116 protein-coding genes, 3 riboswitches and 3 other annotated features (2 of these 122 cut by a window edge) are annotated in these 115,343 nt (G+C 40.1%); of the genes, 101 read left to right on the plus strand and 15 right to left on the minus strand.

Annotated elements, in window-relative coordinates; genetic code table 11:
• The 4 genes from LC090_RS06100 to mbcS all read left to right on the plus strand — a co-directional run.
• Positions 1-852, plus strand: the 3' portion of a protein-coding gene (locus tag LC090_RS06100) for a cysteine desulfurase family protein (RefSeq protein ID WP_226656271.1). Its footprint begins 288 nt before the window's first position; 852 of the gene's 1,140 nt are visible here — the last part of the coding sequence; the start codon falls outside the window, past its left edge; it ends in the stop codon at positions 850-852.
• A complete protein-coding gene (gene thiI / locus LC090_RS06105; protein ID WP_369522730.1) occupies positions 852-2,054 on the plus strand; it encodes a tRNA uracil 4-sulfurtransferase ThiI in 1,203 nt (400 codons plus the stop codon). The genes LC090_RS06100 and thiI overlap by 1 nt, the downstream gene beginning before the upstream one ends.
• Positions 2,055-2,143: 89 nt before the next feature.
• Positions 2,144-2,344, plus strand: a complete 201-nt coding sequence (locus tag LC090_RS06110; RefSeq protein ID WP_226656277.1) for an alpha/beta-type small acid-soluble spore protein — start codon at positions 2,144-2,146, stop codon at positions 2,342-2,344.
• Between the two features lie 167 nt (positions 2,345-2,511).
• Complete coding sequence (mbcS, locus tag LC090_RS06115) at positions 2,512-4,089, plus strand: acyl-CoA synthetase MbcS (RefSeq protein ID WP_226656279.1); 1,578 nt, start codon at positions 2,512-2,514, stop codon at positions 4,087-4,089.
• A 66-nt stretch (positions 4,090-4,155) separates the two neighbouring features.
• Here mbcS and LC090_RS06120 read toward each other — a convergent pair whose 3' ends face one another.
• Positions 4,156-5,223, minus strand: coding sequence for an undecaprenyldiphospho-muramoylpentapeptide beta-N-acetylglucosaminyltransferase (locus tag LC090_RS06120; protein WP_226656281.1), 1,068 nt, complete (start codon positions 5,221-5,223; stop codon positions 4,156-4,158).
• Between the two features lie 165 nt (positions 5,224-5,388).
• Here LC090_RS06120 and LC090_RS06125 point away from each other — a divergent pair, with 165 nt between their 5' ends.
• Positions 5,389-6,981: an amidohydrolase gene (locus LC090_RS06125; RefSeq protein WP_226656283.1), complete on the plus strand. Its 1,593-nt coding sequence runs from the start codon at positions 5,389-5,391 to the stop codon at positions 6,979-6,981.
• A gap of 38 nt (positions 6,982-7,019) precedes the next feature.
• Here LC090_RS06125 and LC090_RS06130 read toward each other — a convergent pair whose 3' ends face one another.
• Positions 7,020-7,817, minus strand: a complete 798-nt coding sequence (locus tag LC090_RS06130) for an NAD kinase (RefSeq protein ID WP_226656285.1) — start codon at positions 7,815-7,817, stop codon at positions 7,020-7,022.
• A gap of 205 nt (positions 7,818-8,022) precedes the next feature.
• On the opposite strand from LC090_RS06130, the gene sppA reads away from it, so the two are divergent.
• From sppA to LC090_RS06180, 10 genes are all read left to right on the plus strand, one after another.
• A complete protein-coding gene (gene sppA, locus LC090_RS06135) occupies positions 8,023-9,018 on the plus strand; it encodes a signal peptide peptidase SppA (RefSeq protein ID WP_226656287.1) in 996 nt (331 codons plus the stop codon).
• 25 nt (positions 9,019-9,043) lie between these two features.
• Positions 9,044-9,505, plus strand: a complete 462-nt coding sequence (locus LC090_RS06140) for an RDD family protein (RefSeq protein WP_425590632.1) — start codon at positions 9,044-9,046, stop codon at positions 9,503-9,505.
• A 97-nt stretch (positions 9,506-9,602) separates the two neighbouring features.
• Positions 9,603-10,202 (plus strand): DUF2953 domain-containing protein, encoded by a 600-nt coding sequence (locus LC090_RS22115; protein ID WP_226656291.1) that lies wholly within the window; start codon positions 9,603-9,605, stop codon positions 10,200-10,202.
• A gap of 28 nt (positions 10,203-10,230) precedes the next feature.
• Complete coding sequence (ytfJ, locus tag LC090_RS06150) at positions 10,231-10,752, plus strand: GerW family sporulation protein (protein WP_226656293.1); 522 nt, start codon at positions 10,231-10,233, stop codon at positions 10,750-10,752.
• A gap of 121 nt (positions 10,753-10,873) precedes the next feature.
• Positions 10,874-11,371 carry a thiol peroxidase gene (gene tpx / locus LC090_RS06155; protein ID WP_226656295.1) on the plus strand — a complete coding sequence of 166 codons (498 nt, stop codon included), beginning with the start codon at positions 10,874-10,876 and terminating at the stop codon, positions 11,369-11,371.
• A 178-nt stretch (positions 11,372-11,549) separates the two neighbouring features.
• Positions 11,550-12,542 carry a class I SAM-dependent methyltransferase gene (locus LC090_RS06160; protein ID WP_226656298.1) on the plus strand — a complete coding sequence of 331 codons (993 nt, stop codon included), beginning with the start codon at positions 11,550-11,552 and terminating at the stop codon, positions 12,540-12,542.
• A gap of 181 nt (positions 12,543-12,723) precedes the next feature.
• Positions 12,724-13,911 (plus strand): acetate kinase, encoded by a 1,188-nt coding sequence (locus LC090_RS06165; protein ID WP_226656300.1) that lies wholly within the window; start codon positions 12,724-12,726, stop codon positions 13,909-13,911.
• A gap of 114 nt (positions 13,912-14,025) precedes the next feature.
• Complete coding sequence (locus LC090_RS06170; protein ID WP_226656302.1) at positions 14,026-14,880, plus strand: EcsC family protein; 855 nt, start codon at positions 14,026-14,028, stop codon at positions 14,878-14,880.
• Positions 14,870-15,376 (plus strand): MogA/MoaB family molybdenum cofactor biosynthesis protein, encoded by a 507-nt coding sequence (locus LC090_RS06175; RefSeq protein ID WP_226656304.1) that lies wholly within the window; start codon positions 14,870-14,872, stop codon positions 15,374-15,376. Before LC090_RS06170 ends, LC090_RS06175 begins: the two co-directional genes overlap by 11 nt.
• Before the next feature lie 141 nt (positions 15,377-15,517).
• Complete coding sequence (locus LC090_RS06180; RefSeq protein ID WP_226656306.1) at positions 15,518-15,676, plus strand: hypothetical protein; 159 nt, start codon at positions 15,518-15,520, stop codon at positions 15,674-15,676.
• 44 nt (positions 15,677-15,720) lie between these two features.
• On the opposite strand, the gene LC090_RS06185 is transcribed toward LC090_RS06180, so the two are convergent.
• Positions 15,721-17,058: a purine-cytosine permease family protein gene (locus LC090_RS06185; RefSeq protein ID WP_226656308.1), complete on the minus strand. Its 1,338-nt coding sequence runs from the start codon at positions 17,056-17,058 to the stop codon at positions 15,721-15,723.
• Positions 17,059-17,186: 128 nt separating this feature from the next.
• On the opposite strand from LC090_RS06185, the gene LC090_RS06190 reads away from it, so the two are divergent.
• The 13 genes from LC090_RS06190 to LC090_RS06250 all read left to right on the plus strand — a co-directional run bounded on the left by LC090_RS06190 (position 17,187) and on the right by LC090_RS06250 (position 26,491).
• A complete protein-coding gene (locus tag LC090_RS06190) occupies positions 17,187-17,561 on the plus strand; it encodes a hypothetical protein (RefSeq protein WP_226656310.1) in 375 nt (124 codons plus the stop codon).
• 56 nt (positions 17,562-17,617) lie between these two features.
• A complete protein-coding gene (locus LC090_RS06195; RefSeq protein ID WP_226656313.1) occupies positions 17,618-17,986 on the plus strand; it encodes a fluoride efflux transporter FluC in 369 nt (122 codons plus the stop codon).
• Positions 17,986-18,324 (plus strand): fluoride efflux transporter FluC, encoded by a 339-nt coding sequence (locus LC090_RS06200; protein ID WP_226656315.1) that lies wholly within the window; start codon positions 17,986-17,988, stop codon positions 18,322-18,324. The genes LC090_RS06195 and LC090_RS06200 overlap by 1 nt, the downstream gene beginning before the upstream one ends.
• Before the next feature lie 90 nt (positions 18,325-18,414).
• Positions 18,415-19,533, plus strand: coding sequence for an alanine dehydrogenase (ald, locus tag LC090_RS06205; RefSeq protein WP_226656317.1), 1,119 nt, complete (start codon positions 18,415-18,417; stop codon positions 19,531-19,533).
• A gap of 132 nt (positions 19,534-19,665) precedes the next feature.
• Positions 19,666-20,130: a DUF3939 domain-containing protein gene (locus tag LC090_RS06210; RefSeq protein ID WP_226656320.1), complete on the plus strand. Its 465-nt coding sequence runs from the start codon at positions 19,666-19,668 to the stop codon at positions 20,128-20,130.
• A gap of 55 nt (positions 20,131-20,185) precedes the next feature.
• The gene (locus LC090_RS06215; protein WP_226656322.1) at positions 20,186-20,692 is read left to right on the plus strand and encodes a DUF4178 domain-containing protein; all 507 of its coding nucleotides are present in this window, start codon (positions 20,186-20,188) and stop codon (positions 20,690-20,692) included.
• 14 nt (positions 20,693-20,706) lie between these two features.
• Positions 20,707-21,378: a PspA/IM30 family protein gene (locus LC090_RS06220; protein ID WP_226656324.1), complete on the plus strand. Its 672-nt coding sequence runs from the start codon at positions 20,707-20,709 to the stop codon at positions 21,376-21,378.
• Positions 21,379-21,404: 26 nt separating this feature from the next.
• The gene (locus LC090_RS06225; RefSeq protein WP_226656327.1) at positions 21,405-21,965 is read left to right on the plus strand and encodes a DUF4247 domain-containing protein; all 561 of its coding nucleotides are present in this window, start codon (positions 21,405-21,407) and stop codon (positions 21,963-21,965) included.
• Between the two features lie 16 nt (positions 21,966-21,981).
• Positions 21,982-22,377, plus strand: coding sequence for a DUF350 domain-containing protein (locus LC090_RS06230; protein ID WP_226656329.1), 396 nt, complete (start codon positions 21,982-21,984; stop codon positions 22,375-22,377).
• 30 nt (positions 22,378-22,407) lie between these two features.
• Positions 22,408-23,952: a polyamine aminopropyltransferase gene (locus tag LC090_RS06235; RefSeq protein ID WP_226656331.1), complete on the plus strand. Its 1,545-nt coding sequence runs from the start codon at positions 22,408-22,410 to the stop codon at positions 23,950-23,952.
• Positions 23,953-24,052: 100 nt separating this feature from the next.
• Positions 24,053-24,730, plus strand: coding sequence for a metal-dependent hydrolase (locus LC090_RS06240; protein WP_226656333.1), 678 nt, complete (start codon positions 24,053-24,055; stop codon positions 24,728-24,730).
• Positions 24,731-24,836: 106 nt separating this feature from the next.
• Complete coding sequence (locus tag LC090_RS06245) at positions 24,837-25,073, plus strand: hypothetical protein (RefSeq protein ID WP_226656336.1); 237 nt, start codon at positions 24,837-24,839, stop codon at positions 25,071-25,073.
• A 107-nt stretch (positions 25,074-25,180) separates the two neighbouring features.
• On the plus strand, positions 25,181-26,491 hold the full coding sequence (locus LC090_RS06250; protein WP_226656338.1) for a DRTGG domain-containing protein: 1,311 nt from the start codon (positions 25,181-25,183) through the stop codon (positions 26,489-26,491).
• Positions 26,492-26,536: 45 nt separating this feature from the next.
• On the opposite strand, the gene LC090_RS06255 is transcribed toward LC090_RS06250, so the two are convergent.
• Positions 26,537-26,842, minus strand: a complete 306-nt coding sequence (locus LC090_RS06255; protein WP_226656340.1) for a YtpI family protein — start codon at positions 26,840-26,842, stop codon at positions 26,537-26,539.
• Positions 26,843-26,950: 108 nt separating this feature from the next.
• Here LC090_RS06255 and LC090_RS06260 point away from each other — a divergent pair, with 108 nt between their 5' ends.
• On the plus strand, positions 26,951-27,886 hold the full coding sequence (locus tag LC090_RS06260) for a DHH family phosphoesterase (protein WP_226656342.1): 936 nt from the start codon (positions 26,951-26,953) through the stop codon (positions 27,884-27,886).
• A 56-nt stretch (positions 27,887-27,942) separates the two neighbouring features.
• Here the strand turns inward: LC090_RS06260 and LC090_RS06265 are convergent, their stop codons facing one another.
• The 3 genes from LC090_RS06265 to LC090_RS06275 form a co-directional block, all read right to left on the minus strand.
• The gene (locus tag LC090_RS06265) at positions 27,943-28,134 is read right to left on the minus strand and encodes a hypothetical protein (RefSeq protein ID WP_224593161.1); all 192 of its coding nucleotides are present in this window, start codon (positions 28,132-28,134) and stop codon (positions 27,943-27,945) included.
• A gap of 96 nt (positions 28,135-28,230) precedes the next feature.
• Entirely contained in the window at positions 28,231-28,737 is a 507-nt protein-coding gene (ytrI, locus tag LC090_RS06270) for a sporulation membrane protein YtrI (RefSeq protein WP_226656344.1), read from the minus strand.
• Complete coding sequence (locus tag LC090_RS06275) at positions 28,734-29,069, minus strand: YtrH family sporulation protein (protein WP_226656346.1); 336 nt, start codon at positions 29,067-29,069, stop codon at positions 28,734-28,736. Before LC090_RS06275 ends, ytrI begins: the two co-directional genes overlap by 4 nt.
• 209 nt (positions 29,070-29,278) lie before the next feature.
• On the opposite strand from LC090_RS06275, the gene LC090_RS06280 reads away from it, so the two are divergent.
• The 11 genes from LC090_RS06280 (at position 29,279) to LC090_RS06330 (ending at position 41,868) form a co-directional block, all read left to right on the plus strand.
• Positions 29,279-32,626, plus strand: coding sequence for a DNA polymerase III subunit alpha (locus LC090_RS06280; protein ID WP_226656348.1), 3,348 nt, complete (start codon positions 29,279-29,281; stop codon positions 32,624-32,626).
• Between the two features lie 133 nt (positions 32,627-32,759).
• A complete protein-coding gene (locus LC090_RS06285; protein WP_425590633.1) occupies positions 32,760-33,998 on the plus strand; it encodes an NAD(P)-dependent malic enzyme in 1,239 nt (412 codons plus the stop codon).
• Between the two features lie 155 nt (positions 33,999-34,153).
• A complete protein-coding gene (locus LC090_RS06290) occupies positions 34,154-34,801 on the plus strand; it encodes a FadR/GntR family transcriptional regulator (RefSeq protein WP_226656353.1) in 648 nt (215 codons plus the stop codon).
• 31 nt (positions 34,802-34,832) lie between these two features.
• The gene (gene accD, locus LC090_RS06295; protein WP_226656355.1) at positions 34,833-35,690 is read left to right on the plus strand and encodes an acetyl-CoA carboxylase, carboxyltransferase subunit beta; all 858 of its coding nucleotides are present in this window, start codon (positions 34,833-34,835) and stop codon (positions 35,688-35,690) included.
• Positions 35,690-36,667 (plus strand): acetyl-CoA carboxylase carboxyl transferase subunit alpha, encoded by a 978-nt coding sequence (gene accA / locus LC090_RS06300; protein WP_226656357.1) that lies wholly within the window; start codon positions 35,690-35,692, stop codon positions 36,665-36,667. Before accD ends, accA begins: the two co-directional genes overlap by 1 nt.
• A gap of 115 nt (positions 36,668-36,782) precedes the next feature.
• Positions 36,783-37,742 (plus strand): 6-phosphofructokinase, encoded by a 960-nt coding sequence (gene pfkA, locus LC090_RS06305; protein ID WP_226656359.1) that lies wholly within the window; start codon positions 36,783-36,785, stop codon positions 37,740-37,742.
• Positions 37,743-37,866: 124 nt separating this feature from the next.
• Positions 37,867-39,621, plus strand: a complete 1,755-nt coding sequence (gene pyk, locus LC090_RS06310) for a pyruvate kinase (RefSeq protein WP_226656361.1) — start codon at positions 37,867-37,869, stop codon at positions 39,619-39,621.
• A gap of 180 nt (positions 39,622-39,801) precedes the next feature.
• Positions 39,802-40,194 carry an FxsA family protein gene (locus LC090_RS06315; protein WP_226656363.1) on the plus strand — a complete coding sequence of 131 codons (393 nt, stop codon included), beginning with the start codon at positions 39,802-39,804 and terminating at the stop codon, positions 40,192-40,194.
• 249 nt (positions 40,195-40,443) lie between these two features.
• A complete protein-coding gene (locus LC090_RS06320; protein WP_226656365.1) occupies positions 40,444-40,878 on the plus strand; it encodes a MarR family winged helix-turn-helix transcriptional regulator in 435 nt (144 codons plus the stop codon).
• A 27-nt stretch (positions 40,879-40,905) separates the two neighbouring features.
• Positions 40,906-41,541 (plus strand): nitroreductase family protein, encoded by a 636-nt coding sequence (locus tag LC090_RS06325; protein WP_226656367.1) that lies wholly within the window; start codon positions 40,906-40,908, stop codon positions 41,539-41,541.
• A gap of 30 nt (positions 41,542-41,571) precedes the next feature.
• Positions 41,572-41,868: a putative quinol monooxygenase gene (locus LC090_RS06330; RefSeq protein ID WP_226656369.1), complete on the plus strand. Its 297-nt coding sequence runs from the start codon at positions 41,572-41,574 to the stop codon at positions 41,866-41,868.
• Positions 41,869-42,003: 135 nt separating this feature from the next.
• Here the strand turns inward: LC090_RS06330 and ytvI are convergent, their stop codons facing one another.
• Entirely contained in the window at positions 42,004-43,122 is a 1,119-nt protein-coding gene (gene ytvI / locus LC090_RS06335) for a sporulation integral membrane protein YtvI (protein ID WP_226656371.1), read from the minus strand.
• Between the two features lie 139 nt (positions 43,123-43,261).
• On the opposite strand from ytvI, the gene LC090_RS06340 reads away from it, so the two are divergent.
• The 23 genes from LC090_RS06340 to LC090_RS06450 all read left to right on the plus strand — a co-directional run bounded on the left by LC090_RS06340 (position 43,262) and on the right by LC090_RS06450 (position 65,835).
• Positions 43,262-43,729, plus strand: coding sequence for a DUF441 domain-containing protein (locus LC090_RS06340; protein ID WP_255648008.1), 468 nt, complete (start codon positions 43,262-43,264; stop codon positions 43,727-43,729).
• A gap of 253 nt (positions 43,730-43,982) precedes the next feature.
• Complete coding sequence (gene citZ, locus LC090_RS06345) at positions 43,983-45,098, plus strand: citrate synthase (RefSeq protein WP_226656373.1); 1,116 nt, start codon at positions 43,983-43,985, stop codon at positions 45,096-45,098.
• Positions 45,099-45,161: 63 nt separating this feature from the next.
• Entirely contained in the window at positions 45,162-46,433 is a 1,272-nt protein-coding gene (gene icd / locus LC090_RS06350) for an NADP-dependent isocitrate dehydrogenase (RefSeq protein WP_226656374.1), read from the plus strand.
• A gap of 48 nt (positions 46,434-46,481) precedes the next feature.
• Entirely contained in the window at positions 46,482-47,420 is a 939-nt protein-coding gene (mdh, locus tag LC090_RS06355) for a malate dehydrogenase (protein ID WP_226656375.1), read from the plus strand.
• Between the two features lie 85 nt (positions 47,421-47,505).
• Positions 47,506-47,985 carry a MaoC family dehydratase gene (locus tag LC090_RS06360; protein ID WP_226656376.1) on the plus strand — a complete coding sequence of 160 codons (480 nt, stop codon included), beginning with the start codon at positions 47,506-47,508 and terminating at the stop codon, positions 47,983-47,985.
• Positions 47,986-48,179: 194 nt separating this feature from the next.
• Positions 48,180-48,899: a response regulator transcription factor gene (locus LC090_RS06365; RefSeq protein ID WP_226656377.1), complete on the plus strand. Its 720-nt coding sequence runs from the start codon at positions 48,180-48,182 to the stop codon at positions 48,897-48,899.
• Complete coding sequence (pnpS, locus tag LC090_RS06370) at positions 48,896-50,314, plus strand: two-component system histidine kinase PnpS (protein WP_226656378.1); 1,419 nt, start codon at positions 48,896-48,898, stop codon at positions 50,312-50,314. The genes LC090_RS06365 and pnpS overlap by 4 nt, the downstream gene beginning before the upstream one ends.
• A 258-nt stretch (positions 50,315-50,572) precedes the next feature.
• On the plus strand, positions 50,573-53,200 hold the full coding sequence (polA, locus tag LC090_RS06375) for a DNA polymerase I (RefSeq protein ID WP_226656379.1): 2,628 nt from the start codon (positions 50,573-50,575) through the stop codon (positions 53,198-53,200).
• Between the two features lie 20 nt (positions 53,201-53,220).
• Positions 53,221-54,051 (plus strand): DNA-formamidopyrimidine glycosylase, encoded by an 831-nt coding sequence (mutM, locus tag LC090_RS06380; RefSeq protein ID WP_226656380.1) that lies wholly within the window; start codon positions 53,221-53,223, stop codon positions 54,049-54,051.
• A 65-nt stretch (positions 54,052-54,116) separates the two neighbouring features.
• Complete coding sequence (ytaF, locus tag LC090_RS06385; protein WP_226656382.1) at positions 54,117-54,749, plus strand: sporulation membrane protein YtaF; 633 nt, start codon at positions 54,117-54,119, stop codon at positions 54,747-54,749.
• 15 nt (positions 54,750-54,764) lie between these two features.
• Entirely contained in the window at positions 54,765-55,358 is a 594-nt protein-coding gene (gene coaE / locus LC090_RS06390; RefSeq protein ID WP_226656384.1) for a dephospho-CoA kinase, read from the plus strand.
• A gap of 173 nt (positions 55,359-55,531) precedes the next feature.
• On the plus strand, positions 55,532-56,560 hold the full coding sequence (locus LC090_RS06395; RefSeq protein ID WP_226656387.1) for a glyceraldehyde-3-phosphate dehydrogenase: 1,029 nt from the start codon (positions 55,532-55,534) through the stop codon (positions 56,558-56,560).
• A 334-nt stretch (positions 56,561-56,894) separates the two neighbouring features.
• Positions 56,895-57,284, plus strand: a complete 390-nt coding sequence (speD, locus tag LC090_RS06400; RefSeq protein WP_098444494.1) for an adenosylmethionine decarboxylase — start codon at positions 56,895-56,897, stop codon at positions 57,282-57,284.
• Between the two features lie 150 nt (positions 57,285-57,434).
• Positions 57,435-57,824, plus strand: coding sequence for a cytosolic protein (locus tag LC090_RS06405; protein WP_226656389.1), 390 nt, complete (start codon positions 57,435-57,437; stop codon positions 57,822-57,824).
• A gap of 74 nt (positions 57,825-57,898) precedes the next feature.
• Positions 57,899-58,357: a transcriptional regulator NrdR gene (gene nrdR / locus LC090_RS06410; RefSeq protein ID WP_098444492.1), complete on the plus strand. Its 459-nt coding sequence runs from the start codon at positions 57,899-57,901 to the stop codon at positions 58,355-58,357.
• A 135-nt stretch (positions 58,358-58,492) separates the two neighbouring features.
• Entirely contained in the window at positions 58,493-59,836 is a 1,344-nt protein-coding gene (locus LC090_RS06415) for a replication initiation and membrane attachment family protein (RefSeq protein WP_226656619.1), read from the plus strand.
• A gap of 15 nt (positions 59,837-59,851) precedes the next feature.
• Complete coding sequence (gene dnaI, locus LC090_RS06420) at positions 59,852-60,784, plus strand: primosomal protein DnaI (protein WP_226656391.1); 933 nt, start codon at positions 59,852-59,854, stop codon at positions 60,782-60,784.
• A gap of 96 nt (positions 60,785-60,880) precedes the next feature.
• Positions 60,881-61,705 carry a putative sporulation protein YtxC gene (locus LC090_RS06425; protein WP_226656393.1) on the plus strand — a complete coding sequence of 275 codons (825 nt, stop codon included), beginning with the start codon at positions 60,881-60,883 and terminating at the stop codon, positions 61,703-61,705.
• A 68-nt stretch (positions 61,706-61,773) separates the two neighbouring features.
• Positions 61,774-61,988: a binding site (T-box leader), on the plus strand.
• 43 nt (positions 61,989-62,031) lie between these two features.
• Entirely contained in the window at positions 62,032-63,969 is a 1,938-nt protein-coding gene (thrS, locus tag LC090_RS06430; RefSeq protein ID WP_226656395.1) for a threonine--tRNA ligase, read from the plus strand.
• A 177-nt stretch (positions 63,970-64,146) separates the two neighbouring features.
• Positions 64,147-64,267 (plus strand) — a sequence feature (ribosomal protein L20 leader region).
• Between the two features lie 89 nt (positions 64,268-64,356).
• Positions 64,357-64,860, plus strand: coding sequence for a translation initiation factor IF-3 (gene infC / locus LC090_RS06435; RefSeq protein ID WP_226656397.1), 504 nt, complete (start codon positions 64,357-64,359; stop codon positions 64,858-64,860).
• A gap of 22 nt (positions 64,861-64,882) precedes the next feature.
• A complete protein-coding gene (gene rpmI / locus LC090_RS06440) occupies positions 64,883-65,083 on the plus strand; it encodes a 50S ribosomal protein L35 (protein ID WP_048312400.1) in 201 nt (66 codons plus the stop codon).
• 45 nt (positions 65,084-65,128) lie between these two features.
• A complete protein-coding gene (rplT, locus tag LC090_RS06445) occupies positions 65,129-65,485 on the plus strand; it encodes a 50S ribosomal protein L20 (protein ID WP_224593227.1) in 357 nt (118 codons plus the stop codon).
• Positions 65,486-65,559: 74 nt separating this feature from the next.
• On the plus strand, positions 65,560-65,835 hold the full coding sequence (locus LC090_RS06450) for a DUF1294 domain-containing protein (protein WP_226656399.1): 276 nt from the start codon (positions 65,560-65,562) through the stop codon (positions 65,833-65,835).
• A gap of 47 nt (positions 65,836-65,882) precedes the next feature.
• Here the strand turns inward: LC090_RS06450 and LC090_RS06455 are convergent, their stop codons facing one another.
• Both LC090_RS06455 and LC090_RS06460 read right to left on the minus strand, forming a co-directional pair.
• Positions 65,883-66,923 (minus strand): cytochrome d ubiquinol oxidase subunit II, encoded by a 1,041-nt coding sequence (locus LC090_RS06455; protein WP_425590628.1) that lies wholly within the window; start codon positions 66,921-66,923, stop codon positions 65,883-65,885.
• 42 nt (positions 66,924-66,965) lie between these two features.
• The gene (locus tag LC090_RS06460; protein WP_226656403.1) at positions 66,966-68,285 is read right to left on the minus strand and encodes a cytochrome ubiquinol oxidase subunit I; all 1,320 of its coding nucleotides are present in this window, start codon (positions 68,283-68,285) and stop codon (positions 66,966-66,968) included.
• 142 nt (positions 68,286-68,427) lie between these two features.
• On the opposite strand from LC090_RS06460, the gene LC090_RS06465 reads away from it, so the two are divergent.
• A complete protein-coding gene (locus LC090_RS06465) occupies positions 68,428-69,000 on the plus strand; it encodes a TVP38/TMEM64 family protein (protein WP_226656406.1) in 573 nt (190 codons plus the stop codon).
• A 59-nt stretch (positions 69,001-69,059) separates the two neighbouring features.
• Here the strand turns inward: LC090_RS06465 and LC090_RS06470 are convergent, their stop codons facing one another.
• Positions 69,060-69,455, minus strand: a complete 396-nt coding sequence (locus tag LC090_RS06470) for a sigma-w pathway protein ysdB (protein WP_226656408.1) — start codon at positions 69,453-69,455, stop codon at positions 69,060-69,062.
• 96 nt (positions 69,456-69,551) lie between these two features.
• Between LC090_RS06470 and LC090_RS06475 the strand changes: the two genes are divergently transcribed.
• Both LC090_RS06475 and LC090_RS06480 read left to right on the plus strand, forming a co-directional pair.
• Positions 69,552-70,031 (plus strand): dUTP diphosphatase, encoded by a 480-nt coding sequence (locus LC090_RS06475; RefSeq protein WP_226656410.1) that lies wholly within the window; start codon positions 69,552-69,554, stop codon positions 70,029-70,031.
• An 80-nt stretch (positions 70,032-70,111) separates the two neighbouring features.
• Positions 70,112-71,197, plus strand: coding sequence for a M42 family metallopeptidase (locus LC090_RS06480; protein WP_226656412.1), 1,086 nt, complete (start codon positions 70,112-70,114; stop codon positions 71,195-71,197).
• A 40-nt stretch (positions 71,198-71,237) separates the two neighbouring features.
• Here LC090_RS06480 and sspI read toward each other — a convergent pair whose 3' ends face one another.
• Entirely contained in the window at positions 71,238-71,444 is a 207-nt protein-coding gene (gene sspI / locus LC090_RS06485; protein WP_194219331.1) for a small acid-soluble spore protein SspI, read from the minus strand.
• 138 nt (positions 71,445-71,582) lie between these two features.
• Between sspI and LC090_RS06490 the strand changes: the two genes are divergently transcribed.
• From LC090_RS06490 to pheT, 3 genes are all read left to right on the plus strand, one after another.
• Positions 71,583-72,335 (plus strand): TrmH family RNA methyltransferase, encoded by a 753-nt coding sequence (locus LC090_RS06490; RefSeq protein WP_226656621.1) that lies wholly within the window; start codon positions 71,583-71,585, stop codon positions 72,333-72,335.
• A gap of 54 nt (positions 72,336-72,389) precedes the next feature.
• Positions 72,390-72,615, plus strand: a binding site (T-box leader).
• 65 nt (positions 72,616-72,680) lie between these two features.
• On the plus strand, positions 72,681-73,715 hold the full coding sequence (gene pheS, locus LC090_RS06495; RefSeq protein WP_226656414.1) for a phenylalanine--tRNA ligase subunit alpha: 1,035 nt from the start codon (positions 72,681-72,683) through the stop codon (positions 73,713-73,715).
• Between the two features lie 28 nt (positions 73,716-73,743).
• Entirely contained in the window at positions 73,744-76,152 is a 2,409-nt protein-coding gene (pheT, locus tag LC090_RS06500) for a phenylalanine--tRNA ligase subunit beta (protein ID WP_226656416.1), read from the plus strand.
• Between the two features lie 43 nt (positions 76,153-76,195).
• Here the strand turns inward: pheT and LC090_RS06505 are convergent, their stop codons facing one another.
• The gene (locus LC090_RS06505; protein WP_226656417.1) at positions 76,196-77,386 is read right to left on the minus strand and encodes a NupC/NupG family nucleoside CNT transporter; all 1,191 of its coding nucleotides are present in this window, start codon (positions 77,384-77,386) and stop codon (positions 76,196-76,198) included.
• A 139-nt stretch (positions 77,387-77,525) separates the two neighbouring features.
• Positions 77,526-77,628, minus strand: a riboswitch (purine riboswitch).
• Between the two features lie 139 nt (positions 77,629-77,767).
• Positions 77,768-77,867, plus strand: a riboswitch (purine riboswitch).
• 60 nt (positions 77,868-77,927) lie between these two features.
• Here LC090_RS06505 and LC090_RS06510 point away from each other — a divergent pair.
• Positions 77,928-78,902, plus strand: coding sequence for a nucleoside hydrolase (locus LC090_RS06510; RefSeq protein ID WP_226656418.1), 975 nt, complete (start codon positions 77,928-77,930; stop codon positions 78,900-78,902).
• Between the two features lie 50 nt (positions 78,903-78,952).
• On the opposite strand, the gene rnhC is transcribed toward LC090_RS06510, so the two are convergent.
• Positions 78,953-79,903, minus strand: a complete 951-nt coding sequence (rnhC, locus tag LC090_RS06515) for a ribonuclease HIII (protein WP_226656419.1) — start codon at positions 79,901-79,903, stop codon at positions 78,953-78,955.
• Between the two features lie 151 nt (positions 79,904-80,054).
• On the opposite strand from rnhC, the gene zapA reads away from it, so the two are divergent.
• The 20 genes from zapA to LC090_RS06615 all read left to right on the plus strand — a co-directional run bounded on the left by zapA (position 80,055) and on the right by LC090_RS06615 (position 103,143).
• A complete protein-coding gene (gene zapA / locus LC090_RS06520; RefSeq protein ID WP_226656420.1) occupies positions 80,055-80,315 on the plus strand; it encodes a cell division protein ZapA in 261 nt (86 codons plus the stop codon).
• A 6-nt stretch (positions 80,316-80,321) separates the two neighbouring features.
• Positions 80,322-80,864: a CvpA family protein gene (locus LC090_RS06525; RefSeq protein WP_226656421.1), complete on the plus strand. Its 543-nt coding sequence runs from the start codon at positions 80,322-80,324 to the stop codon at positions 80,862-80,864.
• Between the two features lie 283 nt (positions 80,865-81,147).
• Positions 81,148-82,863 carry a DNA polymerase/3'-5' exonuclease PolX gene (gene polX, locus LC090_RS06530; RefSeq protein WP_425590629.1) on the plus strand — a complete coding sequence of 572 codons (1,716 nt, stop codon included), beginning with the start codon at positions 81,148-81,150 and terminating at the stop codon, positions 82,861-82,863.
• A gap of 30 nt (positions 82,864-82,893) precedes the next feature.
• Positions 82,894-85,242, plus strand: coding sequence for an endonuclease MutS2 (locus LC090_RS06535; RefSeq protein WP_226656423.1), 2,349 nt, complete (start codon positions 82,894-82,896; stop codon positions 85,240-85,242).
• Between the two features lie 17 nt (positions 85,243-85,259).
• Positions 85,260-85,667, plus strand: a complete 408-nt coding sequence (locus LC090_RS06540; protein ID WP_226656425.1) for a DUF350 domain-containing protein — start codon at positions 85,260-85,262, stop codon at positions 85,665-85,667.
• Positions 85,668-85,976: 309 nt separating this feature from the next.
• The gene (locus tag LC090_RS06545; RefSeq protein ID WP_226656427.1) at positions 85,977-87,668 is read left to right on the plus strand and encodes a long-chain-fatty-acid--CoA ligase; all 1,692 of its coding nucleotides are present in this window, start codon (positions 85,977-85,979) and stop codon (positions 87,666-87,668) included.
• A 238-nt stretch (positions 87,669-87,906) separates the two neighbouring features.
• Complete coding sequence (locus tag LC090_RS06550) at positions 87,907-88,500, plus strand: TetR/AcrR family transcriptional regulator (RefSeq protein WP_098444467.1); 594 nt, start codon at positions 87,907-87,909, stop codon at positions 88,498-88,500.
• A gap of 52 nt (positions 88,501-88,552) precedes the next feature.
• A complete protein-coding gene (locus tag LC090_RS06555) occupies positions 88,553-89,326 on the plus strand; it encodes an enoyl-CoA hydratase (protein WP_226656429.1) in 774 nt (257 codons plus the stop codon).
• A gap of 29 nt (positions 89,327-89,355) precedes the next feature.
• Positions 89,356-90,126, plus strand: a complete 771-nt coding sequence (locus LC090_RS06560) for an electron transfer flavoprotein subunit beta/FixA family protein (protein ID WP_226656431.1) — start codon at positions 89,356-89,358, stop codon at positions 90,124-90,126.
• A 13-nt stretch (positions 90,127-90,139) separates the two neighbouring features.
• Positions 90,140-91,117, plus strand: a complete 978-nt coding sequence (locus LC090_RS06565) for an electron transfer flavoprotein subunit alpha/FixB family protein (protein WP_226656433.1) — start codon at positions 90,140-90,142, stop codon at positions 91,115-91,117.
• 250 nt (positions 91,118-91,367) lie between these two features.
• Complete coding sequence (gene trxA / locus LC090_RS06570; RefSeq protein ID WP_098444463.1) at positions 91,368-91,679, plus strand: thioredoxin; 312 nt, start codon at positions 91,368-91,370, stop codon at positions 91,677-91,679.
• Positions 91,680-92,053: 374 nt separating this feature from the next.
• Positions 92,054-92,998, plus strand: coding sequence for a GDP-mannose 4,6-dehydratase (locus tag LC090_RS06575; protein ID WP_226656435.1), 945 nt, complete (start codon positions 92,054-92,056; stop codon positions 92,996-92,998).
• A complete protein-coding gene (locus LC090_RS06580) occupies positions 92,974-93,915 on the plus strand; it encodes a lysylphosphatidylglycerol synthase transmembrane domain-containing protein (RefSeq protein ID WP_226656438.1) in 942 nt (313 codons plus the stop codon). The genes LC090_RS06575 and LC090_RS06580 overlap by 25 nt, the downstream gene beginning before the upstream one ends.
• Entirely contained in the window at positions 93,912-95,375 is a 1,464-nt protein-coding gene (locus tag LC090_RS06585) for an alkaline phosphatase family protein (RefSeq protein ID WP_226656441.1), read from the plus strand. Before LC090_RS06580 ends, LC090_RS06585 begins: the two co-directional genes overlap by 4 nt.
• On the plus strand, positions 95,372-96,145 hold the full coding sequence (locus LC090_RS06590) for a glycosyltransferase family 2 protein (protein ID WP_226656443.1): 774 nt from the start codon (positions 95,372-95,374) through the stop codon (positions 96,143-96,145). Before LC090_RS06585 ends, LC090_RS06590 begins: the two co-directional genes overlap by 4 nt.
• Before the next feature lie 64 nt (positions 96,146-96,209).
• Complete coding sequence (locus LC090_RS06595) at positions 96,210-96,971, plus strand: hypothetical protein (protein WP_226656446.1); 762 nt, start codon at positions 96,210-96,212, stop codon at positions 96,969-96,971.
• Positions 96,972-97,000: 29 nt separating this feature from the next.
• Positions 97,001-97,942 (plus strand): FTR1 family iron permease, encoded by a 942-nt coding sequence (locus LC090_RS06600; RefSeq protein ID WP_226656447.1) that lies wholly within the window; start codon positions 97,001-97,003, stop codon positions 97,940-97,942.
• A gap of 114 nt (positions 97,943-98,056) precedes the next feature.
• A complete protein-coding gene (locus LC090_RS06605; RefSeq protein WP_226656448.1) occupies positions 98,057-99,556 on the plus strand; it encodes a hypothetical protein in 1,500 nt (499 codons plus the stop codon).
• Between the two features lie 76 nt (positions 99,557-99,632).
• The gene (gene uvrC, locus LC090_RS06610; protein ID WP_226656449.1) at positions 99,633-101,414 is read left to right on the plus strand and encodes an excinuclease ABC subunit UvrC; all 1,782 of its coding nucleotides are present in this window, start codon (positions 99,633-99,635) and stop codon (positions 101,412-101,414) included.
• 79 nt (positions 101,415-101,493) lie between these two features.
• Positions 101,494-101,682: riboswitch (Lysine riboswitch) on the plus strand.
• Positions 101,683-101,907: 225 nt separating this feature from the next.
• Entirely contained in the window at positions 101,908-103,143 is a 1,236-nt protein-coding gene (locus LC090_RS06615) for an aspartate kinase (RefSeq protein WP_226656450.1), read from the plus strand.
• A 31-nt stretch (positions 103,144-103,174) separates the two neighbouring features.
• Here LC090_RS06615 and LC090_RS06620 read toward each other — a convergent pair whose 3' ends face one another.
• Positions 103,175-103,618 (minus strand): YslB family protein, encoded by a 444-nt coding sequence (locus tag LC090_RS06620; RefSeq protein WP_226656451.1) that lies wholly within the window; start codon positions 103,616-103,618, stop codon positions 103,175-103,177.
• A gap of 306 nt (positions 103,619-103,924) precedes the next feature.
• Between LC090_RS06620 and LC090_RS06625 the strand changes: the two genes are divergently transcribed.
• From LC090_RS06625 to LC090_RS06675, 11 genes are all read left to right on the plus strand, one after another.
• Complete coding sequence (locus LC090_RS06625; RefSeq protein ID WP_159783591.1) at positions 103,925-104,533, plus strand: succinate dehydrogenase cytochrome b558 subunit; 609 nt, start codon at positions 103,925-103,927, stop codon at positions 104,531-104,533.
• A gap of 75 nt (positions 104,534-104,608) precedes the next feature.
• Positions 104,609-106,372, plus strand: a complete 1,764-nt coding sequence (sdhA, locus tag LC090_RS06630; protein ID WP_226656452.1) for a succinate dehydrogenase flavoprotein subunit — start codon at positions 104,609-104,611, stop codon at positions 106,370-106,372.
• The gene (sdhB, locus tag LC090_RS06635) at positions 106,372-107,130 is read left to right on the plus strand and encodes a succinate dehydrogenase iron-sulfur subunit (protein WP_226656626.1); all 759 of its coding nucleotides are present in this window, start codon (positions 106,372-106,374) and stop codon (positions 107,128-107,130) included. The genes sdhA and sdhB overlap by 1 nt, the downstream gene beginning before the upstream one ends.
• A gap of 226 nt (positions 107,131-107,356) precedes the next feature.
• The gene (locus tag LC090_RS06640; RefSeq protein WP_369810531.1) at positions 107,357-107,584 is read left to right on the plus strand and encodes a helix-turn-helix domain-containing protein; all 228 of its coding nucleotides are present in this window, start codon (positions 107,357-107,359) and stop codon (positions 107,582-107,584) included.
• Positions 107,585-107,922: 338 nt separating this feature from the next.
• Positions 107,923-108,762 (plus strand): glucose PTS transporter transcription antiterminator GlcT, encoded by an 840-nt coding sequence (glcT, locus tag LC090_RS06645; protein WP_226656454.1) that lies wholly within the window; start codon positions 107,923-107,925, stop codon positions 108,760-108,762.
• Between the two features lie 164 nt (positions 108,763-108,926).
• Positions 108,927-110,963 (plus strand): glucose-specific PTS transporter subunit IIBC, encoded by a 2,037-nt coding sequence (gene ptsG, locus LC090_RS06650; RefSeq protein WP_226656455.1) that lies wholly within the window; start codon positions 108,927-108,929, stop codon positions 110,961-110,963.
• 30 nt (positions 110,964-110,993) lie between these two features.
• The gene (locus LC090_RS06655; RefSeq protein ID WP_098444446.1) at positions 110,994-111,260 is read left to right on the plus strand and encodes a phosphocarrier protein HPr; all 267 of its coding nucleotides are present in this window, start codon (positions 110,994-110,996) and stop codon (positions 111,258-111,260) included.
• Positions 111,260-112,987 (plus strand): phosphoenolpyruvate--protein phosphotransferase, encoded by a 1,728-nt coding sequence (gene ptsP / locus LC090_RS06660; protein WP_226656456.1) that lies wholly within the window; start codon positions 111,260-111,262, stop codon positions 112,985-112,987. Before LC090_RS06655 ends, ptsP begins: the two co-directional genes overlap by 1 nt.
• A gap of 213 nt (positions 112,988-113,200) precedes the next feature.
• The gene (locus tag LC090_RS06665; protein ID WP_226656457.1) at positions 113,201-113,653 is read left to right on the plus strand and encodes a MarR family winged helix-turn-helix transcriptional regulator; all 453 of its coding nucleotides are present in this window, start codon (positions 113,201-113,203) and stop codon (positions 113,651-113,653) included.
• A 21-nt stretch (positions 113,654-113,674) separates the two neighbouring features.
• Positions 113,675-114,478, plus strand: coding sequence for a glutamate racemase (gene racE / locus LC090_RS06670; protein WP_226656628.1), 804 nt, complete (start codon positions 113,675-113,677; stop codon positions 114,476-114,478).
• Between the two features lie 293 nt (positions 114,479-114,771).
• Positions 114,772-115,343, plus strand: partial view of a GerMN domain-containing protein gene (locus LC090_RS06675; protein WP_226656458.1) — the 5' portion only. It continues 514 nt past the right edge of the window; 572 of the gene's 1,086 nt are visible here — the first part of the coding sequence; it begins with the start codon at positions 114,772-114,774; the stop codon falls past the right edge of the window.

Below are 115,343 nucleotides of genomic sequence, written 5' to 3' on the forward strand. Positions count from 1 at the left end.
GAGCACGCGTCTACCTTAGAGGCATTTCGACAACTGGAATCACTTGGGTTTAAAGTAACTTACCTAGCTGTTGATCAAGAGGGGAAGATTTCTTTAGACGAGCTAGAAGCTGCACTTACTTCCGATACGATTCTTGTTTCGATTATGCATGTGAATAATGAGTTAGGATCGATTCAACCGATTAAAGAGATCGGACAGGTAATAAAGCAGAAATCACGTGCGCTTTTTCACATTGATGATGTCCAAGGTATTGGAAAAATTCCGCTCGATTTCGATGGCGTTAATGCTGACTTAGTTTCATACTCAGCCCATAAGTTTCACGGGTTAAAAGGCAATGGTTTACTCATTAAGCGAGAGAAACTTGTCTTATTTCCACTCCTCTCAGGTGGAGGGCAGGAACAGGAGATTCGTTCAGGAACGGAAAATGGTCCAGGTATTGTTGCAATGGCAAAGGCGCTTCGCTTGTATTTAAATAAAGCAAAAGTTCATAAAGACACACTAGAAATGCTAAGAAGGGAATTGTTTGAAGATCTATCAAAAGTAGATGGAGTCGAGTTAAATAGTACTCTCTTTGGTGCACCGCATATCGTGAATTTTTCCGTCCCCGGTGTTAAACCAGAAGTACTCATTCATACCCTCGAGGAAAAAGATATTTATGTTTCGACACGTTCAGCGTGTTCATCAAAAACCGCCGAAGCAAGCCATGTCTTAACAGCGGCTGGTCTATCCGAAATACGAGCAAAATCTGCCATTCGAATTAGTCTTTCATTTGAAACGACAAAAGATCAAATCGACCTGTTTCTTAAAGAATTGAAAACGGCAGTACCAAAACTAAAACAAATAATGAGGTAATCGCTATGTATGATCATATCATTCTTCGCTACGGTGAAATTTCTCTAAAAGGAAAAAACAGAAAAGGCTTTATTACATCTTTGAAAAAAAGAGTGAAGCAAGTATTGTCAGATTACCCGGCAATTGAAGTACATCAATCTTTTGATCGGATGATTGTAAAACTTAATGGTGAAGACCCAGAACCAATTCTAAAGAAACTTAAAACAATTTTTGGAATTCATTCTTTAAGTATTGCCATTAAAACAGAACACGACCTAAACTTAATTAAAGAAAAAGCATTACAGCTAGTAAAAGATCAAATGGGCAACGCGAGCATGACATTTAAGGTTACGGTTAGAAGACCTTTCAAACAGTTTCCACACCGTTCCCAGGATATGAACCGAGATATAGGTGGATATGTACTTAGTCACACAGAGAAATTGACTGTGGACGTCCACAATCCTGATATGGAATTGAAAGTAGAAGTGAAGCAGGACGGCACTTATCTAAGTTGCAACAATTCTGAAGGTGCAGGGGGTCTACCTACTGTGCAAGAGAATAAGGTCATGTTAATGTTATCCGGTGGTATTGATAGCCCTGTCGCAGGCTATCTTACAATGAAACGAGGCGTAAAAGTGGAGGCTGTACATTTTCATAGTCCCCCCTTTACGAGCGAACGTTCAAGACAGAAAGTGGAGGATCTTGTTAAAGTTCTTTCTCGCTATGGTGGCGACATTCGACTTCATGTTGTGCCATTTACCAATACCCAAAAAGCCATTCAAAAAGAAATGCCAGATAACTACAGTATGACGATTATGAGAAGAATGATGATGCGGATTACTGAAAAGCTTGCTGAAAATAATAATGCTCTTGCTATTGCAACAGGAGAAAGCCTCGGACAGGTTGCGAGTCAAACAATTCAGAGTATGAATACCATTAATGAAGTAACGAACTATCCTGTTTTAAGACCTCTTATTTCAATGGATAAAATTGAAATCATGAAAATTTCAAGAGCGATTGATTTGTATGATATCTCCATTCGTCCATATGAAGATTGTTGTACGGTATTTTTACCTGAAGCGCCAAAAACAAAACCTAAACGTGAGCACGCTAATAAATTTGAACAATACTTACCGGTAGATGAACTTGTCGAGGAAGCGGTAAATGGAGTAGAAACAATCATCATTAAAGAAAAAGACGATTCCTTTAGTGAGTTGCTGTAGACTTCCAGCATTTGACCACACTGCCATAAGTTAATGTGGATAACACCCACTTGTCTATCACATGATATTGGCAAGGAGGTGAATAACTCATGGCAAATAACAGCTCAAACAAACTTGTGGTACCTGGTGTACAGCAAGCTTTAGATCAAATGAAATATGAAATTGCATCTGAATTTGGCGTGAATCTTGGTCCTGATTCAACTTCACGTTCAAATGGTTCTGTTGGTGGCGAGATCACAAAGCGTCTTGTACAGCAGTCTGAACAGCAGTTTGGAGGATACTCCAAATAATTGAATAAATTGGCTCGGAGGAAGATGCACCTGCATCTTCCTCTTTTTCGGTTTGTTCATTCTTGGTGAAGTCATAGCGAGTTGTCAATTCCGTTTCATATGAATGGATTCAAAACTTTCGTACTTTTGTGTATAATATAACTATTACATAATAGAGGAGGCATACTATGCAAGACTTAATTGCACCAGAATATTATAATTTAACAAGTGAAATGGAGCGCTTCGTTTCTAACGAAGACAAGGTTGCTTTAAAATGGCGAAGCGATCAAGGTCATGAGCAGGAAATCACATACAAGCGTTTATTTGAAAAGGCGAACCGCATGGCTGGCGCTTTAACAAGTGAAGGGTTAGCACCACAAGATCGCGTTCTCATTATGATGCCTAGACTAATTGATACATACGCTGTCTACATTGCCTGTCTAAAAGCTGGTCTTGTTGTTATTCCCTCCTCGGAGATGTTGCGAAAGAAGGATTTAGTCTATCGAATCAATCATTCAGAAGCGAAGGCAGTTATCTGTGAATCACAGTTGACTGAAGCATTTGCAGGTGTAGAAGCCGAAGCCCCCTCATTAAAATATAAGTTTAGTGTAGGAGAGAAGGCGGAAGGATGGATTTCCTTACTTCAGAAATCCGAAAATGAAAGCGCTTCTTTTGAAGGTGTGAAAACATTACGTGATGATATGGCATTTCTTTCCTATACCTCAGGTACAACCGGCAATCCTAAAGGAGTGGTTCATAGTCATGGATGGGCCTATGCTCACCTAAGAACTTCTTCTTCGTCCTGGCTTGATATTCAGGAAGGGGATCATGTATGGGCAACCGCCGGACCTGGCTGGCAAAAGTGGATATGGAGCCCATTTGTTGCTACTTTAGGTAGTGGAGCTACTGGGTTCTTATACAGTGGTAAGTTTGATCCTGAAGCGTATTTAGGTTTTCTTTCTAAATATGACATTAATGTTCTATGTTGTACCCCAACAGAATACCGATTAATGGCCAAAGTAGATGGTTTGGAACGCTTTAAGCTACCTGCGCTCCGAAGTGCAGTGTCAGCCGGAGAGCCACTTAACCGGGAAGTGATTGATACGTTCAGAAAGCATTTCCAAATCGATGTAAGAGACGGCTACGGTCAAACGGAAAATACGTTGCTTGTTGGCATTCTAAAAGGGATGAAAGTGAAACCAGGGTCGATGGGGAAACCAACGCCAGGAAACCAGGTAGAAATTATCAATGAAGAGGGACAACCTGTTCAAGTTGGGGAAGTTGGAGATATTGCCGTGCATAAAGATGTGCCAGCTCTCTTCAAAAAGTACTATCAAGATCAAGAGCGCACACAGATGGCATATAGAGGAGATTATTATTTAACAGGGGATAAGGCATCTAAAGATGAAGATGGTTATTTCTGGTTTGAGGGCAGAGGTGATGACATTATCATTAGTTCCGGCTATACGATTGGACCTTTTGAAGTAGAAGATGCTCTCGTGAAACATCCAGTCGTTCAAGAATGCGCTGTTGTAGCAAGTCCAGATGAAGTAAGAGGAAATATCGTCAAAGCTTACGTTGTATTAAAAGATGCCAGTCAGGCAGGAGATGCGCTAACTCGAGAGCTTCAAGATCATGTAAAAGCGTTGACGGCTCCATATAAATACCCTCGTAAAATTGAATTTATCGAAGAACTTCCTAAGACAACGTCTGGAAAGATAAGAAGAATTGAACTTCGCCAAAAAGAAACGCAGGGTGCGTCATAAGAAAGAGTATTGAATAAGATCTTTTAGATAAGAGAAGAAGAGGACCGGTTATCGGTCCTCTTCTTCTTATTTTGCGTGGCTCTTAATTAATGCTTCGATTTTATTTGCTTGATCCCCCGCATTGTCCTGTTCCATTGCTTTTAAGTAAGTTGAGCGCTTTTCGTAGGTTTCGCGTACTAATCTTAAAAAAGAAGTGTCAGTTAAATCTTCTTCTAACAAAACGTTCGCATAGCCTGATTTCTGAAATGATTGCGCATTTAAGATTTGGTCTCCTCGACTTGCTGCTCTTGATAAAGGAATGAGTAACATTGGTTTCTTTAATGCAAGAAACTCAAAGATGGAGTTAGATCCAGCTCTCGAAACAATTAAGTCAGCCATTGCTAACAAGTCAGGGAGCTCATCTGTGACATATTCAAATTGCTTGTAACCTTTCATTTGTAGCGTTTCATCGACCTGGCCTTTACCGGTAAGGTGAAGGATATCGAATGTTTGTAGCAACTGATCAAGCTGGTGGCGAACGGCTTCGTTAATTCGCTTGGCTCCAAGACTCCCCCCCATTATGAGCATAACTGGCTTTGTTCCACTAAATTCAGCGAAGGAAAGTCCTTTTGATCGGTCCCCGCTTTTTAATTCGTCTCGCACGACAGCTCCAATATATTCGGCTTTATTTTCAGGAAGATGTTTGACCGTTTCCGGGAAAGTGGTGCACACTTTTGATGCGAAAGGAATCGCGACTTTATTGGCAAGACCAGGCGTTAAATCAGATTCATGAATAATGACAGGTACGCCGTTCATTTTTCCTGCTATGACAACAGGGACAGAAACAAATCCACCTTTCGAGAAGATAACAGAAGGTTTTTCTCGTTTTATAATGGAGAAAGCTTCTCCAACGCCTTTGACTACTTTAAAAGGATCTTTAAAGTTATTCCAATCAAAGTATCTTCTTAGTTTACCGGTAGCCACGTGATGGTACGTAACACCTTTAACAGGTTCAATGAGCTGTCGTTCAATCCCTTTTTCCGATCCGATATAATGGATATCCCAATCGTCTTCTAAAAAACGTGGAATAAGAGCTAAATTAACTGTGACGTGTCCGGCCGAGCCGCCGCCTGTAAATAATATTTTCTTCTTCAACGAGATTTCCTCACCTTCAACAATTGTCTTACTCTTTCTCTTAGTTATTCTTATTGTATCATGATTGAAAAATCAACCAAGAGTTTGAAGAAAAACCAGAAGATTCACAGTTTATAATAGGAATGATACAATAAGCTCACAATTGGCATAAAGGGGAGAACATCAGTGGGAACTCTTTGGTTTGGTGGTAAGATTTATACGCTTGAACATGAAAATGAAACAGTAGAAGCTATCTATACAGAAAATGGCCGTGTCAAAAAGGTCGGGTCTAAATCAGAACTCACTTCGATGTTCGAAAAAGAACTGACAGCGCAACATGATTTAAAAGGTAATGTCATGATTCCTGGTTTTGTAGATAGTCATCTTCATATGATTGGTCATGGAGAAAAGCTACTTCGACTTGATTTATCAGAAGCTGATTCCGCAGAAGAAATGAAAAGACTTCTTATAACTAAAGTCAGTGAGGCGGCGCCGAATGAATGGATCATCGGAGAAGGATGGAATGAAAACAACTTCCATGATCGTAAAATATTTCATCGAGACGAATTGGATGAAATTGCACCTCAACATCCAATGATGTTAACAAGGGTATGTCGGCATGCGATTCTTGCTAACTCGATTGCCCTTCATCTTGCGGGAATTACGGATGAAACCCCAGACCCCGAAGGTGGCGTTATTGTACGAGACAATGATGGTAGAGCGACGGGATATTTACTTGACCGTGCCCAGGAATTAGTAAAGGATACGATGCCAGAGGTAAGTATTGAATTTCTCGAAAAAGCACTTTCGCGTTCAGTGGATGATCTTGTAGCTCAAGGGGTGACAGGTGGTCATACGGAAGACTTAAATTATTATGGTGGCTTTACTCGAACGTATGAAACCTTCCTGAATGTCATTAATGGACAAAGAAAATTTAGAGCAAATTTACTTGTTCATCATGAAGTTATCGAAGAAATGCGCAAACAAGGACTTGGATTCGGAGATGGAACCAACTATGTTGAGCTTGGGGCTATGAAAATTTTTGCTGACGGGGCCCTTGGAGGACGTACGGCTTTGCTAAGCCATCCATACAATGATTCTCCTGACACGTCTGGGGTTGCCATTCATAGCATTGAAGGCCTTACTGAACTTGTGAAGAAAGCAAGAGCTCATGATATGCCGGTTGCCATTCATGTTATTGGAGACCTGGCGCTTGAGTATGCAATTGAAGCCATTGAACAGTACCCTGTTCCATACGGCTTAAGAGATCGTCTCATCCATACTCAAGTAGTGCGTGAAGATTTATTGACACGATTAAAGCAGCTTTCAGTTGTTCTTGATATTCAGCCAAGGTTTGTGGCCTCCGATTTTCCTTGGGTAATGGAACGACTTGGGGAAGAGAGGATGGGTCTTTCTTTTGCTTGGAAAACGCTTCTTGAAAGTGGGGTTCCCATTGCCGGTGGATCAGATGCGCCAATTGAACCAGTTAACCCATTGATGGGCATTCATGCTGCTGTTACACGTAAGCGTTCTGATGAAACACATAATGGGTATTATCCCGAACAAAAGCTGTCGGTGTTTGAGAGCGTCTGTCTTTTCACAAAAGGAAGTGCTTTTGCGATTGGAAGGGAACGTGAAAGAGGTTTAATTAAGGAAAACTTTGATGCGGATTTCACTGTTTTAGATCGAGATATCTTCCAATGTGATCCAGATCTTATTCTTCACACAAATGCTGTTATGACGGTTGTTGATGAAACAATTGTGTATGAAAAAGGATGATATAAGAGAAAAGCGCCGCGAGATGCGGCGCTTTTTGTTTATAGGAAACTTCTTTGTACTTTATGCCAAAAAGAATTGTTTTTAAGCTTAACCGTTTTAATGCGTTTTTCTGGAATGTGAATTTGAATTTCTCTAGCGTGTTGAATGCTCATAGCTTCATTATCAATGCCGATAACAGGATAGTCGTTTCCGTCCTGGATCACTTGAAGCGTAAGCGTTCTCTCATCACTTAATAGAAATGGAGAGCCGAGCGTGCGGTAATGGTTATTGTTAAGTGAAGCGAGTTCACTTACTTGCATACAAGCAAGTTTGGGGTCTACCACAGCACCATTTACGGATTTATTGTAGGCCGTACTGCCCGTTGGTGTGGAAACAATGAGACCGTCTCCACGAAATGTTTCGAAATGAAAATCTTCTACATAGACTTCCATAGCAAGTGTCTTAATGATGGACGAGCGAATTGTACATTCATTCAAGCAAAAGAAAGAGGATTCATTGTTTACTTTTACTTCAATCGTTGGATAGCGACGAACTTCAATACCTTCTAATAAAATATCGTCCACCATATTCTGTATGTTATCAATGTGGAAATCACAATAAAATCCGAGTTCTCCAGTAGAAATACCTACATAGAGACAATCTTCACGAAAGCCTGTTTTTCGAACGGCTTGAAGGAAAGCACCGTCTCCTCCAATGCTAGCAATAATGCTTGCCTCTTCAGGATTTTCTACTATATGAAAATCGTTCTTTTCCGCAAGAGTTTTTAAGGGTTCTACTTTCTCTTGAATTTCTTCTGTCTGTTTATAGAAAAAAAACAAATTTCTTCGATTTGGCATCTGAATTCCTCCCTGTCCAACTGTTAGTCTTCTTTACTTTATCATTATTTGGCTTAAGACTCCATCTCCAATCGCGATCCTAAATTTGTTTCGTTGCTTTTAAGAAGTGCGCTTCCTTATTTTGTATGGTATTCTCAAAAATATGAAACCACTCAGGCGGTTTCATCGTACATAAGAGAGCATCAGGATATAGAGGAGGCTTATCATGAATGGTAAACGATGGATTGCACTAGGAATTACAGTAGTTCTCATCATCGTGTCACTTGGCTTTAACTTTGTTTCAAGTTTGGCATTTGGCGGATGGCAGGAGGAAATGAATACATCAGACCAATTTGCTGAGACGGTTATCGAAGAAGGTAGTAGCTCGAATAAAATCGCCGTTCTTAATGTGGAAGGTGTTATTCAAGATACAGGAACAAATACTAGCTTTCTCCCTCAGGCAGGCTACAATCATGATGTGTTCATGAAACGTTTAGAACATGCTGCAGAAGATAAAAGTGTAAAAGGGATTATCTTAAGACTGAATACCCCAGGTGGTGGCGTTGTAGAAAGTGAAGAAATTCATGATAAACTTTTAGAGATTAAAGAGAAAACAGATAAACCGATCTATGCCTCAATGGGCAGTATGACAGCTTCTGCTGGTTATTACATTTCTGCTCCGACAGATAAGATTGTAGCAAGCCCTTCAACCATCACGGGTTCAATTGGAGTGATAATGCAATCAATGAACTATGCAGAATTGGCTGAGAAAGTGGGCGTGAAGTGGGAAACGATTAAGAGTGGCCCGCATAAAGATATTATGTCACCAAGCCGTGAAATGACTAAAGAAGAGCGAGAAATATTACAATCAATGATTGATAATTCTTACGATGAGTTTGTTCGAGTCGTGAGTGAAGGCAGAGGACTAGATGAAAGCAAAGTGCGAGAACTTGCCGATGGTAGAATCTACGATGGAAGACAAGCGAAAGAAGTAAACCTAGTAGACGATCTGGGGAATTTAGAAGATACGATTGAAGGCATGAAAAAAGACCTTGGTGATAATAAACTACAAGTTGTTCAATATAAGCAAAATCTTGGATTAAATTCGTTGTTTGAAATGACAGCTGCTAAGTTAATGGGTCCAGATAAAGATTTACTGGGCATTCAACAGCTTCTATCAACGCCACAATCCCCTGAGTTAATGTATTTATATTCTGAATAAGGAGGCAGGCATAATGGATGAAACAATGAGTGTGACTGCCTCTCCCGCATCGATAGACACAGAAGTAAAGCACGAACGTTTTGCGGGCTTCTGGATGCGTTTTTGGGCATATTTAATTGACATTATTGTGGTAGCAAGTTTGAACGGCATTCTCATTACACCTCTAATAAGAGGGTTTAATTTACCTGGAACAGAACCAGCTATTTTACCTTTACAGGCATTTTTAACCGGTATCGTTTACTATGCGTATTTTATATTGATGACAAAATTTTTGTCCCAGACTCTAGGAAAAATGCTTTTCGGGCTAAAAGTAGCATCACTTAAAAACACAAAGTTAACTTGGGGAACCGTTATTTTTAGAGAAGGAATAGGGCGCTTTATTAGCAAGACAATTTTATTTGTAGGTTTCCTCGTAGTGGCCTTTACAAATAAGAAACAGGGAATTCATGATTTGTTTGCCGATACAAGCGTCATTCATGAAGATTAAATATATGCATGATGAATAAACCTGTCCGTATTGGGCAGGTTTATTTTATACTCTAATTTTTCTACTCTTGCAAAAAATAAAAGGAGAGAGATGTGTTGTGATTATTGCGATCGCTGCTATTCTTTTAATCTTAATCATTGCATCCTTACCTCTTATTGTTTTTTCTACTGTAAGAGTAACGGTGATTATGGAACATTCTTCAACGGTGGAGGAACTTCAGATAGCTGTCAGAGCGCTTTTTGGACTTGTTGTTTATGAAACGACTATTCCACTAATTGATTTATTTGAAGATGGGGAAGAAACGATAAAAAAGAAGGAGAGAGAAAAGGGGTTTAAAGGTGAAACAAAAGAGTTAATTCAGGTTATTAAAAAAGCATTTCGTTCTCGAAAGTCTTTCTTATTTTTTTTGAAAAGAGTAAGGTTCAAAAACATTCAATGGGAAACCAATTTTGGAATGGGCAATGCTGCGAATACAGCCGTCTTTGCTGAGCTTGTATTGAATGCAAAGGTAGCGATTTTTGCGGTTCTGTCCCATTACTCAAACCTTCATACAATGCCGCAGCTCATTGTTACGCCAATTTATGAAATGAAAACAATTCAAACCTATATGAGATGCATGATTACGTTTAAACTGGGGCATGCTATGATCGCGGTAATTAAATTGATGAAGTCTCAGAGAAAGCTTCAGGAGGCTTAGCGGTTTAGAAAGTGAAGGAGGAAAACAAATGCCTGAACATCCAATTGAAGGGTTAATGCAAACGGCGATGGAGAACTTGAAGGACATGATCGATGTAAACACGATTATTGGGGATCCGGTCGAAACTCCAGATGGGAGTGTCATATTGACGGTTTCAAAGGTTGGATTTGGCTTTGCTGCTGGTGGTAGCGAATTTATGTTAAAACAACAGTCGAATCAGCAAGGGCAAAGTAAAGGGGAACCATTTGGCGGTGGAAGTGGTGGCGGAGTTTCCATTACCCCCATTGCCTTTCTAATTGTCAGTGCTGGAGATATTAAAATGATTCACCTTGACAATACGACGCATCTTTACGAAAGACTACTTGACCTTGCACCGCAAGCTATCGAAAAGGTACAAAGTATTCTTCAGAACATGAACCAGAATTCAAATGGAAAGAAGAGCGAGAGCCAACAGAACGGGTCTGGTTCATCAAGACAAAGCTCCCAATCAAAACATCTCTTCCGAGGTCAGCAGCGACAGGACGATCATAAGCAAGATCTCGATTTTTAAGCTACTTTTTCATGAGGTAGCTTTTTTTGATGTTGCTACTGCTGATTTCTTGAAATCTAGCGGTTTCACCTATATGATGAAATCAGTCGTACATACGACCAATTATGAAGGAGGTATGAACATGGCTAACATTACATTTAAGGAAACACCAATGACACTTTTAGGTGAAGAAGTAAAAGTTGGTGATAAGGCTCCTGAGTTTACTGTCCTAGCAAATGATTTATCTGAAAAGACGCTTGAAGATTATCAGGGTATCCGCCTTATAAGTGTCGTTCCATCACTTGATACAGGTGTTTGTGATGCACAAACACGTAAATTCAATGAGGAAGCAGCTAAGCTGGATAACGTCAATGTATTAACCATTAGTGCAGATCTTCCATTTGCTCAAAAACGCTGGTGTGGTGCTACTGGCATTGAGGATGCCATTACCTTATCCGATCATCGTGATCTTTCTTTTGGTAAAGCGTTCGGCGTTGCGATGCAGGAACTTCGCTTACTAGCAAGAGCTGTGTTTGTAGTGAATAGTAAAGGTGAGGTTGTATACACAGAGTATGTAAGTGAAGCGACTAACCATCCAGATTATGATGCAGCTTTAAACGCTGTAAAACAAGCAGATTAAACCTTTGCAAAAGGACTTCGATGATTTTCATCGAAGTCCTTTTTTACCGGTTTAAAATCTCCTGGGAGTACAATGATTTAAAGAGAAGGGGATATCCATTAGCGGTTTCATATCCACCATTGTTGCGAAAGAAGTCAAGACTGTTTACAATAGGGACGAACTGATAGGAGGTCAATTAATGTCCGAATTAACTGTAGAAAATCTATTTAACGTGTTAGATGAATCAACACTTGTCATTCAAAATAAGCTAGAAATTTCTTATCTTGAAGCGCTTGTCGAGACAGGTTTGAATTTATTTGAAAATAAAGTCCTTCAAGAAGAACTAGATGCTGATACGATCTTACGTCTTAAAAATTTATATGACTCATGCGGTCTTGACGGAGCGAAACAAGAAACAGTACGAAAAGGGATTCAACTCGCTCTGCTTAAAGGAATGAAAAAAGGTATTCAACCTCACCATGCGATGACACCCGATAGTGTTGCGCATTTAATTGGCTATCTTGTGAAAAAATATAAAGAGGTTCTAAATCTTGATCACATGAAGATTTTAGATCCTGCTGTTGGGACAGGGAACCTGCTAACTTCCGTCCTGAATCAATTGGAAGGGGAAAACGTTGAAGCGTACGGTGCTGAACCTGACGATCTGCTTTTACACCTTGGATTTGTAAATGCTAATTTGCAAAAACACCAGGTTGAATTCCTACACCAGGATAGTGTGAAGCCACTCTATATTCCTCAAGTGAACACGGTGGTGACCGATTTACCAGTTGGTTATTATCCACATGAAGAGGCAGCAGCGAATTACGAATTAAAAGCAGCAGAAGGCATGTCTTATGTTCATCATCTTTTAATTGAACAAAGTTTAAACATGACGGAGGACTCTGGCATGCTGTTCTTAATGATTCCAAATTTCCTCTTCGGTGATGATGGTGCAAAGGAAGTAAGAAATTTGCTGAACGACCGCTCGGTTATACATGGGATTATTCAATTACCAACTAGCCTGTTTGCGAATGAATCGCAAGCGAAAAGTATCCTTGTTACTCAGAAAAAAGGGGAACAGACTTTGAAGCCAAAGCAAGTTATGATGGCGAAATTGCCTTCGTTCTCAAATCGTGAAGCGATGTTAAACATGATGCAACAAATCAATGGCTGGTTTTCACAGCTTTCCTAACAAAAGTGAAACGTTTACAAATCTGAATTGGCGGAATACTTGGATGTAAGCGGTTTTCACCTTGAATAAAGTAGTGGTCGGTGTTTAAATAATAAGAGTGCTAAAGATAGAAGGGGCTTACCCTTCTATTTTCGTGTCGTATTCTAATTTTAATTTTACTGAATTAAAGGAGCTGTCACATATGGCGAAAATAATCGCAATCAACGCCGGTAGTTCTTCGTTGAAGTTTCAACTTTTAAATATGCCGGAAGAAACTGTTATCACAAAAGGACTCGTGGAGAGAATCGGCCTTGATGACGCCATTTTTACAATAGAAGTGAACGGTGAAAAGAAAGAAGAAATTACAAACATTCCTGATCATGCAGTAGCAGTTAAAATGCTATTGGACAAGCTGATTAGTTTCTCCATTATTTCTTCTTACGATGAAATTGAAGGTGTTGGACACCGTGTTGTACATGGTGGAGAGAAGTTTAACGATTCTGCTATGATCACAGATGAAGTCCTTGCTGGAATTGAGGAAGTATCAGAGCTTGCTCCATTGCATAATCCTGCAAACCTTGTGGGTATTCGTGCGTTCCGCGAGATCTTGCCAGAGGTTCCATCTGTAGCCGTATTTGATACAGCATTCCACCAGTCAATGCCGGAGCAATCGTTCTTATATAGCTTGCCATATGAATATTATGAAGACTACGGTGTACGTAAGTATGGGTTTCACGGAACTTCTCACCAGTATGTCTCAGAGCGCGCTGCAGAAATGCTTGGTCGTCCGCTTGATCAACTACGTCTTCTTTCTTGTCACCTTGGTAACGGGGCAAGTATTGCAGCAATTGAAGGCGGAAAGTCAATCGATACTTCCATGGGCTTTACACCACTCGCTGGTGTGACGATGGGAACACGTTCTGGAAATATCGATCCTGCCTTAATTCCATTTATTATGGAAAAGACTGGCCAAACTGCAGAAGAGGTTATGAACACGTTGAATAAGAAAAGTGGTCTTCTTGGTGTATCTGGTTTCTCAAGTGATCTTCGCGATATCACAAGTAAAGCAGAAGCTGGAAATGAACGTGCTGAACTTGCGCTGGAAGTATTTACTTCACGTATTCACAAGTACATTGGATCTTACGCTGCACGTATGTCCGGATTAGACGCAATTATTTTCACAGCAGGAATCGGCGAAAATAGTGACGCCGTTCGTGCACGAGTGTTACGTGGACTTGAATTCATGGGCGTTTATTGGGATCCAGCTCTAAACAAGGTGAGAGGGAAAGAAGCTTTCATTAATTACCCTCACTCACCAGTAAAAGTCATGATTATCCCAACAAATGAAGAAGTTGTGATTGCACGAGATACTGTTCGACTTTCTAAATAAATCAAGAGCACCCGAGAAGGGTGCTCTTTTTTTGTTGTGTTCTTTCACCTTTGTTGGAAGTTTTTGAAGGGAAAAGATACAATATAAAAAAGGGGTTGAAGGGAGCGATATCAATTGGTTTGGACTGAAAGAGAACAGAAAAGAATGGCCTCCATCCATTTATGGGAAGAAGTGCACTTTGCACATGAAGCAACTGACGTCGAACGAACGTTTCAGAAATACTATACCCACCGGCTTAATCAGCTGGATTCTAACGCAAAAAAACGTTTGTATGCCGTAATGGACTCGATACTTTTTCATATGCATTCGCTTATACAAAATTCCCAGTCACAGGTCGATGCTAGTCATCGACTGTTAACCGATGCGCGCTTGTTCCATCCAGAAATTGAGCAAATTCAGGATATGAAAAACTTATCTATTGACCAGCTTGTTTACATTGCTGATCAACAAATTGCTCGTCAGCGTATGGTTTCGTTAGCCCAAGGGGGACTTACGGGTACTGGGAGTTTTCTGTTACTAGGTCTTGATTTACCCGCGGTACTCGCGATTAACTTGCGAACGGTACAGCTTATCGCAATGACATATGGTTACCCTGTCAATTACCCTTCTGAAATGATGATAGCGCTTAAAGTTTTTCACATGGCCACTCTTCCTAAAGGTTTACAAGAGCGAGCCTGGCGAGAACTAGAGGAAGAGGTAAAGCAGGAACAGGCACACCCCTATTTTTATGAAGGACCTGAGGGGATTGCTGACGCTAACTGGCTACAGGGACCGATGAAGCAAATCATTAAAGGTACTGTTCTCATGATGTTACGAAAAAAAATGATTCAAGGCATTCCGATTCTTGGCATTGCGATTGGCGCAGCCGTGAACTATCGATTTACAAGGTCAGTAAGTGAAGTTGCTCATAAGTTCTATGAAAAGCGTTTTCTAAATGAACTGAGAGAGGAGTTTGGAAATGAGTTCTAGTGAACATAAATCAAGTGCACCTAAAGTGATTAATTGTTTTATTGTAACGGTTAGTGACACCAGAACAAATGAGACAGATAAAAGCGGGAAAATCATTTCTTCTTTCCTTGAAGAAAATGGTCATAAAGTGATCGAGCGAATCATTGTAAAGGATGAGCAAGAGGAAATTCGTTCTGCTATTAAGCGAGGGATTATGGCTGGTGACGTAGATGCTGTTTTATCAAACGGAGGAACTGGTATATCCAAAAGGGATGTCACCTATGAAGTTGTGGAAGCGATGCTTGAGAAGGAGCTAGCCGGGTTTGGTGAGCTGTTTCGTATGATTAGTTATACACAGGATATCGGTTCGCCTGCTATGCTAAGTAGAGCCATTGGTGGGGTTTCAGGCGAAACGGCCATCTTTGCTATGCCTGGGTCTTCAGGTGCTGTGAAATTAGCCATGTCTAAGTTGTTAATTCCAGAGCTACCTCACATTGTTAGAGAGCTTCGCAAATAGCCGTTGTGTGGTTCATACATATTTATCATCTTAAGATAAAGTTTCATTCAGTTCGTTAACAAGAAATCGTCAATCGATAAGTAACTCGCTCTGTTATTGGAAAGAATACGAAAGAAAGAACGAATAACAGGAGGCTACAGGATGACTGATAAGAAAAAGGAATTGATTTATGATGAAAATGGTGAAATGGCTGTGCATCAACAGCTGAGTGAATCGTACCAGAGTGGTGTCATTGATCAGGAAGAACAAAAAGAAGCAAAGAAGCTTCCGCGTAAAGCTGATCGAAAAAGTTATTATTAATAAAGAAAAAGCTCATGCACATCGCATGAGCTTTTTCTTTATGGCTACATAACCTGAATTTTCCCTAACTCAAATCGTTGGAAAAAAAGGTAAAGTACCCCTGTTAACAGAAACGATAAAAAGCCTGGTGAATAATCGGAAGGTAGCAGAAGATAAAGTAGAACGCCTACTAAAATAGCAAGAAATCCTGGACGATTCAATCTGTTCGTTTTCTCAGATAAAGTGTCGAGCATGGTGGAGGTAAACCTTCCTTTTTTGATAACGATGAAATCCGTCACTATGACAGCTGATAAAGGGATAACTAAAGCACCAAGAAGAGAGATATACGACTCTGCCTCATCTACAAATGCTGGAAAAGCACTTAACGCTATAGCGGCGCAACCTAACAAAATGGCGCTCTTCACTCTTCCGAGGCATGGAAACGTGTTGAGGAGGCTATATCCTCCTGTATAGGCGTTGCTAATGTTGATCATAATCATTGAACAAAGTGCGGATGCAAAAATAAGAACTAACAGAAGGTGAGACTCTGTCTGTTGGCTTGTAATTAAGAATGGGTTCCATGTTCCGGCAACTGCAGCAGTATAAGCACCAAGCAGTGCAGTTAACGTAAAGCCAAGTGTATTTCCAGAGAATATACCCCAAAAAGCATGCTGAGGAGATTTCGCATATCTAGCCATGTCTGAAGAACTACTAACTCCTGATACATATTGTACAAAAGCAAGACTAGCAAAGAAAAAGAATGCGGCGTTCGGTTCTCCTTTTAATGAAATAATCGATGAGTAACTGTTTCCATTTACAGAAGTAGTGAAGTAGACAAGGAACATCGCTACGCCTCCTGCAAATAAAAGTGGAAGAAAATATTTCGTTACTTTTTTTACAGCATCGAATCCGACTAAAGCAAGTAAGGCCATCACAGTAGCAAGAAAAAGGGACGTCGGAAGAAATGAGAGATTGATCGAAAAAGCGCGTTTCATTAATTCAACGACCATATAGGTCCCGCCAATGGTTTGAACGGAAAACCAATAAAGTGACGTGATTGTTCTTACGGGTGATGCAAAGTATTGGGCTCCCTTGACTCCAACAAATGCGCGCACAGCGTATTGGGAAGGAATTCCCCGTCGTGCTCCCGGAAAGGATAAGAATGAAACAAATAGAAAAGCGACGGTTGCTCCAAATACGGTAGCAAGTACGGCCCAAATAAAGTTAAGCCCACCTTCAAGAACAGCGAGCGCTGGCACAAGGAAATTCCCAGCGTTTACAGATACAGCCATTTGAATCATGGCATATTCGTACCAGTGAGTTGTACGTGAGGTTTCGGGGACAGATTCAAGACCATATCGTTCAATTTGGAGGGGGTTGGATGATTTTTGTAAACTATTCATAGACTCTCCTTTTACAAATCGGTTCTTCTTCTATTTTAGATGTGGGTGTAAGAGGAAGCAATTCTTAATGGTGTGTTTAAGAATAATATTGATCACTTTCAGTCAGCATAAGGGTGAGGTGATGAATCATGAAAAAACTTACAATCCTAACGTTTGCTATTTACCTATGTCTATTTACTATTCGTGCAGAAGCGTCAACGCTCCAAAATAGTTTTTCATTTAAATGTATGGTCGTCACGAACGGAGTGGAGCACGAATGGGAGTTCTCCAGTCCAGATGAATTTGAAGTCGAAGATGGAAATGTGGTTGAAAAAGGAGAGCGTGCAAAAGAGGAGGTCGAAGCCTTGTTTCAACACTTGGAAGTAACAGAAATCGCTCGCGTAGAAGAGCTTGTGAAAAAAATAGAGAGCTATGGTTATCAAAACCCTGACCGGTTTGAGGTGAAGTGGATGGATTCAAGTGGAAGATTATACACCTGGGTGTGGGATGAAAACGATCAGTAGACTTTGAATAGCGGTTTCGATAAGATGAGGAAAGACGTGAAAGGAGCCGCATTCAAGTGAAAAACAGTCTTGCAGTTATATCGGGTGGTGCCGTTGGTGCTTCCTTTAGAGGGGCGTTAGGTACGGTGTTGAATGGCAGTCCTATCGCTACTTTTTTAGTAAATGTCATTGGTTCCATTCTCCTTGGTTTTTTCTATCAACATGTGAAATCGAATGCTCGTTTATCAGATCCTTCTAAAAAATTTATTGCGACAGGTCTGTTAGGATCGTTTACAACCTTTTCAACCTATTCTCTTGATTTACTCGTGTATCTAAAAGAGGGGCGCTTTTTAGCATTAGGCCTTTATGGTGGCGGTAGTATTCTAGCTGGGATTTTAAGCGTAATCCTAGGAGTATCTTTAGCCAAAAAAGTGAGGAGGTTGTAATGGACTGGTTTATGATTGCTGTTGGTGGAGGTGCTGGGGCATGGCTACGCTATGTTACAGCACTTGGTGTTAATCGTTTTAACAAACTGTCTTTCCCAGTTGCGACTCTAGTTGTCAATCTTTTAGGAAGTTTTTTAATGGGGATGGCATATGGAGCGGGAGATTGGGGGCCAGTCGTCTCAACTGGTTTTCTTGGCGCATTAACGACCTTTTCAACCTTTATGTATGAGGCTTTTGAGCTTGCATCAACAAAGCTCTGGCTTTCTGTTGGTTATATAGTGATAAGCATAGTGTTTGGGTTGTTAATGGTGTTGGTGGGGTATATGATTATAGTGTGAAGATTCTGTAAATATCTATATAGTCTCTTTTTAATGGAGCAGCTTGGCGTATTCATTTTTTAGAGATCTAGAAATTGAGGGGGAGTATGCATGCATATCGGCATTCCTATTGAAGTGAAAAATAATGAAAACCGAGTAGCGATGACGCCTGCTGGAGTTTTGAATTTAACGCGTTTTGGCCATGAAGTATATATTGAAAAAGGGGCAGGTATTGGCTCTGGGTTTGAAGATGAGCAGTACTTAGAGGCAGGGGCTCACCTTGTGGGGACGGCGGCTGAAGCGTGGTCAAAAGAAATGGTTATGAAAGTGAAGGAGCCACTTCCTGAGGAATATGAATACTTCCGTGAAGGACTTATTTTATTTACATATCTCCATCTCGCTGCAGAATCAGAGCTAACACGAGCGCTCGTTGAAAAAAAAGTGATTGGCATTGCTTATGAAACGGTGCAGCTTCCAAATGGCTCATTACCTCTTTTAACACCTATGAGTGAAGTGGCAGGCCGCATGGCTGCACAGATCGGGGCTCAATTCCTTGAAAAACCCAAAGGTGGGCTTGGTATTCTTCTTGGAGGCGTTCCTGGTGTAAAGAGAGGCAAGGTTACCGTCATAGGGGGCGGTGTTGTTGGAACGAATGCTGCCAAAATTGCAATGGGACTTGGGGCAGATGTCACCATTATGGATTTAAGTCCAGAAAGAATGCGTCAGCTTGATGATATTTTTGGTACTGAAATTAACACAATGATGTCCAACCCTCTGAATATAACAGAAGCAGTAAAAGAATCGGATCTCGTTATTGGTGCCGTCCTTATCCCTGGAGCAAAAGCACCAAAACTAGTGACCGAAGAGATGATTAAGGAAATGAAACCGGGTTCGGTTATTGTTGATGTTGCAATTGATCAGGGGGGGATTTTTGAAACCACGGATCGTATCACCACTCATGACAACCCAACTTATACGAAGCACGGGGTTGTTCATTACGCGGTTGCCAATATGCCAGGGGCTGTTCCACGAACTTCCACAATTGCCTTAACGAATGTGACTGTACCTTATGCGGTTCAGTTAGCGAATAAAGGGTACAAAAAAGCCTGCCTTGAAAATGACTCTCTGTTAAAAGGAATTAATACAATGGATGGGTTTGTCACGTATGAAGCTGTAGCTGAAGCTCACCAGCTTGATTATAAGAGCGCTCGCTCACTCCTTGAAAAGTAAAAGAGTATAAAGCAGCAGTAGCTGCTTTATTTTTTTAGCTTATGGAAATAGTTTTATTATTTTCATGAAATATGGATGAAGTAAAGGATTTTCTTGATGAAGTACGAAACTTTAGAATTGGGAGGCGAAAACATGGCCTTTTGGAGAAAAAAGAATGATAAACATCAGGGGGAACTTCCAACAATAATCGAGGCAACTCTTCATGAAATACGACAGGCAGTTGGTACTTTTTCAGAAAAGAAACGGGATGGTATTTCATTAAAAGTTCTTGTGAAGGATAACAATGAACTTGATGCTTCTCTTCTCGTTTCTCACCTTGGAGGTATTCCATCAAAACCATTTTATATGTCAAAAGAAACATTTGAGCTTTTTGAAGAAGAACAGCGCCATATTCCATATTGGATTGATACAGTCCAGAGAGCGGTGGATGTATACATTCATTCTGAGAAAGAAGTGCCGATTATTGAAGGAGACCCGTTTCAAAAAATCAGCTTCTATAAGTTGGAAAAAAAAGCTCTTTTAACAGAACGTCCCCCATTGGATTTCTATTATACCGAGCAAGAGGGAATGGTATCACATCGAAAGCCAGAAAAATAATGGGAACATTTAGAGAGGTCATTCGTATAAAAATAGGAGGATGGGAGGCAAGAAGATGAGTTTTTTATCAAAAATCTTTGGAAAGAAGGAAGAAGAGCCGATTAAGGAAAGGACGGTTTTATCGATTCAGGTTGGGGATATTGTCACTTATGACCTTGAGGATTATGAAGTTGTCGGAACGCTCACGTATCAAAATAAAGGGTATAAATGGTACGCATACCAGCTGAAATCGGGCTCATCCTCTATTTGGCTGAGTGCCGAAATGGATGATGAACTTGAGTTAGGGATTTATCGTAACGTAAAGGAAAAGCTGGCAAGACCCATACCGGAAAAGCTAACCATAGACGATATTACGTATGATAGAGAAGAACATGGTCGAGCTAAAGTTTTTGGGACTGGGCGCGGTAGTCAGTTGAATGGCCAGGAAGTAGAGTACCACGATTTCTCAAATGAAGATGAAACAAGTTTTCTATCCATTGAAATTTGGGGTTCTGAAGTGGAAGTTAGCAAAGGTTATGCGATCGAAGAATATGAAATTAAAATTCTTGCTGGAAGCAAGTGAGAGGATGGTAGCAAATGTTTAATATGTTTAAACGAGTTAAAACAATCATGTCTTCTGAATTAAATGCTGCACTTGATAAGGCGGAAGATCCGGTTAAGATGCTAGAACAGTTTATGAAGGATATGGAAGCGGATATCCGTGAAGCAGAAACAGCGGTAGCGAAACAAATATCAAATGAAAAGATGTTAAAAAAGAAATGGGATGATGCAAACGCAATGGTTTCAAAGCGCCAGAATCAAGCTATGAAAGCGTTGGAATCTGATAATGATGATTTAGCTAGAAGAGCGCTACAAGATAAAAAAGATCACGAAGCAAAAGCGGAAACACTAAAAACTTCTTATGAACGGGCAAAGACAGATGCGGATTCTCTTCGTTCAAAGCTAGATGAGATGAAAGACGAATACCGTCAAATGCAGTTGAAAAAAGATAGCCTTAAAGCTCGTGCTGAGTCCGCAAAAACAAAGACGAAAATAAATCGTACCATGTCTGATATCGGCGGGGATGACTCGAGACGTGGGTTTGAACGTATGGAAGAAAAAGTACTTCAATATGAGGCTGAAGCTGAGACAAGTGAGGATATGCGTTCAAAAAGTCGTTCTCTTGATGATGAGCTTGATGCATTGGACAAAAATAACGGCATCGATGATGAATTGGCAGAGCTAAAGAAAAAAATGGGGAAAGAATAAGCTTTCCCCTTAAATGGGGTGGAAGAATGAAATGGCTCACAGGATTACTGGCAGCATTCATTCTGCTCTTATCGGCATGTGGGATTACGAAGGATATTCAAGAAATTGTCGAAGATCGTTATCAGCTTGAAGATGTTGTAGAGAGTAGCGTGGATTCAAGCGACGTCTCAAAGGTCTACAGTGCTGAAGAAGATATTCCTTCTGTCGCCTCTTACTTACAGGAGCAAATAAAGCCGAATGAAGTCAGTGAATTAAAAGAGGGTAAGCAAATTCTAGTTTATGATGACTATATCGTTACGTTAGAAGAGAGTGATGATGAATCAACGACTCTTGTTGAAGTGGCTACAGTCGGGTTTGTGCGCGATAACTATCGACCGAGCTTCTTTGATGGATTACTAGCTTATTATATTCTAGATGAAATTCTTGATGTAGATGACTGGGGAAAGAAACAGAAAAACCGCTGTTTAAATGCAACCGGGAATTGCTATGAAGGATATGGATCCACAGGAGGTTCCTACAAAGGGCCAACAACAATCCCATCCTTTAGAGGCTCGAGTCGCGGTGGCGGGCCAGGAACAGGAAAATAAACGTAGGAGGGTTACCATGGGACCATTTTTATTAACTTTTATTTATTTTATTGCAGCGATTGTTGTGGTAGCAGTAGGATTAATTATATTTGAATTAATTACGACGAAATACAAAGATTGGGAACAGGTTGAGAACGGAAATACAGCAGTAGCACTTTCGATAGGTGGGAAAATCATTGGGATTTGCCTTATATTGGCGTTTGCTATTTACCATAGTGCAGACGTTATTGATACAGTTATTTGGGGAGCTTATGGTGTTGTTCTTCAACTGGTCGCCTATTATATTTTTGACTTTCTTACAAGGCGCTTCTCGGTGGAACAGAAGCTAAGTGATGGTGTTGTATCAGTCGGTGTACTCTCTATGTGTGTTTCAATTGGTTTAGGACTAGTGGTTGGTGCATCGATTACGTAAAAAAGAAATGAACAGCTGAAGGTGAAGGTCATGAGCAGGACGTTTAGTAAAAGCAGTCAGTTGTACTGGGCTTCAGGAATTGTATCAATCTGCGGTATTATATTTGAAGTGCTGTTTGGCGCACTAGGTTCTTACATACTAGGTGATGGGGTAAAACAATATACGTTAACCATCTCTCTATTTCTGACTGGAATGGGAATTGGCGCATCCCTAAGTGAAAAAGTTGTCAAAAACTTAATTACAAGATTTATTACCATTGAACTTCTTATTGGGTTTATAGGTGGATTTTCTAGTTTCATAGTGTTTGGAATTATGGCTGTTGCAGGAGAAGAAGCAACTGCAATCGTGCTTTATACAATCATTCTTATGATTGGTGGTTTAACGGGTCTAGAATTACCAATCTTGATTCGAAAAGCGAACGAAATTGGTGTGGAAATGAACAAAAGCACAGCTAGAGTGCTTTTTTCTGATTACGCTGGTGGCCTGGTAGGAGGTTTGTTATTTGCCTTTTTCCTCCGACCGGAATTCGGGTTAGTAAAATCAGCCTTTCTTGTCGCTATAGTAAACATACTCGTTGCACTTTGGATGGTTTATTCATTTAGGAAAGAGATGGTTTACCCTACCATTTATACTGCAGTTGCTTTTCTTTTATTTTTACTTATGATTGTCGGTGCTATTTTTGGTGAGGAAATGGCTTTCTCCTTTGAACAGCGCCTATATAACGATCCCATTATTTACTCTGAGGAAACCACTTATCAAAAAATCACCTTAACGAGGGAACAGGGAGACCTTAGACTCTATTTAAATGGACAGCTTCAGTTTAGTTCAAGTGATGAACATCGCTATCACGAAACATTAGTTCATATTCCGATGTCAACTGTGGAAAATGCGGAAAATATTCTATTGCTTGGAGGCGGAGATGGACTTGCCGTTCGAGAGCTTTTAAAATATGATAGCGTAAAATCAATCACGGTGGTGGATTTAGATCCCGCTATGGTAAAGCTCGCAAGCGAACACCACTTGTTAACGGAGTTAAACGAACATTCACTTGAGGATGAGCGGGTTCACATACGAAATGAAGATGCTTTTCAATATATTAAAAAGGACAGAAAAGCATTTGATGTCATCATTGCTGATCTTCCTGATCCAAATAATGAATCGTTAAACAAGCTGTATACGTGGGAGTTCTATTCGTTACTACGTAATCATTTGGAAGTGAATGGCGCGTTAATGGTCCAAGCAACTAGTCCGTTGTTTGCAAGAGAAGCGTATTGGACAATTGACCGAACGATCGCAGAGACTGGATTAATTACTTCGAATTTTCATGTTGATATTCCGAGTTTTGGCAACTGGGGATTTGTGATGGGGACGAGAGATCCGGTAGATCAAGAGAAGCTAACAATCTCTGTTCAAACAGAGTATCTATCCAGTGATATGATCCCATCTCTTACGGTATTTGGAAAAGATGAAAATCAACAGATGATGCGAGAAGGTAAGAGGGTTCGGTTTGAACCGAACACGCTTATTCAGCCTCATTTGATAGAAAAATACGAAAGGGCATGGTTGTATTATTAGTTTAGATCATTACTCAAAGGGAACTTACTAACTAGAGTCAATCCTTCTGTGTTGTTGTCATGAAGGTTGAAAATTCCAAACGTTAAAGGAGCGATAACGAATGAAAGTTACATTTCATGGTCATTCAGTTGTAGAGATTGTTACGGACAAAGCCAAGATTATAATTGATCCTTTTATTTCAGGTAATGGGCAATGCAAGCTAGATGCTAATGAAGTGACGTGCGACGTTATCTTACTTACACACGGACACAATGATCACGTCGGAGATACAGTCGATATTGCAAAACGAAATGACGCTTTAGTCGTAGCTCCATTTGAACTGGCTACATATCTTGAATTTAAAGGAGTCAATGCTCATCCAATGGCTATTGGCGGTGGTCATGAATTTGAGTTTGGTCATGTTAAGCTGACACAGGCATTCCACGGTTCGAGCTATACAGAGGAAGAAAATCAACAAATCATATACACCGGCATGCCGTCAGGAATTCTGTTTAGTGTCGAAGGCAAGACAATTTATCACGCTGGTGATACAGGACTTTTTTCAGATATGAAACTATTATCCGATAAGTCAATCGATCTCGCGTTGCTACCAATAGGAGATAATTTCACAATGGGACCAGAGGATGCGGCTATAGCAGCGAAATGGATCAATGCTGATGTAACAGTGCCAATTCATTATAATACGTTTCCACTTATTGAACAGGACGGTCAGGCATTTGTAGACAATCTTGAAGGGGAAGGTAAGGTTCTACAATCAGGCGAATCAATAGAATTATAATCCAACACAAAAACCGATGCACAGCATCGGTTTTTATGTGGGATAAACGTATTAAATCAGCTGTTTTAATCATACCCTTTTAGAAAGACAGTAAGGGGGAATTGGCGTGAAACAACGATTGTTTTTATCAGTGCTGTGTATTCTGTTTTTAATGTATGATGCGATTCCACGTTTTCAAATTGATTTAACACTTGAAGGTGCTTTTTTTAGTCTATGGCTTCTCTTTGCCGTAATGGCTCTTGGAGGGAATTTAGCTGGACTGTTTTTTGGGAAAAGAGAAATCAGACGCGTGCCAGCAGAGGATTTGCAAGTCGAATCACGAAAAAAACAATACAGTCGTTGAAGTTATAGGGCTGAGTTATGTATAATGAAGTCAATTCAAACACCACTATAACAGAAGTAGTTTATCTACTGATACAGATGTGAACGGAGAAAGTATGGTGAAAGAAATTGACAACGAAACATGAACAGATTCTCGAATACATCGAAACGTTAGAAGTCGGTAGTAAGATATCTGTGCGTCAAATTGCAAGAGAGCTGAAAGTGAGCGAAGGAACAGCCTATCGAGCGATTAAGGATGCCGAGAATAAAGGAACAGTTAGTACAATTGAACGCGTAGGGACAATTCGAATTACAAAAAAAGAAAAAGAAAACATTGAAAAGCTCACTTATGCTGAAGTGGTTAATGTTGTGGATGGACAAGTGCTTGGAGGGAGAAACGGACTACATAAAACCCTTCATAAGTTTGTTATCGGGGCAATGAAGCTAGAAGCAATGATGCGTTACGTAGATCCAGGAAGTTTACTGATTGTTGGTAATCGGGATAACGTGCACAAAATCGCCCTTGAAGCTGGTGCTGCCGTCCTCATTACAGGAGGGTTTGACGCTCAGGACGACGTGAAAAGAATGGCAGACGCCTATGATTTACCGATTATTTCAACCACCTACGATTCGTTTACGGTGGCAACAATGATCAATCGAGCGATATATGATCGATTGATTAAAAAAGAAATTGCTTTAGTCAGTGATATTTTAACGCCCCTAACGAAAACAAGCTTCCTCGTAACGACGGAAACCGTAGGTCGCTGGCATGAATTAAATGAAACAACGCTTCATAGTCGCTACCCGGTTGTTGATCCTAATATGAAAGTGCAGGGAATTGTTACCTCGAAAGACATTCTTGGGGAACGACATGAAACTCCAATATCAAAAGTGATGACAAAACATCCATTAACCGTAAATGAGCAAACATCGGTTGCTTCTGCTGCTCATACGATGATCTGGGAAGGGATTGAGATGTTACCGGTTCTCGACCAATACCAGCGTCTGATCGGGATTATTAGTAGACAAGACGTTTTAAAAGCGCTTCAAATGATTCAACAGCAGCCTCAAATCGGTGAAACGTTTGATGACCTGATTACAAGTCAAATTAAAGATGTCTCAACGAGTTCAGAAAGCCGCTACAGCTGTGAAATAACACCACAAATGACGAGTCTCCTTGGGACATTATCTTATGGGGTAGTGACAACCTTAGTGACCGAGGCGGGTAGCCGAGTATTAAAGAAGTACAAAAAAGGTGATTTAGTCGTCGAAAACATTACGCTTTACTTTATAAAACCTGTTCAAATCGACCATACCATAGAAATCGTTCCTAAAGTACTTGAAGTCTCACGTAAATTCGGTAAAGTCGATGTAGAAATCTATCATGAAGGATCAGTTGTTGGAAAAGCACTCATGATGGCTCAGCTTATTGATCGATGAAGAAAAACCGCCAGTAAAGTGGCGGTTTCACTATTCACAACGTGTTTAGTTTTGTTTCATCATATTTGCTTCTTCTATGGCAAAAGGAAGGTAATGACGGTATTTTTTGTACCCGACCACAACGTTTACAAGACCAAGTAAGATAAAGACAGCAGCGACAATAAACGTAACGGTTGATAACGAAACGGTAAGTGAATTGATGGCAAAGAAGATCAAAAAAAGCCCTAGCGCAATGCTTGCTTTTGAATGAAGCCATTGAGTTGTTGCCACACCATTATGGCGAACAGCTTTCACTCGATAAAATAAGTAGAAAACAATGGAAAAGACAATTAAAATAACAAAGATAGGCATGGCAGCTTTCCTCCATATTCAGGGTTCTTTTCTATTGTATAGAAGATAATACTGAAAATCTATGTCAGAACAATAACAATTGGGAATGCAGCCGAAAGGAGAAGCTTTATGAAAGAGAAAATATTAGATGCTATCGAACAATATGAAACGATCATAATCCATCGCCACGTTCGTCCAGACCCAGATGCGCTCGGATCGCAAGGTGGACTTGCTGAGCTTATTCGAACAACATTTCCTAGGAAAACCGTATTCACTGTCGGGGAAGAAGAGCCATCACTGACCTTTCTAAATCGAATGGACAAGATCTCGGACGAGACGTATGAAAACGCCCTTGTTATTGTCTGTGATACGGCTAATCAACCGCGTGTAAGTGATGAGCGCTATCGAAATGGCAAGCTTCTTATTAAAATTGATCACCACCCAAACGAAGATCCTTATGGTGATCTTCTATGGGTCGATACGTCTTCAAGTTCTGTAAGCGAAATGATTGTTGATTTGTATCTCACAGCAAAGGAAAGAGGATACGAGCTATCTAATAATGGCGCATTTCTTCTCTATGCAGGAATTGTAGGGGATACAGGACGTTTTATGTTTTCTAATACGACGCAACGTACATTTATGTATGCCGGGGAGCTTTTAAAGTTTGGTATCGATACGGGCTCCTTATATAAGGAATTATATAAGACAGAGCAGCACATCGCTCGTTTAAATGGCTATGTTCTGCAACATTTTGAAACATCAGACACAGGTGCAGGCTGGATGAAGATTACAAAAGAAACAGTCGCGTCATACGGAGTAACTGCTAGTGAAGCATCTCAACTTGTAAATACATTCTCAAATGTAGCCGGTTTGAAAGCCTGGGTATTCTTTATTGAAGAAGCAGACCAAATTCGCGTACGTCTTCGATCGAAAGGTCCAATTGTGAATCAGATTGCAGCTCAGTTCAATGGAGGGGGCCATCCGATGGCTGCAGGGGCTACCGTTTATTCTTGGGAAGAAGCGGATGAGGTTCTTGCTGAGCTAGAAAAAGTGTGCAGCGAATAAATTCCAAGCAAAAAGACCGGGATCTTCTCTAACAAGAGATTTCCGGTCTTCTTTGTTTACACTTGTTCCTGTGATTTAGGAATAAACCATGAACCAATGCTTGTCACGTCTTCGTGTACGTCGATGTTAAGTGATTGCAATTCCTTCTTAATCAGAGCAGTCATTTCGTGGGACTCTGCGTAAGCGGATCGTCCATTCATTAAATCAGCGATTTTTGACCTCGCGATTTGTTTGCGATCAATAACCATCGCGCCACCTCCAAGTTTTCTATACTTTTATCATATACTACCGTAGTGAAAATTGCGACTTGTCTGACAAAAGGTCACAAAATAGATCTATTTTCGCTACTGGACGAGCTTGATTGCAAGCTCTACCTCAACTGTCGTCCATAGTATAAATTGCTTCACTTCAAACCCATATTTCACGTCATCAATAAGTAAGGTTTTATTTTCTAGGGAGGAAATGATAAAGCTTCTTGTTCGGGATATCGCCCCAAGATCTTTGTTGAGAAGGTCATTTAATTCACTTTGAATTTCTTTTTTTAGCTCATGACGAGTTAAGGAATTAAGTGGCAATTCTTTATCTTTTTCAAAAGTAACGTCAATGTTTTTTACTAGAAGTGTTTTCTCGATCTCGGTATTAGTGGAATTTTCTTTGTCGTCGAGTAACGTTTGATTCTGCATCTTTAAATCAGCGATTTCGATCTTTTGCTCTTTAAGTGTCGTGATTTGCTTCTCGTACATAATGCCAAAGAGCATAAGAAAGAAGAGCCATCCAAAAATTACTCCTACCGAAAGACCAGCAAGAAATCGCTGCCAGCCTTTACGAGCATAAAGAGGAGGAACTCTCATAACGATGAGCGCTCCTGGGTTAGCCAGTTAATGATTTCCATGCCAGCTTGAGCCCCGCCTAGAGCACAAAAAATCCATAAAAATTGCCGCATGATTTCGTCTGGTGAACCGCTTAGAAAGCTCCTTTCCATATTATTTATTGTATCAAATGTCCCACCGATCGCTGCTGCGATCGCCCAGATTTTTAATCGCTGTGCCACAATAAATATCCAGTGTAGCGGAGGTTCGCCGGAGAGAAAGGCCCCGATCCCTCCAATAAGAGAACCCCCGACAATCACGCCAAAGGCTACAAAAAAAGCAATAATTAAGGTGACGAGCGTTACTCTCTCCATTTTGATTCCTTCTTTCGTATCAATTTCTTTAACGCTTGTATAGCTTTCTTTCGAAAAATCGTAGGAAATGCAGTGCCGTTCCAGAAATAGTGAACGCTTTTAGTACAGCCTATGCAAATAGGAGAGAATCTTATGCTTGATAATGTTTGTTTGAGAAGCTTGAAGTATCTATAATAGAAAGTAACAGCAAATTGAGAGTGGGATTATCTATGGAATTTGTGCATCTTCGTGTTTACAGTGAATACAGTCTTCTAGACAGTCCGAGTCATATTGAATCACTCGTTGAATCAGCAAAGCAAAAAGGGTATTCCTCGCTTGCTCTGACAGATAAAGGAACAATGTTTGGCACAATCCCTTTCTACAAAGCGTGTATAGCAAAAGGGATCAAACCAATTATTGGTCTCGATGTCCGCGTGGGAAACGACGTTTCTCCTCAAGCACGCCATCAGTTTGATAACCTTGTATTGCTTGCTGTAAATAAAGAAGGGTACGAAAATCTGCTGAAGATCAGTACACTTATGCAGTGTGCAACGGGAAATGTTTCTTACATCAAAAAGGAAGATTTATATGAGAACTCAAATGGTCTTATTGCACTTTCAGGAACCCTTTCTAGCAAAATTGGGCAGGCGCTCTTACACGGTGAAGAAACAACCGCATTTGAAATGGCGATGGAGTTTCACCGCGTTTTTAAGGAAGGATTTTACCTTGAAATGCAAGATCATTCGTTACGTGAAGAAAGGCAGCTCAACCTGTTGCTTTCAACATTTGCCAAAAAGGCAAATCTCCCATTAACAGTCACAAATGCTGCTCACTATATTAACAGTGAAGATGGAATAGCCCACGATTGTTTGAGGTGTATAGACACAGGGCAGCGATTTGATGACAAAGTCCATGTTGCTTTGCCTAACCATGAGTACTATTTAACATCACAAGACGAAATGGCGAATCGATTTAAGGGATATGAAGCAGCTCTTGCCAATACCTCTGAGATTGCCGCTAAATGCTCAGTGGAATTAAACTTTGATCAAACCCACTTACCTCGTTACCCGGTACCTGATGAGTTCAGTGCGTTTGAATATTTACAACAAATTTGTTTCGACAACTTACATGAGCGGTATCCGAATCAGGATGAGCGTTTGACAAAACGATTGAATTACGAACTTTCTATTATTAACGCCATGGGATTTAACGATTATTTTCTAATTGTCTGGGACTTTATGAAATATGCACATGATCATCAGATGATTACTGGACCCGGAAGAGGCTCTGCAGCAGGTTCTCTCGTTGCTTATTTATTGCATATCACAGATGTCGATCCTATTGAACATAACCTTCTATTTGAGAGATTCTTGAACCCTGAGCGTGTTACGATGCCTGATATCGATATTGATTTTCCTGACGTTAGAAGAGATGAAGTGATTGACTACGTTCATGACAAATATGGGCATGATCATGTCGCTCAAATCGTTACGTTCGGTACACTTGCAGCAAAGGCTGCCATACGTGATGTTGGACGAGTACTGGAGGTAGATAACAAGCTTCTGGATACCATGTCAAAAGCCATTCCATCAAGACCAGGCATGACGTTAAATCAGGCAAAAGCTGAGTCGAAAATGCTTAAGGATCTCATTACTTCTTCTGAAGAAGGGCAACGTGTTTTTGAAATCGCAAGTACAATTGAGGGGCTTCCACGTCATACATCTACCCATGCTGCTGGCGTTGTAATTTCGGCAGAGCCTCTCACACGTCATGTTCCTTTACTTGGCGGTCATCACATCAATCTAACCCAATTTCCAATGAATGATTTAGAGGAGATTGGTTTATTGAAAATGGATTTCCTTGGCCTTCGTAATTTAACATTGATTGAAGGGATCTTAAATGACATTGAAGGCGAAACAGGTGAGCGGCTTTCCCTTTCAACTATACCGATGGATGATCAAGCCTCCTTCTCTCTTCTTCAAAAAGCTGATACAACCGGTGTTTTTCAACTTGAATCTGAAGGGATGAGGCAAGTTCTTCGAAGATTAAAGCCGACTGAATTTGAAGATATTGTTGCTGTCAATGCCCTTTATCGCCCCGGCCCAATGGACAACATTCCTCTGTTCATTTCCGGGAAGCATAAAGAAAGGAAAATAGATTATCTTCATTCTGATCTTGAACCCATTTTAAAATCAACGTATGGGGTTATTGTTTATCAAGAACAAATTATGCAAATCGCTTCTAAATTAGCAGGTTTTTCTCTAGGAGAGGCTGATTTATTGAGAAGAGCGGTATCTAAAAAGAAGCGCGAAGTTCTTGAGTCGGAAAGAGAACACTTTGTGCAGGGATGCCTTGAAAATGGTTATGCGGAAGAAACAGCTCTTAAAGTGTATGAGTATATCGTTCGGTTTGCGGATTATGGCTTCAACCGAAGCCATGCTGTTGCTTATAGTGTTATTGCTTATCAGCTCGCCTATTTAAAAGCCAATTATTCGCGTTATTTCTTTTCAAGTCTTCTAAATTCAGCAATCGGAAATCAGGATCGACTGGCCATGTATTTAAGTGAAGCAAGACAAAAAGGTATGACGATTCAGACTCCTTCAATCAATCATAGTCAAGAAATGTTTACTGTGGAAAAAGATACCCTTCGATTTGGGCTTCTACCTATTAAAAATGTAGGGAAAAATGCGATTGAGGAGATCGTTCAAAAACGAACGAAACCATACAAAAGCCTATTTGATTTATGTGCTAGAGTTTCGCTGAAAGTGGTAAACAAACGCGCTCTTGAATCAATGATTTTCGCAGGGGCAATGGATGAATTTAATGTAAGTCGTTCTTCGATGCTCGCTTCACTAGAAGGCGCTATGAATTACGGATCCGAACAAAGTGGTCAGGAAGGTTTTTTCCAAGATGGAGAAACAGAACCAGCATACGAAACCGTGCCGCCGTTTGATGAAAAGGAAATGCTAGATTTTGAAAAAGAAGCGATTGGTTTTTACTTAACAGCTCATCCACTTGAACCTTATTTAGAAAAGTTAAACGGGTATGTAAGGAATGTCGCGAAAGATGCGATTACGGCTGAGGATCGTGCTCCACTTAGGTTGGCTGTGGAAGTACTAAAGGTTCGAAGTATTCGAACAAAGAAAGGTCAAATGATGGCTTTTCTTACGCTTGGTGATGAAACAGGTGAAATTGAAGGGGTGGCATTCCCTGATGTTTGGGAGAAAATGGAGAGTTTGTTGACCAAAGGAGAATTCTTGTATATTGATGGCGTCGGTCAAAAACGAAATGACCAAACGAATATCATAGTATCGAGAGTCATGAAGTTAGCAGATATTAAGCCTAAGAAACCAAAACAAACGTTATTTCTTAAAATAGAGCCACATCACGAAAGTATATTAAGTATAGTGAAGGAAGTGCTTCTTCAACATACGGGAAATACTGAGGTTGTGATTTATTATAGCAAAACAGAAAGAACGGTGAAATTAGGTGATGATTGGCTAGTAAACCCTGATTCTGACTGTGTTAACGCGTTGAAAAAACTTCTTGGTGAGCGCAACGTAGTGAAAAAGCCGTGATGAAAATCTTTACAGCAAATGGTGATTTGTTATAATGGTGAAAATAGAGTGGTCTGACCACTGCCCAAATGTTCTAGGGGAATTGTTAACATAGTCTAATGCTTCTGAAAAAAGGAGAGTGGAATGATTGTCCATTACAAGAGAAGAAGCTCTACATATTCACAGAGTGAGGCAAGGAAAGCTAGAATCCAAATCGAAAGTACCGGTTCGAAATGCGACAGATCTAAGTCTGGCTTATTCACCTGGAGTAGCAGAGCCATGTAAAGAAATTTATGATGATAAGAATAAAGTTTATGAATATACGATGAAAGGTAACATGGTGGCGGTTGTATCAGATGGTACTGCAGTACTTGGTCTTGGAAATATTGGACCTGAAGCTGCTCTTCCGGTTATGGAAGGTAAAGCTGTACTTTTCAAAAGTTTTGCCGGAGTTGATGCATTTCCAATTTGTTTAAACACAACAGATGTCGATCAAATTGTGCAAACTGTTAAGTTAATGGAACCTACTTTTGGTGGCATTAATCTTGAAGATATCGCAGCTCCAAATTGCTTTGTTATTGAAGAAAGATTGAAAAAGGAAACAAATATCCCAATCTTCCATGACGATCAACATGGCACAGCGATTGTAACAGTAGCCGGACTCGTTAATGCTCTGAAACTATCAGGCAAGAAGATGAGTGAAATTAAAGTTGTGATTAATGGAGCAGGAGCGGCTGGTATTGCTATTATTAAACTTTTGAATCGTTTTGGTGTAAAAGATATTATCATGTGCGATTCAAAAGGAGCGATTTACGAAGGTCGTTCTTATGGAATGAATGATGTAAAAGCGGAAGTAGCCAAATATACAAACCGTGATAAAGCGGAAGGTTCGCTAAAAGAAGTTATTGCGAATACAGATGTCTTTATTGGGGTTTCGGTTGAAGGTGCCCTTACGAAAGAAATGGTGGAGTCAATGAATGCGGATCCTACCATTTTTGCAATGGCAAACCCTAATCCTGAAATTATGCCTGACGATGCGAGAGAAGCAGGAGCCAGGGTAATCGGTACTGGCCGTTCTGATTTCCCTAATCAAATTAATAATGTACTTGCTTTCCCTGGTATTTTTAGAGGTGCTCTTGATGTTCGAGCTACTCATATTAATGAAGATATGAAAGTGGCGGCTGTACAAGCCATTGCAGAATTAGTTGCTGAGGAAGATCTCAATGCAGACTATGTGATTCCTGCGCCGTTTGATCCTCGTGTAGCACCAGCTGTTGCGGCTAGCGTCGCAAAAGCTGCAATGGAAACAGGCGTAGCTCGCATAAAGGTTGACCCTGAAGCTGTTAAAGAAAAGACGCGGTCTCTTGCGATCATTGAAGCAGATAACGAATAAGTGGGGAAGAGCTTGACTTTCTCACTTTTTTCTTGGAGTTTAGTGATGGAGAACAATGTAAATACTGTTCGAAAGCAACGCGCAAAAGAGATTTCGAGAATTCCGGGTTACGCTAACCTTCATATGCTTTTGCCAGGAAAGGGTGTTGATGTCGAATGACAACCCAGGGGAAAGTCTATCAGAATATTCTTCAGAAGATAAAGGCGATTATCTATAATGACGGTTTACAAACCGGTGATAAGCTCCCTTCGGAAAGGGAGCTTTCTGAGCGCTTAAATGCTGGAAGATCTTCTGTACGGGAAGCACTAAGATCAATGGAAATGCTTGGTCTTATTGAAACGCGTCGCGGAGAAGGAACCTTTATTGCTAATGCGAGAGATCATCGCCTTGTTGAAGTGATAGCCTCTTTTATTTTAAAAGATACGAAGTCGAAAGAGGATTTGTTAGAAACAAGGAAGTTAATTGAAAAAGATATTTTACGTGTAGCTTGTGAACGAATATCAGACGAATATATTTTTCGTTTAAGAACTATGATGGAACATAAGGACAACTCCTCAGATCGAGATATTTTATCGACTGAGTTTGATACAGCATTCTTCCGAGTCATTGTTTCATCCTCTGGTAATCATTTGCTTATGCGCTTATGGGCAGAGCTTGCAGATTACCATCAAACGATTTGGCATCAGTTGACGTTTCGCCCCACTCATTATTATGAAGCGATGATTGATGCGCTTGCTTCTCGAAACCAGGAAGCGGCGATTAATCTTTTAGATCAGTATGAAATAAAAAAAACGGAAGAATAGCCATTAGGAGAAGTGAAAGGGATGGTCAACTTTGTTAAAAGATTTATTCAACAAGAAGAAGAAGTATGCGACGGTTCCCTCAGATAAAATAAAACAGGATGTCCCTGAAGGTATTATGACAAAGTGCCCGGGATGTAAAAGTATTATTTATACGAAAGAACTTGAAAAATCGCATAAGGTTTGTGTGAAGTGTGGCTACCACCACCAGATGTCGGCGCCGGAACGTTTAAAAGATACACTAGATCAAGGTTCATTTAGAGAACTGGATGCTGAGATGATTTCAGAAAATCCGCTCTCCTTCCCTGATTATGTTGAGCGACTTGAGAAGGACCAAAAGAAATCTTCTTTGAATGAAGCAGTGGTAACAGGTGAAGGAACAATTGACGGTTACCGAACTGCCATAGCTGTTATGGATGCTCGTTTTCGAATGGGAAGCATGGGTTCTGTTGTAGGGGAGAAAATCACGAGAGCAATTGAGCATGCACATAAAGAAAAAATTCCCTTTATTATTTTTACTGCCTCCGGTGGCGCTCGGATGCAAGAAGGCGTGTTAAGTTTAATGCAAATGGCGAAATCCAGCGTAGCGCTTAAACGCTTTAGCGATGATGGTGGTTTGTTTATTTCTATTATGACGCACCCTACAACTGGTGGAGTGTCAGCGAGCTTTGCTTCTGTAGGTGACTTTAATTTCGCTGAGCCTAAGGCTTTGATTGGTTTTGCTGGTCGAAGAATTATTGAACAAACCATTCGTGAAGATCTTCCAGAAGATTTTCAAACGGCAGAATTTCTTCTTCATCATGGTCAGCTGGATCGCGTTATTCATCGGGCGGATATGAAGAAGACACTTAGTCAGGTATTAATGATTCATGGAAATAGAGGTGGAGAATAATGGGACAAAGGCTTGATTTTGAGCGTCCGCTTCAAGAATTAGAAGATAAAATCACTGAACTCCATGCTTTTATGGAAGAAAAAAATGTTGACCTTTCTGATGAAGTTTCGCGACTTCAAAAAAGACTTTCCAAAATGGAAGGTGAAATCTACGAGAATTTAACAGCGTGGAACCGTGTTCAATTAGCAAGACACCCTGAGAGACCAACGACCTCAGATTATATCGACCGTATTTTTGAAGATTTTCTAGAATTGCACGGCGACCGTCTTTTTGGAGACGATGAAGCTATTGTAGGTGGAATTGCTACGTTTGAAGGGCAACCTGTAACGGTTATTGGTCACCAGCGTGGTAAGGATACAAAAGAGAATCTTAGAAGAAACTTTGGGATGCCGCACCCAGAGGGCTACCGAAAAGCGCTTCGCTTAATGAAGCAAGCAGAAAAGTTTCAGCGACCGGTCATCTTTCTGCTAGATACGAAAGGGGCATTTCCTGGTAAAGCTGCTGAAGAACGTGGACAGAGTGAAGCCATTGCAAGAAACCTCATCGAAATGGCTGGGTTAACCGTTCCAATTATTTGTATTGTTATTGGTGAAGGTGCAAGTGGAGGAGCTCTTGCGATTGGTGTAGGGAATCATGTTCATATGCTTGAGAATTCATGGTATTCTGTGATCTCCCCAGAGGGAGCTGCAGCTCTTTTATGGAAGGATTCAAGTCTTGCGCAACAAGCCGCAGATACAATGAAGATTACAGCTCCAGATTTGAAAGAATTAAATGTGATTGATGAGATTATACCAGAAGTAAGAGGTGGAGCTCATCGTAATGTGGAGGAACAGTCAAAAGCGATCCAAACTGCACTTGTTAAATCTCTTGAAGAACTGACACAACTTACCAAAGAAGAACTAGTTAATCACCGCTATGAAAAATACAGAAATATCGGACAATATGGGTTTGTAACCGATACCATTGGCTTAAAATAAGGAAAGTGCTTTCTCAATATAGAGAAAGCACTTTTTTGCGAGATACCTTAGCTATTGTATTAAGAGGCTGTATTTGATATTTTAATAACACAAAGAACTAATGAGGTGAACAGTTATGAAACGTATTGGTGTACTTACCAGCGGAGGAGACTCACCAGGAATGAACGCAGCTATTCGTGCTGTCGTTCGAAAAGCAATTTACCATGATATTGAAGTTTATGGGATCTACCACGGGTATACCGGGTTGATTAATGGAAATATAGAAAAAATGGAAATCGGCTCTGTTGCGGATATCATTCATCGTGGTGGAACGATGCTTTACTCTGCACGTTGTCCAGAGTTCAAAACACTTGAAGGTCAATTGAAAGGTGTAGAGAACTTAAAGAAATTTGGGATTGAAGGACTTGTCGTTATTGGCGGAGACGGTTCTTACCGAGGAGCTCAGAAATTGACCGGTCACGGATTTCCTACAATTGGAATTCCTGGAACGATTGATAATGATATTCCTGGTACAGATTTCACGATCGGCTTTGACACAGCGTTGAATACTGTTATTCAAGCTATTGATAAAATTCGTGATACGGCGACTTCTCATGAGCGTACATATGTGATTGAAGTTATGGGGCGTGACGCTGGAGATATCGCTTTATGGTCTGGACTGGCTGATGGAGCTGAATCCATTCTTATCCCTGAAGAAAAATTCGAAATGTCGGATATCTTAAGCCGTCTAAAGCGTGGCCATGATCGAGGAAAACGTCACAGCATTATTGTTGTTGCTGAAGGTGTAGGAAGCGGCGTTGAAATTGGAAAGCAAATTCAAGAAGAGATGAATATGGAAACGCGTGTAACCGTCCTTGGTCACGTTCAACGTGGCGGCTCGCCTACTGCATCCGACCGCGTTCTAGCAAGTCGACTTGGAGCACGGGCCGTGGAACTTCTTCTTGAAGGAGCGGAAGGCAGAACTGTCGGCATTCAGAATAACCAAATTGTTGATTTGGATATTAACGAAGCACTCGCTCTTCCACATGAAGTGAATCAGAAGATGTGTCAACTTGCAAAAGAATTATCGATTTAACAAGATGATATTCGGTTCACCCCTTCTTATGTAAGGGGTGTATCGTAATGTCTGAAAAAATTACATAACAATTTTGTTATGAAGAAAACTAATTGAAGCATAGCTTTTAGGAGGAGACAGACCCATGCGCAAAACTAAGATTGTCTGTACGATTGGACCAGCAAGTGAAAATGAACAAACGCTAGAGAAATTGATTAATGCAGGAATGAACGTTGCTCGTTTGAATTTCTCACACGGTGATTTCGAGGAACACGGTAATCGTATTAAATCGATCCGTTCAGTAGCTGAGAAGTTAGGGAAAAACGTTGCCATTCTTTTAGATACAAAAGGCCCTGAAATCCGTACGAATAATATGGAAAATGGCGGCATTGACCTTGAAGCAGGCCAACAGCTAATCGTTTCGATGGAAGAAGTTCTTGGTACAACAGAAAAAATCTCTGTCACATATCCAGAACTCGTTAACGATGTGCACGTCGGTTCTAAAATTCTTCTTGATGATGGTTTAATTGAGCTTGAGGTAAAACAAATTGAGAAGAACGAACTTTATACAGAAGTATTAAATAACGGTACTTTGAAGAATAAAAAAGGTGTTAACGTACCTAACGTAAGTGTTAACCTTCCTGGTATTACAGATAAGGACGCTGCGGATATTGAATTCGGTATTGAACAGGGTGTAGACTTTATTGCTGCATCATTCGTTCGTCGTGTATCCGATGTGCTGGATATTCGTAAACTTCTTGAAAAACATAAAGCAACTGATATCCAAATCATCCCAAAAATTGAAAACCGTGAAGGTGTCGATAATATTGATTCCATCCTTGAAATTTCAGATGGTTTAATGGTTGCTCGTGGTGACCTTGGTGTTGAAATTCCTGCTGAAGAAGTGCCTTTAGTACAAAAGCAGCTTATTAAGAAATGTAATGCTCTTGGTAAACCAGTTATCACAGCAACGCAAATGCTTGATTCCATGCAGCGTAACCCTCGTCCAACACGTGCGGAAGCAAGTGACGTTGCCAATGCGATTCTTGATGGAACAGACGCGATTATGCTTTCAGGCGAAACGGCTGCGGGATCTTATCCAGTAGAAGCTGTTCAAACGATGCACAACATTGCGTCTTATACTGAAAAATCATTGAACTTCCGTGAGCTTCTTTCTGTAAGAAGTAAAGAAACGGAAACTAATACAACTAATGCAATCAGTGAGTCGGTTGCGCACACAGCTTATAACTTAAATGTACCGGCTATTATTACAGCAACAGAAAGTGGCCATACGGCTCGCATGATCTCCAAATACCGTCCGAAAGCACCAATTGTTGCTGTGACAAACACAGCTAGCGTATGCCGTAAGCTCGCGCTTGTGTGGGGCGTTCACGCACAAGAAGGACATAAAGTATCAACTACGGATGAAATGTTAGAAGTAGCGGTAGACGCTTCGATCCAATCTGGTATTGTGAATCACGGAGATACTGTTGTCATCACAGCTGGCGTGCCGGTTGGAGAATCTGGTACAACGAACTTGATGAAAGTCCATGTGATTGGTGATATTCTTGCAAAAGCACAGGGGATTGGTAAAACGTCTACTTCAGGACGCATCGCTATCGCTAAAACAGCTGAAGAAGCGATCCAAAAAGCAGACGCTAATACAATTCTTGTAACAATTGGTTCAGATAAAGATATGGTTCCTGCTCTTGAAAAAGCAGCTGGGCTTATCACTGAAGAAGGCGGACTTACTTGTCATGCTGCGGTTGTTGGGCTAAGCCTTGGTCTTCCGGTAGTTGTTGGACTAGAGAATGCAACTCAGCTATTTGAAGAAGGTCAGCAAGTAACTCTTGATGCAACAACAGGAATTATTTACAACGGAAAAGCAAGCATTTTATAAGCGGATTTTAAAGTTCTTAAAAGGCTGTCGAAAAAATCGACAGCCTTTTGTTCGTTTTTTTGTAAGTGATCAACGGTAGTAATTAAGTTATGAAAGCAATTGAGTTCGAAAATGATCTTAAATCGCGTATAATAAGGTGTAACGGGACAATTTCCCGATTATGTTTGAGGGAGCTATGTCATGTTTCGTATTTTGTTGCTTTTTATTATTATCGTTCCTGCTCTAGAGATCGCTCTGTTACTTCTATCAGGAAGAACGCTTGGACTTATTCCGACGGTATTATTGATTATTGGTACAGGAATCCTTGGGGCGTGGCTTGCGCGTAAAGAAGGGGCAGAAACGATCCAGAAGGTTAACAGACAGATGCAGACTGGTCAAATGCCCGGAGATGCTATACTGGACGGTCTATGTATACTAGTAGGTGGAATCGTTCTACTGACGCCGGGATTTATCACAGATGCGGTAGGATTTTTACTTCTCATCCCGGCAACTAGAAAACCTTTCAAAAGATGGATCAAAAAATTCCTTGAACGTCGAATAAATAATGGTCAGTTTATGTTTATTAGAAGGTAAAGAACCGTTATAAATAAGACCTTAGAATTTTTAAAGAGAAATTATTAAAGAGCTTGGATATATATCCAAGCTCCTTTTATTTTTGGGGACGTAAATCATCGCATGGTATTGAAGGTTCTGAGGAAAAGTAGAGAAACAATTGACCTATCAATTAAGTGAGGTTATCTAATTGACATTCAGAAAAACATCTAGTATATTATTTGATGAGTCAACGATTGACCCATCAAACAATTGAAGGAGGAGGATGCGTTGAAGAATTCTTGCTCAGAAGAAGAGAAGATTTTATTTCAGTTAAATGAAATATACAAGCAAATGAGCCCTAAATTTGAAAGATGCACCGGTATTAGTCAGTCGCGCTTAGAACTCCTGCATAAATTATTTGAGGTTGATGAAATTAGCCAAACAGCTTTGCAGAAAGAAGTGAATATTGACAGTGCTGCTGTCACTAGACATTTAAAGCAGCTTGAATTAAAAGAAATGGTTACTCGCCGTAAGAACCCGGACGATAACCGTTTTACCTTTGTGAAATTAACAGATGAAGGTAGAGAGAAGATTGCTTCTTTTCGAAGTGAGAAAGAAGAGTTCATTCGAAAAGTACTAAAAGATTTTAGTGAGCAGGAACAAACTAAATTATCGAATATGCTTCATCGTATTCAGAATAATATAGAAGAAATTCAATACTAACAAGAATTGACATAAGGAGATTTAACCATGAATGCAACGAAAATAAATGACTTTAACGAAATTATTACTGGACGTCGCTCCATTCGTCATTATGATGCATCAGTGAAAATTACTAGAGAAGAGATGACGGAAATTCTGACGGAAGCTACGCTTGCACCATCTTCAGTTAACCTTCAACCATGGCGTTTTGTGGTTATTGATAGTGAAGAGGGCAAAGCAACATTAGCACCACTTGCGAAATTTAACCAATCACAAGTTGAAACATCTGCAGCTGTTATTGCGGTATTTGTTGATATGAACAGTCTGGACTATGCAGATGAAATTTACGATACTGCCGTACAAAAAGGATATATGCCTGCAGAAGTGAGAGATCAGCAGCTTCCAGCGATTAAAGGGTTGTTAAAGGACATGTCAACTGAGCAGTTTAGAGAAATGAACATCATTGATGCTGGATTGGTTTCCATGCAGTTGATGTTAGCGGCTAGAGCACATGGTTATGATACCAACCCAATTGGTGGATATGAGAAAGCTCAAATTGCTGAAGCCTACGGTATGGATAAAGAGCGATACTACCCAGTTATGTTAATTTCAATTGGTAAAGCAGCAAATGAAGGATATAAATCCGTGCGTTTACCTGTTGAATCGATTACTGATTGGAAATAAAAAGTAATAAAATGAAAAGAGGAATAAACGATGATTATCATCCATGCAGAATTACAAATTAACCCGGCTAAAGAAGAAGAATTTCTTAAAGAAGTGACAACTTTAATTGAAGCGGCTAGAAACGAAGAAGGCAACATTTCCTACACACTGACAAAAGAAATTGAAAAAGAGAACACGTATAAAATGATTGAAGCATATAAAGATATGCCTTCGGTTGAAGCACACAATCAAAGTGCTCATTTCCAAACTTTTGTTGGGAAAGCACCAGAATATCTAACTGCGCCATTAGAAGTAAAGGTTTATGACGCTACCGAAATACAAAAATAATTTATTATTTAAATAAAAAAGGGGAGTAACGTGCGAAATAGACGTTACTCTCCTTTTTTGCACTGCACTTATGAGAATAAATTTTGATTGTCAATGTCGTTTTTCTCTTAATCTTTCACATTGAAACTTAGGTTACTATTTAGCCGATGACCCCTTAATGTAACCCCAAACATCTTTAAAAACATTGGCATGATAAAGGGTTTTGAGAACGACAAGAAGAACTGGCCCAATAATTAGACCTATAAACCCAAATAATTGGAACCCTACGAATAATGCAATTAACGTTGCGAGAGGATCAAGTCCGATATTAGATGAAAGGACTTTTGGTTCCATTACCTGACGTTGAATCACAACGACTCCATAGAGGATAGACAGTCCAATTGTAAGACCATAATTTCCGGTTAAAAACGAGTAAATCATCCACGGTACAAAAACAGCTCCAGTACCAAGGTATGGTAACAAATCCACTAGCCCGATAATAATGGCTATTGTAATGGCATAATCCACTCTTAGAATGAGTAGTCCCACAAGGACGATCACAGCTGTCATAGAGATTAGTGTAAGTTGAGCTTTAAGAAAACCAAACAATGCTCTTCTTAAATCCACATAGACTGTCCCTATACTCCTTTGGATATCAGCTCGCACTTTCTTTTTTAACCAATTAATAAATTTATACCAGTCTTTACTAATAAAGAAAGTGGCTAACATTGAGAAAACAAGAACAGTTAATATGGTTGGTAAACTAACGATAATGGAGCGTATTCCTTCCACAAGAGATTGAAGAATGTTGGTTAGCGCTGTAGTGACGGTTGTTCCGATTGATTGAATATTATCAAGTACAGTCGTTTGCTGATCCTTATTTAAATCTTTAAATAGATCTTCTAATTGATTATAAAGTGGCATGACGTGAGACACGAATAGTTCTTCTACGAAACCGACGATTTCTTGAAAGTTTCCGGGTAATACGTTAGCAATATAAACCACGCCCTGAACGATTTCATTCACGAGAAGAGCAATGAAAGCTGCAAGAACACCAACTAGAAATAAGATAGACAGAGCTACAGCTAGTGGCCTTGGTATCTTTCCTCTGCTTTCTAATAAGTCGACAAGTGGATTGATTAAAAAAGCAAGGAGTAAGGCAATCACAAAAGGGTAAGCAAGATGCCAAATATAATAAAAGGCGATTAAGCTAATAATAATAAGGAAAATCACAAGGAGAAAACGTAAAACTCTATGTATGTATGTCCAGTTCATTTCAACCCTCCTAGGATACCTTTCCTATATTTTACACTGCTTGCTTTAGAACAAGCAATTGTTGTAAAGCTGTTTCGTGCTTATTTTCTAAAAGTTTGTTATGCTAAAAGAGTTCTGCTAATGTGAAAGAGGGAGCGTTATGACAATTATTTCTCAGCCTACTCTATTTCTTCTCATCCTACTTGGAATCGCACTTATTGCTAAAAACAGCTCGCTTATGATTGCCGTGGCTGTCTTATTGGTTGTGAAAGCGATCGGACTTGGTGATAAAGTCTTTCCTTTATTACAGTCAAAAGGAATTTCCTGGGGCGTCACAATCATTACAATTGCAGTGCTTGTTCCAATTGCAAACGGAGATATAGGGTTTAAGCAACTTGGCGAGGCAGTTAAATCTTCTTATGCTTGGATTGCAATGGGGGCAGGTATATTTGTTGCAATCATTGCCTCTAAAGGGATTATCTTGCTCCAAAATGATCCGCATATTACGACAGCACTTGTTTTTGGTACTATTCTTGCTGTAGCTGTTTTTCAAGGAATTGCCGTAGGTCCATTAATTGGAGCAGGCATTGCTTACATGGCGATGAAAGTTGTTGAATTCTTCACCTGAACGACTGCTCAGTAATGCATGAGGTTTATAACATTCACGGCTTTTTTTATCATTATTTCGACATTTGAGAAAAAAAGGAATCGACGAAATCATGCATATTCATTCACAAATATCAGAGAATTGTTTATAATGAGAACTGACGCACCATCTTGTACATAGGTTCTTATTTTTTTGGAGCGTTTTAAAAGCGTTATCAAAGCAGAATTTTTAGAAAATACTAGAGCCAATAATATGGAAAAGGAGAGGGAAACGTATGACGACTACTCGCGGATTAGAAGGCGTAGTTGCAACAACATCATCGATTAGTTCTATCGTAAATGATGTCTTAACATACAGAGGGTATAATATCGATGACCTCGCTGAAAATGCTAGTTTTGAAGAAGTAATTTATCTATTATGGAATGATAAACTTCCAAATAAGACTGAACTTGAGGAATTTACAGCGGACTTTGCTAAGAATGCTTCAATTCCTGAAGAAATTGTAAGTCAAATGAAATCGTATCCAATTGAGAAGGTGCACCCGATGGCTGCTCTTCGTACAGCTGTTTCTACTCTTGCACTGTATGATGAAGAAGCAGATGATATGAGTGAGGAAGCCAATTATCGCAAAGCGATTCGCCTTCAGGCGAAGATTCCAACAGTTGTAACCGCTTTTTCTCGAATTCGTGAAGGAAAAGCACCAGTAGAGCCTAAGGAAGATCTTAGCTTTGCTGCAAACTTCCTCTACACGTTAACAGGAGAACTTCCTGAAGAAGTGGCTGTTACTGCAATTAATAAAGCCCTTGTACTTCATGCCGATCATGAGTTAAATGCGTCAACATTTACTGCTCGTGTATGCGTCGCAACACTTTCAGATATGTATTCAGGTGTAACTGCTGCCATTGGTGCACTGAAAGGACCTTTGCATGGTGGAGCAAATGAGCGTGTAATGGCTATGCTAAGTGAAATTGATCGTGTTGATAATGTTGAACCTTATTTGCAAAAAGCATTTGAAAATAAAGAAAAAATTATGGGCTTTGGTCACCGTGTCTACAAAACTGGTGATCCGCGTGCAAAACATCTACGAGAAATGTCTCGTCAATTAACTGAACTTACTGGTGAAACAAAGTGGTACGAGATGTCAACGAAGATGGAAGAAATCGTAACAAGTGAAAAGGGTCTTCCACCTAATGTCGATTTCTATTCAGCTTCTGTTTATCATAGTCTGGGAATCGATCATGATTTATTCACACCGCTTTTTGCAGTGAGTCGTGTATCTGGTTGGATTGCTCATATTCTTGAGCAGTATAGCAATAATCGTTTGATCCGCCCACGTGCTGAGTACGTAGGAGCAACAAACCAAACGTATGTCAAAGTAGAAGATAGATAATAAAAGGGGAGGTTTCTTCCCTTTTTACTTAATATGTTAATCATTCACTAGGAGGAATACAAAATGGCTAATGGAGAGAAGATTACCGTAAATAATGGTGTACTAAACGTTCCAGATCATGCAATTATTCCATACATTGAAGGCGACGGTACGGGTCCGGATATTTGGGCAGCTGCTTCTAAAGTATTAGAAGGTGCAGTTGATAAGGCTTATGGTGGTAAGAAAAAAATCGTATGGAAAGAAGTATACGCTGGTCAAAAAGCGTTTGATAAGACAGGTGAATGGCTTCCAGCAGACACGCTAGATGCAATTCGTGAATACATAATTGCGATTAAAGGACCTCTTACAACACCAGTTGGAGGAGGCATCCGTTCTCTAAATGTTGCCCTACGTCAAGAACTTGATTTGTTTACTTGTCTTCGTCCAGTTCGTTATTTTAAAGGTGTTCCTTCACCAGTAAAGCGCCCTGAAGATACAGATATGGTTATTTTTAGAGAAAATACAGAAGATATTTATGCTGGAATCGAATTCCAGAAGGGTACAGATGAAGTAAAGAAAATCATTTCATTCCTTCAGGACGAAATGGGCGCAAAAAACATTCGCTTCCCTGAAACTTCTGGTATTGGGATAAAGCCCGTTTCAGAAGAAGGTACTAAGCGACTTGTTCGTGCTGCTATTCAATACGCACTTGATGAAGGGCGTAGAAATGTAACGCTTGTTCATAAAGGTAACATCATGAAATTCACTGAAGGAGCTTTCAAAAACTGGGGATATGAAGTAGCCGAGCAGGAATTTGGAGATAAAGTATTCACCTGGTCTGAATACGATCGAATCGTTGAAGAAAAGGGGAAAGATGCTGCGAATGAAGCTCAGTCTCAGGCAGAAGGCGAAGGCAAGCTAATTGTTAAGGATGCCATTGCAGATATCTTCTTGCAACAAATTCTAACTCGTCCAGCTGAATTTGACGTAGTTGCTACAATGAACTTGAACGGTGACTATGTTTCTGATGCTCTAGCAGCTCAGGTTGGTGGAATTGGAATCGCTCCTGGAGCAAACATTAACTACGAAACTGGACACGCTATTTTTGAAGCAACACATGGAACGGCTCCAAAATACGCTGGTCTTGATAAAGTAAACCCTTCCTCCGTTATTCTTTCAGGAGTCCTTATGCTCGAGCATATCGGATGGAATGAAGCTGCGAAGCTTGTACTTGATTCTATGGAAAAAACAATTGCAAATAAAGTTGTTACTTATGACTTTGCTCGTCTTATGGACGGCGCAACGGAAGTGAAAACATCCGAGTTTGGTGATGAACTCATCAACAATATGGACTAAAATAAAAAAGACCACTATTTTTATAAGCATGAAAGGAGTGGCTAGTAAATGACAATAAAACGCAAAAAAGTCTCCGTAATTGGTGCTGGTTTTACTGGTGCAACCACTGCTTTTCTTTTAGCTCAAAAAGAACTTGCCGACGTTGTGCTCGTTGATATTCCAAATCAAGAGGGACCCACAAAAGGAAAAGCGCTTGATATGTTTGAAGCAAGTCCTGTTCAGGGATTTGATTCTAAAATTACCGGTACTTCTAATTATGAAGATACAGCAGATTCAGATATTGTTGTCATTACAGCAGGTATTGCAAGAAAGCCGGGAATGAGCCGGGACGATCTTGTGAATACAAATGCGAAAATCATGAAGAGTGTTACTAAGGATATCGTGAAATATTCTCCTGAAACTACTATTGTGGTTTTAACGAATCCTGTTGATGCTATGACCTATACGGTATTTAAGGAGTCTGGTTTTCCTAAAAATCGCGTAATAGGTCAGTCGGGAATTCTTGATTCTGCTCGTTTTCGTTCATTTATTGCTGAAGAGTTGAACCTTTCTGTTAAAGATATTACAGGTTTTGTCCTCGGTGGTCATGGGGATGATATGGTACCGCTTGTTCGCTATTCGTTTGCTGGTGGTATCCCACTTCAAAATCTAATTTCAGAAGAACGCCTTGCTGAAATTGTAGAACGCACGCGAAAAGGGGGAGGCGAAATTGTAAGTCTCCTTGGGAATGGGAGTGCTTATTATGCTCCAGCTGCCTCATTAGTTGAAATGGCAGAAGCGATCCTTAAGGATCAGCGTCGCGTTCTTCCAACTATCGCTTATCTTGAAGGGGAGTATGGTTACGACGGTCTTTACCTTGGCGTACCTACAATTCTTGGTGGTAGCGGTATTGAAGAGATTATAGAGCTTGATTTAACCGCGGAAGAGAAGAAAGAGTTGGATAAATCAGCTGACTCTGTTCGTAAAGTTATGACGGTCTTAGGTTAATAAGTTGATAAAATAGATCCGGTGTAAGAACCGGATCTATTTTTAAAACCAAACAGAAAGCGCTTTCAAATGAGGGGGAGAAGCGATGCTATTAGGTAAGAAACGTAAACTTGGAAGAATGATCGAAGAAATATCAGTAGGTGAGAAGCTTGAAGTAACGGAAAAAATAGAAGATCGCGATCTTCTTTTATATCTTGGTCTTTCAAACGACAATAATCCTCTTTTTATTCAGCATGATTATGCCTCTATGACGCCTTTTAAAAAACCAATCGTACCGCAAATCATGCTACTTGCTATTGTAACAGGTGCTATTTCCAAGTATTTGCCCGGACCGGGAAGCAGTATCAAAAAGCAAGAAGTCACATACGAAACCCCTGTCCATCATTATGAGACCCTTCATTTTCAGTTTGAAGTGGTGGACGTACTCACAGAAGCACATGAAGTCGAAATAAGTGTAAAAGGCGTAAATGAATCAGGAGATCCTATTTTAGAAGGTACATTTACTGTTAGCCCACCCTATCCTGCAAAACCATTAACAAAGTCAACATCTTTTGATAATTTTTAGAGCCTGCTTAAGGCTCTTTTTTTTGACTTTATTTCTTCTTATTTGGAATTAAAACGCTTCATAAAGGAGAGGAACTTAAGTTTTTCTTTTGCCTTTGTAAAAATAATAGTATGATGAGGGTATTCAGGCTAAAATAAAGAAAACGTCTGGCATCGGCATTGATGAATGGGGAAATTCGTTAGGGGGATATGACAATGGCTCAAAAAATACTAGTTGTGGACGACGAAATGTCGATTGTAACTTTGCTACAATTTAACCTTGAACAGGCAGGTTATGAAGTTGTAACGGCAGAAGATGGTGCAGAAGCATTGGAAGTCGTAGAGGCGGAGAAGCCTAATTGCATTATTCTTGATCTGATGCTACCTGAAATGGATGGATTAGAGGTATGTAAGGAATTGAGGCAGCGGCATATCCATACGCCTGTGTTAATGCTTACAGCAAAAGATGATGAATTTGATAAAGTACTTGGTCTTGAGCTGGGTGCTGATGATTATATGACGAAACCGTTTAGTCCAAGAGAAGTTGTTGCCCGAGTTAAAGCAATCCTTAGACGAGTAAAACAACTTGAAGAATCAAAGGTTGCGACAGAGACAGAAGAATCAGAGAAAATTCAGGTTGGTGAACTAGAGGTTTATCCAAACAATTATGAATCATTTTTCCGAGGGGAAATGATGGAAGTAACTCCTAAAGAATTTGAACTGTTAGTGTATCTTGTACGTCATAAAGGGCGTGTGCTAACAAGAGAACAACTTTTAAGTGCAGTTTGGAATTATGATTTTGTTGGAGATACACGAATTGTAGATGTTCACGTTAGTCATTTGAGAGAAAAGATTGAAGAGAATACGCGTAAACCTGAATACATTAAAACAATCAGGGGGCTCGGCTATAAGCTAGAGGAGCCATCCGGTAAATGAAGCGTTTTCGTTCGCGCTTTTTAAATGCTCAATTTGTTATTCTTTTTCTTGTATTTTCAATCTTAGTTGTTTTCTTAGGAAATTTATTTCAAGGGATCTTATTTGATAATGCTAGCCAAGAGGCTTTATCAAACATGTGGTTAATCTTAATTTTTTCATTTGCAGGTGCTTTTTTCATTATTATTTACCTTAGTCTTCGTATCTCAAATCAGTTAACAAAGCCTTTAGAGGGAGCGTTGAATGTTGCCAATGAGCTTGCTTCGGGGAATTTTAAAGCACGAACTTATGAATATAAGCTTGATGAGACGGGGCAACTTAGTCACGCCTTAAACATTCTTGCTCGAAATTTACAAAACATGACAAATTCTTATGAAATTCAGCAAAACCGATTAATGACATTGATTGAAAATATGGATAGCGGTTTAATCCTGATCGATTCGAAAGGTCATATTAACCTCGTTAACCGCTTTTATAAAGAGACTTTTCACATCAAAACGGAAGACTATTTAGAGATGCTTTATTATGAAGCACTTCCATATAGGGAAATTATTCGATTAGTGGAAGAGACGCTGTTAGTTGAGCAAACCGTTCGAAAGCAAGTTGAGCTGCCAGTTGGAATTGAAATGCGCCATTTTGATGTATCTGGTGCACCGATTTTAAATCAGGATGAAAAGCTGAAGGGTGTCGTTCTCGTCTTTCACGATATTACAGAATTAAAAAAACTCGAACAAATGCGAAAAGATTTTGTAGCCAACGTCTCACATGAATTGAAAACTCCGGTCACTTCGTTGAAGGGTTTTGCTGAGACACTCCTTGATGGAGCTATGGAAAACAAAGCTTTCCGCACTCGTTTCCTTACAATTATATTAAATGAAAGTGATCGTCTTCAAAGTCTCATTCAGGATCTACTCGATCTATCAAAAATGGAACAAAAACATTTTTCATTAAACTGGCAAGATGTGGATTTGAAAGAAGTGATTGATGATTGCCTTTTAATGACAAAAAGCAAAGCAGATAAGAAGAACATTGAAGTAAATATTCGCTTCGATGGAGATCTTCAAATCAAGGGCGATGCGAATCGGTTAAAACAAGTGTTTCTTAATTTAATTGCGAATAGTATTACGTATACTCCAGAAGGTGGGAGCGTCACAGTACTCGTAAAGGAAGAAAGCGATGTCGTTAAGTTTACGATATCAGATAATGGAATCGGTATACGTCAAGAAGAGTTGCCGAGAATATTTGAACGCTTTTACAGAGTCGATCGCGCAAGAAGTAGGAATTCCGGTGGTACAGGTCTTGGCCTTGCCATTGTGAAACATCTTGTGGAAGCCCACCAAGGTCACATTGAAGTTAATAGTCAACCTGGTGAAGGGACAACTTTTATTATCACTTTAAATAAAGAGAGACTACATTAATCTTTACGTTTTCTTTACAGTTTGTTTATATGCCCTTTAAACTATTTCTGTAAAGTAATAGTTGACCCCTTCATCATGACGAGAGCATATTTTTGAGACGAGACTTTCTCGTCTCCTTTTTTTGTCTTTATGAACATAATAGGAGAGCCCTATTGGACGCTTGTTTTTCATTCTTTTTCCCATCGTGGTAAAATAAATGAAGCAGGCGTCTTTTAAATGGACAAAGATCGATAATATGAACGAGATGGAGGACTTCTATTGAAGAACAAGTTAGTGTTAATCGATGGGAATAGCATCGCTTATCGTGCGTTTTTTGCATTGCCATTATTAAATAATGATAAAGGTGTTTATACGAATGCCGTACTAGGATTTACGACGATGTTACTGAAAATTATTGAGAATGAGTCTCCGACACACATGCTCGTAGCGTTTGATGCAGGAAAAACAACCTTCCGTCATAAAACGTATACGGAGTATAAAGGTGGTCGCCAAAAAACGCCTTCAGAATTAAGTGAACAGTTCCCTGTCATTCGTGAAGTGCTAGACGCATTTGAAATTAAGCGATATGAAATTAAAAATTATGAAGCAGATGATATTATTGGAACAGTATCAGAGCTTGCAAGTAATGAAGATTGGGAAGTAAAAATCTATTCAGGAGACAAAGATTTACTCCAACTCGTTTCTGAAAATGTTCACGTAGCCTTAACGAGAAAAGGAATTACTGATATTGATACATATGACCCAGCTTTTCTCCACGAAAAATATGGGCTGAGTCCAGCCCAAATTATTGATATGAAAGCACTTATGGGTGACAACTCGGACAATATTCCTGGTGTGCCTGGAGTTGGAGAGAAAACAGCACTTAAGTTGTTAAAACAGTTTGGAACGGTGGAAGCTGTTTTTGAATCACTTGATGAGGTTTCTGGTAAAAAGTTAAAAGAAAAATTAGAAGAAAATCAAGATCAGGCTATGATGAGTAAAGAGCTTGTAACGATTTTTAAAGAAACGCCGCTTGAGCTAGGAATAGATGACATGGGTTATGGTGGCTATGATCAAAAAACGGTTGCTTCTCTCTTTAATGAGCTTGGGTTCAAGTCTCTGTTGAATCGAATCGGTGAGGCTGAGGTAGAGGATGAGGAGATTGATGATGTAGCTTTTGAGACGATCGACGAAATTCAATCCGAACACTTAGTTAGTCCTTCTGCGATGATTGTTGAAGTAATGGAAGAAAATTACCACAATGCAGAGATTCAGGGAATCTCCCTTGTAAATGAAAACGGCAATTATTTCATTCCAACAGATCTAGCGCTGCAATCTCAATTGTTCCGTGAATTTTTAGAAGATGGAACTCAGAAAAAATGGGTATTTGATGCGAAAAGAGCCGTTGTTGCTTTAGGGTGGAAGGGGATTTCATTAAAAGGAATTACATTTGATTTAGTGATCGCTTCCTATCTCCTAAATCCATCTGAATCGACGCATGATCTATCTGCAATTTCGAGAAGAGAAGGCTTTTCTATTGTTTCATCTGACGAGAGCATTTATGGAAAAGGAGCGAAACGCAAGCTTCCAGAAGTGGAAGAATTTGCGGATCACCTTGTTCGAAAAGCCTATGCGGTTTATCAGTTAAAAGAGAAGCTTGAAGAACAATTGAAAAACAATGAGCAGTATGAGCTTTTCCACGACCTAGAAATGCCACTAACACTTGTTTTAGGTGAAATGGAGACAAAAGGTGTTTCCGTTGATACCAAATTCCTAGAAAAAATGGGCGAAGAGTTAAATGAAAAACTGAGTAAGATTGAAGCAAAGGTTTTTGAACTCGCGGGAACTGAGTTTAACATTAACTCCCCGAAGCAGCTTGGTGAAGTCTTGTTTGAAAAGTTGGAGCTTCCGGTTATTAAGAAAACAAAAACGGGTTACTCTACCTCTGCTGATGTGTTAGAAAAACTTGAAAGCAAGCACGAGGTCATCCCTGAAATACTTCTTTATCGTCAGCTCGGGAAATTAAATTCGACGTACGTTGAAGGTTTGTTAAAAGTAATCTACTCAGATACAGGAAAAATACACACAAGGTTTAATCAAGCACTTACACAAACGGGAAGACTTAGCTCAACTGATCCAAATTTGCAGAATATCCCGATTCGCCTTGAAGAAGGTCGTAAAATAAGGAAAGCATTTATTCCATCTCACAAGAACTGGGTGATGTTTGCAGCAGATTATTCTCAAATTGAGCTACGCGTTCTTGCACATATTGCTCAGGATAAGAACCTAATTGAAGCTTTCCAACAAGATGAAGATATTCATACAAAAACGGCAATGAACGTATTTAATGTCGGTAAAGAAGACGTCACCTCTAACATGAGAAGGCATGCGAAAGCTGTTAACTTTGGAATCGTTTATGGTATTAGTGATTACGGTCTATCCCAAAGCATCGATGTTTCTAGAAAAGAAGCGGGTGAATTTATTAATCGCTATTTAGAAAGCTTTCCAGGAGTAAAGAGCTATATGGAAGACGTTGTGACAAAAGCAAAAGAAGAAGGCTATGTTTCAACTTTATTGCATCGTAGAAGATATCTTCCTGAAATTAATTCTCGGAACTTCAATCAGCGAGGTTTTGCAGAAAGAACAGCGATGAATACCCCGATTCAAGGAACGGCGGCGGACATTATTAAACTTGCGATGGTTCAAATGGATACACGCTTAAAAGAAGAAAAGTTAGAAACACGTATGTTGCTTCAAGTACACGATGAACTAATTTTTGAGGCACCACAAGATGAGATTGAAACGTTAAAACGTATCGTACCTGAAGTAATGGAATCTGCAATCAAACTGGACGTACCACTGAAAGTTGATTATGAGTATGGCTCCACCTGGTATGATGCGAAGTAGGCATCAAAGGAGAGGGAAATATGCCTGAATTACCAGAAGTAGAAACGGTTAAACGCACACTAGAAGGTTTGATTGTTGGGAAGAAGGTCACAAATGTGGTTGTAAAGTGGCCTAAAATCATTAAGAAACCAGATGATGTTGAAGCCTTCAAAATGAAAGTGATTGGTCAGAAGTTTACAGGAGTCGAAAGAAGAGGGAAGTTTTTAAAACTGGTCCTTGAAGATGATGTGATTGTCTCTCACCTTCGTATGGAAGGAAAATATAAATTGTCAGCTACTGATGAAGATTTTGATCATCATACGCATGTGTTTTTTACATTTGATGATGGAACAGAGCTGCGATACCATGATGTACGGAAGTTTGGAACAATGCATCTTTTTCCAATTGGAATAGAGGAAAAGGTGCTGCCACTCGCACAGCTCGGTCATGAACCGTTTTCAGAACAGTTTACCCCTGAAGTATTACAAAAGGGATTTCAAAAAACCTCTAGAAAAATAAAAACAGTGTTATTAGATCAAACCCTTGTTGTAGGACTAGGAAATATCTATGTAGATGAAGCGTTGTTTAAAGCTGGCATTCATCCAGAGCGCATCGCTTCTTCCCTTACAAATAAAGAAATTGATAAGCTTAGAGATGAGATCGTTCATACGTTAGCAGATGCGGTAAACAAGGGTGGGAGTACGATACGCTCTTATGTGAATAGCCAAGGAAAAGTGGGGACGTATCAAGAAAGCCTATTCGTATATGGACGTGTCGGTAAGGCATGTAAAAACTGTCAACGTGAGCTCGAGAAAATCGTTGTTGGAGGAAGAGGGACAACCTTTTGTCCAACCTGTCAGGTAAATGAGTGATTCGTAGCGTTGGATGGGCTCCTTTCATATACTATTTAAGATTTTAGTATGGAAGGAGCTCGCCTATGTACTGGGTTTCTCTTTTTTTCTTAGCGTTTGCAGTAAGTGTAGATGGTTTTGGAGTTGGCTTAACGTATGGCCTTCGAAGGATGAAAATTCCTTTTAAGTCGATTCTTATCATTTCGATTTGTTCGGCGATCTCCATGTTAATCGCAATGGGATTTGGCTCACTTTTACAGTTATGGATTTCAGATATAGTAGCTCAGCGAATTGGTGGCGGTATTCTTATCGTACTCGGTGGATGGGTGTTATATCAAATGATTCGTAACAACAAAGACGTTGAAAAAACGGTTTCTGAGCGTATTCTTCTTCATTACGAAATCCGCTCGCTCGGAGTGGTTATCAGTATTTTAAGAAAACCAACAACGGCAGATTTTGATGATTCTGGTACAATAACAGGCATTGAAGCAATCATGCTTGGAGCTGCGTTATCCCTTGATGCGTTTGGAGCTGGAATAGGTGCGTCAATGGTTGGGTTTCCTCCAATTGAAACGTCTCTATTGATTGCCTGTATGAGTTCATTGTTTTTGCTCTCAGGATTAAAGTTCGGAAACCTTACTTCGAACATTAAATGGATGGATAAACTATCATTTGTACCAGGATGCCTACTCATAATCTTAGGATTTATGAGAATGTAGGGAAGGGGGAAGACAATGGATATTGGACTTACCGGTGGAATTGCTAGCGGAAAAAGTACTGTAGCTGAGATGATTCGACGCTATGATTTACCAATTGTTGATGCAGACGTGATGGCACGAAAAGTCGTTGAACCTGGTGAGCCAGCACTTGAAAAGATCTTTCAATTGTTTGGAGAAGACATGAGAGCGGAAGATGGCGGGCTTGATCGAAAGAAGTTAGGTTCCGTCATCTTTAAAGATGAGGAGAAGCGAAAGGTTTTAAATCGAGTTCTTCACCCTGCTATTCGAAAAGAAATGCTTGATCAAGCAGCAGCTTTTAAAGAACAGGGAAACGAGCATGTTATTTTCGATATTCCGCTGTTATTTGAAAGTCAGCTAACTCATATGGTTGATCAAACCCTTCTCGTTTATGTCGATGCAAAAACCCAGCTATCGAGATTAGTTGAAAGGGATGGGAGTACCGAAGAAGAGGCTTTTGATCGCATTCAATCGCAAATGCCTATTGAAAAAAAGAAAGATCTGGCTGATGAGGTGATTGATAACACCGGTACACGTGAAAAGACGGAAGAACAGCTTAACAACATTCTGAAAAAATGGGGAATAATATGATGAAAAACACGTCTAAAACGGCGTGTTTTTTTGTTTTTTTATAGTCAAGCGCTTAGATAAATAGGATCTACAAAAATAGTGTAAATTAATCTTTTCATTTGCATATTATATGTTATACTAATTTTGTGATAGGGGAAATAAGTATAACACATATGTGGCGGGAGGAACGCTGAATGAAATCAAGAGTAGCGATTAATGGCTTTGGAAGAATTGGGCGAATGGTTTTTAGAAAGGCAATGATGGAAGATAGTTTGGAAGTTGTAGCAATTAACGCTAGCTATCCGCCAGAAACGCTCAGCCATTTAATTAAATATGATAGCATTCACGGTACATTTGATGGAGAGGTTACACCAGTTGAGAATGGAATAAAGATTAACAATAAAAAAGTGGTTGTTTTAAATAATCGTGACCCTAAAAGTCTTCCTTGGAAAGAAATGGGGATCGATATTGTCATTGAAGCTACCGGAAAGTTTCGTACGAGAGAAGAAGCTGCTTATCATATTGAGGCAGGAGCAACAAAAGTAATCATTACCGCACCTGGTAAGAATGAAGATCTGACAATCGTAATGGGTATAAATGAAAGCGAATACAACGATGAACAACATCACGTTTTATCTAATGCTTCCTGTACAACCAATTGTCTTGCTCCAGTCGTTCAGGTACTTGATAAGTCGTTTGGAATTGTTTCAGGTATGATGACTACGGTGCATGCATACACAAATGATCAAAAAAACATTGATAATCCACACAAAGATTTAAGGAGAGCTCGTGCTTGTGGTCAGTCAATTATCCCTACCTCGACAGGCGCAGCTAAAGCGATTTCAAAGGTATTGCCACATTTAGAAGGAAAACTGAATGGAATGTCGCTTCGTGTACCGACACCTAATGTTTCCTTAGTAGACCTGGTTGTAGATCTTAAGAAAGAAGTAACCATTGAACAGATAAATGATGCTTTAAAGGCTGCTTCGGAAGGGCCGCTAAGAGGTATTCTTGGTTACTCTGATGAACCATTAGTATCAATTGACTATAACGGCAATGCGCATTCTTCTATTGTAGATGGACTGTCGACAATGGTAGTTGAAAACAAAAAAGTAAAGGTGCTTGCCTGGTATGACAATGAATGGGGATATTCTTGTCGAGTTGTGGATATGGCAAAGTACGTAGGAGAACGAATTCCTGAGAGGTTGAAAGTGAGCGTATAGGTTTAAGAGGGAAGGAGTAGGAGCGATCCTGCTTCTTTTTTTTGATTAAGGGCGGCGGATGCAGGATATTTCTAGTATAAATTGGATATATTTTAAATATTGCTGATTCACTAACTATGTAAAAGAGGATGAAGAGAAGTAAGGGTAGTAATTAATTTATTCTTGCAAATCTATTTTAAAAGCCTTATACTATTTTTCGTGAACTTCTTTTATAGCAATTTGGCATTGAAAACTACTTAAAGGGTTAGGACCTCATCGGACTAACTTTCCCCCGTGGTGGATTTTCAATACCGCATGCTTTAGGCATGAGTAAATTTAAAGGGGGAATTTTGCTATGGATACAATGGGACGTCACGTCATTGCTGAACTATGGGGCTGTGACACTGAAAAATTAAACAACATGAAATTTATCGAAGAAACGTTTGTCGAAGCTGCTCTTAAATCTGGTGCAGAGGTTCGTGAAGTAGCATTTCATAAATTTGCACCACAGGGTGTAAGTGGTGTGGTCATTATTTCTGAATCACACTTAACGATTCACAGTTTCCCTGAGCATGGTTATGCAAGTATTGATGTGTATACATGTGGTGATCTTGATCCAAACGTAGCTGCAAATTATATTGCAGATGCACTTGGAGCGGATACGCGTGAAAACATTGAACTTCCACGAGGTATGGGCCCAGTAAAACCAAAAGTAAGAGAAGAACAGTCTGCGTTTACTTCATAATTATACAACGAATGAAAGGGTGCCTCAGGTGCCCTTTTTTATTTTATCCAGGACTAGTTCTCAGATCAGGATGAAGGGGAATTCCGCTCGATCTCGTTGATTTATCAGTCATTTATTGCTATCCTTAAAAAAAATAGAGGAGGACCAGGGGTGGGAATAAAAGAATTTTTCAGCAATCGTTCTGAAACAGGGGAAAGGCATCACGTTGATGCACTGAAAACGCACTATTTTAAAGCGACAAAAGAACAGGCTTTCACAGAAGCAAAAGCCATTCTTCAAAAACACTACAAAGGTGAAATCGTGACGAATTCACCCGAACGTGGAGAGTTTGTCTTTCAAGTGAAGGGGCCTAAAAAAGCATTAATCGTTGTAACTGTCGTAACCGTGCGCGCTTATAAAACAGCGGTTGATTTTTCCGTTTCAACAGAAACCCCCTTACCGGTAGATTTCGGTTTTAGCAAAAAGGTGATTGAAACCATTTATTCAGATTTGAAGAAAAAATTAACGTTGATCGGAACAGGCATTTCAGAGCAATTTTAGTGAGAGGTGTGCCATAGCACATTTTATGCTAAAATAAGAAATAGAAATCTTGTTCGTTTAGTGGAGATGATCTAATGCGCTGTCCCAACTGCAATCATAATGGTACAAGAGTGCTTGACTCCAGACCGGTTCACGAAGGCCGGTCGATCCGCAGGCGCCGCGAATGTGAATCGTGTACTTATCGATTTACAACGTTTGAAACAGTTGAAGAAATACCGCTTATTGTAGTGAAAAAAGATGGAGCTAGGGAAGAGTTTAGCCGGGAAAAGATTCTTCGAGGTTTAATAAAAGCCTGTGAGAAAAGACCTGTGCCACTCGAAAAACTTGAAACCATTGTGAACGAAATAGAACGCGATCTTCGCAACCAGGGCGCTTCTGAGATTAGTAGCGATACTGTAGGTGAGCTTGTGATGGATCAGCTTGCAAAAGTTGATGAAGTCGCTTACGTTCGATTTGCTTCTGTTTATCGCCAGTTTAAAGATATCAATGTGTTTATTCGTGAGCTTAAAGAATTAATTAACAGAGCGGAGTAGGGAAAAGGAGCTTAGTGTAAGCTCTTTTTTTGTACGTCAATAATACAAGATCGTTACGGTTCAAGCCTTGCTTGATGTTCAGTTTTAGGCTATAAGTAAGTTAGAAAATCTAAGAGGAATGTAAAGGTGAAGCATATGCATTGGAAAGAACTCCTTCCTGTTGATACGCTTCAAATCGAGGCGTGTGGAATATTGCATGAATATGATAGGAATGTCTTAACCCTGTTATATCAGCCTTTGATTGGTGCTGGTGCATATAGTCTGTATATGACAATGTGGAGCGCTCACGAACAACAGGATAGTTTAGTCACGAAAATGACTCATCACCATTTAGTGCTGATGATGAGATGGGATACAAAGAAATTGCTTGAAGAGCGCCGTAAGTTAGAAGGAATCGGGTTGTTGAAAACTTTCCTCAAAAAAGGAGAAGACCCGAGGCACTTTACTTACGAGCTTCAGCCGCCGCTAACACCTGATCGCTTTTTTAATGACGGTGTTTTAAATATTTACTTGTTCAATCGACTAGGACGTAATCGTTACCATGATTTGAAAAATTACTTTTCAGTCGAAAAGCCTGATCTGACTGAATATAAGGATATGACGGCTTCATTTAATGAAGTATACGATTCGCTCCATCCATCTGAGATGACTGCAGGGTATGAGGAAGAAGACGTTCGGGAGGTTGCTAGTCGAAACGATAACAAAGGTCTTGTCTTCACTTCATCTGCATTTGACTTTGATGTGATGAAACAGCACATCTCTGATATGATTGTGACAGAGACGATGTTTACTGATTCGGTTAAGAAAACAATTGAGCGACTCGCTTTTGTGTATAAGATTGAGCCTTACGAAATGGGACGCATCGTAGAGCAGGCGGCTATCCATCATGACGAGCTTTCGGATGATCTTCTACGGAAAGAAGTAAGTAGTTGGTTTGCTCTTGAAAATAGAGGGAAGGTACCGGCACTCCAATATAGACGCCAGCCTGCTGCCCTACAAGAATTTCATACTAGAGAACCCGTAACGGAAGAAGAAAAGGCCGCTCAGCGTTATGAACAAATGACGCCTTATGACATTCTTCAACGTGCAGCTGAAGGTGGCAAGCCATCAGAAGCAGACATGAAACTCGTAGAGCGCATCATGGATGAACAGAAGCTGACCCCCGGGGTGATGAATGTTCTTCTTGATTTTATTATTGAAACACAGGATAAGAAGCTCTCAAAAAACTACGTAGAAAAATTTGCGAGTCACTGGGCTAGGGCTAGGGTAAAGACAGTGAGAGAAGCGATGAATCTTGCCCTCAAAGAACTTCAGCAGCCAAAGAAAAAACCAGCTTCACGCGGAAAAGGAAGTTCTCCAACTCGAAAAGATAAAGTTCCAGAATGGATATCAGAGCAAAAAGAACCTGATATGTCTCATGAAGAGCGCTCAGAAAAGCAGGATCAGCTGAAAAAGATGCTAAGCAAATACAAAAAATAAAGCGGGGTGAAATGTATGGAATCCATCCAGGAATCGTTTAATAAAATGCCGGGGAATAAAAAGTTTCAGGAACAATATCAAGAAATGAAAAAAGCGATTATGGCAGATGAAGACATTCAAGCATTTATCCAGGAGCAGGATGAAGTTGATGAGAAAATGATTGATCGAAGTCTCGCAAGGTTGTATGAATACACGACGCAGGCTAAGCGCTGTGAAGGCTGCCCGGGTCTATCAAACTGTATCAATATGATGGAGGGATACGAGCCTGAGCTGTTTATCAATCGTTCCGTCATCGACATACGCTATAACCGTTGCCCAACTAGGATTGAAGAAGATAAGAATAAGAAACGGAATGAAATGATTCAGAGCTACTATATTCCAAAAGAAATTCTAGAAGCGACTTTTGCAGATCTTGATGATGAGGATCCTGTGCGGCTTGAAGCGATTGGCACTGCGATTCAATACGTCGAGGACTTTGTCCCAGGTGAAACCAAGAAAGGTCTCTACATCCACGGCGGTTTTGGCGTTGGCAAAACCTTTATTCTGGGGGCTATTGCGAATCAGTTAGCGAAGGAAAAAGGCGTTCGTTCGCAGTTTATTTATACTCCTGATTTCTTCCGACAAATGAAAAGTGCGATACAAGATCAAACGATTGACGAAAAGTTAGATTACTTAAAAGAGACACCTTTATTAATCCTTGATGATATTGGAGCTGAAAATATCTCGAGTTGGGTAAGGGACGATATACTTGGTGCCCTACTCCAATATCGAATGACAGAAGGATTACCAACGCTCTATTCTTCTAATCTAGATTATACCTTGTTAGAAGACCACCTCGCTTATTCTCATAAAAGTGGAATTGAAGAAACAAAAGCAAAGCGAATCATGGAAAGAATTAAGCACTTTACTACTCCGGTCTTTTTGCAAGGTAAAAATAGAAGAGTCTAAAGTCTTCCTTTGGAAGACTTTTTTTGTTGTTCTATACATCATTTCTGTTTTTAAGCCATATAGATTTTAGTAAGAAGGTGGACAGGGGGGGAAAAAGTGGTTTCAATAACATTTAATCAACAAGCAGATTTTCAATTTGTTTATGAACAGTTGATAAAGGTTATAAATGTTCAAGAAAAAATTTCCGTGAACGAGCCAGACCTAACTCTATCTATAAAAGTAGAGCCTTATAATTCAAAGTTGTGCCATCACATCTCCCAATGCATCGTCCGCTGTGTTAGCACAATCTATGAGAAACAGTGGATGAAAAAAATATTAACAACAAAGTACTTTTATCAAGATAAAGATGAAATTAGTGAAATTACAGCAATTGCAAAAAGTATTGGAGAGGGAAACAAAGAAGAACTTCCTGGCGCTGATCGCTACACAAATCGGATGGATTTATTGCATCGTTCAACGGTTTCTTGTATTGAACAGGGTGGAACGATCATGTTTGACTCTTATTTAAGGTTTCGAACAGGTCCATATCGTGCCCTCTTAACAGAATTGATTGGTGAAGCGATTGATGAGTATAAGCTTGAACAAGAATACCAGAACTTTGTAGAAGCGCTAAGGCAACTTCTCAAAGCACGGGAAACGGTTCAAGAAAAAGTTGTGGTTGTGTTTGATCGTAGCTATAGCTTATATGATCTTAATGGGAAAAAGCTTAATGGCCTTTACGAGCCGCTTGATCATATTCCGAATGGGCTTTCTTTGGAAGATATTGATCCTGAAATATTATTGCCGCTTTTGATTCTAGCACCAAATAAAATTTATTTGTATACTGAGGATGCGGAAGAAGGGTTAGCTCAAACTATACGAAATGTTTTTGAAGAACGGTTATGTTTTTTTCCGTTGCAGCTGTTTAAAAAAAATTTTTGAGGCAATCATTAAAATAAGCTTGATTTTCACAAGTACACTACTTATAATACCTACATACACGCATATACGTTATTGTTACGATAAGGACACGAGATGTTCTGTCTGCTTTAAGAGAGGGAAGGATTGGTGCGAACTTCCTAGCGAGACGAGCATTCTTACCACCTTTGAACTCTGCCCTGGAAATAGGGTGGCGTTTCTGCTACGTTACAGCAATCTGAGCCGTATAGGATTTTCTCTATGCGGGAAGCAGGGTGGAACCACGAGATAAACGCTCGTCCCTTTTTGGGATGAGCGTTTTTTTATATGCAAAAAAGGAGTGAAGAAGCATGGCTGAAATGGTAAAAATTACGTTTCCTGACGGTTCTGTGAAGGAATTTGATAAAGGAACTACAACAGAAGAGATTGCAAGCTCAATCAGTCCGGGCTTAAAGAAAAAAGCCCTTGCTGGAAAGGTGAATGGCGTACTTTTTGATTTGCGTCGCGAAATTGAAGAAGACGCATCGATTGAAATCGTAACACCTGAAAGCGAAGACGGACTTGAAGTTCTTCGTCATAGTACAGCCCATCTAATGGCTCAGGCGATTAAACGTCTTTATAGCGATGTGAAACTTGGGGTAGGCCCGGTGATTGATAGTGGATTCTATTATGATATTGATTGTCCTGTCTCCATTACACCTGAAGACCTTCCGAAGATCGAGAAAGAAATGAAGAAAATCATTAATGAGAATCTAGAAGTGAAGCGTATCGTTGTAAGCCGCGCTGAAGCTGAGAAAATGTTTAAAGAAATTGGTGATGATCTAAAGTTAGAATTGCTTGAAGCGATACCTGACAATGAACAAGTTACCATTTATGAGCAAGGGGAATTCTTCGATCTTTGTCGTGGACCACACGTTCCTTCTACTAGTAAAATCAAAGCCTTTAAACTACTTTCAATTGCAGGAGCTTACTGGCGCGGAGATAGTGAAAATCAAATGCTACAGCGTATTTATGGTACAGCATTCCCGAAACAATCACAGGTTGAAGAATACCTTCACCTTCTGGAAGAAGCGAAAGAACGCGATCACCGTAAACTTGGGAAAGAGCTTAAGCTATTTACCATTTCTCAAGAAGTAGGTCAGGGGCTACCGATTTGGTTGCCAAGAGGAGCAACAATTCGACGAACAATAGAGCGATATATCGTTGACCTTGAGGAACGTCTTGGTTACAACCATGTCTATACACCACACCTTGCAAATGTAGAGTTATATAAAACAAGCGGTCATTGGGATCACTACCAGGATGATATGTATCCTCCAATGAAAATGGATGAAACAGAAGAATTGGTTCTTCGTCCAATGAACTGTCCACACCATATGATGATCTACAAAAATGATCTAAAAAGCTACCGCAGTCTTCCGTACCGCGTGGCTGAGTTAGGAACAATGCATCGCTATGAAATGTCTGGTGCGTTAGCAGGACTTCAGCGTGTACGTTCAATGACGCTAAACGACGCTCATATTTTCTGTCGCCCCGATCAAATTAAACAAGAATTTATTGAAGTTGTTGAGCTGATCCAAGAAGTATATAAAGACTTTAATATTAGTGACTATTCATTCCGTCTCTCTTATCGCGATCCTGCAGATAAGAAAAAGTATATCGACAACGACGAGATGTGGGAAAAGGCGCAAAGAATGCTTAAAGAAGCAATGGATGACCTTTCGGTTGATTATATAGAAGCAGAAGGAGAAGCTGCATTTTACGGTCCAAAATTGGATGTTCAAGTGAAAACGGCTTTAGGTAAAGAGGAGACTCTTTCGACTGTTCAACTTGATTTCTTACTTCCGGAGCGTTTTGACCTTTCATACATTGGTGAAGATGGCAACCACCATCGTCCAGTTGTCATTCATCGCGGCGTCGTTTCTACAATGGAACGATTTGTTGCTTTCTTAATTGAAGAATACAAAGGTGCATTTCCAACATGGCTTGCTCCGATTCAGGCAGAAATTATTCCTGTATCTGAAGTACATTTGGAATATGCGAAGAACGTTCAGAAAAAACTTCAACGCGCTGGAATTCGAGTTGAAGTAGACGAACGCAATGAAAAGATTGGGTACAAAATTCGTGAAGCACAAATGCAGAAGATTCCTTATATGCTCGTAGTAGGGGATAAAGAGGTTGAAGGTGAAGCGGTTAATGTTCGTCGCTACAGCCAGCAGGATTCAGAGACTGTTTCTCTAAACGAATTTACTGCTCGCATTGAAGAAGAAATTAAAGACAAGAAGTAACGAAAAGCCGGCGTAGATGCCGGCTTTATTTTTTTTGATGAAACAAATTTACAAAAAACACTTGTCACAAAGCGAAAGATTCGTTATGATAATCAAGTGCACTTCGAACGAATCTTATCACCTTGACATAGATTTGGTCAGCATGGTATACTGTCTTAGGTAATTAAATATCGGAAACAAAGCAAGCAGAAGCGCCCGCTTCTCACCTGATTGACGCCTTAATTGGTAGTTTACAGGTACACTGTTCTATAAATGTGTAATGTGTGGGTGTCGTATGCGCCGACGCTTTTTTTATGCTTTGAACCGGATATAAACCATTTAATGACATCATGTGAGATGATTATCATCGAACAATAACCATGGAGGTGGCTGATTATTAGTAGAGATATGAACGTCAATGAGGGCATTCGTGCTCGGGAAGTACGTCTTGTTGGTGCGGACGGAAACCAAATTGGTGTGAAATCCAAAAATGAGGCATTAGATATGGCTCGTAATGCAAATCTTGATCTTGTTATGGTTGCTCCAAACGCGAAACCTCCAGTTTGTCGCATCATGGACTACGGAAAATTCCGCTATGAGCAACAGAAGAAAGAGAAAGAAGCGCGTAAGAAACAAAAGATTATTACCGTTAAAGAAGTTCGCTTGAGCCCGAACATTGAAGAACATGACTTCAATACGAAGCTACGTAATGCTCGTAAGTTTCTTGAAAAAGGCGATAAAGTGAAAGCATCGATCCGTTTCCGCGGTCGTATGATTACACACTCTGAAATCGGTAAAAAGGTGCTTGAGCACCTAGCAGAAGATTGCAAAGATATCGCAACTGTTGAGTCCAAACCAAAAATGGAAGGACGCAGCATGTTCCTAATCTTGGCACCTATCGCAGAAAAGTAATTCTTGAAGGAGGAACTCACTCATGCCAAAAATGAAATCTCACCGTGGAGCTTCAAAACGGTTTAAGAAAACTGGATCAGGTAAACTTAAGCGCAGCCGTGCTTACACTAGCCATATGTTCGGTAACAAGTCTCAAAAGCAGAAGCGTAAGCTTCGTAAAGCTTCTCTTGTTTCCGCAGGTGACTTCAAGCGCATTAAGACTTTAATTTACAACAAGAAGTAATCGGTTTTTATATTATTTAGACACAGAAATTAGGAGGGGTTTAGTATGCCAAGAGTAAAAGGTGGCTACGTAACACGTCGCAGACGTAAAAGAACGTTAAAACTCGCAAAAGGATATTACGGATCGAAGTCTTTGCTTTTCAAAGTTGCTAATCAGCAAGTTATGAAATCAAACATGTATGCTTACCGTGACCGTCGTCAGAAAAAACGCGACTTCCGTAAGCTTTGGATCACTCGTATCAACGCGGCAGCTCGTTTGAACGGACTTTCTTACAGCCGTTTGATGTTTGGTCTTAAAACAGCTGGTATCGACATCAACCGTAAAATGCTTGCAGAGCTAGCAATCAACGACGAAAAAGCGTTCGCTGAACTAGCATCAAAAGCAAAAGAAAACTTGAAATAAGTTTTTGAAAAACCATTCTCACTTGTTGAGGATGGTTTTTTTGTAGGAAAAGGTAAGTAAGGAGGCAATGCAATGTGAGTGGTCTTGTTTTATTTTTCATTTATTTCGTTTTGATCAATGGTTGTAGTTTCATCATTATGGGAGTAGATAAACGTAGAGCTAAGAAGAGGGGCCAAAGGATTTCGGAAAAGACGTTATGGCTTCTTACTGTCATTGGTGGGAGTATTGGAAGCTATATCGGTATGAAGCATTTTAGGCATAAAACAAAACATACTCAATTTGTTTACGGCATTCCAGCACTAATTGTTTTACACATCATTATTATTGGTTATGTTTACTTTACGAGATAGAAATAAAAAAACGCAGCGCATGCTGTGTTTTTTTATTTGATGCATTGTTACGACTCGTTTTGCTTGAGATATCTTTTATCTTTAAGAAAAAGGCGCCAGAAGTAAATAAATCCTGGTGTTAGAATGAAGAAAGCAACAATATACGTAACGATCAAAGCGCGAAATGTAGCCGGGTCTGTGAATCCAGTTTCAATTGTAACATTTGGATAAACAATATAGGGGAGATGAGCTGAACCGTAAGCGTAGCTTGCGAGTAGATACTGGGTTACGACACTAATCATAGCTAGTCTTGGAATACCGATTCCTGTTTTTCTAGGAATAAACAGAGCGAGGTACCCGATGGCAAAAGTGACGATTGAACCGGTCAGCCATGGCACATAGTCCATTAGTTCTTCGTAAAGCCAGGGGGCTTCGTTACGAATGGTGAGAACGAGTAAACCAGCCATCGCGAGTGAAATTGGCCCAACAAGAATAGCATCTCTTCTATACGTTTGATAAGCTTCTTGATCTGCGGATACATTTGAGTAATCAGAGAGTAAAAGAGACGACAGAAAGAGCGTGCTGGAAATGGCAAAGGCCATAAATGCATAAACGCTCGGACTTGTAAATAATTCACTCAATAAAAGGCGCTCTACTCCGTTGGTGGTTTGGATATATCCGCCGTGCGTAATGGGTAAAACACATATTAAGAGCGCTGGGATAAGAAATCCAGTTATTCCTGAAATTAACGTTAGGATACGTTTGTAATTTTCTGATGCTGAATGAGAAAAGACGAGAAAGGCACTGCGTAACGCAAGTAACAAAATGATTAAACTGCCAGGAATAAGTAGCACTGTTCCTAAAGTAAATGTCGCTCCAGGGAAGAAACTAAAAAGCGCTACAACAATAGCTACAATAAAAACATTCGTTACTTCCCATGATGGAGAAAGATAGCGGTTAGCTATATTTGTTGCTTTCGTATTATTGCGATTTAAATAGATCATCGACCAAAATCCAGCACCGAAATCGATTGTCGCCATAACCGCGTAAATGAAAACAAGTCCCCAAATTAATGTAATGGCATAGAATGCTTCCGACATGTCATTCACCTCTTATTTTTTAGATTAGGAAAGAGACGTACAATCCCTAGTTTAATGAAGCTCTTCACTGATGGGGTTGCGGTTAAAGTAATAGCGAAGAACGAGCACTGTTGAAATCATCAGAATAATATAGACGATGAGGAAGAGTACAAACAACAGCCCAATGTTTCCTGAAGTTGTAACAGCCTCTTCCGTTTTCATGACGTGATAAATGATCCAGGGCTGTCTTCCCGTACAAGCAAAGATCCAACCAAATTCAATAGCGGTGATGGCGAGAGGTCCAGCAGCAATAAAGGTCCACATCAGCCAACGCGGAAACTCTCTTCGTTTTAAGAGTTTGTACCATGTAAATCCAACAATCGATAACAACATTAACAGAGACCCGATGCCGACCATTGCATTAAATAACGTATGAACAAATAATGGAGGCCACTCCTCTTCTGGCCATTCTTCAAGGCCCAACACTTCAGTATCAAATGCGTCGTCAGATAGAAAACTGAGGGCCCAGGGGACTTCAATGGCCCACTTCACTTCCCGCTCCTCTTTATCGGTATAGCCGCCGATGGCGAGTGGGGCGTAAGATTGTGTTTCAAATAAACCTTCTGCTGCTGCTAATTTTTCGGGTTGGTATTGGTATAATTGCTGAGCGGACTCATGTCCATTTAGGGCAGTTAAAACAGAAAAAATGCCACCAATAACGAGTCCCATCATTAAAGCTTTGTGGTGAAACTTGTATTCACGCGTATTTCCTCGTTGACGAATCATTTTATATGCAGCAATGGAAGCAATGACGAAAGCTCCTGTCATGAGCGCAGATACGGTGACATGTCCTGCTGTCACGATGAAGGATGGATTAAAAAATGCCTCCCATGGATCGACATTAACAAACTTGCCATCGACAATTTCAAAGCCAGCTGGCGTTCCTTCAAATGCATGGACGTTTGTGATTAAAATAGCTGATGCACTCGCCCCAAAGGCAACGAGTGTGACACTCACAATCCGCATCAGAGGTGATAGGCGATCGGCTGCATAGACATAGATTGACATAAAGAGAGCTTCAAGGAAAAAGGCGTAAATTTCAATTTGAAAAGGTAGGGCAATGACTCTTCCAACCACTTCCATAAATCCAGGCCACAACAGAGAAAGCTGCACGCCTGCTATTGTGCCTGTTGGGATCGCCACTCCGAGTAAGACGGCAAAGCCCTTGGTCCATCGGTTCGCCATGAGCGCATAATCTTTATCTTTTGTTTTCTGATACATAAGCTCAGCAACGAGAACCATTAGAGGTATTCCTACGCCAAGCGTTGCGTAAATAATATGTACGCCCATTGTCATACCAAACAATGAACGAGCAATAACGAGTTCATCCATTTCTATCCCCTCCAATTACCGTTCTCATCAAATCCCTCCTTATTGTCCACGTATTACCAAAAAATATTCTCGTGAAAGGGTTACGTTTTTTGGCATAATAGCTCGTCTGTTGTCATAAGGGTTAATGGAAGGGGGGAACATCATGAATGAGCTCGTCCTGCCGCTTATTGAGGTCGTGTCGAATAGCGGAATTTACGCCCCGTTCTACTTCATTATTTTTCACTTTATTCGTCAGTTTGTTTTTGTCCCGGTTAGCGTCGTATGTGTGGCAGGAGGTGTGCTATTTGGAGCAATCTATGGAACCATTTATTCGGTTATTGGAATCACTGTCGTAAGTACTGTTTTTTATCTGGTTGTCAAACGGACGCCGGGTTTGTTTAAGAAAATTATTCGGATGAAGGAAAGATGGACTCGGAAACATATGCCGATGTCAGTGGGGCAAATTGCGATCTTAAGATTAGTGCCGTTCGTTCATTTTCATTTTATTTCGCTTTGCTTAATAGAAGTATCAAAAGACTTTCGCGATTATCTGCGCTCTTCTCTCATTTCAAACCTCCCCCTTGCCCTGTTTTATTCTTTCTTTGGAACAGCAATCAGTGGTTTTGATCCTGTACTTATTTTCTTGATGTTGTCAGCACTGGCCATTCTCTTCTTTTTGTTGAGAAGAAAAGAGTGGATTATGAAATGGGAGGATTTTTTTCAACCTGTAAGATAAAAATGGTTTAAATCAGGACACATTAAACAGCCCTCTCAACTTGGAGAGGGCTGTTACCGTTATGAGTCTTCGCGGTGACGCAAAAATTCTTTTACTGGACTTTTCCATTCGATTTTAGCGCTTGGATACCGGATGTCCATTTCCTTCTCTAGAAAATAGAAATCTTCTTTCTCCAGTAAATAAAGTTCTGAAGCATTTTTTACACCTATAGAAAGCGTGATAATATCGAAGGAATTTTCGGTTGTTCCAAGGTATTTTTCACCCTCAAAGAGTGCCCCTTTGTAAGTGACAAGAAAATTCTTTCGAACATTGGACGAGTCATCGAAAAAATAGTATTCTTTATGATCGTGGGCTTTTTCGAGCTTGCGTTTTGGATCCAAAAAAAAGCGAATGACGGAATAAGCGATTAATACCATGGCGGCGAGTATGACAAGACGAAAAAGGATAAGTATCATAATTCAGCACCTCGTTTTCACTATGCTTCTATTCTATATACGTATATGATAAAGAAAGGTTTCATAAAATGAAAAGATTTTGAAAGGACGATTGAAATGAATTTCGAGCGACTATTTACTTTACAGAAACAGCTAGACGATCGAATCGTATTAGAACACAATTTAGAGGATGTTGCTTTGTTTGAAAATAAGCTTCTTGCTTTGAAGGTTGAAGTAGGGGAGCTTGCTAATGAAACGCGCTGCTTTAAATACTGGAGTAAGAAAGCTCCTTCACCTAAAACGACAATTTTAGAGGAATACGTGGACGGTATCCATTTTATCTTATCTTTAGGTCTAGAGTTAGGCATGACCACTTTTGAAGACCTTCCTGAAAAGATGGCGGAGTCAGAAGTTCAGGCCTTTCATGAAGTCTATCGTGCGATTGATCGGCTTACTGAAAAACCAGAGGCTTACCATCGTTTAATGAAAAGTTACTTGACGCTGGGGCAAACGATTGGACTTCAGTATGAGGAGATAAATGAGGCGTATTTGAAAAAAAATAAAGTGAATCATAATCGACAAGATCAGGGATATTAAGTTTAAGAGTGCTCTGAATTGTGAAATATTTCGGAAACCGTTATAATGAACAGTGAATACATATCAAGGGGGCAATACATATGGCAAAGCTTGACGAAACGTTACAGATGCTTAAAGAACTTACGGATGCGAATGGTGTGCCAGGTAACGAACGCGAACCTCGCGAAGTAATGAAAAAGCATATTGAATCTCTTTCAGATGAAATCATGTATGATAACCTCGGCAGTTTAATTGCGGTTAAAAAAGGTAATGCAGAAGGTCCTAAAATCATGGTTGCAGGACATCTGGATGAAATTGGATTTATGGTTACACGTATCGATGATAAAGGATTCCTTTACTTCCAAACCGTTGGCGGCTGGTGGGAACAGGTTATGCTTGCCCAGCGCGTTAACGTGATGACTCGAAACGGTAACATTATGGGTGTGATTGGTTCAAAACCACCACATATTCTTCCAGCTGAACAACGTAAGAAATCAGTAGATAAGAAAGATATGTTTATTGATATCGGCGCATCAAGTCGAGAAGAAGCAATGGAATGGGGCGTTAAACCCGGAGACTCGGTTGTTCCAGTTTGTGAATTCACTGTCATGAATAATGAGAAAATGCTTATGGCAAAAGCATGGGATAACCGTATTGGCTGTGCGATAGCCATTGAAGTGCTTCGTAAGCTAAAAGGAGAAGCACATCCAAATACGGTATACGGTGTAGGAACGGTCCAAGAAGAAGTGGGTCTTCGTGGTGCAACGACTGCAACAAACATGATCAAGCCTGATATCGGCTTTGCTGTCGACGTTGGTATTGCTGGCGATACTCCTGGCGTAAGTGATAAAGATGCCCAATCAAAAATGGGCAAAGGTCCTCAAATTATTATGTACGATGCTTCAATGGTCGGTCATAAAGGTCTTCGTGATTTCGTGACAGATACTGCTGACGAGAACAACATTCCTTATCAGTTTGACTCGATTGCTGGCGGTGGAACAGATTCAGGTAAAATTCACTTAACAGCAAACGGTGTGCCTGCTCTTTCTATCACGATTGCGACGCGTTACATTCATACACACGCAGCGATTCTTCATCGTGATGACTTTGAAAATGCGGTAAATTTGATTGTAGAAGTGATTAAAAAGCTTGATGCTGATACGGTCAAAGAGATGATCTTTAACTAAAATACAAAATCCGGTGGCTCTTGCCACCGGATTTTGCTTGTTAATTTACACCCTGTGCCATGTAAGAGAGCATTTGCTCTCGTTCATTTTCAGGTGCTTCTTTCCATAGAATCTCAAAAAGAACACCTAGACCAGGAAGCATTTTCTCTTCTCCACTTTGCATGGCATCGAGGATCGTCGCTTCAAGCTGCTCCTCATTGTTGCCATTAATGTTGGCGAGAATTGCTTTTCGTAAGTTAAGGTCCATGCTTTCCACCTCACCTTTCTCATTCGCTTGTTCAATCAAGCATCTTTAGTATGAGCGAATGCAATAAATTTCATGAGTCCTATTGGAATCTTCCCTTTTAACCCTTTATAATAGAAACATTGAAAACCGAAGGAGAGCATAATGATTATTGAATCCGCTAAAAATCAAAAAGTGAAAGATTGGAAAAAACTTCAAACGCGTAAAGGAAGAGAGAAAGCGAATAGCTATCTCATTGAAGGACCTCATCTCGTTGAAGAGGCTGCGAAGTTTGAAGCGCCAATTATAGAAGTAATTGCTACAGAGGGGACAGATCTTTCCGCTTATCCGTTTAAAGAGCGTCCTGTGGTCTATACTGTAACTGAGAAAGTGATGCAGGAGTTAACGGATACCGAAACACCGCAGGGAATTATGGCAATATGTAAAATGGCGGAATCTCCTTTTCCTAGTAAAGGGAAATTTTTATTACTTGATGCCATACAAGATCCCGGTAATTTAGGGACAATGATTCGTACAGCAGATAGTGCAGGTTACGACGGGATTCTTCTTGGACATGGAACGGTAGATGCGTATAACAGTAAAGTGTTACGTTCCACGCAGGGATCGATTTATCATCTCCCTGTAAAAAAAGCAGATCTGGTAAAAGAAGTGCAAAAGTTCAAAGAGCTTAACATGCCGATCTACGCTACGGAAGTAAGTGGAGGAACTCCTTATCATGATGTAAAAGGACGTTCTCAGTTTGCTGTTATTCTAGGGAATGAAGCAAACGGCGTATCGGAGGAACTTCAAAACCTTGCTGATGAGAAGGTCTATATTCCGATTTATGGAAAAGCGGAGTCACTTAATGTCGCCGTTGCTGCTGGAATTCTGATGTATGGACTACTTCCTTCATAATTGTACTTGCAGATGTAGCATTTTTTTTCTATAATTAAAAGCAACTTATATATGATAAAAACAATGATAGAGAGTAGTAAGCTGCCACTGCCTATTTAGGGAGGAGATGCCGTGACTGGAAGCATTTCTATAGGGACGTTGCCGAATTCACTCTGGAGTTGCCGCTTTGTTCGTAGGAAAGCGGATCGGTTTACAAGCCGTTATTCTTTGCTTAAGGCCGATAGTGGAAATTTATCGGTGAATTAGGGTGGTACCGCGAAATCAAATCTTCGCCCCTTGCTGGGGAGCGAGGATTTTTTTATTGCCTAAAGGAAGTAACACGAATATGAAGTGGAGGTTGAAACGATGCAAGAACGTTTACAAGCGTTAAAAGAAGAAGCGCTATCGGAAATACAGCAAGCTTCTTCCATGAAGGAAGTACAGGATATCAAAGTGAAGTTTCTCGGAAAAAAAGGACCGATTACCGAAATTTCCAAAGGTATGGGGAAATTGTCAAAAGAAGAACGACCTAAAATGGGGCAGCTTGTTAATGAAATACGAACTGCGATTTCAGATCAACTTGAGGAGAAAATTGCTCGTTTAGAAAAAGCAGCCGTAGAAGAAAGATTAAAGGAGGAAACCATCGATGTTTCTCTTCCAGGTCGTCCAGTGAAAAGAGGAAACCATCATCCATTAACCAGGGTAATTGAAGAAATTGAAGACCTGTTTCTTGGTATGGGCTTCTCGATTGCAGAGGGACCAGAAGTTGAAACAGACTATTACAATTTTGAAGCGCTAAATCTTCCAAAAGATCATCCTGCTCGTGATATGCAGGATTCCTTCTATATTACTGAAGAAACGTTACTACGTACGCATACATCACCAATGCAAGCAAGAACAATGGAGAAGTTAAATGGCGAAGGGCCGGTTAAGATCATCGTACCAGGGAAAGTTTATCGACGTGATACGGATGACGCGACTCATTCTCACCAATTTATGCAGATCGAAGGACTAATGGTTGGCGAGAATGTTCGCATGAGTGATCTAAAAGGTGTTCTTCAATCGTTTGCGAAGAAAATGTTCGGGGAAGAACGTGAAATTCGCCTTCGTCCTAGTTTCTTCCCATTTACAGAACCATCTGTAGAGATGGACATTTCCTGCTTTAATTGTGGTGGGAATGGCTGTTCTGTCTGTAAGGGAACTGGATGGATTGAAATTCTTGGTGGAGGCATGGTGCATCCTAACGTGCTTCGTATGTCAGGATTCGATCCGGAGAAAGTGACTGGATTTGCATTTGGTATGGGACCTGAGCGCATTGCGATGCTGAAGTATGGTATCGATGATATTCGTCATTTCTATACAAATGATAGTAGATTTATTAAACAATTTAACTCACTTTAGAACGATTTGAAGGTTAGGAGGAGAATAAATGCTTGTATCAATGAATTGGCTACAGCAGTATGTAGATTTAGATAGTTACTCAGCTGATGAACTGGCAGACCTGATCACTAAAGGTGGTATTGAGGTTGAAACAGTTGAACAGCTTAATAAAGGAATTAGCGGAGTGGTGATTGGGCACGTTCTTGAATGTCAGCAACATCCTGATGCTGATAAGCTAAATATTTGTAAGGTTGAGATTGGAGAGGAAGAACCCGTCCAAATTATTTGCGGCGCACCAAATATTGCGCAAGGTCAATATGTTGCAGTTGCAAAAGTTGGCGCAGTCCTTCCGGGGAATTTTAAAATTAAAAAAGCAAAATTACGCGGTGAAGCTTCACATGGTATGATTTGTTCATTACAAGAACTTGGAATTGAAAGTAAACTTGTTTCGAAGGAATATGCTGATGGGATCTTTGTTTTTAGTGAAGATGTGACACCTGGGGAGGATGCCCTTGAATATTTAAATCTACATGATGAAGTTCTTGAGCTGGGTCTTACACCGAACAGAGCGGATGCGATGAACATGATTGGTGTCGCTTATGAAGTTGGTGCGGTATTGAATCGTTCGATTGAACTTCCGTCACCAGAGCTTGTTCGCTCAGATGAAGGTGTAGAAGGCTATGTGTCAGTTCGTGTAGAAAATGAAGAAGATAATCCTTATTACGGGGCTACCGTTATTAAAGACGTAACGATAAAACCTTCGCCACAGTGGCTGGTGAATCGTCTTGTTTCTGCTGGTATTCGTCCGATTAATAACGTTGTCGATATTACAAACTATGTTCTACTTGAATATGGACAGCCGCTGCACGCTTTCGATTATGATCGCTTTGGATCAAAGGAAGTCGTTATCCGCCGAGCGATTGAAGGTGAAAAAATGGTCACTCTTGATGATGTGGAACGTACGCTTTCAAGTGAACACCTTGTGATAACAAATGGTTCAAAACCTGTTGCCGTTGCTGGTGTAATGGGTGGGGCTGACTCTGAAGTGCAAGAGGATACAACAACGATCTTACTAGAAGCCGCTTATTTTAATAGTAAGCTTGTTAGAAAAGCGTCGAAAGATCTCGGCCTCCGAAGTGATTCAAGTGCCCGTTTCGAAAAAGGCATCGATCGAAATCGCGTTGTTGGTGCAAGCGAGCGTGCTGCCCAGCTTATTCAAGAAATTGCTGGAGGTACAGTTCTAAAGGGCATTGCTGAGCAAGGGGATCGAACAATTGAAGCGCTTGATGTTAGCATTGAAGTAAATCGAATTAATCAAGTTCTTGGGACAGAAATTACGGAAACAGAAGTTGCGGCTATCTTTGAACGTTTGCAATTTTCTTATCAAAATTTTGGCGGCACGTTCACGGTTCAAGTACCACCGCGTCGACCGGATATTACGATTTCAGAGGACTTAATTGAAGAAGTCGGACGTCTTTACGGATATGATAACGTTCCTGCAACGTTACCTGTTACCGAAAGTACACCTGGTCAGCTGTCTGAATATCAAGTAAAACGCCGCCACGTTCGCCGTACACTTGAAGGTGCAGGACTATACCAAACGGTAACGTATTCACTTACTTCACCATCTAAGCGCCATTTCTTTTCTAGTGACTCAGTAGAATCTGTGCGTCTTGCTATGCCAATGAGTGAAGAAAGAAGTGAACTTAGAACGAGTTTAATCCCTCACTTATTAGAGGTTGCTCAGTATAACCGAAACCGTCAGTTGGAAAATATTGCTTTCTATGAAACGGCTTCTGTATTTTTACCAGGTGACGAGCTTCCAGTTGAACAAGAACACCTTGCTGGCGTTGTGTCGGGATTATGGCAAGAGCATTTGTGGCAAAAAGAAAAGAAAGCGGCAGATTTCTTTGTTGTAAAGGGAATTCTTGAAGAACTTGCCGTTGAATTTGGGGTAGAAGAGCGTCTCACCTTCGCACGTGCAGAAGAGCCTAAGCTTCATCCGGGGCGCACAGCAGCTGTATATCTCGATGATGAGCTTATCGGATATATTGGTCAGCTACATCCAGAAGTAGAGAAAGAACTTGATTTAAGTGAAACATACGTCTTTGAAATCAATCTTGAGAAATTACTTCAAGCGGATGTTGCTCATCTTAAATACAAGAAGCTTCCTCGTTTTCCATCAGTTACAAGAGATGTTGCGCTCGTTGTGAGCGAGTCACTTGAAGCAGGTGAAGTGAAGCGCGTCATTAAAGAAGCGGGTGGATCCAAGCTAGTTGAGATTCAATTGTTTGATGTCTATCAGGGTGAACATCTTGAAGAAGGACAAAAATCACTCGCCTTCTCTCTTAGATATTACAATCCGGAACAAACGTTAACTGAAGAAGAAGTAAAGAAAGCGCATGACCGTGTTCTTAAAGCAGTAGAAGAACAGTTTGGAGCTGCACTTCGTCAATAGTAAAAAAAGCCTCCCTAGTAGGGAGGCTTTTCTAATGGACGTTTTACATAAACATCCCGACAAATATAGCAGTAATAAAGGAGGCAAGAGTTCCGCCAATGATGGCTTTTAATCCAAGCTTGGATACTTGTGAGCGCTTTGAGGGTTCAAGAGAGCCAAGTCCGATGATCAATTGACCGATGGATGAAAAGTTAGCAAAGTTACATAACGCTACAGAAAGAATAGCAACTGTTTTATCAGAAAGTTGCTCTTGGATGGCTGTTAAATTTTGAAAGGCAACAAATTCATTAATCGACATTTTTGTGCCGATAATGGAGGCAGCGCGAAAAGCTTCATCAGCTGGGATACCAACAAGAAGTGAAAATGGATAAAAAATATAGCCTAATATGGTGCTAAGATCTGTTCCTACTACACCTAACATGCCGTTTACTACAGCCAGAATACTAATAAAAGCGATCAAAAGCCCACCGATGTTCAAGGCAAGCATAACGCCACTTACCGTACCTTCCGCAATCGCTTCAAAAACGTTTGCGTGTTCTGATCTTTTCATTTTTACTTGATCGTTTGTTTGGGATACTTCAGTCTCCGGTTCCATCACTTTAGAGATCACGAGCGAGACGAAAGGTACACTGAAGACGGAGATTAATAAATATTTTAGCTCAATTCCCATAAGCGAATAGCCGACCAGAATGGCTCCACTTGCAGAAGCTGTACCACCTACCATAATGGCGAAGATCTCTGATCTCGTAAGCATCTTTAAATATGGTTTTACAAGTAAAGGTGCTTCTGCTAAGCCTAGAAATGAATTTCCGACAGCATTAAATGTTTCAACTTTTGTCGTGCCCATTAACTTCCCGATTGTGACACCAATCACTTGAACGATTAAGGGAATGACGCGCAAATAATACAGTGCTGATACAAGAGCTGAAATGAAGATGATCACGGCGAGGACATTGATCGCAAAAACAAACGTTAAATCTGTTTGTTCATATAATCCTCCAAATACAAATTGGATCCCTTCGTTACTATAATTGATAACGTTTTGTACACCCGCGGAAGCCTTTTCTAGCATAACCTTCCCGGCATTCACTTTTAATACGAATAGAACGAAAAGGCCTTCAATGAGAACACCGACCCCGATCGTTCTCCATTTTACTGCTTTTTTCTTGTTGCTCATTAACCAGGCGATTGCAAGTACGCCAATAATAGAGAGTAGTCCTGTGAAAATGCTCATGATGTCTGTTTCCCCCTGAAAATGAATTGTTGCTTCACAAATAAAAATGGGTAAATAAAAAACCCGTCCTTTATAGAAAAGTCCGAGTTTACAGGAAGAAGTCCGGCACGAAAAAAAACAGAACATACTTGTCTGATCGACGATGCCATACTTTCCCTATAGTCCAGCAATTCTCGGTTGCCGGGTAGAAACTCTTTGGACCCTATTTCCAAAATTATATAGAGATAAATGTGAAGTTGTATTCATCAATCTATCAGAAGAATTAATGGGTAGCAAGACCTATTAATAAAGTAACAATCTTGCGAATATTCCCATCCTAAGTGTAAGCGTTCGACAAAATATTACATGTTGCTTCCTTATTCACGGTCTGCTAGAGTACAAAGTGATTAAATAATGAAAACTCATATATGTCGGGAATTGGCCTGCACGTTTCTACCCTGTTACCTGAAATAACAGGACTATGAGTATAACGATTTTCATTTAAAGGGCGTTTGGTAGAGACGGTAGTAGAGGACATGAGAGTGTACACAGGGGGATATAAATGGAAAAAACGAAGGTATACTTTAATCATGACGGCGGTGTGGATGACTTAGCATCTCTGTTTCTTTTATTAAACATGGAAGAAATTGAACTTGCCGGGGTTTCAGTTATTCCAGCAGATTGCTATTTAGAACCAGCTGTTTCAGCAAGCAGAAAAATCATTGATCGCTTTGGAAAAGGGATTGATTTAAATGTAGCAGCTTCAAATTCAAGAGGGATTAATCCGTTTCCGAAAGATTGGCGCATGCATGCATTTTTCGTCGATGCTTTACCACTTTTAAATGAAGCGAACAAGGTGAATACGCCTCTATCAGACATGCCGGCTCACCTACATTTGATCGATGTTCTGGAGAGCAGCTCAGAACCGATAACGCTTCTCTTTACGGGTCCTTTAACTGACCTTGCTAGAGCGATTGAAACGGTACCAGCAATTGAACAAAAAATTGAAAAGTTAGTTTGGATGGGCGGCACCTTTTTAGAAGTAGGGAATGTAGAAGAACCTGAACATGATGGGACGGCAGAGTGGAATGCATTTTGGGACCCAGAAGCGGTCGCGACAGTTTTTGATACGTCCATTACGATCGAAATGGTGGCTCTTGAAAGCACTAATCAGGTGCCTTTAACAAATGATATCAGAAACATGTGGGCAGCACAGCGAAAGGAAATCGGGGTCGATTTTATCGGGCAATGTTATGCGATGTGTCCGCCCCTTGTTCATGTTGAAACCAACTCGACTTACTACTTATGGGATGTCCTTACGACCGTTTCTGTCATACCTCACTCTTTTATTCATTCAAGAAAAGTAACATGTCGTGTAGAAAAAAACGGGGTAAGCCAGGGGAGAACTATACTAGATGAAACTGGTCGGGAAGTCACGGTTGTCGATGATGTAGACCGCGATCTGTTCTTTAACTATTTTACTTCTATTATGCTTTTGGCAGAAGACGGGTTAGAAGCACCGCAACTTTATTTATAAGATCAAAAAGCTGGCTCATAGTGAGCCAGCTTTTGGTTTATAGAATTTCTTTAGCGACGGGCTTGATCCGCGATTTTCTTCGCTTTCAAACTGTTCGCAAAATGCATTTTAGCTATTTTTTCGAGAACGTGATCGCCATGTTTCTGAATCAATTTAGCTGCTGCCACATCTACTGCGGGTCCAGCTCCTTTAGGAAGCTTTACATTGTTTTCTTTTCCAAGCCGATCGATTTCCATCACAAAAGAGTACCTGGCAATAATGGAAGCTGCGGCAACTGCTAAATGAATCTCTTCTGCTTTTGTGGCGAAGTAGACGTTTTCTTTAATAATGGTGGATTGACCTTTTAAGTAATTAAAATAAATTTCTGGTTTTGCAAACTGATCGATTAAGATCGCATCGTAGTTGTCTACTTTTCGAGTCACATTTTGAATGGCCTGATTATGTAGAAGAGCCTTCATCTTCCCCTGATTCATTCCTTTTCTTTGCATGCTGTTGTACTTTTCGTTTGGAAGAATAAGAAGACTATATGGAATTGTTTTGATGAGGTTTCTGGCGATCTCGATGATCTCGGGATCTTTCATCCCTTTAGAATCTCTTACACCGAGTTCTTTTAAAAGTGGAATTTGCTTCTGATCAACGTAAGCAGCAACCACAGTCATTGGACCAAAAAAATCCCCGGTACCAACTTCATCACTTCCGATGGCTGATAACGTTGAGATCGTTGGTGGGGGTGCATATTGGTGATCTCCAACTGTTTTCTTTTTTGTTCCTGCGGGCTTTTTTGGACTCAGAGTTCCACTCGATTGCCATGGTTTTGCTTCTTGCTCTGCGGCTGCTCCTTGAAACATAACTTTACCAGATTTATATCCTGTAATAGTACAGTTGGGAGTTTTCGCTACAAAAACGCTCCCTGGCGGTTGTTTATCCTTTAAGTGGCTGTTGTATTTCTTTTTCATTTCATTCATAATGGAAGGTGATACAGTTAACACAACCTGTGACATAACAAAACTCCTTTTTGAACTATGCTTGCATCCTATTATATCAGAATCTGTTAACGAAGAAGAATGGTTCAGGAGCGCTGTATTTCAAAAACACTTATTTTCGTGCTATGATACAAGTTAGGATTCTTTCTCGTGATAGGAGGCTTATGGGGTGACAGACAGTCATGGAAAAGTTCGTACAACTGTAGAAATCTATGGGGAAAAATATACAATTGTCGGTGATAAAAGTCATCAACATATTCTTGAAGTCTCGAAATTGGTCGATGAGAAGATGAATGAGATTAAAGGAATGAATACTTATTTAGATACAAAGCGACTCGCTGTACTAACAGCGGTAAATATTGTGAATGATTATGTCATGATTAAGAAAGAACTTGAAGATTTAAAGAAAAAACGGAGAGAAGAGGAATAACGATAGATGGTTGATCTCATTCTTTTTATAGTACTGGTAGGGGGATTTCTTATTGGTCTTCGTAGAGGCCTAATCCTACAGGTTGTTCATTTAGCTGGATTTATCGTTTCATTTATTGTAGCTTATCTGTATTTTAAAGATCTTGCTCCACATTTGAAATTATGGATTCCATATCCATCCTTTGGTAACGAAGCTTCTTCAACTGCAATGGTCTTTGAAGCGATTAATTTAGAAGCGACTTATTATAGTGGGATTGCATTCGCGCTTCTGTTTTTTGGTACCAAGATTATTATGCAAATTATCGGATCGATGCTTGATTTTCTTGCGGATCTGCCTATTCTAAGAACTGTGAATGGCTGGCTCGGTGGGGTGTTAGGATTTGTAGAAGTATACATTGTTGTATTCTTGTTTTTATTTATCGCAGCACTTGTGCCGAATGAATCGGTCCAAACGGCCATTTCAAACTCGTTCCTGGCGGAAAGTATCGTAAAGCATACCCCGGTGTTAACAGAACAAATTAAAGATCTATGGAGTACTCATGTCGTATAACCCTTCAACTAGAAGGGTTATTTATTTGTGGCAACATATTTAAAGGTTCCATCGCTTGTCGGACCTAACCAGGCGCTTCCGCTTTTCAGTGTCCAGCTGCAGTGCCTTCCCCCTCGAGGTCATAAGCCAATCCTAATTGTGGCAAAAAGCGCCACATTTAGGCTCGTCTTATGCTTTTCGGGGGAAACCAGGCGCTTCCGCTTTTCAGTATAAAATAATTGGATTTGTTTGTAATAATGGATACGATAGTAGTAATGATCATTTAATGAAGGGTGAGGACTGGATGAATAAGAAAAATGTAATTCATTACCTTGAAGATATAGCTGTCTATATGGAGCTGAAAGGGGAAAATCCTTTTAAAATATCCGCTTTTCGCAAAGCGGCACGTGCGCTAGAAACGGATGACCGGAGCATGGAGCAGATTGACGATCCTGCTGAGCTTAATGGGATAGGAAAAGGAACAGCAGCGGTAATCAATGAGATACTTGAAAATGGTGAATCAGAAACGCTTGAGACGTTAAAAAAGGAAGTGCCGTCTGGTCTTGTGCCTCTCTTGAAATTACCAGGTCTTGGTGGGAAGAAACTTGCGAAGCTATATAAAGAGCTTAGCGTCATTGATATGGCGACATTAAAAAAGGCGTGTGAAGCGCAAAAAATTCAGGAGCTTCCTGGGTTTGGTAAAAAGAGTGAAGAGAAAATTTTAGCGGCAATTGAAGAAGCAGGCAAAAGACCTGAGCGACTATCTATTGCTTACATGATTCCACTTGCAGAAAAGATTGAAAAGCAATTAAGTGAATTTGATGAAATTGAAAAATTTGCGAGGGCAGGTAGTTTGCGAAGGGTGAGAGAGACGGTCAAAGATCTTGATTTTATTATAGCTACCACTTCTGCACCAAACGTATCTGAGAAACTTTTAAATCTAGATGGGGTTTCAAAAGTAATTGTAAAAGGGGAGACGAAAATTACCCTTGAGCTAGATGATGAGTATGGCGTTTCAGTAGACTTTAGGCTCGTGAAGCCAGAAGAATTTGCCTCAACGCTTCATCATTTTACTGGTTCACAGGCTCATAATGTAAAAATGAGACAAATCGCTAAAAAGAAAGGCGAAAAAATTAGCGAGTATGGCGTTGAGTCGATTGAAACAGGCGAAGTTTTAACATTTGAAAATGAAAAAGAATTTTATAGGCATTTTGGACTCGCGTATATCGCACCAGAAATTCGTGAAGATCGTGGCGAAATTGAAGAAGCAGCGGAAAAAGAGATTAATCTAGTGCAATTAGAGGATATTAAGGGCGATCTTCATATGCACTCTACATGGAGCGATGGCGCATATACAATCGAGCAAATGGCCGATCGAGCACGGGAGAAAGGCTATTCATACATAGCCATTACGGATCACTCACAGTATCTGAAGGTGGCAAATGGTCTTACGCCGGAGAGATTGCGTGAGCAAAGAGAAGAAATCGACAGACTGAACAAAAAGTGGACGGACTTTCAAATTTTTGCAGGTGTTGAGATGGATATTTTGCCAGATGGTACACTTGATTATGACGATGAGATGCTTTCAGAAATGGATTTTGTTATCGCTTCAATCCATTCATCCTTTTCACAAGATGAAGATACGATTATGAAGAGACTTGAGACTGCCCTTCGAAGTCACCACGTCGATCTAATCGCACATCCATCAGGCAGGCTGCTTGGAAGAAGAAACGGCTATGCTTTAAATCATGATAAACTTATTAAGCTTGCTAAAGAAACGGGTACTGCTCTAGAGTTAAATGCAAACCCAAACCGTTTAGATCTTGCAGCTGAATGGCTTCAAAAAGCACAGGAGAATCATGTTAAAATAATGATAAATACAGATGCTCACCACATGGACATGCTTGAACATATGGAAATTGGTGTAGCAGCTGGGCGAAGAGGATGGCTACGTAAAGAAAGCGTCTTAAATACGTATACGGCGAAAGAGCTGAAAGCTTTCTTTAAGCGGCATCACTAACTATATTCCGTTTTTTAGGAGGAACGACCATTGCAGAAAAGAGTGCTACGGCTACTTGAATACGATAAAGTAAAAGAACGATTAGGGAAACACGTTTCATCTTCGCTAGGAAAACAGAAAGTTGAGGAATTGACGCCTTTGTTTTCACTCGAAGACGTAAACCATCAGTTAGAAGGAACAGAAGAAGGCAGGAAAGTAATTCGCCTTCGTGGACAGGCTCCGCTTGGCGGAATACGTGACATTCGACAAAGCGTAAAACGCGCTGAAATTGGTGGCATGTTAAACCCTTCTGAGCTACTGGATATTTCAAGTACGATCTATGGGGGACGTCGCTTCAAGACGTTCCTTGAAAATATGGTAGAAGATGGGGTAGAGCTCCCTCTTCTTGGAAATTTAGTTCAGCAAATCATGCCAGAAACCGAGCTTGAAAAGGAAATAAACGCATGTATTGATCAAGATGGAGAAGTGCTGGATTCAGCAAGTGACGCATTGCGTCGACTAAGAACACAGCTTCGGAGCTTTGAATCGCGTGTGCGGGAAAAGTTAGAAAGCCTGATTCGATCATCAAGCACGAGAAAAATGCTTTCTGACGCGCTTGTTACCATTCGAAATGAACGCTATGTGATTCCAGTTAAGCAAGAGTATAGAGGTTCATTTGGTGGCATGGTTCACGATCAATCATCTTCTGGTGCGACATTGTTTATTGAACCGCAATCGGTTGTTTCAATTAATAATCAGTTAAAAGAAGTGAAAGTAAAAGAGAAACTTGAAATTGAGCGGATCTTAACCGAGTTAACAGGGCGTGTTGCGGAATCATCTGAAACGCTTCGACATAATGTTGAGGTGCTCGCTGATATTGATTTTATTTTCGCACGTGCACTTTATGCGAATGAACTAAAGGCAACAAACCCTTCAATGAATGATGAAGGAGAACTTGAAATCAAGCAGGGACGTCATCCTCTTCTACCACAAGATGAAGTTGTTCCTTCTTCTCTTTACCTTGGGAAAGACTATTCTTCACTTGTCATTACTGGCCCAAACACGGGAGGTAAGACGGTTACACTTAAGACGGCCGGCCTTCTAACGCTCATGGCTCAATCCGGCTTACACATTCCAGCTGATGAAGGATCGACGATGGCTGTGTTTCAGGATATTTTTGCAGATATAGGTGATGAACAGTCTATTGAACAAAGTTTAAGTACCTTTTCTTCTCATATGACCAATATTGTTCAGATTCTAAAAAATATTGATCATAATAGTCTTGTTCTTTTTGATGAGCTTGGAGCCGGAACAGATCCACAGGAAGGTGCTGCACTAGCGATCTCTATTCTTGACTACGTTTATAACCGAGGATCGAGAGTAATTGCAACGACTCACTATAGCGAATTAAAAGCTTATGCTTATAATCGTGAAGGTGTTATGAATGCGAGTGTAGAATTTGATGTAGAAACCTTGCGTCCCACCTATCGCCTATTAATTGGCGTACCGGGACGAAGCAATGCGTTTGAAATTTCAAGACGTCTTGGATTAATGGATGACATTATTGACGATGCAAGGTCGCAAATTTCAAGTGAAAGCAATAAGGTAGATCGTATGATTTCCTCACTTGAAGATAGTCAGAAGCAGGCAGAATTGGATCGACAGGGAGCATCTGATCTTAGAAAAGAAGCAGAGTCACTAAAGAAAGACCTTGAGACACAACTCGAGAAATTTGAAAAACAGCGTGAGCGATTATTTGAAGAGGCGGAACAAAAAGCTGCCGAAGAGGTAGAAAAGGCGCAGGAACAGGCGAAAAAGATTATACAAGATCTTCGTACTTTCCAAAAGGGATCGGTAAAAGAACATCAGTTAATTGATGCTCAGAAGCAACTTGAGGATGCAAAGCCTGAATTAAAGACGAAAAAGCCCAAATCTAAAAAAGCACAGGAGAAGAAAGCCTACGAACCTGGCGATGAAGTAAGAGTGATTAGTTTTAATCAGAAAGGACATATCGTTGAAAAAGTAGGAAAGAACGAATATCAAGTTCAACTAGGAATTATGAAAATGACAGTAAAAGCAAATGATCTTGAATCGATTAAATCTAAGCCCGCAGTAGAACGCAAACCGTTCGTTACGGTACGAGGGAATAATAGTCAAGTCAAAACGGAGCTCGATTTAAGAGGGAAAAGATACGAAGATGCACAAATGGAAGTAGAGCGTTATATTGACGACGCCTTACTTGCAGGTTATCATCAGGTTTCAATTATTCACGGAAAAGGCACTGGAGCGCTAAGAAAAGGTGTTCATGAGTGGTTGAAACGTCATTCTAGAGTGAAAAACCTTCGCATGGGTGGTATGAATGAAGGTGGCGGTGGTGTGACCGTCGTTGAACTGAAGTAGAGAAAGGATTTTACACGATGGAACAACTTTGGGATAGTGTAGCATTTCAAACCGCAGCCAATTATAGCGTTGTGATTGTTTGCATGATCGTGTTTTTATCAGTCTTTGAATTTGTGACATCTTATCGGAACTGGGAAGAAATACAAAGAGGAAATCTCGCTGTAGCTATGGCTACAGGCGGAAAGATCTTTGGAATTGCCAATATTTTTCGCTTTTCAATTGAACATAATGATTCTCTCGTCACAATGATGGGCTGGGGCGTTTTTGGATTTGTTCTATTGTTAATAGGGTATTTTACTTTTGAATTCTTGACACCTAAGTTTCGAATTGATAAAGAAATTACAGCCGATAATCGTGCCGTAGGATTTATTTCCATGGTTATTTCGATCGGACTGTCTTTTGTGATTGGGGCAGGAATTTCGTAAGAGGAGCACTTTATGGAGACATTATGGAAAGTACTAATGGTCGTATCAGGGATCTTTTTTATAGCAGGAATTGTATACTTGATTTATTTTGTATAACTTTAAAGAAGAACAGGCATCTGTGCCTGTTCTTCTTTTTTTTGGTAGTTAAACCTGACTATCGTACTAAGCTCGTCTCCCTTTTACGACGAGAAACGCCAATGTATTCAAAAAAATCAAAAAAAGATAGGATAATTGAAGCGGTTTCATTATAATTATCTTATAGAGAGATTTTTGGTTTGGAAGGAGACGTGAAAGGGAGGTTGATGAAACATGACACAAAAACCCGAAAAAGAATGGTTTCATTATTATCAAACAGGAGTACCGACTTCAATTGATTATGAGGAAAAGCCTCTCCATGCTTATCTTGTTGATGCAGCGACAAAGCATCCTAACAAAAAAGCCGTTCACTTCCTTGGGAAAGAACTAACGTTTCAAGAAGTTTATACGCGCTCAAGGCGCCTGGCAAATTCATTGCGTGAAAATGGTCTTAAAAAGGGTGGAAGAGTTTCCATTATGCTACCCAACTGTCCGCAGGCAGTCATTAGCTACTACGCTGTTCTAATGGCTGGAGGGGTCGTCGTTCAAACGAATCCCCTATATATGGAAAGAGAACTGGAGCATCAGTTAAAAGATTCGCAGGCAGATATGATGATTTGCCTTGATCTGGTATTGCCTAAAGTTTTAAAAGTAAAAGATAAAACGGTGTTGAACCATGTTATTGTAACAAAGATTCAAGATTACTTACCATTTCCTAAAAATATGCTTTTTCCCCTATTACAAAAACAGAAAAAGCAAGGTTTACTTGTAGAGATGCCTTCCACGAACCAAATTCATACTTTCCAAGAATGGGTAGCCTCAGGTAAGGACGAAGAAATAAACATAGAAGTTAACGTGAGAGAAGATCTCGCTCTCCTCCAATACACGGGAGGGACGACAGGTCTTGCAAAAGGTGTGATGCTGACTCATTACAATCTTGTTGTCAATACAATGCAATGTAAGAACTGGATTCATGATGCCAAGTATGGGGAAGAACGCGTGTTAGGAATTCTCCCTTTTTTCCATGTTTATGGGATGACATGTGTTATGAATTTATCCATTATGTATGCCGCCAAAATGATCATACTTCCTAAATTTGAACCAAAGGATACGTTGAAAACAATCCAAAAACAAAAACCGACTCTTTTCCCTGGTGCACCTACAATTTATATTTCATTATTGAATGATCCGGATATTGAGCGCTATGATTTATCTTCCGTCAAGGCTTGTATAAGCGGATCAGCTCCGCTTCCTATTGAAGTTCAACAAAAGTTTCAGGAAAAGATAAGCGGTCGCCTCGTGGAGGGCTATGGGCTAACAGAGTCCTCGCCAGTTACTCATTCCAATCCATTGGATGGCACGGTTGTCGGTAGCATTGGGCTTCCGTGGCCAGATACAGATGCGAAAATTGTCAATGCAGCAGATGAAGAGGCAGAGATTAAGGAAATAGGAGAACTTATTGTAAAAGGTCCTCAGGTGATGAAGGGCTATTGGAATCGACCAGATGAAACAGCTGCTGTGTTGAAGAATGGGTGGCTTTATACAGGAGATATGGCCTACCGTGATGAAAAAGGTTACTTCTATATTGTGGATCGTAAAAAGGACATGATTATCGCTGGTGGTTATAACATTTATCCTAGAGAAGTAGAAGAAATTTTATATGAGCATCCCGCTGTTCAGGAAGCTGTGATCATCGGTGTACCAGATGCTTATCGTGGTGAAACTGTAAAAGCATTTGTCGTATTAAAAAATACGGCCAATGTAACTGAGGATGAGTTAAATCAGCACTGCCGTCGCTATTTAGCCGCGTATAAGGTACCGAAGTTGTATGAATTTAGGGAGGAGCTTCCCAAAACAACAGTTGGAAAGATTTTGCGACGTGTGCTCGTCGATGAAGAGAGAGCAAAGGAAAACCAATCGCTTTAGCGATTGGTTCTTTGTTGTAACCGAACAAAGAGAAAATTCGTGATTATTCTGGAAAAATTCACACATTTCTGCTTTTTTGTGGTATGATTAATTTGCGAAAAAGCTCTTTATTCCAACCGAGCGCTCGTTCAGAAATCTAATGTTGACAATGTTGTGGTTATATCGCTACAATAAGATTATGAATGAATGCTCATTCATTTTGAGTGAGTGCCGGATAAAGAATAAAGGAGAACTTCATATGGTAGAAAAGGGGAAAAAGAGGGGTCCGAAATACGATAAGATCATTGATGCAGCCGTTGTCGTGATTGCACAGAATGGTTATCATCAGGCGCAGGTATCTAAAATTGCGCGTGAAGCTGGAGTGGCAGACGGTACTATCTATCTTTATTTTAAAAATAAAGAAGATCTGTTAATCTCGTTATTTCAGAAAAAAATGGGAAGCTTTATCGACAAAACGGAAGAACAAATTGCAAAGAAAGAGAATGCAATGGATAAATTGTTTACGCTGATCGATATGCATTTCAAGCACCTAGGTTCTGACTACGAACTTGCCATTGTAACTCAACTAGAGTTAAGACAGACAAACAAAGCACTTCGCGCACAAATTGGCGAAGTATTAAAAAAATACTTAACGCTTGTGGACCACATCTTGCATGAGGGAATTAAGTCAGGATTATTTATAGAGGAATTAGATATTCGCCTCGCAAGACAAATGATATTTGGAACGCTTGATGAAACTGTTACAAACTGGGTCATGAAAGATCATAAGTTCGAACTGGAACCACTTGCTAAGCCGCTTCATCATCTTTTGATTAATGGCTTAAGCAAATAAATAGATATCCCGGCTTAGACCGGGATTCCAAAGTTCTGAGAGGAGTGGAGAAGTGGAGTTCATTAACATTTCGAATGAAAACAAAGTAGCGCATGTTACGTTGAATCGTCCTCCAGCTAACGCTGTGGCTTCGGACGTTTTACGGGAATTGTCAGAGGCATTCACTCAATTTGAAGACGATCCTAATACAAAGGTCATCTTGATCTCTGGTGAAGGAAGATTCTTCTCAGCAGGTGCCGATATTAAGGAATTTACAACGGTTAGCACTGAAGAAGGTTTTGCGGATCTGGGTAGCTATGGGCAACAATTATTCGACAAAATGGAAGCGTTCTCAAAACCGATCATTGCCGCTATCCATGGTGCTGCACTTGGCGGAGGGTTAGAGCTTGCGATGGCTTGTCACATTCGCTTCGTAACAGAAGGTGCTAAGCTAGGTCTGCCTGAGCTGCAGCTAGGTTTAGTTCCTGGATTTGCTGGTACACAACGATTGCCAGCGTTGGTTGGAAAAGCAAAAGCAGCTGAAATGCTACTAACGAGCGAACCAATCTCAGGACGCGAAGCTGTGGAACTAGGGTTAGCAAATCAAGTGGTTAGCGAGGAAGAGCTTTTACCAAAAGCGAAAGAACTTGCAGAAAAAATTGCTAAGAAAAGCGCTGTAGCTGTCAGCTATGCGATGAAACTACTTACTTATTCAAAAACAGAAAAATTTGATGAAGGCGTTCAAAAAGAAAGAGAGTATTTTGGAAAGGCATTCGCTTCAGAAGATGGACAAGAAGGAATTCAAGCGTTCATTGAGAAGCGTCAGCCAAACTTTCAAGATAAATAAGGTAAATTATTTCAGGGAGGGATAAAGATATGAACATTTATGTCATTATGAAAAGAACATTCGATACAGAGGAAAAAATCGTGATTGAAAATGGAAAAATTAGCGAAGAAGGCGTTGAGTTTATCATCAATCCATATGATGAGTATGCGATTGAAGAAGCCATTCAGCTACGCGACGATCATGGTGGAGAAGTAACTGTGGTTAGCATTGGTGATGAAGAAGTTGAAAAAGAACTACGTACAGCTCTAGCAATGGGAGCAGATAAAGCCGTTCTCATTAACAACGAAGATCTTGATGACAGTGATCAGTATACGACGACTGCCCTTCTTGCAGCTTATTTTGAAGACAAAGAATATGATATTATTCTTGGCGGAAATGTATCAAACGACAACAGCACGGGTCAAATTGGTCCGCGTCTTGCTGAGAAACTTGGAATCGCTTACGTAACAACAATTACGAAGCTTGATATCGATGGAACAACAGCAACAATGGAACGTGATGTGGAAGGTGATATGGAAGTTGTTGAAGCGCAATTACCGCTACTTGTTACGGCTCAGCAGGGGCTTAATGAACCACGTTATCCATCACTTCCGGGTATTATGAAAGCAAAGAAAAAGCCTCTAGAAGAAATTGATTATGACGATCTTGATGTCGATGAAGATGAAATTGAAGCTAAAACAGAAACAGTTGAAGTTTATTTGCCGCCAAAGAAAGAAGCTGGCAAAGTACTTGAAGGTGAAATTGGAGATCAAGTGGAAGAATTAGTGAAATTACTTCGCCAGGAAGCGAAAGTTATATAGGAGGGGATCAACCATGGCCAAAAAAGTACTCGTATTTGCAGAAGCGCGTGACAATGAATTACGAAATGTTTCATTTGAAGCAATTGGTGCTGGGAAAGAAATCGCAGCTGGTGGCGAAGTCATTGCAGCAATCGCTGGGGAAAATGTGAGCTCTTTAACAGATCAACTCTTTCACTATGGTGCAGATCGTGTCATTAAAGTAGAAGATGAAAAACTTAAAAATTATACAAGTGATGGGTATGGTCAAGCATTTTTGCAAATTGTCGAGAGCATCGACCCGGATGCAATTTTATTGCCACATACATCAATGGGAAAAGACTTAGCGCCACGTCTTGCCAGCAAGCTTGATGCTGGTCTTATCTCCGATGCTACTGGTATTGAACTTGATGGAGAAACTGTCGTTTTTACACGACCAATCTATTCCGGTAAAGCATTTGAGAAGAAAAAAGTAAAAGAAGGAATTGTTATTGCTACAATTCGTCCGAATAATATTGCTGCTCTTGAGATCGATGAATCACGCTCTGGAGAAGTATTTGAAGAAAGTGTAGAAATAAAAGACCTTCGTACAATTGTTAAGGAAGTCGTTCGTAAGTCGACTTCTGGTGTTGATCTCTCTGAGGCGAAAGTGATCGTCGCTGGGGGGCGCGGCGTTAAAAGTGAAGAAGGATTTGAACCGCTACAAGAACTTGCTGATCTTCTCGGAGCTGCTGTAGGGGCTTCTCGAGGAGCTTGTGATGCCGACTATTGTGATTATTCCCTTCAAATTGGGCAAACAGGCAAGGTGGTAACGCCAGACCTTTATATTGCTTGTGGAATTTCTGGTGCGATCCAACACTTAGCAGGTATGTCTAACTCAAAAGTAATTGTTGCTATTAATAAAGATCCTGAAGCAAGTATTTTCAATGTAGCAGATTATGGAATTGTTGGCGATCTGTTCGAAGTCGTTCCACTGCTTACACAGGAATTTAAGAAAGTGTTACAAACAAGCTAAGAGAAAAGCGAGCTGTCGTAGCTCGCTTTTTTAGTGGCGTTTAATAAAGTTCTTGTTTTTCGAGTGATCGTTTTATTATGTAAAAGATAGGGAAGAATGAATGTAAGTCAAAAGAATGGAATCAGAAAGAGGATTAATGATATACTCATTCTGTGCCAGTTGATAAATATCAAGATGGCAGAGCACACTGAGGCAACCGGCCTTAACCTGGTATTCTCAAGTGATAAATGTTTAAGGAGGAAGATACAGTATGGCTATTGTACACGCAACAGATCAAAGTTTCGCACAAGAAACAAGTGAAGGTCTCGTTCTTGCAGACTTCTGGGCACCATGGTGTGGCCCTTGTAAAATGATTGCTCCAGTACTAGAAGAGCTTGATGCTGAAATGAGCGATGTGAAAGTTGTAAAACTTGACGTTGATGAAAATCAGGAAACAGCAAGCAAATTTGGTGTAATGAGCATTCCGACACTACTCGTTTTCAAAAATGGTGAGGTTGTTGACCAGGTTGTCGGCTTCCAACCTAAAGAAGCACTAGCACAAACGCTTTCTAAGCACCAATAAGGACGTGTGCTCAAAGCACCCGGATCTGATTTCTAGATCCGGGTGCTTTTTTGGTATCTTCGTTGAGAAGATATGCTATTGACACTGATAATCGTTCTCGATATAATCAGCTTGGACAATCCGGCATTTTGAAAATAGTTTGAAATTCCTTTAATGGAAACACTAGCTGCAGAACAAAGAAATACAGAATAAGAAGAGCTGAAATATTGAGATGTTTTTTTCAATAACAATGCTGAAGGATCAAAGATAGCGAACAAATTTTGAGCGCATGTAAAAGTGTAGTAGAATAGCTTTAGATTGAAATGGCCGCTAACTGCGGCCATTTCGCTTGTGATAGCGGTTCATAGATTTGAATTTAGCGGGAGTGCATAAAAATGAAAGTAGTAATTACTGGAGGAGCAGGATTTATAGGGAGTAGCCTGGCAAAGAAGCTATTAAAGGCTGGTCATCATGTTTCGATTATTGATCATTTTTCATCTTATTATCATAGTGAACGAAAGGTCGAGCATCTCAAAGAAATTAATAAAATTGGTCCTATAAGCTTACATAGATTTGATTTATTAGATGCTGAAGAGACAATGAATCATTTTAAAGTCCACAGTTATGATAAAGTCATTCATCTTGCTGCTCTTCCTGGTGTTCAGTACTCACTGAAACACCCACATGACTATATTGATCAGGATATTAAAGTAGTAGTTAATGTGTTAAGCGCAGCAGGAGAAACAGGCGTTCCTCATATTTTATTTGGTTCATCTTCTTCTGTATATGGAAATCAAGAAGAAGGACCTGTGGGAGAAGAACAAGCAAATGGACAGGTGAAATCACCCTATGCCGCAGCGAAAGCTGGAGCGGAATCTTTTTGCCACGCCTATCAATCACTTTATGGTTTCAAATTAACAATACTGAGATTTTTCACAGTATATGGACCGTGGGGACGCCCGGATATGGCGATCCCACTATTTACTGAAAAAATCTTAAAGGGCGAGGAAATTACTGTATATGATCGTAATCAGTCAAGAGATTTTACATACATTGATGATATTACAAATGGGATAATGTTAGCTCTTAAGCAGAAGGGTATATCTGAGACTTATAACTTGGCTTCAGGAGAACCTGTTTCTCTTACTGAGCTAATTGATCTACTTACTAAATATTTTCCACAAGCAAAGGTAAGGGAAGGCACGTTTCGACGAGGAGATGTTCGACATACGTGGGGAGATATTAGTAAGGCACGAAAAGACCTGGGGTATTCTCCTGAAGTTACCTTTGAAGAGGGGATAAGAAGGACAATTGAATGGGCAAAAAGCTATCACGAATAATAAAATGGCTATTTGGCTTGTTCCTAATCTCTCTCTTTGGTTTTCTACTTTTAAATAAATTTAACCTATCTACCCTAACGTCGCTTACTAACGAGTTGACTAGTCACCCAGGCTTGGTATTTGCAATGGTTATCGGATATACGTGCTCTTTTTTAATGCGGAGTTGGTGTTGGAGGTTACTTGTTGACCGGCGCATTCCCTTGAAAGTTTATTTGGCAGGAATCTTTTATAGCTTGTTCTTTAACCACCTTTTACCGTTTAAGGGAGGGGAAGCTGTACGAATGGGGGTTCTTGCACATAAACAAAAAGGACAATGGACAACTTCTGTTCAATCTGTCGTTATTCTACGAGCAATCGATCTTTTCTGGCTGGGTGTTTTTGCAATGATTGGAGCAGAAATCTTTGGAATATCAGTAAGCAAAACGTTTTTACTAGGAATGCTGGTCTTCTTTTTAGCGAGCGCTTTCGTTATTTTTTTGTATGTTAGAAAGAAATCAGATGCAGGATTTCTGTACAAACAATTCACTATGATGAAGAAACTATTAAAATCACCATACATGGTTCTTATTTTCGTCCTGTCATGTTTTACTTGGATAGCTGAAGGAATCGTGGTTTATGCTGTCGCAGGGTTCGCCCATCATTTCACCTATTCAAACGCTATGTGGGTGACGGCCTTGTCAGTAGGATCGGGCATTTTTCAGCTTGCTCCGGGTGGCTTAGCCACTTATGAAAGTGTGATGAGTTTCTCGCTTCATCAAGTTGGTTTTGGTTTAGAGGAAGCTTTTTCAATTGCGCTTGTCACCCATGCTTTTAAATATGCTTATTCTATTATCGCCGGATTAGTGGCTTTCTATCTTTACCCTCTTCGATTTCAGGAGTTGAAATCGTTTATGAAAAAGAAAGGGGAAACATCATGAAACAAGCTTCGAAATTTGAAAAAATAGCAGCAAGATGCTGGAATCTTCTGAATGAAGGTAAGCCGTTTACGCCCATTTTTGTGACGGGTACGATGGTGTTATTATCAATTACTCATTGGACTTCCATCACGTTCTGGGGAGCCTTTTTACTAGGATTTTTGGCTGTATTGCCACTTCTCGTACTTTATTATGTTTATGATTATCCGTTATTCTTACGAAATTATTTGTGGATACCTCTCGTAGGCTATTTATTGATTTTTGATCAGTTCTCATTCACAGCAGCTATGCTGGGAATCGGTCTTTATTTTTTCTTTACAATCTTTTTTTGGGGCACGTTCTATTATCATCTTCGTATTGGAACAAGCTGGCTTAATTATACTCGCTTCTGGAAGCTGGTCCTTAAGAATAGTGATTCTACGAGCGGTAACGCACAGGAACAGCTACCCAAATTCCTGTTGATTTTATCGATCTGGACAGCAGTTATTGACACATCTCTAACGAGTGGGGGTTCATTTGATTGGAGGACACTTGCGTTCTTTTATGCAGGAATCTGGTTGTTTAGCTTTATCCTTCACCGATACCTGTTTGATTGGAAGCCTTCAGTGAAGCAAGATTATACAAAACCAGTTGAAGCTACGGCGACAAATGATCGCGTTATTATGATTGTCATTGATGGAATGCGAAAAGAACGATTTCAGGAAGCGAACACTCCATTCCTTGATTCTTTAAAGAAGAATGGGACAGAATACAGTCAAATGGAAACGGTCTATCCAGCCCGTACTGTTGTATGTTTTTCTTCCATGATGACAGGTACATATCCACTTGAACACGGGATTAAGTCCAATATGGTTTGGAATCTTGGGGTGAAAGTAGAAACGATATTTGATTCGCTTCGGAAGGTAGGTAAGACAGGCAGGCTTCTCGGTATTGCCCATCTTGTTGATGCAATGGGCGATGATGTTGATACTGTAACAGCTGTCATGAACAATGAGGTAGCGGATACGAAAATTATGGAAGGTGCTCGGCAGATCATGCTTGATAAAAACCCTGACTTCTTTACGGTTCAGCTTATTGGGACAGATCAAACAGGACATGCAAGAGGTGTACTGTATGATGATTATATTCAAAAAATTGAAGAAGCGGATAAATTAGTAGAAGAGTATGTTCACTTCCTACATGAAAATGGATTTATGGAAAACACAACGTTGATTGTGTGCGCGGATCATGGACAGGCAGATGGAATCGGGGGACACGGCCATCTTGATGAAGGGGAACGTTTCGTGCCATTTTTCTTAAATGGGCCAACTATTTCCAAAGGGAAAATCGTTGAAGAAAAACATAGCCTTACGTCCGTGGCACCGACTGTAGCGCACTTACTTGGAGCTCCAATTCCATCGCATAGTAGAGGAGCCATTTTAGAAGAAGCTTTTCAAGATAGAAAGGAAGAAGTTAAGAAATGAAGCAACACGTTATTGTTTTTTTACCTGCACACAACGAAGAAGACTCTATTGGAGAAGTCATTAAACAGATCCCAAGAGATATTCATCCTACCGTTCGCGTAAGTGTACTAGTGATAGACGATGGGTCTTCTGACCAAACGGTAGAAGTTTCAAAATCAGCTGGTGCAGACTACATCTATTCTTTTGATACGAACCAGGGGCTTGGTGCGGCTGTTCGAAAAGGTATTTCTTACTCAGTTGAACTTGGTGCAGATATCGGCGTTATGCTTGATGCTGATAATGAATATCCAGCATGGCAATTACCTGAGCTTCTCGAACCTATATTTAATGGAGATGCAGACTATGTCATGGGATCACGGTTCAAAGGAACGATTGATGGCATGCGGATTCATCGCCGATTGGGCAATTATTGTTTTACTTTTTTACAATCACTTCTTTTACAGCAGTGGATCTATGATGGTCAATCAGGTATGAGAGTTTTTTCAAGGCAGGCAATGGAACATAGTGAGATTATTCATGATTATAACTATGCTCAGGTGCTTACATTAAATCTTGTTCGAAAAGGATTTAGGGTAAAGGAAGTACCTATTACGTATCAAGTTCGTTCGACAGGCGAATCCTATATTAAATTTAAAGCCTATTTAACCTCGGTTCTACCAGCTATTTTCAAGGAAATGACTCGACCTGTACAGAAAGTAGCGATTGATTTTCATGCTCATGATCTCGACCTAAATGAGATGGAAGCCATCCTGGCAGAAAAGTCGCACTAATTGCCGATCAGTTATTGACTTCAGTGATGATAATCATTATCATTATCAATGAGGAGGATTTCAAATGAAAAAACGCATTTTATCATCAGTCTTTTTGTTAACGCTTATTTGTACACTTGCTGTACCAGATCTTGCTCAAGCTTATTCCTATGGAGATCCTACCGAAGAGAAAGTAGCTGAAGCATACAGCGAGATGTCTGCTAAATTAAATGAATCTCCTCCAAATTTCGAAGAAGCAAACAAAATATTCGCTTCTGTAAAAGACGAAATTCAATTACATATGGGTGATGATGCGGTTCAAGCTGTTCAAAGTGAATTAGATAATGAGGACAAAGAAGCTGTGATAACAAACATGCAGCAAGTTCTCGTGCTGAATATTTCTAGACGACTTGAAAACGCTGAAAGTGATTTCGAAGAATACGATACAACGAGAAAACTGGTTGGAAAAGCAGATGCTACATATAAAACGCTCTCTCCAGTAGTCAAAGAAACAAACCCGGAACTTGATAAAACAATAAAAAATGAGTTTGAAGTTTTGCTTGATTCTCTCGGAAACCCAGGCCTATTTGGAGTTGGGGAGAAAGAATCAAATGAAGAACAGTTTGCTGAAAGTAAGAAAGTCATACTTGACGGACTTAAAGATCATTTTGATATGAAATCAGTAGAGAGTGGTCACTTCGGTGAAAGTGCGACAGAAGAGGAAAGTACGAGTGAAAAAACAGATTGGACTGACTTAAGTCAGCTATCAAATTGGCTTCCTCTCATTATTCTTGTCGTCGTTATCGTAGGAGTGGTGGTTTACACAAAAAGAAACCGTCGTCGCTAAGCATTTGTTTGTAGAAAGGGGAAAGTTTAATGGAAATTCAGGCATTACTGATCATGTTCAGAGAAGTACTTGAAGCACTTCTCATTATTGGAATCATAACAACCTATATGAAACGAATGGGACAGTGCCAGTATAACAAGTTTGTCTGGTTAGGGGCTGGTCTTGCAGTTGTAGCAAGCGTCGGCGTTGCCATGCTGTTTCAGGTTGTTTTCACAGGATTCGCTGCAATGGGAAGCGAGATCTATCTGAAAATTTCCATTATGCTTATCTCAGCTGTTCTATTAACGCAAATGGTATTTTGGATGGCTTCACATAGTCGAAACCTTAAAGGCAAAACCGAGGGGAAGATGACGGAATATATTACGACAGGTAATGTTATTGGTATGGTGATTCATTCTTTCTTAGTTGTTCTTCGAGAAGGTGTGGAAACAGTTTTCTTCTTTGCGGCTATTACAGGTGGCGATATTGGGAAAGGCTTTCAAGGATGGGGCGCAATTACCGGGATTTTAATTGCTTCCGCTGTTTCGTACTTCTTCTTTAAAGGTACGATGCGTATTCCACTTAAATCCTTCTTTAAAATTACTGGCATTTTCATTGTTCTTATTGCCGGTGGGTTATTTGTACAGGGAATCTCCATGATGCAAGATATTAAATTAATCGGCAGCGTCATGCCTCACGTGTACGATTTAACGTGGTTTTTACCAGAGCATCCGATCGACTATGCCCATTATGTTCGAGATCATGGGGTAGCCCCATTGCTCTCAGGTGATATCGGTATTTTCTTTAAAGCATTGTTTGGGTATTCATCTATGCCTTCAATCGAAGAAATTATCGCATACGTCGGTTATTTCGCTGTGATCTACTTGCTCGTGAATCATCAGAAAGAGCCTGTAAAAGCAGAAGTAAAAGAACCTAATAATAAAGGCGTCTTTAAAGCAACGAACGAGATGAAAGAAACTGCAGTAAAATAAGCTCATTAAGTACAAGGCGGATTGAATCGTCTTGTGCTTTTTTTCTTCATTAGTAAGCAAATAGTACGTGTGCAATTTCGGCCCCTCTTTTGAAAATGAAAAGGATGATACAAAATGAATCGATCTTCTAATAATCCTCAGGAACGTAATGGTTTGTCTATTTTGGCATGGATTGTGTCGCTCATTAGCTTAATTTTGATAGTTTGGTGTAGATTCATCTATGCAATCGAGTACCCGCGTTCCTGGGATCAGGTTGATTTTACTCTAGCCCTAAATCGTTTTGATTTATTTGCAATGCAACCGCATTTTCCTGGATATCCTTATTTCATTCTTGGAGGTATTTGGCTAAATGAGTGGATTTCAAACCCGGCTCAGGCTCTTGCAACATGGAATTCGCTTCTAATGTTACTTGCCATATACCCAATGTTTAAAATAAGTCGATCGTTTCTATCAAAGACATTCAGCATTGTAGCAGTTGCTCTTATGCAATCTATGGTGTTTATAAATGTGCTAACCGTTCAACCGATGAGTGAAGCTTCAGCGGTTGGTATACTCTGGTGGTATTTGTGGAGTTTACAAAAAGCTTTTACGAAACATTCAGCTGTTTGGGTCGTCATTTCTTCGTTTTTCTTTAGTTTATTACTGGGGATACGATTATCGTATTTGCCGTTTGGGATTGGTCTCGTGTTGCTCTTGATTCACCGAAAAAAGAATTACACAGCAAAAGAGTATCTCTCTTTTCTGATCCAGCAAGTGCTACTGGCTGCAGCTTTTCAGTTAATATGGGTCGGGGGTCTTGCTGCTTCGGAAGGAGGGGTCGCTGCTTTTCTTCAGCTCGCTTTTGGCTTCTCTGAAGGTCACTTTGAAGAATGGGGAGGAACTGCTGTTTCCGCATCGACTTCCTTTTTAGACCGTCTATCTCATTTTTTTCTAAATAATATTGTGTGGACAGGGCTTGGGGGCCAACACCTCTTCGTATTGCTATCGCTTTTGATGCTCGCTGTCTACCTCATAACAAAACGAATGAAAAGACGAATGTGGAGTAAAGAGGTTTCATGGTTTGGATGGGCATTTGCTAGCATGGTTTTTAGTTATTTTCTATGGGCTTTATTTGCACAGAATATCGATAAGCCCCGCCACATTCTTCCGCTTCCAGGAATGTTTTTGCTTGGGTTTCTATGGTTTGGATTAAATAAACAAAGGGATGTGTCGAACAGAATAGTTTGGTTGTTAATTGTCGTAATCAGTGTGCAATCAACGTATTCTTATACAACGATCAGTAAAGCGAACAATCCAGCAGCTGTTTATCAGTTAATCGACTACCTTGAAGAAAAGAATGAACCGCTTATTGTGTATACTTGGGAAGAAACAAGGGTAATGTCTTATAACCGCGTACCGTTTGAACATGAACAAGTCTTCACTTACTCAACATTTCTCGCAGATATTAACTATTATGATGATCATCGCGTGTTTTTAACCGAGCAAGTAGTTGAAGGGTTTGAAAGTCAGGGAGTAGCCATTCGAGATCAAATACAACAAATCCAAACCTTTCACTCCTCTCCACTATTTGATCCTGTTTATCATGATATTGTGCTATACGAGTTTCTAAAGTAATCAGAAAAGAGTGGTTGTGTTACAATAAAAGGGGAACATAGATACGCCTTGAAAGGGAGTAAAGAGGTGAGTCAACATGGAACAACATCTAAAAAATAAGCTAGCGATCCTTCCTGATCAACCTGGTTGTTACTTAATGAAAGATCGCCAGGGAACAATTATATATGTCGGGAAAGCGAAAGTGTTAAAAAATAGAGTGCGTTCGTATTTTAGTGGATCGCATGATGGAAAAACCCAGCGCCTAGTAAGCGAGATTCGGGATTTTGAATATATTGTCACATCAACAGACCTTGAAGCACTTATTCTAGAGCTAAACTTAATAAAAAAGCATGACCCGAAATATAATGTCATGCTTAAAGATGACAAAAGCTATCCTTATATTAAAATAACCGCTGAAGAACAACCCCGATTAATCACGACACGCAAAATTAAAAAAGACAAAGGAAAGTATTTTGGTCCATATCCTAACGCTTATGCGGCTAGTGCTACGAAGAAATTATTAGACCGCCTCTATCCGTTACGAAAATGTCGAAAGATGCCTGATCGAGTTTGTCTTTACTATCATATTGGACAATGTCTTGCCCCTTGCGTAAATGACATAACGAAGGAACAAAATAAAGAGATGATTGATGGAATAACCCGATTTTTAAATGGTGGCCATCAAGAAGTAAAAGAAGACATCGAACGAAAAATGATGCTAGCATCTGAAAATATGGATTTTGAGCGAGCAAAAGAATTCCGGGATTTGATGTTTCATATCGATAAAGTAATGGAAGTTCAGAAAATCCAATCCAATGATGGCATTGATCGAGATATATTCGGCTACAGTTTTGATAAAGGCTGGATGTGTGTTCAGGTTTTCTTCGTAAGACAGGGGAAGTTAATCGAAAGAGATGTTTCACTATTTCCTTTCTATAACGATGCTGAAGAAGATTTCTTAACCTATATTGGTCAATTTTACCTTCAGCAAAATCACCCTAAACCGAAAGAGGTTTTGCTTCCTCAACAGGTGAATGCGCAAATGGTAGAAGAACTTCTTCAAATCCCTGTGCTTCAGCCGAAGCGTGGTAAGAAGAAAGAACTCGTTGAGTTGACGATGAAAAATGCGAGCATCGCCCTTAATGAAAAATTCTCATTAATTGAACGTGACGAGAAAAGAACCATTGATGCCGTAGAAAACTTAGGTGATCAGCTAGGCATTGACGCACCACTTCGAATTGAAGCTTTCGATAACTCGAATATTCAGGGAACAAATCCTGTCTCGGCAATGGTTGTTTTTCTTGACGGTAAACCAAAGAAAAATGAATATCGAAAATATAAAATAAAAACGGTCGATGGGCCAAATGATGTTGGCTCAATGAAAGAAGTGGTTAGGAGAAGATATTCGAGAATGTTAAAGGAAAGCGGTCCACTTCCCGACTTAATTATTATTGATGGTGGAATTGCTCAAATTCAGGCAGCGAAGGACGTTCTTGAAAATGAACTTGGTCTCGATATCCCTGTTTGTTCTCTTACGAAAGATGAGAAACATAAAACGTCTCACCTTCTTATTGGTGATCCTCCACAAGGCGTATTCTTACCAAGAAATAGCCAGGAATTTTATCTTTTACAGCGGATTCAGGATGAAGTTCACCGATTCGCGATTACGTTTCATCGACAACTTAGGGGAAAATCAATGCTTAAATCTAGCCTAGACGATATCCCGGGAATCGGTGAGAAAAGAAAAAAGAAGCTACTAAATCATTTTGGATCCATTAAAAAGATGAAAGAAGCGAGTGCGGAGGACCTTTACAACGCGGGGTTACCAATGAATGTCGCGCAGGAAGTCGTAGCCCGATTTGAAAATCAATCAAATTAATTTGTAAGAACATCTTGCGGCATTTACTTAAGTTCGTTATAATGAGTGAAATTTAATAGTTCCACACTTCGAAAGTTGAAGTGATGGTAGAGGCGCAAAAACCATTAGTAAACTTGCGGGAGAGTGTTAAGACTCGTCGATCGTAGTTGAAAGGGGAATTTGCCGAAGTGGAAAGACGCTTATCCGTCTGAAACTGGATCTGTATTGAATAGGTGCAGAGCTGTCATCCAGTACCTCCCCGGGAATTGGATGGAGAACTATCTCACAAAGGGACGTTTTCTTGGATTTGTTATGAAAACAACAGTGAGGTCTTTCTCATTGTTGTTTTTTTATACTTTAATATTGGTATTACGTGATTAAAGTATAGGAAGCATCGCTTTATTGTTAACGTGCGATGTTTTATCCATTTCGACTCTTAAATTCGTGAGTATGAGTAAGGTGCGATTAAAACGCATAAGGATAACCAAGCTGTATGAAAGAAAGGATGGAGAGAGTGGGACTACGTGTATTGAAATTCGGAGGTACGTCTGTTGGAGATGTAGAAAAAATCAAAAATGTTTCCAAAAGACTAATAGAAGCAGTCAATAATGGAGACGAGGTTGTGGCAGTTGTATCCGCAATGGGGAAAACAACGGACGAACTTGTGGGGTTATCCAAAGGAATTACTGCTAAACCATCTGCAAGAGAGCTTGATATGCTTCTTACGACTGGAGAACAGGTGACGACTGCCCTTTTATCAATGGCTTTAAATGAAGAGGGATACGACGCTATTTCATTAACAGGGTGGCAAGCAGGAATTAAGACAGAGACGCTTCATGGTAATGCAAGGATTCTTGATATAGATGCATCGCGGATGAACCAACACCTTGCTGAAGGGAAAATTGTGATTGTTGCAGGATTTCAGGGGCTGACTGATACCTTTGATATTGCAACACTAGGACGCGGTGGCTCCGATACAACAGCTGTCGCAATTGCAGCCGCACTTAAAGCGGATCGCTGTGAAATTTATACAGATGTAGATGGCGTATATACGACCGATCCTCGCTATGTGAAAGGTGCAAGAAAGCTTTCGACGATTTCATATGATGAAATGCTTGAACTAGCCAATCTTGGTGCTGGTGTCTTGCATCCGAGAGCAGTTGAGTTTGCAAAAAACTACAATATCCTGCTTGAAGTACGCTCAAGCTTTACAAACGAACCAGGAACGCTTATTGAGGAGGTCGTATCAATGGAACAAAATTTAGTAGTTAGAGGTCTTGCTTTTGAAAGTAATGTCACAAAAATAACGATTTCAGGCTTACCAAATGAAATCACTACTCTCCCGTCTCTATTCTCATCACTTGCCGCGAACGGCATTAATGTCGATGTCATTATTCAAAGTACTGGGGAAAAGAATACAACGAGTATTTCATTTTCAATTGAAACAGCGTCACTTGAGTTAACGCTAGATGTACTTCGTCGTATTAAGGTAAAGCTTCCATATGAACATATCTATCATGAATCAGAGTTAGCTAAAGTTTCCATCGTGGGATCTGGTATGATTTCTAATCCAGGTGTCGCTGCCCAGATGTTTGAAGTTCTCGCTGAGCATGGAATTGAAATGAAGATGGTTAGTACATCGGAAATTAAAGTGTCTACCATCGTACCGGAAGAAAAAATGATTTATGCGATTGAGTCGCTACATGACAAATTTCAACTGGATGAAAGAACACCAGTTAATCAAATGTAATTGAAAAGGAGACCACTGCGTGGTCTCCTTTCTACTTAATTTGATCTTTGGGGTCCCATTTCACGGTAAATTGAATGTCATTCTTCTTATCGGTTTCATATGCTTCAGCAATGCACTGAAGCATATTTTGATATTGTTCAGCAAGAAAGCCTGCTTCTAGCTGATAACAGCCAATACGGCTTGTTTTCTTACGTTCTGTGATCAGGTTTGAATGAAGGTCAAATGTGACTTCATTCTTTTTTTCTTGTACAATCGACAATTTGCCCCAACCAGCACGTTGAAAAAATTCTTCGATCTCTTCTCGACTGGAGAGTGGAAACTGTCTGGCCATTTCCTTGCCAGTCCAATATAAAACAGCAGGTTGCTCACTCCCGAGAAGTTCTGGAATAAGAATTTCTCTGTAGAATTCATACCCAAAAGCAGTTGTTTCTAGTTCATGACTATAATCAATCGAGTTAGTACGCTTCTTAAACATAAATTCCTCCCAGCTTTTCTACTAAATAATTATAACGTTTAAACGTAAAATCCTCCATAGCACAATTGATAGAATTTACAACAAAGGAAGCGTATTCAATCATTAGAAATGCAAGTCTTGCAAACCAATTTTGAAAAGTCTAAATGTACGCGTTTTCTTGACGGTCCTAAATGATGGGAGTACAATGGGTATGTCACAATATAATCGACAGAAAGCGATGATTTCTGTGCATGCAAAGACTTCTTTAGTAGAAAAAATGCACTGGCAGATGGTAGCTTAACAACTTAAAAGGGGGACACACAAAACATGGCCGCAAGTCGAGACTTTGTAAGCCGAAAATTGCATTCGCTTCTAGGAGTAATTCCACTCGGACTCTATGTTACTCAGCATTTAACAGTTAACTATTTTGCAACAAGAGGGCCCGAAGCATTTAATGATGCAGCGCACTTTATGGAGAGCCTTCCTTACAGGTACCTGCTTGAAATTTTCGTCATTTTCTTACCGCTCTTATTTCATGCGATTTATGGTGTTTATATCGCATTTCAATCCAAAAATAACGTAAGCCGTTATGGCTATCTACGTAACTGGATGTTTTACTTGCAGCGGATCTCAGGCGTGATCGTATTAATCTTTGTTACGTGGCACGTCTGGCAAACGAGGTTACAGGCCGCTATGGGAGCAGAAGTGAACTTCCAAATGATGGCTGACATCTTATCAAATCCAGCAATGATGATCTTTTACATTGTCGGTGTATTGGGTACTGTCTTCCACTTCGCCAATGGACTATGGTCATTCTTCGTAAGCTGGGGCTTCACTGTGACACCAAAATCACAGCGTGCGATGACATATGTCACAATGATTATTTTCGTTGCACTTTCAGTTGTAGGAATGCGCGCATTATTTGCATTTGTTTAAGAAAGTGAACTGTCTTCACCACGTCTGATACATAATCTTTCAGACAGAGCCAGCATTTAAGGGGGAACCGTTCTTATGAGTAAAGGTAAATTAGTAATAGTTGGAGGCGGCCTGGCAGGATTGATGGCAACCATCAAAGCTGCTGAAGCTGGAATGAATGTGGATCTACTTTCCATCGTTCCAGTTAAACGATCTCACTCTGTATGTGCACAGGGTGGAATTAATGGGGCTGTTAATACAAAAGGGGAAGGTGACTCTCCCTGGGAACATTTTGATGACACGGTTTATGGAGGAGACTTCCTTGCAAATCAGCCTCCAGTAAAAGCGATGTGTGATGCTGCACCTGGTATTATTCACTTAATGGATCGTATGGGTGTTATGTTCAACCGTACACCTGAAGGTCTGCTTGATTTTAGACGCTTTGGTGGTACACAGCACCACCGTACTGCATTTGCAGGTGCAACAACTGGTCAACAACTTCTATATGCGCTTGATGAGCAAGTTCGTCGCCATGAAGTAGCAGGCCTTGTAACGAAGTATGAAGGCTGGGAATTCTTATCAGCTATTCTTGATGATGAAGGTGTTTGTCGAGGTGTAGTTGGTGAAAATCTAACCACTTCTGAAATTCGAAGCTTTGAAGCTGATGCGGTTATTATGGCAACAGGTGGACCTGGTATTATCTTTGGTAAGAGTACAAACTCTGTCATTAATACGGGATCTGCTGCAGGTGCCCTCTATCAGCAGGGAGCCATTTATTCAAATGGAGAATTTATTCAAATTCATCCAACCGCCATTCCTGGAGATGATAAGCTTCGCCTCATGAGTGAATCGGCACGTGGTGAAGGTGGACGTGTATGGACTTATAAAGACGGTAAGCCATGGTACTTCCTTGAAGAGAAATACCCGGCATATGGGAATCTTGTACCGCGAGATATCGCGACTAGAGAGATTTTTGATGTATGTGTTAGTCAGAAGCTTGGCATCAATGGAGAAAACATGGTATACCTTGATCTTTCTCACAAAGATTCAAAAGAGCTTGATGTTAAACTTGGTGGAATTATTGAAATCTATGAAAAGTTCATGGGTGATGATCCACGCAAAGTACCTATGAAAATTTTCCCTGCCGTTCATTATTCAATGGGTGGGCTATGGGTTGATTTTAATCAGCAGACGAATATTCCAGGCTTGTTTGCAGCTGGAGAGTGTGATTACTCTCAACATGGTGGTAACCGTCTAGGAGCAAACTCTCTTTTATCTTCTATTTATGGTGGCATGGTTGCAGGACCAAATGCAGTTGACTACATTAATGGATTAGAATCTACTGTGGAAGACCTCTCTTCTACTCTATTTGAGAAGCATCAGCAAGAAGAGCAGGCAAAACAAGATGCAATTATGAAGATGGATGGAACAGAAAATGCCTACCAAATTCATAAAGAGCTTGGCGAATGGATGACTGCTAACGTTACAGTTGTAAGAAACAATGACAAGCTAAAGGAAACAGATGAGAAAATCCAAGAGTTGATGGAGCGTTACGAGAACATTAATATTAATGATACATCCAAGTGGAGTAATCAGGGGGCTTCATTTACTCGCCAATTATCTAACATGCTGCAGTTGGCAAGAGTGATTACAATTGGGGCCTTAAATCGTAATGAAAGTCGCGGTGCGCATTATAAACCTGAATTCCCTGAGCGTAATGATGAAGAATTCCTAAAAACTACGATGGCAAAATACGATGCAGTTAACAACAAACCAGAGTTCTACTATGAAGAAGTTGATACATCATTAATTAAACCTCGTAAACGTGATTATTCTAAGAAGAAAGCGGGGAATAAATGATGAGTGAAAAGAAAACCGTTACTCTTAAAATAAAAAGGCAGGATGGACCTGAGTCCGCACCATATGAAGAAACATTTACGATTCCATATCGCCAGAACATGAACGTCATTTCTGCACTCATGGAAATTCGTCGTAACCCTGTTAATGCGAAAGGTGAAAAAACAACGCCGGTTATTTGGGAAATGGGTTGTCTTGAAGAAGTCTGTGGAGCTTGTTCAATGGTGATTAATGGGAAACCACGTCAATCCTGTACGGCTTTGTTGGACCAACTTGAACAGCCGATTAGTTTGGCTCCAATGACAACATTCCCTGTAGTTCGAGATTTGGCAGTAGATCGTAGCAGAATGTTTGATGCGCTTAAGAAAGTAAAAGCGTGGATTCCGATTGATGGAACGTATGATCTTGGACCGGGACCTAGAATGCCAGAGAACAAACGACAGTGGGCTTATGAACTGTCTAAATGTATGACATGTGGTGTTTGCCTGGAATCGTGTCCGAACGTAAACAGCCGATCAGAGTTTATCGGTCCAGCAGCTGTATCTCAAGTGCGACTTTTTAATGCCCATCCTACAGGTGCCATGAATAAAGAAGAGCGCCTTGAAGGTTTAATGGGAGATGGAGGACTTGCAAACTGTGGAAACTCACAAAACTGTGTACAATCGTGTCCGAAAGGTATTCCATTAACCACTTCGATTGCTGCGATGAATCGTGCAACCTCACTTCAAACATTTAAAAACTTCTTTGGAAGTGATCACTAGAAAAGATCCCCTTATGGGGGTCTTTTTTTGTGTAAAATTCTAGAAGGAACTCATACGATATTTCTCAGGAAATGATGAACAAGAACGAAGCTTGTCAGATTGTTTGCCTACAATTGTTTTAGATAGAAATGTGAATGGATGTAACACGTATGACAGAATTTCATATATTGTATGGACTATATGATTTCAGTTGAAGTAGCTTTGTTGCCCTATCGAGGAGGGTGGAATGTTGAAAGGGAACCACTACCGACCAAAGCCACTATTAACCAAAAGAGAAAGAGAAGTTTTCGAACTGCTTGTTCAAGACAAAACAACAAGAGAAATCGCAGAAGAACTGTTTATAAGTGAAAAAACAGTTCGGAACCACATTTCGAACACGATGCAAAAGCTTGGAGTAAAGGGGCGTTCTCAGGCTGTTGTTGAATTGCTTCGACTGGGAGAGTTAGAAATTTAGCTAAGCCGGCTTAGTAAAGCCGGTTTTTTCCTTTTGTTATCGGTTTCGATGGTATTTTAGAATAACACCATCACCATTGTGTATATAAAAGAGTTTCAGTATCGAACAAATGCTATGAAAGAGAAATTTTGTGACGTGTTATCGTAAATGAAGAAACCCACTCACTAATAATGTAAAAGAAATTTGAGCGATAATGGTGAAAAATGATCCTAAAACGGTTAATATGGAGGGAAGGTGGTCGATTGGAACGTTTTCTCATTGACGTAAACCTGGTAATTTACTATCATTAGTACGTTCATAATCACAAATGAAACCGGTTTAATGAGGGGAACTTGAACATGAATGGTGGATTTGAAATCAAAAAAATTCTGAATAACAACGTCGTGATTGCCATATCTGAGCAAAATAATGAAGTGATCTTAACTGGAAAAGGCATCGGCTTTAATCAGAAACAGGGTGAAAGACTCGATGAATCTAGAGTGGACAAGTATTTTGTTCTTATAGATAAACATGAACAGGAACAATATAAGTTGTTGCTTCCTCATGTTCCAGAATCATTTATTGGCATTATGAATGATACAATCTCTTTAATTAGTGATAAATTAAATGCAGAACTAGATGAGCATATTCATGTCTCATTAACAGACCACCTGTCATTTGCAATTAAACGTCTTAGTCAGGGGTTAGATGTGAAGAATCCTTTTCTAGTGGAAACACAGACCATGTATCCAAAAGAATATACGATTGCTGAAGAAGTCATTCAGCATATTAATCATAAATTAGATGTGGCACTTCCTGATGGAGAGATTGGATTTGTTGCGTTGCATATTCATAGCGCTATAACAAATCGTAGTGTAGGGGAACTCAACAAATATTCGGCTTTAATGAATCGACTTGTCAATGTCATTGAAGAGTCCCTTCACATCGAAATTGATCGTACGGGGGTTGATTATTTAAGACTTGTGCGTCATCTCAGACATGCGATTGAACGAAGTGAATCAAACCAGCCGGTTGAAGCACACGAACGTTTAGAAAAAGTATTGAAAGAAGAATATCCAATGTGTTATAATCTTTCATGGAAGTTGATTAAAATAATGCAAAAGGAACTTCGTACGAATTTTCCTGATGCAGAAGCAGTCTACTTAACAATGCACTTGCAAAGGCTTTCTCCTAAATAATTTTATACTTAACGGTAACGTGTTACTGATACGATCAGGCATGAGTGAAACCGGAATGACAATATTGAATTGGGGTATAGTATATCCTGATACAATTGTCATACCATCACTCATGCCTTTTTTATATGTAAATTCTTAGGGGGAAAATAAAAGGAGGAAAACAAATGTTTAAACAAGCTTTCGGGGTTTTACAACGTGTTGGTAAAGCGTTAATGCTTCCAGTGGCGATTTTACCTGCTGCTGGTCTGCTACTTGGGTTTGGTAACGCTTTTCAAAACCCAACATTGCTAGAAAAATTACCATTCATGTCTGCAGAATGGTTCCAATTACTTGCTACTGTTATGGAAGAGTCTGGTGGGATAGTATTTGCTAACCTTGCGCTCCTATTCGCGGTCGGTGTAGCAATTGGTTTATCTGATGGAGACGGGGTTGCTGGTATTGCGGCAATTGTCGGCTTCCTTGTTATGAATATTACGATGGGTGTACTTGAAGGCGTTTCTGCTGATCAAGTTGCTGAAAGCGCATCATATGCTAATGTATTAGGTATACCTACCCTTCAAACAGGGGTATTTGGAGGAATTATCGTCGGTATTCTTGCCTCCTATATGTATAAACGGTATTATAATATTCAACTTCCTCAATATCTTGGCTTCTTTGCTGGGAAACGTTTTGTTCCAATCGCTACGGCGGTTTCATCACTGATTCTTGGTGTGATTATGATCTTTGTTTGGCCACCTGTACAATCAGGTCTAAATGCTTTTTCACACAATATGCTTGATGCCAATCCTGCTCTCGCAGCATTTGTATTCGGTGTCATTGAACGTTCATTGATTCCATTTGGACTTCACCATATCTTCTACTCACCATTCTGGTTTGAGTTTGGACAGTATACAAACGCTGCTGGTGAAATTATCCGAGGAGATCAAAAGATTTTCTTTGAACAATTAAAAGATGGTGCTGAACTTACAGCTGGTACGTTCATGACTGGTAAATTCCCGTTTATGATGTTTGGACTTCCTGCAGCAGCACTTGCTATGTATCATGAAGCTAGACCAGAAAAGAAAGCGGTTGTGGCTGGTATTATGGGATCCGCTGCGTTAACATCTTTCTTAACGGGTATTACAGAACCACTTGAATTCTCATTCCTATTTGTTGCGCCAGTTCTTTTCGGAATTCATGCGATTTTTGCAGGACTTTCCTTTATGACTATGGCATTGCTAGATGTTAAAATTGGGATGACTTTCTCTGGTGGTGTCATTGACTTCCTTCTATTCGGAGTTCTACAAGGAAGAACAGCATGGTGGCTCGTTATTCCAGTAGGATTAGTGTTTGCTTTAATCTACTACTTCGGCTTCCGTTTTGCGATCCGCAAGTTTAACTTAATGACGCCAGGACGCGAAGAAGATGAAGAAGATGAAATTGCTGACGACGGTCAGGAAAATACGGCTCTTGCTTATAATGTGCTTCAAGCTCTCGGCGGTGAAAGCAATATTACAAGTCTAGATGCTTGTATTACACGACTTCGTGTTTCTGTTTCAGATAAAGGCGAAGTGGATAAGAAACGATTGAAACGTCTTGGAGCATCAGGTGTTATGGAAGTAGGGAATAACATTCAGGCAATCTTTGGTACACAGTCCGATGGGTTGAAGGGACAGATCAGAGATATTATGAGTGGAAAAACGCCAAAACCACTTCAAGATCAGAAGAAAGAAGAACAATCTGAAAAACCTTCTGTTGTCAAAGGAGAAGATCACCTTATTGCTCCTATAGAAGGAAAAATCATGCCAATCACAGAAGTGCCCGATCAGGTATTCTCTGGTAAGATGATGGGTGACGGTTTTGCGATTGAACCGACTGATGGCTTGATTGTCGCACCAGTTGATGGCAAAATAATGAATGTGTTCCCAACAAAGCACGCAATTGGAATTGAGTCAGTTAATGGTCGTGAAATTCTCATTCATGTTGGAATTGATACAGTTAACCTCAAAGGTGAAGGGTTCGAGGTGTTTATCAGCGAAGGCGATGACATTAAGCAGGGACAAAAGCTTATGAAAGTCGATCTTCCTTATATTAAAGAAAATGCAACTTCAACCATTACGCCTATTGTGTTCACAAACCTTGAAGAGGGAGAAACGATTGACCTTTCAAAAGAAGGTACTGTTTCTCGGGAAGACAAAGATATTATTACAATATCTAAATAAAAAAATAACAATTGAAAGAGGGAATTAAAAATGGCAGAGAAAAATTTCACAGTAACAAGCGAATCAGGTATCCACGCTCGTCCCGCAACTGCACTAGTAAACAAAGCAGGTCAATATAGCTCTGACGTAACACTTGATTATAACGGGAAGTCTGTTAACTTGAAATCCATTATGGGTGTTATGAGCCTTGGTATTCAACAAAACTCTGAAATCACAATCAAAGCAGAAGGATCAGATGCTGATGAGGCGATTGCAGGACTAACTGAAGTTATGGAAAACGAAGGTCTAGGCAAGTAATGTCTAACCAGCTGACTGGAATTGGCGCTTCTGCGGGAATAGCTATTGCGAAAGCGTTCGTACTTGAAAACCCGGCTCTTGAAATTGAACAAACTTCAATTTCTGATGCAGGTGCTGAAATCGAACGTTTTGAAGCGTCCGTTCATCGTGCCAAAGAAGAACTCGAAGTAATTAAAAACCACGCCAATGAACAGCTCGGAGAAGATAAAGCAGCGATATTCGCTGCTCATCTTCTCGTTTTATCTGATCCAGAGTTGTTAAATGCGGTTAAAGATAAAGTAAACAACGAAAAAGTAAATGCTGAAAGTGCAATGAGTGACGTGTCAAATATGTTTATTAGCATGTTTGAAAACATGGATAACGAGTACATGAAAGAACGTGCTGCTGATATTCGTGACGTATCAAAACGCGTACTTGCTCATTTGCTAGGCGTGACGTTTACTTCTCCTGGAGCAATTACAGATGAAGTGATTGTCTTAGCTGAAGATCTAACACCTTCTGACACTGCGCAATTAAATAAGCAGTTTGTTAAAGGGTTTGCAACAGATATTGGCGGTAGAACATCTCACTCTGCCATCATGGCTCGGTCAATGGAAATTCCAGCTGTGGTTGGAACGAAAACAATTACTTCTGAAGATGTTGAAGGTAAGATTGTGATCATTGATGGAATCGATGGTAATGTGATTGTTGATCCTTCTGATGAAGAAATCGCACAATATACGAAGAAAAAAGAACACTTCGAAGCCAAAAAGCAAGAGTGGGCTAAGCTTGTTAATGAGCCTACAACAACAAAAGATGAAAAACATGTTGAGCTTGCAGCAAATATCGGAACACCTGAAGATGTTAAAGGGGTTCTTGAAAACGGCGGAGAGGGTGTTGGTCTTTACCGTACTGAGTTCCTTTATATGGGACGTAATGAATTGCCATCAGAAGAAGAACAATTCAACGCTTATAAAGAGGTTCTTGAGAAAATGGACGGTAAGCCAGTTGTCATCCGTACGCTTGATATCGGTGGAGACAAAGAGCTACCATACTTAAATCTTCCAAAAGAAATGAATCCTTTCCTTGGGTTCCGTGCGATTCGTCTTTGCCTGGAAGAAACAGAGATTTTCCGTACGCAACTTCGCGCACTTTTACGGGCTAGTGTTTTCGGAAACTTGAAAGTAATGTTCCCTATGATCGCCACTGTTGGTGAATTCCGTGAGGCGAAAGAGATGCTTCTTTCTGTTAAAGAGGAGCTAATTGGGGAAGGTACTCAAGTTTCAGAAGATATCGAAATTGGTATGATGGTTGAGATTCCAGCAACTGCTGCTATGGCGGACGTATTTGCTAAGGAAGTTGATTTCTTTAGTGTTGGAACAAATGATCTTATTCAATATACGATGGCTGCTGACCGTATGAATCAAAAAGTATCTTACCTGTACCAACCATATAACCCCGCTATTCTTAGACTTGTGAAAATGGTTATTGATGCAGCTCATAAAGAAGGCAAGTGGGCCGGTATGTGTGGAGAAATGGCAGGAGATCAAATCGCGATTCCGATCCTTCTTGGACTTGGTCTTGATGAATTTAGCATGAGTGCAACGTCAATCTTGCCTGCTAGAAGTCAAATGACGAAGCTATCAAAAGAAGAGATTTCTTCGCATATTGATCATATTCTTTCACTAGCAACAAATGAAGAAGTGATTGCTTACGTACAAGAACATTTCGCAACGGAAGAGCTATAGGAAACTATAGCTCTTTTTTTCGTTTATAATCGAAAGTCGAATCATAATGGCGGATCGTGAGATTTTTGATTCTGAAATGTTTCGAATCGTGACAGGGAAATCTGGATGTGTTAGTAAATGGTTGTAACTTGCATAATAAATCATACACTCTTCTTGCATTTCAAGTCGCTTACAATCAAAATAGATTATAAGATACCATAAGGGGGAGACTAGATGTCTGAAGAATTAACGAGAGAACCAGCTTCAATTGTTGATATAGAGAAATCACTTCGAATGGTGGCTGGAATCATTAAACAAAATGGACGCGAACTTTTAAGTGAATTTTCCATTACCCCTCCTCAATTTATGGCACTCCAATGGCTTTCTGAATATGGGGACTTAACCATTGGCGAGCTATCAAATAAGATGTACCTTGCTTGTAGTACAACAACGGATTTAGTCGATCGAATGGAAAAGACGGATTTAGTAAAACGAGTGAAAGACCCACATGATCGTCGCGTTGTACGAATTCATATACTTGATAAGGGAAATGACATTATCAAAAAGGTTATTCATAAAAGACAGGTCTATTTGGAAAAGATTACTCAGACATTTTCAGGTGATCAAGTAAAAGCATTGGAAGAAAGTTTGCATTTGCTTTATGACGAAATGAAAAAGAACGAATAGGACCGGTAAGTAGAGAGGCGAATTGTTTTGAAAAAACCAATTGGGGTTATTGATTCTGGAGTTGGCGGTTTAACGGTAGCTCGCGAAATAATGCGTCAATTACCAAAGGAAGAAATTGTTTATTTAGGAGATACAGCAAGGTGCCCATACGGACCTAGATCTGCGTCTGAAGTGAAACAGTTTACGTGGGAAATGACCAATTATCTTTTAGAAGAATATCAAATTAAGATGCTCATTATCGCTTGTAATACAGCCACAGCCGTAGTGTTGAAGGAAATTCAGGATGAACTTAATATACCAGTTAGAGGTGTAATCCATCCCGGTGCAAGAAGTGCTCTTAAAGAAACAACGAGTAAATACATTGGGGTCATTGGCACGGCAGGTACAATTAAGAGCAGAGCGTATGAATATTCACTTAAAGCGATCGATGATGATGTTAAGGTTGAAAGTCTTGCTTGTCCGCCTTTTGTTCCACTTGTCGAAACGGGCAATCTCTCAAGTGAAGAAACCTATCAGACTGTTAGAAATACGCTATCTCCTTTACTAAATAAAGGGATTGATACGTTAATTTTAGGTTGTACTCATTACCCTTTATTAGAACCAGTTATCCAATCAGTGATGGGAGAAAAGACAGCGATTATTTGTTCTGGAGATGAGACGGCCTATGAAGTGAGTGGTATCCTAGAGTATAGCTCGCTTTTATATACTGGGGATCATCGCCCTTCTCACACATTTTTAACAACAGGATCGATTGATAATTTCACAAGAATCGCAAGTCACTGGCTAGATTATCCTGTGAAAAATGTCAAGCGTATCGAACTCTAATCCTTTTTGGGTTAGAGTTCTTTTTTTATGGCTCTATTCATGAAGGGTATGCATGTTTTACTTGAACGAGCTAAACACCTAGAAATCAATAACAGCTAGCGTTGCCTTTATATATAGGATGGATTGATGAAAGGGCACATATTAGGAGTCAGGTTCATTACCCTGAAATTGAGTAGTACCGCAATTATTTTTCTTATGACATGAAAGGCATACAAGTTATTGTCATCGAGAAGGTATAAATTAAAATATAACTCGTATAAATGGTAGTACAAACCATCCGGGGAGGGATAGCTATGCGTTTACGCGGAATTGGATTCGCGCTATTGTTGCTTTCATGTATATTAACAATATCTGGCTGTGGTTTCGGTTTTGAGAAGTCATTGAAGGAAATTGATCCTCCAAAAGTTGATTATGTCAAGGACGGGGAGCAAATGCAGGATAAGGAGACTGGTGCAACTAAGGAAGGGGAGGTAGAAGAGGCGACAGGAGACGAACCGTCTGAAGAAGCAAGTGGAATGACAACGCGGCAACTTTATCTACTTGATGCAAACGGAATGGTGGTACCTCAGAGTTTTCAGCTTCCGGCAGTAGAAAGTGCTGCAAAACAGGCACTTGAATACCTGGTGATTGACGGTCCCGTTACAGAGATGCTTCCGAATGGGTTTAAAGCTGTTTTACCTGCAGGAACGGTGGTTCAGGGAATTGACCAGGTGGATGAGACATTAGTTGTGGATTTTTCAAACGAATTTAAAGACTATGCCGCTGAAAATGAAAAACAAATTCTTGAAGCTGTCACATGGACGCTTACTCAATTTGATGGCGTCAAGAAAGTGAAAATTCAAATCAATGGCTACGATCAGTCAGA

The sequence above is a fragment of the Guptibacillus hwajinpoensis genome, assembly GCF_020524165.1.
GTDB classification, from domain to species: Bacteria; Bacillota; Bacilli; order Bacillales; family Guptibacillaceae; genus Guptibacillus; species Guptibacillus hwajinpoensis_D.

Bases quoted from the DNA above. Each gene is read 5' to 3' on its own strand.
- LC090_RS06620 (WP_226656451.1), bottom strand. From the start codon at position 103,618: ATGTTTAAGAAGCGTACTAACTCGATTGATTATAGTCATGAACTAGAA.
- LC090_RS06640 (WP_369810531.1), top strand. From the start codon at position 107,357: ATGTTGAAAGGGAACCACTACCGACCAAAGCCACTATTAACCAAAAGA.
- mbcS (WP_226656279.1), top strand. From the start codon at position 2,512: ATGCAAGACTTAATTGCACCAGAATATTATAATTTAACAAGTGAAATG.
- LC090_RS06505 (WP_226656417.1), bottom strand. From the start codon at position 77,386: ATGAGCATTTTCACAGGACTACTCTCTATTATTGGCGTACTTGCAATC.
- LC090_RS06265 (WP_224593161.1), bottom strand. From the start codon at position 28,134: ATGGTTATTGATCGCAAACAAATCGCGAGGTCAAAAATCGCTGATTTA.
- LC090_RS06600 (WP_226656447.1), top strand. From the start codon at position 97,001: ATGGAAATTCAGGCATTACTGATCATGTTCAGAGAAGTACTTGAAGCA.
- ptsP (WP_226656456.1), top strand. From the start codon at position 111,260: ATGTCTAACCAGCTGACTGGAATTGGCGCTTCTGCGGGAATAGCTATT.
- LC090_RS06545 (WP_226656427.1), top strand. From the start codon at position 85,977: ATGACACAAAAACCCGAAAAAGAATGGTTTCATTATTATCAAACAGGA.
- infC (WP_226656397.1), top strand. From the start codon at position 64,357: ATGAACGTCAATGAGGGCATTCGTGCTCGGGAAGTACGTCTTGTTGGT.
- ytvI (WP_226656371.1), bottom strand. From the start codon at position 43,122: ATGAACTGGACATACATACATAGAGTTTTACGTTTTCTCCTTGTGATT.
- nrdR (WP_098444492.1), top strand. From the start codon at position 57,899: ATGCGCTGTCCCAACTGCAATCATAATGGTACAAGAGTGCTTGACTCC.
- ytfJ (WP_226656293.1), top strand. From the start codon at position 10,231: ATGCCTGAACATCCAATTGAAGGGTTAATGCAAACGGCGATGGAGAAC.
- mdh (WP_226656375.1), top strand. From the start codon at position 46,482: ATGACAATAAAACGCAAAAAAGTCTCCGTAATTGGTGCTGGTTTTACT.
- pheS (WP_226656414.1), top strand. From the start codon at position 72,681: ATGCAAGAACGTTTACAAGCGTTAAAAGAAGAAGCGCTATCGGAAATA.
- LC090_RS06460 (WP_226656403.1), bottom strand. From the start codon at position 68,285: ATGGATGAACTCGTTATTGCTCGTTCATTGTTTGGTATGACAATGGGC.
- pnpS (WP_226656378.1), top strand. From the start codon at position 48,896: ATGAAGCGTTTTCGTTCGCGCTTTTTAAATGCTCAATTTGTTATTCTT.
- thrS (WP_226656395.1), top strand. From the start codon at position 62,032: ATGGCTGAAATGGTAAAAATTACGTTTCCTGACGGTTCTGTGAAGGAA.
- LC090_RS06585 (WP_226656441.1), top strand. From the start codon at position 93,912: ATGAAACAAGCTTCGAAATTTGAAAAAATAGCAGCAAGATGCTGGAAT.
- sspI (WP_194219331.1), bottom strand. From the start codon at position 71,444: ATGGACCTTAACTTACGAAAAGCAATTCTCGCCAACATTAATGGCAAC.
- LC090_RS06625 (WP_159783591.1), top strand. From the start codon at position 103,925: ATGGCCGCAAGTCGAGACTTTGTAAGCCGAAAATTGCATTCGCTTCTA.
- pfkA (WP_226656359.1), top strand. From the start codon at position 36,783: ATGAAACGTATTGGTGTACTTACCAGCGGAGGAGACTCACCAGGAATG.
- LC090_RS06220 (WP_226656324.1), top strand. From the start codon at position 20,707: ATGTTTAATATGTTTAAACGAGTTAAAACAATCATGTCTTCTGAATTA.
- sdhB (WP_226656626.1), top strand. From the start codon at position 106,372: ATGAGTGAAAAGAAAACCGTTACTCTTAAAATAAAAAGGCAGGATGGA.
- glcT (WP_226656454.1), top strand. From the start codon at position 107,923: ATGAATGGTGGATTTGAAATCAAAAAAATTCTGAATAACAACGTCGTG.
- LC090_RS06365 (WP_226656377.1), top strand. From the start codon at position 48,180: ATGGCTCAAAAAATACTAGTTGTGGACGACGAAATGTCGATTGTAACT.
- rplT (WP_224593227.1), top strand. From the start codon at position 65,129: ATGCCAAGAGTAAAAGGTGGCTACGTAACACGTCGCAGACGTAAAAGA.
- rpmI (WP_048312400.1), top strand. From the start codon at position 64,883: ATGCCAAAAATGAAATCTCACCGTGGAGCTTCAAAACGGTTTAAGAAA.
- LC090_RS06550 (WP_098444467.1), top strand. From the start codon at position 87,907: ATGGTAGAAAAGGGGAAAAAGAGGGGTCCGAAATACGATAAGATCATT.
- dnaI (WP_226656391.1), top strand. From the start codon at position 59,852: ATGGAATCCATCCAGGAATCGTTTAATAAAATGCCGGGGAATAAAAAG.
- polX (WP_425590629.1), top strand. From the start codon at position 81,148: ATGAATAAGAAAAATGTAATTCATTACCTTGAAGATATAGCTGTCTAT.
- ytrI (WP_226656344.1), bottom strand. From the start codon at position 28,737: ATGAGAGTTCCTCCTCTTTATGCTCGTAAAGGCTGGCAGCGATTTCTT.
- LC090_RS06560 (WP_226656431.1), top strand. From the start codon at position 89,356: ATGAACATTTATGTCATTATGAAAAGAACATTCGATACAGAGGAAAAA.
- LC090_RS06180 (WP_226656306.1), top strand. From the start codon at position 15,518: ATGACTGATAAGAAAAAGGAATTGATTTATGATGAAAATGGTGAAATG.
- LC090_RS06215 (WP_226656322.1), top strand. From the start codon at position 20,186: ATGAGTTTTTTATCAAAAATCTTTGGAAAGAAGGAAGAAGAGCCGATT.
- LC090_RS06240 (WP_226656333.1), top strand. From the start codon at position 24,053: ATGAAAGTTACATTTCATGGTCATTCAGTTGTAGAGATTGTTACGGAC.
- LC090_RS06525 (WP_226656421.1), top strand. From the start codon at position 80,322: ATGGTTGATCTCATTCTTTTTATAGTACTGGTAGGGGGATTTCTTATT.
- ptsG (WP_226656455.1), top strand. From the start codon at position 108,927: ATGTTTAAACAAGCTTTCGGGGTTTTACAACGTGTTGGTAAAGCGTTA.
- LC090_RS06540 (WP_226656425.1), top strand. From the start codon at position 85,260: ATGGAACAACTTTGGGATAGTGTAGCATTTCAAACCGCAGCCAATTAT.
- LC090_RS06580 (WP_226656438.1), top strand. From the start codon at position 92,974: ATGGGCAAAAAGCTATCACGAATAATAAAATGGCTATTTGGCTTGTTC.
- LC090_RS06185 (WP_226656308.1), bottom strand. From the start codon at position 17,058: ATGAATAGTTTACAAAAATCATCCAACCCCCTCCAAATTGAACGATAT.
- LC090_RS06275 (WP_226656346.1), bottom strand. From the start codon at position 29,069: ATGGAGAGAGTAACGCTCGTCACCTTAATTATTGCTTTTTTTGTAGCC.
- LC090_RS06340 (WP_255648008.1), top strand. From the start codon at position 43,262: ATGACAATTATTTCTCAGCCTACTCTATTTCTTCTCATCCTACTTGGA.
- LC090_RS06470 (WP_226656408.1), bottom strand. From the start codon at position 69,455: ATGATACTTATCCTTTTTCGTCTTGTCATACTCGCCGCCATGGTATTA.
- LC090_RS06395 (WP_226656387.1), top strand. From the start codon at position 55,532: ATGAAATCAAGAGTAGCGATTAATGGCTTTGGAAGAATTGGGCGAATG.
- LC090_RS06325 (WP_226656367.1), top strand. From the start codon at position 40,906: ATGAATGCAACGAAAATAAATGACTTTAACGAAATTATTACTGGACGT.
- LC090_RS06175 (WP_226656304.1), top strand. From the start codon at position 14,870: ATGAGTTCTAGTGAACATAAATCAAGTGCACCTAAAGTGATTAATTGT.
- sppA (WP_226656287.1), top strand. From the start codon at position 8,023: ATGAATGGTAAACGATGGATTGCACTAGGAATTACAGTAGTTCTCATC.
- coaE (WP_226656384.1), top strand. From the start codon at position 54,765: ATGGATATTGGACTTACCGGTGGAATTGCTAGCGGAAAAAGTACTGTA.
- LC090_RS06595 (WP_226656446.1), top strand. From the start codon at position 96,210: ATGAAAAAACGCATTTTATCATCAGTCTTTTTGTTAACGCTTATTTGT.
- LC090_RS06230 (WP_226656329.1), top strand. From the start codon at position 21,982: ATGGGACCATTTTTATTAACTTTTATTTATTTTATTGCAGCGATTGTT.
- LC090_RS06510 (WP_226656418.1), top strand. From the start codon at position 77,928: ATGGAAAAAACGAAGGTATACTTTAATCATGACGGCGGTGTGGATGAC.
- mutM (WP_226656380.1), top strand. From the start codon at position 53,221: ATGCCTGAATTACCAGAAGTAGAAACGGTTAAACGCACACTAGAAGGT.
- LC090_RS06290 (WP_226656353.1), top strand. From the start codon at position 34,154: ATGACAACCCAGGGGAAAGTCTATCAGAATATTCTTCAGAAGATAAAG.
- LC090_RS06255 (WP_226656340.1), bottom strand. From the start codon at position 26,842: ATGCCTATCTTTGTTATTTTAATTGTCTTTTCCATTGTTTTCTACTTA.
- ald (WP_226656317.1), top strand. From the start codon at position 18,415: ATGCATATCGGCATTCCTATTGAAGTGAAAAATAATGAAAACCGAGTA.
- LC090_RS06110 (WP_226656277.1), top strand. From the start codon at position 2,144: ATGGCAAATAACAGCTCAAACAAACTTGTGGTACCTGGTGTACAGCAA.
- LC090_RS06165 (WP_226656300.1), top strand. From the start codon at position 12,724: ATGGCGAAAATAATCGCAATCAACGCCGGTAGTTCTTCGTTGAAGTTT.
- LC090_RS06415 (WP_226656619.1), top strand. From the start codon at position 58,493: ATGCATTGGAAAGAACTCCTTCCTGTTGATACGCTTCAAATCGAGGCG.
- LC090_RS06605 (WP_226656448.1), top strand. From the start codon at position 98,057: ATGAATCGATCTTCTAATAATCCTCAGGAACGTAATGGTTTGTCTATT.
- LC090_RS06130 (WP_226656285.1), bottom strand. From the start codon at position 7,817: ATGCCAAATCGAAGAAATTTGTTTTTTTTCTATAAACAGACAGAAGAA.
- sdhA (WP_226656452.1), top strand. From the start codon at position 104,609: ATGAGTAAAGGTAAATTAGTAATAGTTGGAGGCGGCCTGGCAGGATTG.
- pheT (WP_226656416.1), top strand. From the start codon at position 73,744: ATGCTTGTATCAATGAATTGGCTACAGCAGTATGTAGATTTAGATAGT.
- uvrC (WP_226656449.1), top strand. From the start codon at position 99,633: ATGGAACAACATCTAAAAAATAAGCTAGCGATCCTTCCTGATCAACCT.
- LC090_RS06465 (WP_226656406.1), top strand. From the start codon at position 68,428: ATGAATGAGCTCGTCCTGCCGCTTATTGAGGTCGTGTCGAATAGCGGA.
- rnhC (WP_226656419.1), bottom strand. From the start codon at position 79,903: ATGTCACAGGTTGTGTTAACTGTATCACCTTCCATTATGAATGAAATG.
- LC090_RS06655 (WP_098444446.1), top strand. From the start codon at position 110,994: ATGGCAGAGAAAAATTTCACAGTAACAAGCGAATCAGGTATCCACGCT.
- LC090_RS06280 (WP_226656348.1), top strand. From the start codon at position 29,279: ATGGAATTTGTGCATCTTCGTGTTTACAGTGAATACAGTCTTCTAGAC.
- pyk (WP_226656361.1), top strand. From the start codon at position 37,867: ATGCGCAAAACTAAGATTGTCTGTACGATTGGACCAGCAAGTGAAAAT.
- icd (WP_226656374.1), top strand. From the start codon at position 45,162: ATGGCTAATGGAGAGAAGATTACCGTAAATAATGGTGTACTAAACGTT.
- LC090_RS06330 (WP_226656369.1), top strand. From the start codon at position 41,572: ATGATTATCATCCATGCAGAATTACAAATTAACCCGGCTAAAGAAGAA.
- LC090_RS06235 (WP_226656331.1), top strand. From the start codon at position 22,408: ATGAGCAGGACGTTTAGTAAAAGCAGTCAGTTGTACTGGGCTTCAGGA.
- LC090_RS06590 (WP_226656443.1), top strand. From the start codon at position 95,372: ATGAAGCAACACGTTATTGTTTTTTTACCTGCACACAACGAAGAAGAC.
- trxA (WP_098444463.1), top strand. From the start codon at position 91,368: ATGGCTATTGTACACGCAACAGATCAAAGTTTCGCACAAGAAACAAGT.
- LC090_RS06315 (WP_226656363.1), top strand. From the start codon at position 39,802: ATGTTTCGTATTTTGTTGCTTTTTATTATTATCGTTCCTGCTCTAGAG.
- LC090_RS06190 (WP_226656310.1), top strand. From the start codon at position 17,187: ATGAAAAAACTTACAATCCTAACGTTTGCTATTTACCTATGTCTATTT.
- citZ (WP_226656373.1), top strand. From the start codon at position 43,983: ATGACGACTACTCGCGGATTAGAAGGCGTAGTTGCAACAACATCATCG.
- LC090_RS06480 (WP_226656412.1), top strand. From the start codon at position 70,112: ATGGCAAAGCTTGACGAAACGTTACAGATGCTTAAAGAACTTACGGAT.
- accA (WP_226656357.1), top strand. From the start codon at position 35,690: ATGGGACAAAGGCTTGATTTTGAGCGTCCGCTTCAAGAATTAGAAGAT.
- LC090_RS06565 (WP_226656433.1), top strand. From the start codon at position 90,140: ATGGCCAAAAAAGTACTCGTATTTGCAGAAGCGCGTGACAATGAATTA.
- LC090_RS06260 (WP_226656342.1), top strand. From the start codon at position 26,951: ATGAAAGAGAAAATATTAGATGCTATCGAACAATATGAAACGATCATA.
- LC090_RS06140 (WP_425590632.1), top strand. From the start codon at position 9,044: ATGAGTGTGACTGCCTCTCCCGCATCGATAGACACAGAAGTAAAGCAC.
- LC090_RS06665 (WP_226656457.1), top strand. From the start codon at position 113,201: ATGTCTGAAGAATTAACGAGAGAACCAGCTTCAATTGTTGATATAGAG.
- LC090_RS06475 (WP_226656410.1), top strand. From the start codon at position 69,552: ATGAATTTCGAGCGACTATTTACTTTACAGAAACAGCTAGACGATCGA.
- ytaF (WP_226656382.1), top strand. From the start codon at position 54,117: ATGTACTGGGTTTCTCTTTTTTTCTTAGCGTTTGCAGTAAGTGTAGAT.
- LC090_RS06160 (WP_226656298.1), top strand. From the start codon at position 11,550: ATGTCCGAATTAACTGTAGAAAATCTATTTAACGTGTTAGATGAATCA.
- LC090_RS06575 (WP_226656435.1), top strand. From the start codon at position 92,054: ATGAAAGTAGTAATTACTGGAGGAGCAGGATTTATAGGGAGTAGCCTG.
- LC090_RS06200 (WP_226656315.1), top strand. From the start codon at position 17,986: ATGGACTGGTTTATGATTGCTGTTGGTGGAGGTGCTGGGGCATGGCTA.
- LC090_RS06210 (WP_226656320.1), top strand. From the start codon at position 19,666: ATGGCCTTTTGGAGAAAAAAGAATGATAAACATCAGGGGGAACTTCCA.
- speD (WP_098444494.1), top strand. From the start codon at position 56,895: ATGGATACAATGGGACGTCACGTCATTGCTGAACTATGGGGCTGTGAC.
- LC090_RS06225 (WP_226656327.1), top strand. From the start codon at position 21,405: ATGAAATGGCTCACAGGATTACTGGCAGCATTCATTCTGCTCTTATCG.
- LC090_RS06360 (WP_226656376.1), top strand. From the start codon at position 47,506: ATGCTATTAGGTAAGAAACGTAAACTTGGAAGAATGATCGAAGAAATA.
- tpx (WP_226656295.1), top strand. From the start codon at position 10,874: ATGGCTAACATTACATTTAAGGAAACACCAATGACACTTTTAGGTGAA.